Source organism: Clostridium weizhouense (assembly GCF_019431045.1).
GTDB classification, from domain to species: domain Bacteria; phylum Bacillota; class Clostridia; order Clostridiales; family Clostridiaceae; genus Clostridium; species Clostridium weizhouense.
In genome coordinates this window covers 1-115,343 of record NZ_JAHXPT010000004.1, presented here as the reverse complement: position 1 = coordinate 115,343, position 115,343 = coordinate 1, and the positions used below count along the sequence as shown (strand labels likewise).

The 115,343-nt window shown below is 27.3% G+C and carries 110 protein-coding genes, 1 pseudogene and 1 riboswitch (1 of these 112 running past the window's edge); of the genes and pseudogenes, 102 read left to right on the top strand and 9 right to left on the bottom strand.

What is annotated here, in order from left to right; genetic code table 11:
- The 4 genes from pknB to KYD98_RS06740 all read left to right on the top strand — a co-directional run.
- Positions 1-317: the final stretch of a Stk1 family PASTA domain-containing Ser/Thr kinase gene (gene pknB / locus KYD98_RS06755; protein ID WP_219778845.1), read on the top strand. 1,603 nt of this gene lie to the left of the window's left edge; only the last 317 of its 1,920 coding nucleotides appear in the window; its start codon lies beyond the left edge, outside the window; the stop codon is at positions 315-317.
- Between the two features lie 113 nt (positions 318-430).
- Complete coding sequence (gene rsgA, locus KYD98_RS06750; protein WP_219778844.1) at positions 431-1,303, top strand: ribosome small subunit-dependent GTPase A; 873 nt, start codon at positions 431-433, stop codon at positions 1,301-1,303.
- Entirely contained in the window at positions 1,297-1,941 is a 645-nt protein-coding gene (gene rpe, locus KYD98_RS06745) for a ribulose-phosphate 3-epimerase (protein ID WP_219778843.1), read from the top strand. The genes rsgA and rpe overlap by 7 nt, the downstream gene beginning before the upstream one ends.
- Positions 1,942-1,949: 8 nt before the next feature.
- Complete coding sequence (locus KYD98_RS06740) at positions 1,950-2,585, top strand: thiamine diphosphokinase (RefSeq protein WP_219778842.1); 636 nt, start codon at positions 1,950-1,952, stop codon at positions 2,583-2,585.
- 364 nt (positions 2,586-2,949) lie between these two features.
- Here KYD98_RS06740 and rpmB read toward each other — a convergent pair whose 3' ends face one another.
- On the bottom strand, positions 2,950-3,141 hold the full coding sequence (gene rpmB, locus KYD98_RS06735; protein WP_090090232.1) for a 50S ribosomal protein L28: 192 nt from the start codon (positions 3,139-3,141) through the stop codon (positions 2,950-2,952).
- Positions 3,142-3,340: 199 nt separating this feature from the next.
- Here rpmB and KYD98_RS06730 point away from each other — a divergent pair, with 199 nt between their 5' ends.
- From KYD98_RS06730 to KYD98_RS06705, 6 genes are all read left to right on the top strand, one after another.
- On the top strand, positions 3,341-3,691 hold the full coding sequence (locus KYD98_RS06730) for an Asp23/Gls24 family envelope stress response protein (RefSeq protein WP_219778841.1): 351 nt from the start codon (positions 3,341-3,343) through the stop codon (positions 3,689-3,691).
- A 13-nt stretch (positions 3,692-3,704) separates the two neighbouring features.
- Positions 3,705-5,351, top strand: a complete 1,647-nt coding sequence (fakA, locus tag KYD98_RS06725) for a DAK2 domain-containing protein (protein WP_219778840.1) — start codon at positions 3,705-3,707, stop codon at positions 5,349-5,351.
- A gap of 123 nt (positions 5,352-5,474) precedes the next feature.
- Complete coding sequence (gene recG, locus KYD98_RS06720) at positions 5,475-7,508, top strand: ATP-dependent DNA helicase RecG (protein WP_219778839.1); 2,034 nt, start codon at positions 5,475-5,477, stop codon at positions 7,506-7,508.
- Positions 7,509-7,570: 62 nt separating this feature from the next.
- Complete coding sequence (gene rsmD, locus KYD98_RS06715) at positions 7,571-8,128, top strand: 16S rRNA (guanine(966)-N(2))-methyltransferase RsmD (protein ID WP_219778838.1); 558 nt, start codon at positions 7,571-7,573, stop codon at positions 8,126-8,128.
- A gap of 2 nt (positions 8,129-8,130) precedes the next feature.
- Entirely contained in the window at positions 8,131-8,610 is a 480-nt protein-coding gene (gene coaD, locus KYD98_RS06710; protein ID WP_219778837.1) for a pantetheine-phosphate adenylyltransferase, read from the top strand.
- Between the two features lie 11 nt (positions 8,611-8,621).
- Positions 8,622-9,164: an ATPase gene (locus KYD98_RS06705; protein WP_219778836.1), complete on the top strand. Its 543-nt coding sequence runs from the start codon at positions 8,622-8,624 to the stop codon at positions 9,162-9,164.
- Here the strand turns inward: KYD98_RS06705 and spoVV are convergent.
- Entirely contained in the window at positions 9,144-10,316 is a 1,173-nt protein-coding gene (gene spoVV / locus KYD98_RS06700) for a dipicolinic acid transporter SpoVV (RefSeq protein WP_219778835.1), read from the bottom strand. The two genes, KYD98_RS06705 and spoVV, sit on opposite strands and share 21 nt — an antisense overlap.
- A 51-nt stretch (positions 10,317-10,367) precedes the next feature.
- Complete coding sequence (locus KYD98_RS06695; protein ID WP_219778834.1) at positions 10,368-11,564, bottom strand: nucleotidyltransferase; 1,197 nt, start codon at positions 11,562-11,564, stop codon at positions 10,368-10,370.
- A gap of 285 nt (positions 11,565-11,849) precedes the next feature.
- Here KYD98_RS06695 and pta point away from each other — a divergent pair, with 285 nt between their 5' ends.
- The 20 genes from pta to rnhB all read left to right on the top strand — a co-directional run bounded on the left by pta (position 11,850) and on the right by rnhB (position 29,402).
- Positions 11,850-12,851 carry a phosphate acetyltransferase gene (pta, locus tag KYD98_RS06690; RefSeq protein WP_219778833.1) on the top strand — a complete coding sequence of 334 codons (1,002 nt, stop codon included), beginning with the start codon at positions 11,850-11,852 and terminating at the stop codon, positions 12,849-12,851.
- A gap of 21 nt (positions 12,852-12,872) precedes the next feature.
- Entirely contained in the window at positions 12,873-14,069 is a 1,197-nt protein-coding gene (locus tag KYD98_RS06685) for an acetate kinase (protein WP_219778832.1), read from the top strand.
- Positions 14,070-14,222: 153 nt separating this feature from the next.
- Positions 14,223-14,729 carry a YceD family protein gene (locus tag KYD98_RS06680; protein ID WP_219778831.1) on the top strand — a complete coding sequence of 169 codons (507 nt, stop codon included), beginning with the start codon at positions 14,223-14,225 and terminating at the stop codon, positions 14,727-14,729.
- Positions 14,730-14,731: 2 nt separating this feature from the next.
- Complete coding sequence (gene rpmF, locus KYD98_RS06675) at positions 14,732-14,914, top strand: 50S ribosomal protein L32 (RefSeq protein WP_219778830.1); 183 nt, start codon at positions 14,732-14,734, stop codon at positions 14,912-14,914.
- Between the two features lie 103 nt (positions 14,915-15,017).
- A complete protein-coding gene (gene plsX / locus KYD98_RS06670; RefSeq protein WP_219778829.1) occupies positions 15,018-16,019 on the top strand; it encodes a phosphate acyltransferase PlsX in 1,002 nt (333 codons plus the stop codon).
- A gap of 86 nt (positions 16,020-16,105) precedes the next feature.
- Positions 16,106-16,336, top strand: coding sequence for an acyl carrier protein (gene acpP / locus KYD98_RS06665; protein WP_219778828.1), 231 nt, complete (start codon positions 16,106-16,108; stop codon positions 16,334-16,336).
- A gap of 150 nt (positions 16,337-16,486) precedes the next feature.
- The gene (gene rnc, locus KYD98_RS06660; RefSeq protein ID WP_219778827.1) at positions 16,487-17,185 is read left to right on the top strand and encodes a ribonuclease III; all 699 of its coding nucleotides are present in this window, start codon (positions 16,487-16,489) and stop codon (positions 17,183-17,185) included.
- Complete coding sequence (locus KYD98_RS06655; protein ID WP_219778826.1) at positions 17,178-18,200, top strand: elongator complex protein 3; 1,023 nt, start codon at positions 17,178-17,180, stop codon at positions 18,198-18,200. Before rnc ends, KYD98_RS06655 begins: the two co-directional genes overlap by 8 nt.
- Before the next feature lie 94 nt (positions 18,201-18,294).
- Entirely contained in the window at positions 18,295-18,393 is a 99-nt protein-coding gene (locus KYD98_RS06650; protein WP_219778825.1) for a DUF4044 domain-containing protein, read from the top strand.
- Between the two features lie 12 nt (positions 18,394-18,405).
- On the top strand, positions 18,406-21,963 hold the full coding sequence (gene smc / locus KYD98_RS06645) for a chromosome segregation protein SMC (RefSeq protein WP_219778824.1): 3,558 nt from the start codon (positions 18,406-18,408) through the stop codon (positions 21,961-21,963).
- A 118-nt stretch (positions 21,964-22,081) separates the two neighbouring features.
- Entirely contained in the window at positions 22,082-22,990 is a 909-nt protein-coding gene (gene ftsY / locus KYD98_RS06640; RefSeq protein ID WP_219778823.1) for a signal recognition particle-docking protein FtsY, read from the top strand.
- 113 nt (positions 22,991-23,103) lie between these two features.
- Positions 23,104-23,433 (top strand): putative DNA-binding protein, encoded by a 330-nt coding sequence (locus KYD98_RS06635; protein ID WP_219778822.1) that lies wholly within the window; start codon positions 23,104-23,106, stop codon positions 23,431-23,433.
- Between the two features lie 13 nt (positions 23,434-23,446).
- Positions 23,447-24,805 (top strand): signal recognition particle protein, encoded by a 1,359-nt coding sequence (gene ffh, locus KYD98_RS06630; RefSeq protein ID WP_219778821.1) that lies wholly within the window; start codon positions 23,447-23,449, stop codon positions 24,803-24,805.
- A gap of 43 nt (positions 24,806-24,848) precedes the next feature.
- The gene (gene rpsP / locus KYD98_RS06625) at positions 24,849-25,094 is read left to right on the top strand and encodes a 30S ribosomal protein S16 (protein WP_219778820.1); all 246 of its coding nucleotides are present in this window, start codon (positions 24,849-24,851) and stop codon (positions 25,092-25,094) included.
- A 48-nt stretch (positions 25,095-25,142) separates the two neighbouring features.
- Positions 25,143-25,370 (top strand): KH domain-containing protein, encoded by a 228-nt coding sequence (locus tag KYD98_RS06620; protein ID WP_219778819.1) that lies wholly within the window; start codon positions 25,143-25,145, stop codon positions 25,368-25,370.
- A 371-nt stretch (positions 25,371-25,741) separates the two neighbouring features.
- Complete coding sequence (gene rimM, locus KYD98_RS06615; RefSeq protein WP_219778818.1) at positions 25,742-26,239, top strand: ribosome maturation factor RimM; 498 nt, start codon at positions 25,742-25,744, stop codon at positions 26,237-26,239.
- Positions 26,229-26,945, top strand: a complete 717-nt coding sequence (gene trmD, locus KYD98_RS06610) for a tRNA (guanosine(37)-N1)-methyltransferase TrmD (RefSeq protein ID WP_219778817.1) — start codon at positions 26,229-26,231, stop codon at positions 26,943-26,945. Before rimM ends, trmD begins: the two co-directional genes overlap by 11 nt.
- A gap of 120 nt (positions 26,946-27,065) precedes the next feature.
- Complete coding sequence (gene rplS, locus KYD98_RS06605; protein WP_219778816.1) at positions 27,066-27,416, top strand: 50S ribosomal protein L19; 351 nt, start codon at positions 27,066-27,068, stop codon at positions 27,414-27,416.
- A 308-nt stretch (positions 27,417-27,724) separates the two neighbouring features.
- Positions 27,725-28,591, top strand: a complete 867-nt coding sequence (ylqF, locus tag KYD98_RS06600; protein ID WP_219778815.1) for a ribosome biogenesis GTPase YlqF — start codon at positions 27,725-27,727, stop codon at positions 28,589-28,591.
- Complete coding sequence (gene rnhB / locus KYD98_RS06595; RefSeq protein ID WP_219778814.1) at positions 28,575-29,402, top strand: ribonuclease HII; 828 nt, start codon at positions 28,575-28,577, stop codon at positions 29,400-29,402. The genes ylqF and rnhB overlap by 17 nt, the downstream gene beginning before the upstream one ends.
- A gap of 55 nt (positions 29,403-29,457) precedes the next feature.
- Here the strand turns inward: rnhB and KYD98_RS06590 are convergent, their stop codons facing one another.
- Entirely contained in the window at positions 29,458-29,829 is a 372-nt protein-coding gene (locus tag KYD98_RS06590) for a YraN family protein (RefSeq protein ID WP_219778813.1), read from the bottom strand.
- Positions 29,830-30,105: 276 nt separating this feature from the next.
- Here KYD98_RS06590 and KYD98_RS06585 point away from each other — a divergent pair, with 276 nt between their 5' ends.
- The 37 genes from KYD98_RS06585 to KYD98_RS06405 all read left to right on the top strand — a co-directional run bounded on the left by KYD98_RS06585 (position 30,106) and on the right by KYD98_RS06405 (position 73,216).
- Positions 30,106-31,623 (top strand): YifB family Mg chelatase-like AAA ATPase, encoded by a 1,518-nt coding sequence (locus KYD98_RS06585; RefSeq protein WP_219778812.1) that lies wholly within the window; start codon positions 30,106-30,108, stop codon positions 31,621-31,623.
- Positions 31,624-31,643: 20 nt separating this feature from the next.
- Positions 31,644-32,702 carry a DNA-processing protein DprA gene (dprA, locus tag KYD98_RS06580; protein WP_219778811.1) on the top strand — a complete coding sequence of 353 codons (1,059 nt, stop codon included), beginning with the start codon at positions 31,644-31,646 and terminating at the stop codon, positions 32,700-32,702.
- A gap of 48 nt (positions 32,703-32,750) precedes the next feature.
- Positions 32,751-34,838, top strand: a complete 2,088-nt coding sequence (topA, locus tag KYD98_RS06575; RefSeq protein ID WP_219778810.1) for a type I DNA topoisomerase — start codon at positions 32,751-32,753, stop codon at positions 34,836-34,838.
- 189 nt (positions 34,839-35,027) lie between these two features.
- Positions 35,028-35,804, top strand: a complete 777-nt coding sequence (codY, locus tag KYD98_RS06570) for a GTP-sensing pleiotropic transcriptional regulator CodY (protein ID WP_219778809.1) — start codon at positions 35,028-35,030, stop codon at positions 35,802-35,804.
- A 265-nt stretch (positions 35,805-36,069) separates the two neighbouring features.
- A complete protein-coding gene (gene rpsB, locus KYD98_RS06565; protein WP_219778808.1) occupies positions 36,070-36,771 on the top strand; it encodes a 30S ribosomal protein S2 in 702 nt (233 codons plus the stop codon).
- A gap of 201 nt (positions 36,772-36,972) precedes the next feature.
- Positions 36,973-37,884 (top strand): translation elongation factor Ts, encoded by a 912-nt coding sequence (tsf, locus tag KYD98_RS06560; protein ID WP_219778807.1) that lies wholly within the window; start codon positions 36,973-36,975, stop codon positions 37,882-37,884.
- Between the two features lie 107 nt (positions 37,885-37,991).
- Complete coding sequence (gene pyrH, locus KYD98_RS06555; RefSeq protein ID WP_219778806.1) at positions 37,992-38,705, top strand: UMP kinase; 714 nt, start codon at positions 37,992-37,994, stop codon at positions 38,703-38,705.
- A 10-nt stretch (positions 38,706-38,715) separates the two neighbouring features.
- Positions 38,716-39,273, top strand: a complete 558-nt coding sequence (gene frr, locus KYD98_RS06550) for a ribosome recycling factor (protein WP_219778805.1) — start codon at positions 38,716-38,718, stop codon at positions 39,271-39,273.
- A 426-nt stretch (positions 39,274-39,699) separates the two neighbouring features.
- The gene (gene uppS, locus KYD98_RS06545) at positions 39,700-40,458 is read left to right on the top strand and encodes an undecaprenyl pyrophosphate synthase (RefSeq protein WP_219778804.1); all 759 of its coding nucleotides are present in this window, start codon (positions 39,700-39,702) and stop codon (positions 40,456-40,458) included.
- Between the two features lie 18 nt (positions 40,459-40,476).
- The gene (locus tag KYD98_RS06540) at positions 40,477-41,271 is read left to right on the top strand and encodes a phosphatidate cytidylyltransferase (protein WP_219778803.1); all 795 of its coding nucleotides are present in this window, start codon (positions 40,477-40,479) and stop codon (positions 41,269-41,271) included.
- A 121-nt stretch (positions 41,272-41,392) separates the two neighbouring features.
- A complete protein-coding gene (locus KYD98_RS06535) occupies positions 41,393-42,355 on the top strand; it encodes an AI-2E family transporter (RefSeq protein WP_219778802.1) in 963 nt (320 codons plus the stop codon).
- A gap of 78 nt (positions 42,356-42,433) precedes the next feature.
- Positions 42,434-43,591 carry a 1-deoxy-D-xylulose-5-phosphate reductoisomerase gene (dxr, locus tag KYD98_RS06530; RefSeq protein WP_219778801.1) on the top strand — a complete coding sequence of 386 codons (1,158 nt, stop codon included), beginning with the start codon at positions 42,434-42,436 and terminating at the stop codon, positions 43,589-43,591.
- Positions 43,592-43,607: 16 nt separating this feature from the next.
- The gene (locus KYD98_RS06525; protein WP_219778800.1) at positions 43,608-44,618 is read left to right on the top strand and encodes a M50 family metallopeptidase; all 1,011 of its coding nucleotides are present in this window, start codon (positions 43,608-43,610) and stop codon (positions 44,616-44,618) included.
- Positions 44,619-44,630: 12 nt separating this feature from the next.
- Positions 44,631-45,680, top strand: a complete 1,050-nt coding sequence (gene ispG / locus KYD98_RS06520; RefSeq protein WP_308462444.1) for a flavodoxin-dependent (E)-4-hydroxy-3-methylbut-2-enyl-diphosphate synthase — start codon at positions 44,631-44,633, stop codon at positions 45,678-45,680.
- Between the two features lie 109 nt (positions 45,681-45,789).
- Positions 45,790-50,139 carry a PolC-type DNA polymerase III gene (locus KYD98_RS06515; RefSeq protein ID WP_373368726.1) on the top strand — a complete coding sequence of 1,450 codons (4,350 nt, stop codon included), beginning with the start codon at positions 45,790-45,792 and terminating at the stop codon, positions 50,137-50,139.
- A gap of 226 nt (positions 50,140-50,365) precedes the next feature.
- Complete coding sequence (gene rimP / locus KYD98_RS06510; protein ID WP_219778798.1) at positions 50,366-50,827, top strand: ribosome maturation factor RimP; 462 nt, start codon at positions 50,366-50,368, stop codon at positions 50,825-50,827.
- A 16-nt stretch (positions 50,828-50,843) separates the two neighbouring features.
- Positions 50,844-51,995: a transcription termination factor NusA gene (gene nusA, locus KYD98_RS06505; RefSeq protein ID WP_219778797.1), complete on the top strand. Its 1,152-nt coding sequence runs from the start codon at positions 50,844-50,846 to the stop codon at positions 51,993-51,995.
- Positions 51,996-52,008: 13 nt separating this feature from the next.
- Positions 52,009-52,275 (top strand): RNase P modulator RnpM, encoded by a 267-nt coding sequence (gene rnpM / locus KYD98_RS06500; protein ID WP_219778796.1) that lies wholly within the window; start codon positions 52,009-52,011, stop codon positions 52,273-52,275.
- Positions 52,268-52,588, top strand: a complete 321-nt coding sequence (locus KYD98_RS06495) for a ribosomal L7Ae/L30e/S12e/Gadd45 family protein (protein ID WP_219778795.1) — start codon at positions 52,268-52,270, stop codon at positions 52,586-52,588. The genes rnpM and KYD98_RS06495 overlap by 8 nt, the downstream gene beginning before the upstream one ends.
- 19 nt (positions 52,589-52,607) lie before the next feature.
- Positions 52,608-54,665 carry a translation initiation factor IF-2 gene (infB, locus tag KYD98_RS06490; RefSeq protein WP_219778794.1) on the top strand — a complete coding sequence of 686 codons (2,058 nt, stop codon included), beginning with the start codon at positions 52,608-52,610 and terminating at the stop codon, positions 54,663-54,665.
- A 14-nt stretch (positions 54,666-54,679) separates the two neighbouring features.
- Positions 54,680-55,030 carry a 30S ribosome-binding factor RbfA gene (gene rbfA / locus KYD98_RS06485; RefSeq protein WP_219778793.1) on the top strand — a complete coding sequence of 117 codons (351 nt, stop codon included), beginning with the start codon at positions 54,680-54,682 and terminating at the stop codon, positions 55,028-55,030.
- Entirely contained in the window at positions 55,030-56,007 is a 978-nt protein-coding gene (locus KYD98_RS06480) for a DHH family phosphoesterase (protein WP_219778792.1), read from the top strand. The genes rbfA and KYD98_RS06480 overlap by 1 nt, the downstream gene beginning before the upstream one ends.
- On the top strand, positions 56,004-56,879 hold the full coding sequence (gene truB / locus KYD98_RS06475; RefSeq protein WP_219778791.1) for a tRNA pseudouridine(55) synthase TruB: 876 nt from the start codon (positions 56,004-56,006) through the stop codon (positions 56,877-56,879). The genes KYD98_RS06480 and truB overlap by 4 nt, the downstream gene beginning before the upstream one ends.
- A gap of 16 nt (positions 56,880-56,895) precedes the next feature.
- The gene (locus KYD98_RS06470; RefSeq protein ID WP_219778790.1) at positions 56,896-57,825 is read left to right on the top strand and encodes a bifunctional riboflavin kinase/FAD synthetase; all 930 of its coding nucleotides are present in this window, start codon (positions 56,896-56,898) and stop codon (positions 57,823-57,825) included.
- 118 nt (positions 57,826-57,943) lie between these two features.
- Positions 57,944-58,207 carry a 30S ribosomal protein S15 gene (rpsO, locus tag KYD98_RS06465; RefSeq protein WP_219778789.1) on the top strand — a complete coding sequence of 88 codons (264 nt, stop codon included), beginning with the start codon at positions 57,944-57,946 and terminating at the stop codon, positions 58,205-58,207.
- Positions 58,208-58,287: 80 nt separating this feature from the next.
- Positions 58,288-60,393: a polyribonucleotide nucleotidyltransferase gene (locus tag KYD98_RS06460; protein ID WP_219778788.1), complete on the top strand. Its 2,106-nt coding sequence runs from the start codon at positions 58,288-58,290 to the stop codon at positions 60,391-60,393.
- A 195-nt stretch (positions 60,394-60,588) separates the two neighbouring features.
- Positions 60,589-61,896: a M16 family metallopeptidase gene (locus tag KYD98_RS06455; RefSeq protein WP_219778787.1), complete on the top strand. Its 1,308-nt coding sequence runs from the start codon at positions 60,589-60,591 to the stop codon at positions 61,894-61,896.
- 215 nt (positions 61,897-62,111) lie between these two features.
- A complete protein-coding gene (locus tag KYD98_RS06450; RefSeq protein WP_219778786.1) occupies positions 62,112-62,393 on the top strand; it encodes a YlmC/YmxH family sporulation protein in 282 nt (93 codons plus the stop codon).
- Positions 62,394-62,577: 184 nt separating this feature from the next.
- Complete coding sequence (gene dapG, locus KYD98_RS06445; protein WP_219778785.1) at positions 62,578-63,777, top strand: aspartate kinase; 1,200 nt, start codon at positions 62,578-62,580, stop codon at positions 63,775-63,777.
- A gap of 144 nt (positions 63,778-63,921) precedes the next feature.
- Positions 63,922-64,620: a ClpP family protease gene (locus tag KYD98_RS06440; protein WP_219778784.1), complete on the top strand. Its 699-nt coding sequence runs from the start codon at positions 63,922-63,924 to the stop codon at positions 64,618-64,620.
- 112 nt (positions 64,621-64,732) lie between these two features.
- A complete protein-coding gene (locus tag KYD98_RS06435; protein ID WP_219778783.1) occupies positions 64,733-67,087 on the top strand; it encodes a DNA translocase FtsK in 2,355 nt (784 codons plus the stop codon).
- A 110-nt stretch (positions 67,088-67,197) separates the two neighbouring features.
- Positions 67,198-68,538: a 30S ribosomal protein S12 methylthiotransferase RimO gene (rimO, locus tag KYD98_RS06430; RefSeq protein ID WP_219778782.1), complete on the top strand. Its 1,341-nt coding sequence runs from the start codon at positions 67,198-67,200 to the stop codon at positions 68,536-68,538.
- Positions 68,522-69,112, top strand: coding sequence for a CDP-diacylglycerol--glycerol-3-phosphate 3-phosphatidyltransferase (gene pgsA / locus KYD98_RS06425; RefSeq protein WP_219778781.1), 591 nt, complete (start codon positions 68,522-68,524; stop codon positions 69,110-69,112). The genes rimO and pgsA overlap by 17 nt, the downstream gene beginning before the upstream one ends.
- 152 nt (positions 69,113-69,264) lie before the next feature.
- Positions 69,265-70,350, top strand: a complete 1,086-nt coding sequence (gene recA / locus KYD98_RS06420) for a recombinase RecA (protein ID WP_219778780.1) — start codon at positions 69,265-69,267, stop codon at positions 70,348-70,350.
- 487 nt (positions 70,351-70,837) lie between these two features.
- Positions 70,838-72,379: a ribonuclease Y gene (rny, locus tag KYD98_RS06415; protein WP_219778779.1), complete on the top strand. Its 1,542-nt coding sequence runs from the start codon at positions 70,838-70,840 to the stop codon at positions 72,377-72,379.
- 195 nt (positions 72,380-72,574) lie between these two features.
- Entirely contained in the window at positions 72,575-72,835 is a 261-nt protein-coding gene (locus KYD98_RS06410; RefSeq protein WP_003369307.1) for a stage V sporulation protein S, read from the top strand.
- Between the two features lie 120 nt (positions 72,836-72,955).
- The gene (locus KYD98_RS06405; RefSeq protein WP_219778778.1) at positions 72,956-73,216 is read left to right on the top strand and encodes an HPr family phosphocarrier protein; all 261 of its coding nucleotides are present in this window, start codon (positions 72,956-72,958) and stop codon (positions 73,214-73,216) included.
- Between the two features lie 91 nt (positions 73,217-73,307).
- Here KYD98_RS06405 and KYD98_RS06400 read toward each other — a convergent pair whose 3' ends face one another.
- Entirely contained in the window at positions 73,308-73,532 is a 225-nt protein-coding gene (locus KYD98_RS06400) for a DUF378 domain-containing protein (protein WP_219778777.1), read from the bottom strand.
- 163 nt (positions 73,533-73,695) lie between these two features.
- On the opposite strand from KYD98_RS06400, the gene purB reads away from it, so the two are divergent.
- On the top strand, positions 73,696-75,126 hold the full coding sequence (gene purB, locus KYD98_RS06395; RefSeq protein WP_219778776.1) for an adenylosuccinate lyase: 1,431 nt from the start codon (positions 73,696-73,698) through the stop codon (positions 75,124-75,126).
- A gap of 274 nt (positions 75,127-75,400) precedes the next feature.
- Here the strand turns inward: purB and KYD98_RS06390 are convergent, their stop codons facing one another.
- Positions 75,401-76,393, bottom strand: a complete 993-nt coding sequence (locus tag KYD98_RS06390) for an amidase domain-containing protein (protein ID WP_308462443.1) — start codon at positions 76,391-76,393, stop codon at positions 75,401-75,403.
- 450 nt (positions 76,394-76,843) lie between these two features.
- Here KYD98_RS06390 and KYD98_RS06385 point away from each other — a divergent pair, with 450 nt between their 5' ends.
- The 5 genes from KYD98_RS06385 to ribH all read left to right on the top strand — a co-directional run bounded on the left by KYD98_RS06385 (position 76,844) and on the right by ribH (position 82,126).
- Positions 76,844-78,055 (top strand): DUF6398 domain-containing protein, encoded by a 1,212-nt coding sequence (locus KYD98_RS06385; RefSeq protein ID WP_219778774.1) that lies wholly within the window; start codon positions 76,844-76,846, stop codon positions 78,053-78,055.
- Between the two features lie 64 nt (positions 78,056-78,119).
- Positions 78,120-78,235: riboswitch (FMN riboswitch) on the top strand.
- Positions 78,236-78,582: 347 nt separating this feature from the next.
- Entirely contained in the window at positions 78,583-79,674 is a 1,092-nt protein-coding gene (ribD, locus tag KYD98_RS06380) for a bifunctional diaminohydroxyphosphoribosylaminopyrimidine deaminase/5-amino-6-(5-phosphoribosylamino)uracil reductase RibD (protein ID WP_219778773.1), read from the top strand.
- Positions 79,675-79,690: 16 nt separating this feature from the next.
- Complete coding sequence (locus KYD98_RS06375; RefSeq protein WP_219778772.1) at positions 79,691-80,347, top strand: riboflavin synthase; 657 nt, start codon at positions 79,691-79,693, stop codon at positions 80,345-80,347.
- Positions 80,348-80,376: 29 nt separating this feature from the next.
- Positions 80,377-81,570: a bifunctional 3,4-dihydroxy-2-butanone-4-phosphate synthase/GTP cyclohydrolase II gene (locus KYD98_RS06370; RefSeq protein ID WP_219778771.1), complete on the top strand. Its 1,194-nt coding sequence runs from the start codon at positions 80,377-80,379 to the stop codon at positions 81,568-81,570.
- Between the two features lie 91 nt (positions 81,571-81,661).
- Entirely contained in the window at positions 81,662-82,126 is a 465-nt protein-coding gene (gene ribH, locus KYD98_RS06365; RefSeq protein ID WP_219778770.1) for a 6,7-dimethyl-8-ribityllumazine synthase, read from the top strand.
- A gap of 236 nt (positions 82,127-82,362) precedes the next feature.
- Here ribH and KYD98_RS06360 read toward each other — a convergent pair whose 3' ends face one another.
- Positions 82,363-82,542 carry a hypothetical protein gene (locus KYD98_RS06360; RefSeq protein ID WP_219778769.1) on the bottom strand — a complete coding sequence of 60 codons (180 nt, stop codon included), beginning with the start codon at positions 82,540-82,542 and terminating at the stop codon, positions 82,363-82,365.
- 168 nt (positions 82,543-82,710) lie between these two features.
- Here KYD98_RS06360 and KYD98_RS06355 point away from each other — a divergent pair, with 168 nt between their 5' ends.
- Positions 82,711-82,947, top strand: a complete 237-nt coding sequence (locus tag KYD98_RS06355) for a hypothetical protein (RefSeq protein ID WP_219778768.1) — start codon at positions 82,711-82,713, stop codon at positions 82,945-82,947.
- 207 nt (positions 82,948-83,154) lie between these two features.
- Positions 83,155-83,760 (top strand): NUDIX hydrolase, encoded by a 606-nt coding sequence (locus KYD98_RS06350; protein ID WP_219778767.1) that lies wholly within the window; start codon positions 83,155-83,157, stop codon positions 83,758-83,760.
- 345 nt (positions 83,761-84,105) lie between these two features.
- On the opposite strand, the gene KYD98_RS06345 is transcribed toward KYD98_RS06350, so the two are convergent.
- The gene (locus KYD98_RS06345; RefSeq protein WP_219778766.1) at positions 84,106-85,398 is read right to left on the bottom strand and encodes an NCS2 family permease; all 1,293 of its coding nucleotides are present in this window, start codon (positions 85,396-85,398) and stop codon (positions 84,106-84,108) included.
- A 793-nt stretch (positions 85,399-86,191) separates the two neighbouring features.
- On the opposite strand from KYD98_RS06345, the gene KYD98_RS06340 reads away from it, so the two are divergent.
- The 26 genes from KYD98_RS06340 (at position 86,192) to KYD98_RS06215 (ending at position 112,616) form a co-directional block, all read left to right on the top strand.
- Positions 86,192-88,357: a transcriptional regulator gene (locus tag KYD98_RS06340; protein ID WP_219778765.1), complete on the top strand. Its 2,166-nt coding sequence runs from the start codon at positions 86,192-86,194 to the stop codon at positions 88,355-88,357.
- 65 nt (positions 88,358-88,422) lie between these two features.
- Entirely contained in the window at positions 88,423-88,851 is a 429-nt protein-coding gene (locus tag KYD98_RS06335) for a membrane-associated protease 1 (RefSeq protein WP_219778764.1), read from the top strand.
- Between the two features lie 13 nt (positions 88,852-88,864).
- The gene (locus KYD98_RS06330; RefSeq protein ID WP_219778763.1) at positions 88,865-89,290 is read left to right on the top strand and encodes a membrane-associated protease 1; all 426 of its coding nucleotides are present in this window, start codon (positions 88,865-88,867) and stop codon (positions 89,288-89,290) included.
- A gap of 361 nt (positions 89,291-89,651) precedes the next feature.
- Positions 89,652-90,095, top strand: a complete 444-nt coding sequence (locus KYD98_RS06325; RefSeq protein WP_219778762.1) for a J domain-containing protein — start codon at positions 89,652-89,654, stop codon at positions 90,093-90,095.
- A 43-nt stretch (positions 90,096-90,138) separates the two neighbouring features.
- A complete protein-coding gene (locus KYD98_RS06320) occupies positions 90,139-90,696 on the top strand; it encodes an FHA domain-containing protein (protein ID WP_219778761.1) in 558 nt (185 codons plus the stop codon).
- 13 nt (positions 90,697-90,709) lie between these two features.
- Positions 90,710-91,219 (top strand): FHA domain-containing protein, encoded by a 510-nt coding sequence (locus KYD98_RS06315; RefSeq protein WP_219778760.1) that lies wholly within the window; start codon positions 90,710-90,712, stop codon positions 91,217-91,219.
- 5 nt (positions 91,220-91,224) lie between these two features.
- Positions 91,225-92,064 carry a PP2C family protein-serine/threonine phosphatase gene (locus KYD98_RS06310; RefSeq protein WP_219778759.1) on the top strand — a complete coding sequence of 280 codons (840 nt, stop codon included), beginning with the start codon at positions 91,225-91,227 and terminating at the stop codon, positions 92,062-92,064.
- Between the two features lie 239 nt (positions 92,065-92,303).
- On the top strand, positions 92,304-94,145 hold the full coding sequence (locus KYD98_RS06305) for a PP2C family protein-serine/threonine phosphatase (RefSeq protein ID WP_219778758.1): 1,842 nt from the start codon (positions 92,304-92,306) through the stop codon (positions 94,143-94,145).
- The gene (locus tag KYD98_RS06300) at positions 94,138-95,415 is read left to right on the top strand and encodes a normocyte-binding protein (RefSeq protein ID WP_219778757.1); all 1,278 of its coding nucleotides are present in this window, start codon (positions 94,138-94,140) and stop codon (positions 95,413-95,415) included. Before KYD98_RS06305 ends, KYD98_RS06300 begins: the two co-directional genes overlap by 8 nt.
- Positions 95,412-96,110: a hypothetical protein gene (locus tag KYD98_RS06295; protein ID WP_219778756.1), complete on the top strand. Its 699-nt coding sequence runs from the start codon at positions 95,412-95,414 to the stop codon at positions 96,108-96,110. Before KYD98_RS06300 ends, KYD98_RS06295 begins: the two co-directional genes overlap by 4 nt.
- 17 nt (positions 96,111-96,127) lie before the next feature.
- Positions 96,128-98,770, top strand: coding sequence for an Hsp70 family protein (locus KYD98_RS06290; protein ID WP_219778755.1), 2,643 nt, complete (start codon positions 96,128-96,130; stop codon positions 98,768-98,770).
- 71 nt (positions 98,771-98,841) lie between these two features.
- Positions 98,842-99,621, top strand: coding sequence for a hypothetical protein (locus KYD98_RS06285; RefSeq protein ID WP_219778754.1), 780 nt, complete (start codon positions 98,842-98,844; stop codon positions 99,619-99,621).
- A gap of 81 nt (positions 99,622-99,702) precedes the next feature.
- A complete protein-coding gene (locus KYD98_RS06280; RefSeq protein ID WP_219778753.1) occupies positions 99,703-100,569 on the top strand; it encodes a DUF2167 domain-containing protein in 867 nt (288 codons plus the stop codon).
- 48 nt (positions 100,570-100,617) lie between these two features.
- Complete coding sequence (locus tag KYD98_RS06275; protein WP_219778752.1) at positions 100,618-100,890, top strand: EsaB/YukD family protein; 273 nt, start codon at positions 100,618-100,620, stop codon at positions 100,888-100,890.
- A gap of 1 nt (position 100,891) precedes the next feature.
- Positions 100,892-102,070 carry a HesA/MoeB/ThiF family protein gene (locus KYD98_RS06270; RefSeq protein WP_219778751.1) on the top strand — a complete coding sequence of 393 codons (1,179 nt, stop codon included), beginning with the start codon at positions 100,892-100,894 and terminating at the stop codon, positions 102,068-102,070.
- Entirely contained in the window at positions 102,067-103,809 is a 1,743-nt protein-coding gene (locus KYD98_RS06265; protein ID WP_219778750.1) for an FHA domain-containing protein, read from the top strand. The genes KYD98_RS06270 and KYD98_RS06265 overlap by 4 nt, the downstream gene beginning before the upstream one ends.
- Positions 103,810-103,832: 23 nt before the next feature.
- Entirely contained in the window at positions 103,833-104,651 is an 819-nt protein-coding gene (locus KYD98_RS06260) for a S1C family serine protease (RefSeq protein ID WP_219778749.1), read from the top strand.
- Positions 104,652-104,684: 33 nt separating this feature from the next.
- Positions 104,685-105,359, top strand: a complete 675-nt coding sequence (locus KYD98_RS18410) for an RING finger protein (protein WP_219778748.1) — start codon at positions 104,685-104,687, stop codon at positions 105,357-105,359.
- Between the two features lie 32 nt (positions 105,360-105,391).
- A complete protein-coding gene (locus tag KYD98_RS06250) occupies positions 105,392-106,396 on the top strand; it encodes a LysM peptidoglycan-binding domain-containing protein (protein ID WP_219778747.1) in 1,005 nt (334 codons plus the stop codon).
- A 75-nt stretch (positions 106,397-106,471) separates the two neighbouring features.
- Positions 106,472-107,056, top strand: a complete 585-nt coding sequence (locus KYD98_RS06245) for a hypothetical protein (RefSeq protein ID WP_219778746.1) — start codon at positions 106,472-106,474, stop codon at positions 107,054-107,056.
- A gap of 41 nt (positions 107,057-107,097) precedes the next feature.
- Positions 107,098-108,516 carry a type VI secretion system Vgr family protein gene (locus KYD98_RS06240; protein WP_219779052.1) on the top strand — a complete coding sequence of 473 codons (1,419 nt, stop codon included), beginning with the start codon at positions 107,098-107,100 and terminating at the stop codon, positions 108,514-108,516.
- 2 nt (positions 108,517-108,518) lie between these two features.
- Positions 108,519-109,115 carry a hypothetical protein gene (locus KYD98_RS06235; RefSeq protein WP_219778745.1) on the top strand — a complete coding sequence of 199 codons (597 nt, stop codon included), beginning with the start codon at positions 108,519-108,521 and terminating at the stop codon, positions 109,113-109,115.
- 18 nt (positions 109,116-109,133) lie between these two features.
- Positions 109,134-109,658 carry a hypothetical protein gene (locus KYD98_RS06230; RefSeq protein WP_219778744.1) on the top strand — a complete coding sequence of 175 codons (525 nt, stop codon included), beginning with the start codon at positions 109,134-109,136 and terminating at the stop codon, positions 109,656-109,658.
- Positions 109,659-109,673: 15 nt separating this feature from the next.
- Positions 109,674-110,066 (top strand): DUF4280 domain-containing protein, encoded by a 393-nt coding sequence (locus KYD98_RS06225; protein ID WP_219778743.1) that lies wholly within the window; start codon positions 109,674-109,676, stop codon positions 110,064-110,066.
- Positions 110,067-110,104: 38 nt separating this feature from the next.
- The gene (locus tag KYD98_RS18165) at positions 110,105-112,219 is read left to right on the top strand and encodes a late control protein D (RefSeq protein WP_308462442.1); all 2,115 of its coding nucleotides are present in this window, start codon (positions 110,105-110,107) and stop codon (positions 112,217-112,219) included.
- On the top strand, positions 112,209-112,616 hold the full coding sequence (locus tag KYD98_RS06215; protein WP_219778742.1) for a hypothetical protein: 408 nt from the start codon (positions 112,209-112,211) through the stop codon (positions 112,614-112,616). Before KYD98_RS18165 ends, KYD98_RS06215 begins: the two co-directional genes overlap by 11 nt.
- 560 nt (positions 112,617-113,176) lie before the next feature.
- On the opposite strand, the pseudogene KYD98_RS18540 reads toward KYD98_RS06215, so the two are convergent.
- Positions 113,177-114,475 (bottom strand): annotated as a pseudogene (locus KYD98_RS18540) (IS110 family RNA-guided transposase).
- Between the two features lie 533 nt (positions 114,476-115,008).
- Here KYD98_RS18540 and KYD98_RS06205 point away from each other — a divergent pair.
- On the top strand, positions 115,009-115,299 hold the full coding sequence (locus tag KYD98_RS06205; RefSeq protein ID WP_258049674.1) for an IS110 family transposase: 291 nt from the start codon (positions 115,009-115,011) through the stop codon (positions 115,297-115,299).
- Positions 115,300-115,343: the final 44 nt, after the last annotated feature.

The following is a 115,343-nucleotide window of genomic DNA, read 5'->3' as shown; positions in this document are numbered from 1 at the left end:
AAACAAATGATGAGTCTAACAATGGTAAAGTATTATCACAATCTAATGAAGGCTCTAATGTAAGGCAATGGAGTACAATTACAATTACTATTGGTAAATATGTGAAACCAGAACCTAAACCAGAACCAATTACTCCACCACAAGAAACACCAGGAAACAATACTCCAGGAAGCAATACACCGGGAGGAACAACACCTGGGAATAATAACAATAATAATAAACCAGGTACTACCCCTCCAATATCTGAAGATGAAGCAGAAAATCAGGATGTACCAACTCAAGGTCCAGGAAAAACTACTAACAGTAAACCACATTAATAATAATGGAGAGGTATGGGTTAAAAACCACCCTCTCTTTTTTATAAAAGTTGAATTATTTACAAAATTTTGTTTATTATAGTAATGAGAAAAATTTAATTATGGAGGAATATATGAAGGGAAAAATAATAAAAGGAATAGCTGGATTTTACTATGTAAAAGTTGATGACGAACTAATAGAATGTAAGGCAAGAGGAAAATTTAGACATAAAGATATTAAACCGATGGTTGGAGATAATGTTATTATAAAACTTGAAAATGGTAAAGGTGTTATTGAAGAAATTAGTGAAAGAACTTCTAAATTAGTTAGGCCGGCTGTTGCTAATATATCATTAGCATTTGTGGTATTTGCGATTAAGAATCCTGATATAAATTTCGACTTATTAAATAGGTTTTTGGTTTTATGTGAGTATAATAATATTGAAGCTATAGTTTGTTTAAATAAGGTAGATTTAGTATCAGAAGAAGAACGAGAAGAAATTAAGAATAAAATTAATGATATAGGATATGAAGTATTATACATAAATGCTAAAGAAGGACTAGGTATAGAGCTCCTTAAAGAGAGGATTAACGGTAATATAACAGTTTTATGTGGTCCATCAGGTGCTGGAAAATCTACATTAATCAACAAGCTTACATCTAAAGAACATATGCAAACAGGAACTGTCAGTGAAAAGATAGGAAGAGGTAAGCATACAACAAGACACAGTGAATTGATAGAAGTTGCGGATGGGTATATTGTTGATACACCAGGATTTTCAACTTTAGAAGTAAAGGAACTTATGAGTAAAGAAGAGTTGAAATACTGTTTTCCAGAATTTGAAGAACATAATGAAAGTTGTAAATATAGAGGTTGTTTACACAATAAAGAACCACAATGTGCAATAAAAAAATATGTAGAAGAAGGTAAAATTAATAAATACAGATATGAATTTTATATAAGAACATTAGAAGAAATAATAGAGGGGGAAAAAAATAAATGGTAAAAGTAGCACCATCAATATTATCAGCAGATTTTTCAAGATTAGGAGAGGATATAGAAAGAATAGATAAAGCAGGAGCAGATTTTATTCATATAGATGTTATGGATGGGTCTTTTGTACCGAACATATCATTTGGATTTCCAGTTATAAAAGCTATAAGAAAGAGAACTAGCAAAGTTTTTGATGTACATTTAATGATAGAAAATCCATCAAAATATATAGACGAATTTATAACAGCAGGAGCAGATATTATAACTGTTCATTATGAAGCAGATAAACATATTGATAGAACAATTCAATATATTAAATCAAAAGGGAAAAAAGCAGCGGTTTCATTAAATCCGGGAACACCAACAATGGTATTAAAAGATTTAATATCTCAATTAGATATGGTATTGATAATGTCTGTAAATCCAGGATTTGGAGGTCAAAAGTTTATTCCATATGCGCTAGAAAAGATTAAAGAAGTAAAGGAATTAAGTGAGAAATTAAATCCAACATTATTAATAGAGGTAGATGGAGGTGTTGATTCTTCTAATGTAAGTTTACTAATTGAAGCAGGAGCTAATGTAATAGTAGCTGGTTCAGCCATATTTAATGGTAGTAATATAGAAGAGAATATAAAAGCCTTAAGGGGGTAACTAACAAAATGAGAGTAATAATTGTAAGTGGAGGCAATCCCCCATCTAAAGAACTTTTAGAAAGTTATATTAAAGATGCAGATTTTATTATAGCAGCAGATAAAGGTGGAGAATGTCTTTTGAATTATGGAATTACTCCGAATTTGCTTCTTGGAGACTTTGATTCGATGAAAAAAGAAGTTTTAAAAGAACTTGAAAATAAAGTAAATGAAGTTGTGAAATATCCACCAGAAAAAGACTTTACTGATACAGAAATTGCATTTTTAGAGTCAATAAAAAGAGGTGGTGATAAAATATATTTATTTGGAGCAACAGGTACAAGGTTAGATCATACACTAGGGAATATAGGATTACTTTTAAACGCAAAAAATAAAGGTGTATATCTTGAAATTATAGACAATAATAATAGGATGTATTTAGGAAATAAAAAAATAAAGTTGTTTGGAAAATATGGAGAAAATATATCCTTTCATGCTTTATCTGATAAAGTGAAGTCTTTAAAAATAAAAGGTGGTAGGTATACCTTGTTAGAATGTGATGTATCATTGCTAGAACCAAGAGCAATATGTAATGAATTTATAGACACTCCAATTGAAATTGAGTATAAAGAAGGAGAATTATTAATATTACATTCTTTTGATTAAATTTTTATAAAAGAAAAAATACTTTGTAATTTAAATTATGTAATTATTTGAAGTGTTTTAAGTATATTTTTTTATTTAAAGATAATAATAGAAATATTATTTTAATATGTATTTATTGAATTTATTTTTATATAAAATGATAAAAACAGGAACATTTTTATCATTTATGAATATTAATATATTAAGAGCATTAATATATTAATTTTCAGGAGGACTAAAATGAAGATTGTAGCATTTAAATTACCTAAGTTTTTTTCGAGTATAATAAAATTTTTTAGAAAAAATAAATAGAGTATACATATAACTCTAAAATAAGAAAAAATAAAAAATGCAATTGGGATAACAATTGCATTTTTTATTTGAACTATATTGCTCTTTGAACCTTACCAGATCTAAGGCATCTTGTACATACATGAACAGTTTTTGGTGTTCCGTTAACTAAAGCCTTTACTTTCTTTATGTTAGGAGCCCAAGTTCTCTTTGATTGACGATGTGAATGGCTGAATTGTACACCAGATACAACACCTTTATCACAAATTTCGCATCTTCTTGCCACTAGAAAACACCTCCTTATATTGTAAAGATAATTATCTTCAATAGGACAGAATGAATTATATCACATAAAGTATAAAGTATGCAAGTTAATTTTCAAAAGAAAAGGCAATAATATTATTATTTAAAGAGATATTTCTTGAATAAAATACCGTTCTAAGATAGAATATACAATAAGGATATAATATTTAGGAGGAATAGCAATGGTTGGATTTTCAAACGAAAATGGTAATATAAGTTATTCAGAAGAAGTCTTAGCTAAGATTGTTGGATTATCAACAATGGAATGTTATGGCGTAGTTGGCATGGTTTCTAAAAATGCTACTGATGGATTTTGGGAGCTTATGCGTATAGAAAACTTGAGTAAAGGTGTAAAATTAAATTTAATAGAAGAAAATAGATTACAAGTAGAGTTATTTGTTATGGTTGAATATGGAACAAAAATATCTGTTATAGCTAATAATATAATTCAAAAAGTTCGTTATAGTGTTGAGAATTACACAGGGTTAAAGGTTTCATCGATAACAGTAAATGTTCAAGCGGTAAGAGTCTAGGAGGTTAAATTAGATGGAATTTAAAAAAATAAATGGCCATGATTTTTATAACATGGTTGTAAATGCTAGCAATAGATTATTAGAACAAAGCGATTTTGTAAATGCTTTAAATGTATTTCCTGTACCAGATGGTGACACAGGAACAAATATGTCAATGACTTTTAAAGCAGCAGTTAAAGAAATAGAAAATATAAATTCTAATTCAATTGGAGAAATATCTAAAAAGTTAGCAAAAGGTGCACTAATGGGTGCAAGAGGAAATTCTGGTGTTATTTTATCTCAAATATTAAGAGGATTTTCTAAAGGCCTAGATGGTAAGAGTGAAGTAGATCCAACTGAATTTGCAATTGGATTTTTTGAAGGATGTAATGCAGCTTATAAAGCAGTTATGAGACCGACAGAAGGAACAATACTTTCAGTAATAAGAGCAGCATCAGAGGCAGCTGTGGCATCTAATGCTAATGATATTGTAGCTTTAATGAAAGAAGTAAATAAAGAAGCTAAAATAATGCTTGATAAAACACCAGAATTATTACCTGCTTTAAAGAAAGCGAAAGTAGTAGATTCAGGTGGTATGGGACTTTATATTATACTTGAAGGTATGCTTGAAGCATTAACAGAAGAAATTGAAGCAGAGATTAAAGATATAAATGTTAATTCAGAAGCTCAAAAAGTGGGCGCTAAAGCTACTGAAGATATAGATATTAAATTTGGATATTGCACTGAATTTATAATACTTGGAGATGCAAAGAGAGCAAAAGAATTTCAAGATAAGATAGAGTCATTAGGCGATTCTATGATTGTTGTAGGATATGAAGATGTAATTAAAGTTCATATTCACACTAATGATCCAGGGTTAGTTTTATCTCACGCTGTAAAAATAGGTGAATTATCAAAAATTAAAATTGATAATATGAGAGAAGAACATAGAGAATTGTTATCTGTAACTGAAGAAGCTAATGAAAAATTAGTAGATGATATAGCAGTAGATAAAGTTGAACATAAAAAGTATGCTTTTATAACTGTGGCAATGGGAGATGGGCTTGTAAAGATATTTAAAGATTCAGGTGTTGATTATGTTATAGAAGGTGGTCAAACGATGAATCCATCTACTCAAGATATATTAGATTGTATTGATAAAATAAGTGCAGATAATATTTTTATAATGCCAAATAATAAAAATATTATTATGGCAGCTAATCAAGCAGCAGAAATTTCCGATAAAAATATAGTAGTAATACCAACAACAACTATTCCACAAGGTATTGCATGTATAACTATGTTTAATCCAGAGCATGAAGTGGATGAAAATATTGAAGAATTAAATGAAATTATAAAATCAATAAAAACAGGATCTGTAACTTATGCTGTTAGAGATACTGAAATTGATGGAATAGAAATTAAACAAGGAAACATGCTAGGTCTAATAGAAGGTAAAATTAAGGAAGTAGGGGAAAATTCAATATCTGTTGCTAAAAAAGTTTTACAAGATATGTTAGATAATGAAAGTGAATTAGTTAGTATTTATTATGGAGAAGAGATGGAAGAAGATAAGGTTCATGAATTTATAAGCGAATTAGAAGATGAATATGGAGATTTAGATATTCAAGCTTATAAAGGAAATCAACCTTTATACTATTTCTTAATGTCAGTAGAATAAGACATAATAAAAAATAAAAAGTCTATATGTAAAGTATATTTTTCATTATAGTAAAAATAAATTTATAGATATTAAAGAATAAAAAAGCACCTTAATTGGTGCTTTTTTTGGAGGATAAATTTAATGGATATATATAGTAATATTTCTTCATTGAAAGGGGTAGGCCCAAAACTAACAGAAAAATTAAATAAATGTGGAATTTTTAATATTCTGGATCTCTTATTATATTTTCCTAGAGATTATGAGTTTGTAAGTGGGAATTTAGAATTTGATGAAATAATTGATGATGAAAAGCAGATTCTAATGTGTAAAGCAGTAAAGATAAAAACTGATTTTAAAACTAAGACAGGTAAGATTTTAACAACAATAGAATTTGATTACTCTAATCATAAAGTGGTTGCGAAATGGTTTAATCAGCGTTATATAAAAAATACTATTTATATAAATAAAACATATAATTTAATGGGTAAATTTAAAAGGATAGGAAAAACACTAGAAGTAATTAATCCTGTTATTGTTTGTGAAGAAGCATTAAAGAATAATATTTTACCTAAATATCCTTTGAAGGGGGATATAAATAATAAAACAATTGAAAAATTAATAAATAGTATAATTTCATCTATAGAAATAAGAGAGAATTTACCGATTGAGATATTAAATAGATATTCTCTTATATCATTAAATAATGCGATAAAAAGCATACATTTTCCAGATGATAAAATTAGTTTAGAAAAGGCTACTATTAGATTAAAATTTCAAGAATTATTTACTTATTCTTTAAAATTACTATTAATAAAATATAAACTTAAAGAAAATAGAAATGGAATAATATTTGAGTGGGTAGATGAGCTTAGAGAGTTAAAAAATAAAATACCATATCAGCTTACTAATGCACAGACAAAAGTGGTTAGAGAAATTCTAAGAGATCAAAAATCTTTGCATCCAATGAATAGACTAGTTCAAGGAGATGTTGGAAGTGGAAAAACAGTAATTGCTTTGATTGCTATATTTAATGCTATAAAAAATGGCTATCAATGTGCGTTTATGGCACCAACTGAAATTTTAGCTACTCAACATTATGAAGAAGCAAAAAGGCTTTTTGATGATTTTGATATAGAAATTGAATTATTGACTGGAAGTACCTCATTAAAAGAAAAAAGGCGTGTTAAAGAAAGAATAAGAGGAGAACAACCTATATTAATAATAGGTACACATGCTCTTTTTCAAGAAGATGTTGAATTTAAAAAATTGGGTTTAATAATTACTGATGAACAACATAGATTTGGTGTTGAACAAAGAAGTAAATTAATAAATAAAGGAAAACAAGCAGATTGTCTTGTTATGACAGCTACACCTATTCCAAGAACATTAGCTCTTTATTTATATTCAGATTTAGATGTTTCAATAATTGATGAGTTACCACCAGGTAGAAAAAAAATAGATACTAGATTTTATCAAGATAATAATAAAAATCTTGCTTATGAATTAGCGCTTGAAGAAATAAAAAAAGGAAGGCAAGTATATATTGTATGTCCTTTAATTGAAGAAGATGAAAAAGAACAGTTGAATTCAATTGAAACTTTATATAGAAAGCTAGTAAATAGTGAATTTAAAGATGTAGGTGTTGAAATACTTCATGGAAAGATGAAAGCTAGTGAAAAACAAGATATTATAACAAGATTTAAAAATGATGAATTTAAGGTATTGATATCTACAACAGTGATAGAGGTAGGGGTTAATGTACCAAATGCTTCTGTTATGATTATTGAAAATGCTGAAAGATTTGGATTAGCACAGCTTCATCAGTTAAGAGGTAGAGTTGGAAGAGGAAAATATGCATCATATTGTATTTTAATAGCTAAAGCTAAAAGTAATATAACTAAGAAAAGAATGATGATAATGACTGAATCTTCTGATGGTTTTTTTATTTCAGAAGAAGATTTGAAATTAAGAGGAGCAGGAGAGATGTTTGGGAGAAAACAAAGTGGAGATGAAGGTTTTATTTTAGCTAACTTATATGAAGATGTGAATATATTAAGATCAGCAAAAGCTGAAGCGTATAATTTAATACATAATAATTATGAAGAAGGTTTTCAACTAATAGATCAAATGCAAAAAAACTTAGAAAAAAGCAGTAAATATATTTGTTTTAATTAATTTGAATTAATATATATAAATATGTTAATATATTTAATATATGCTGTTAAGGAGGAAAAATTTTGAGAATAATATCAGGAAAAGCTAGAGGACGTAAATTAATACCTCCTGCAACAATGGAAACTAGACCAACACTTGACAGAGTAAAAGAAGCTATGTTTAGTATGATTCAAGGTTATATACCTGATGCTGTTGTTATTGATGTTTTTGCAGGAACAGGAAGTCTGGGATTAGAATCAGCAAGTAGAGGAGCAAAAGAAGTTTATTTAGTAGATAAAAGTGCAGTTACTTTTCCTTTGCTTAAACAAAATGTGGAAAATTTAAAATTTCAAGATTTTTGTTTCCCTTTAAATATGGATTCTTATGAAGCTTTAAAAAGTTTGTCTAAGAAAGAAAAAGTTTTTGATTTAATTTTTATTGATCCACCATATTGTAAAGAAATGATTCCAAAAGCTATTGAAATTATTAAAAAAGAAAATATTTTAGATAGAGATGGAATAATTGTAACTAAAATTGATAGTATAGAAGAAATTTATGATGGTTATGAAGATATAATTCTAACAAAAAGCAGGAAGTATGGAAATACTACTGTGTGTTTTTATGCATATAAGGAGGATTAAACGTGAAAGTTGCTGTTTACCCAGGAAGTTTTGATCCAATAACAAATGGGCATCTTGATATCATAGAAAGAGGAGCTAAAGTTTTTGATAAGCTTATTATAGGTGTTTTGGTTAATGTTGATAAAAAAGGACTTTTTGAGATTGAAGAAAGAGTAGAATTAATAAAAAGAGTAACTAAACATTTGAAAAATGTAGAAGTTGTTAGTTTTAATGGACTTTTAATAGATTTTCTAAGAGATAAGGAAGCACAAGTTATTTTAAAAGGTCTTAGAGCGGTATCTGACTTTGAATATGAATTTAAAATGGCTCTTATGAATAATAAATTAGATCCTAATATAGAAACTGTTTTCATGATGACATCTACACAGTATTCTTATTTAAGTTCTTCATCAGTGAAACAAGTAGCTAAATTTGGAGGATGTATTGAAGGTCTTGTGCCAAAAGAAATTATTCCTGATGTTATGAGTAGGATCAAAGTTTAAGGAGTGATATTATGGAGAAAATGGATGTAAATATCATGGAATTATTAGAATATTTACAGGATTTAGTTGATAATTCACCTAAAGTACCTATAAGTGGAAAGGTAATGGTTGATAAAAAAGAAATTCTTGAAGTAGTAGATCAGATAATAAATTATTTACCAGATCAATTTAAAAAGGCACAATGGGTTATGAATGAGAGAGAACGAATACTCGGAGAAGCTAAAAAAGAGTATGATTCTGTTAAACAAGAAACAATGATGATAATGAGACAAAATGTTGAAAATCATGATATTGTTAAAGAAGCTAAAATTAGAGGGCAAGAGATTATAGCCTCAGCTCAAAGAGATGCTAAGGCTATAAGATTAGGATCAAGAGATTATTCAGATGAAATTTTATCTGAACTTGATAGAGAGATAGAAGCACAAAAAGCAGTATTAATTAAAGGTCTTCAAAGTAGTTTTGAAACTGTAGCTAAAGATGTTGATGAAACTTTAGCAAGTGCATGCACAACAATTAGAGAAAATATTAAAGAATTAAGAGGTATGAAAAAATAATTTATAAAGTACTTTAAGCAATAGTGTTAATGTTGTAAGTATTATTATAGGTAAAAAATAAACATAGGGTTTTATATTATAACTTAAATTAAAAGTAGATGTAGTAACGGTAGTAGGTAAAATACTGATTAAAAAGTATGTTGTTATAAAACTAAAAAAACCTTGGACAAGTTTTAAAAATATATATTTTAAATAACATATTTTAAAATTGTTCATAAATGAACTAATTTGTGCAATTACAGAAAGACCGGAAAAAGAACATAAAAAACTTATAATTCCTAATTTTATAGGAAGTGAAATATTTAAATTAGAAATAAGATTACACCCGTTAGTCATTTCTATGCTTCCTAAAAATAGTGAAAATAAAGTTCCAGTTTTCATATTTAATAAATTTTCGATACACATAAATATATATTTTATATAAACATTATCTTTAAGAAGAGATATTACAACGGAAAATATAACAATAAATCCACCTATAGATAACGTTATATTTATTCCGTTACTAACAGCATCTTTTATTGCTTGTCCAAAATTTATTTTTTTCTGATTTGTAGAATCATAAGGAGAAATTTCACTTATGATTCTCTTTTTTTTTGTTATTATTCCAATTAAAATTGATGAGATATAATTACCTATAAGTAATAAATAACCTAATTTTGGATTTCCTAAAAGAGCTGATCCTACAGATCCTATTAAAAATAATGGTCCAGCATTAGAGGCTATATTTAATAATCTTTGACAATCAGAATCGTTAATATATCCTAAACTCCATAAATCTATAGAGTATTTAGCGCCCAATGGATAACCACATAAAAAACTGGCAACTATAGGAAAAGAGCAATTTTGGGATAAGCCTAATGGTTTACAAATTAGTGGTCCAAGAATTTTAGAATAAAGTGATATACCATCATAAGAAATTAATAAATTACAGATTACTAAAAATGGAAATGTGACTGGGATAACAGCTCTATACCAAAGTTTACAGCCATCAATAGCAGCTAAAGTACATTTTTGTATATTTAGTACAAAGAGTACTATAAATATAGAAAAAAACATACATAAAATAAAATTTTTATTTATGTTTAATTGTTTTATAAGAAGAATAATTAATAATATAATAAAGAACCATAAAATAAAAATATAATTCATAAAATCACTCCCATATTTAGTATATATATTTTATGGTTATGTTAAATATTATTATATTATGATAGGACTAGTTAAATAATCTTGCATTGGATTTACCTTAGGATTTAATAAGGAATATGTTTTAGTACCTAAGATATCAATTTTCATATGATCATTAATATTTTTTTTAGGGACCTTTGTAATTATATCGATATCGCTATTCTTTTTTATGTTTTTTAAAATTTCTTTTCCTTTAGATGTAAATCCAAGAATTCTACAATAAGGTGTAGGTTGCTTTGATAAATTTAATAAATCGTATTTTTCAAGATTCAAGAATGACTGAGCTAAAATTCTATTTATTCTAGTATAAGTATATCTTTTACTCTTAGAATTTAGTATTAATTCATCCAAAGAAGATGAATTTAGTAATTCTTTTAGTATTTTATTATCTAATCCTTCTGAAATGTCGGGTAAAGTTTTTAGTGAAGTATCATCTATTAATAATTTATATTTAATATATTTAAACATATCTTTTTCAAATATAAAAGGATAGTTTTCACATGATAACTTGTATAAAATATCATAACTTTCTTTAGGTAAATAATTTTTTAAATCTTTTAAGCAACCATTTTTTAAGTGATTTCTTATAGATGTTGCTGATGAAAAATCATTGTTTAACTTTTTTTCATTATATTTAGCACCTATTCTTTTTATAGTCATAGGTGTTATAGAACTATTAAGTAATTTTAAAGCTTTAATATATTCAATACCTAAAATATTATTTGAGTTTGAAATTATATCAGAGATATTATCTGATTTAAAAAAATCACTTAAAGATTTCGCCCTACTTAAATGAAAAGGAAGTCCTAAACTTAAATAATTTTTTAACATACTTTTGTATTTTTCTGGTTCGGATATTAATACAGAAGATATAGATTCTAAAGTTTTAACATTACCTTCTTCACTTCCAAAATACAAATTATCAATTATATTTAATGAATTTAATAATGATACTGAACCAAAAGCAAAATGTTCAGCAGATGATAATGAATATACCAATGGAAGTTCAATTACTAAATCAACACCATTTTTAAGTGCCATTTCAGTTCTTTTCCATTTATCTATTAAAGCAGGAATTCCCCTTTGCATAAAGTTACCACTCATAACACAAACAATATAGTCTGCATTTGTATCTAACTTACAATTATTTAAGTGATATTGATGCCCTTTATGAAAGGGATTATATTCTGTAATTATTCCTGTTATCATAATAAAAACACTCCTTAATAAGTATAATATTCTGTTATTATAACATATTAAAAAAGATAGTAGTTTATCGTTAAAAAAATGTCAATATAATAAAAAAAAGTATATATAAAATTCAATTTATTATTTAGAAGGCTAAAAAATAAATAAAAAGTAAAAAATATTGTCAGATAATTTTGAGTATTTGAAATGTATAAACTTCTATTTTTATGAGCAAAACTAGTTGAAAAAGTTAGTCATATAGGAGTATATTAGAGAAGAGCGATAAAGTTGAAAGGAGAATTTTATATGCAACTTATGGAAAAAATGTGGGATAGAGCTAAAGCAGATAAAAAAAATATAGTATTACCTGAGGGTAATGAGGAGAGAAATATTACAGCAGCTCAAAAAATAGTTGAACTAGGTTTAGCAAATCCAATTTTAATTGGAAATAGAGAAGAAATACTAAATAAAGCAAACGAAATTGATATAGATATATCTAAAGTTAAAATAATAGATCCTAATGATTCTGAAGACTTAGAAAAATATATAGAAGCTTTCTATGAACTTAGAAAAAATAAAGGAATGACTATGGCAAAGGCCGAAAAGATTGTAAGAGATCCTCTTTATTTTGCTACAATGATGGTAAAATTAGATGATGCAGATGGAATGGTTTCAGGAGCTGTACACACTACTGGGGATTTACTTAGACCGGGATTACAAATTATAAAAACTGCACCAGGTGCATCAGTTGTTTCAAGCTTTTTTATAATGAATGTACCAAATTCAAATTATGGAGTAGACGGTACTTTGATATTTGCAGATTGTGCAGTTAATCCAAATCCGAATGAAGATCAATTAGCTGAAATTGCTATTACTACAGCTGAAACAGCTAAGAGACTTTGTAATATGGAGCCAAGAGTAGCGATGCTATCATTCTCTACAATGGGAAGTGCAGATAATGCTATGGTAGATAAAGTTAGAAATGCAACAGAAAAAGCAAAGGCTTTAAGACCTGATTTAATGATAGATGGTGAATTACAATTAGATGCTGCAATAGTAAAAAAAGTAGCAGATCAAAAAGCACCAAATAGTGAAGTGGCAGGAAAAGCTAATGTTTTAGTATTCCCTGATTTACAATCAGGAAATATAGGTTATAAATTAGTTCAAAGATTTGCTAATGCAGATGCTATTGGACCAATTTGTCAAGGTTTTGCAAAACCTATAAATGATTTATCAAGAGGATGCAGTGCAGATGATATAGTTAATGTTGTTGCATTAACTGCTGTTCAAGCACAAAATATTAAATAAGTTTTACAAGGAGATGGGAAAATGAAAGTACTAGTTATAAACTGTGGAAGTTCTTCATTAAAATATCAACTTATAGATATGACTACTGAGGAAGCTTTAGCTGAAGGTCTTGTTGAAAGAATAGGAATTCAAGGTTCTATATTAACTCAAAAGGTTAAAGGAAGAGATAAATATATAGTAGAAAATCCATTAAAGGATCACCAAGATGCTATTGAACTTGTATTAAATAGTTTAGTTCATGAAAAATTTGGAGTTATAAAATCAATGGATGAAATAAGTGCTGTTGGTCATAGAGTAGTTCATGGAGGAGAAAAATATTCTCAATCAGTATTAGTTGATGAAGAAGTTATGAAAAATATAGAAGAGTTTATTAAGTTAGCGCCTCTTCATAATCCACCAAATATAATAGGTATAAAGGCATGTCAAAAACTTATGCCAAATACTCCTATGGTTTGTGTATTTGATACAGCGTTCCATCAAACAATGCCAGAAAAGGCATATGTATATCCATTATCTTATGAATACTATGAAAATGATCATATTAGAAGATATGGATTCCATGGAACATCTCATAAATATGTAGCTAATAAAGTTGCAGAGACTATGAAAAAGGATATTAAAGATTTGAAAATTATAACATGCCATTTAGGAAATGGAGTTAGTGTTACAGCTGTTGATGGTGGGAAGTCTATAGATACTACAATGGGATTCACACCACTTGCTGGAACTATAATGGGATCAAGATGTGGAGATATAGATCCAGCAATAGTTATGTATCTAGTAAAAGAAAAAGGATACAATATTGATGAAGTTAATGAAATTTTAAATAAAAAATCTGGTATTTTAGGAGTTTCAGGGGTTGGAACAGATTTCAGAGATATAAGAAGTGCTATGGGAGAAAATAATAAAAGAGCAATTCTTGCAACAGATATATTTGGATATCAAATAAAGAAACAAATAGGAGCATATGCAGCTGTTATGGGTGGTGTTGATGCTATTGTATTTACAGCAGGTATTGGAGAACATGCACCTGAAGTTAGAATAAGAGCATTAACTGGTCTTGAGTTTATAGGAATAAAACTAGATACAACTAAGAATGATAGTCATGAGGTTGGCGATGGAATGTTAATTTCTGCTGAAGATTCTGGAGTTAAAGTTTATGTTATTCCTACAAATGAAGAATTAATGATAGCAAAAGAAACTTTAGCATTAGTGTAATATAAAGTAATTTGATAATAAAATTCTTGACTTTTATCGATACACTTTATATAATAAATTGTGTTTGTTTAACAAATATAGAAGCTAAGGAGTGAAGGAAAAGTTTGTTACATGATAAAAATTATTTATATTGTGTAATAAGGTTCCGTAATTATGAAAATACGAGTTTCAGATCTTATTTCAAGAAAAGAAAGAAGTAAAAAAATCGACTACAAATTTCAAATGCCTAAATTTGAATTTGAAGGTGATATAATTACTCCTATAAGCGATTGTGAAGTAGTAGGAGTGATCAAATCAGATAAAGACATTTTAATAATGGAAGCTAAGGTAACAGTTACTTTAGAAATGATTTGTTCAAGATGTTTAGATACCTTTATCTATCCAATAGATATTGATATAGAGGAGAGGTTTACAAATAATAATGAACTTCAATCAGAAGAAGTTATTATTGTACTTGATGACGTTTTAGACATCACAGAAATTGTTGAAAATAATATAATTTCAACCTTACCTATTAAAAGACTTTGTAAGGACGACTGTAAGGGACTATGTCAAGAATGTGGTGCTAACCTTAATAAAGAATCTTGTTCTTGTATTAAAGGTGATGTAGATATTCGATTTGATGTTCTAAAAAGTCTGTTCAACAATAAGGAGGTGTAATTATGGGAAATCCTGCAAGAAAGTGTTGTAGCGCAAGAAGAGATTCTAGAAGAGCTCAAACTTTTAAGGCTAGCTTACCTGGTATAATTGAGTGTCCTCAATGCCACGAAATGAAGCTTGCTCATAGAGTATGTAAAAACTGTGGATTCTACAAAGGTAAAGAAGTTGTATCTTCAGAAAAATAAAAGAAAGTCTTTTGACTTTCTTTTATTTATATATTTAGAAATTTTAAAGAAAATACTAATTTGGGTATTTTCTTTAAAATTTCTAAAGAGAGAGGTTAAATTTATGAAGATAGCTATTGATGGGATGGGTGGCGATAATGCACCAAGCGCTGTTGTAGATGGAGTTATAAAGGCGATAAATGAATATAAAGAAGTTATATTTTACATTACAGGGCCAGAAGAAAAAATTTTATTAGAACTTTCTAAATATGATTATCCAAAAGAAAGAGTAATATTAATTGATGCAAAAGAAGTAATATCAACTAATGAACATCCAGTTATGGCTTTAAGAAAAAAGAAAGATTCTAGTATAGTTAAGGCTTTGAATTTAGTTAAAGATGGAACGTGTGATGGGATAATATCAGCAGGAAGCACTGGTGCATTTTTAGCGGGATGTACGTTGATTGTAGGGAGAATAAAAGGTGTTGAAAGACCAGCTTTAGCCCCTATAATGCCAGGTAGAAGAGGAAGCTTTATGATTGTTGATGTTGGAGCAAATGTAGATTGTAAACCAGAATATTTAGTTCAGTTTGGAAAAATGGGGAATATATATTATAAAAATGTTTTTAACGTAAATGAACCTAGTGTTGGACTTTTAAATATTGGAGTTGAAGAAGAAAAAGGAAATGAGCTTACAAAAGCGACATATAAACTTTTAAAGGAAGAAAAGTCTATTAAATTTGTAGGAAATATAGAACCAAGAGATATACCAACAGGTGATACTAATATCTTAGTAAGTGATGGTTTTTCCGGAAATACAGCATTAAAAATGTATGAGGGATCGGCAAGTAATCTTTTGGGTATGATAAAAGATGAGGTAATTAAAGCTGATATTAAAAGTAAACTAGGAATTTTACTTTTAAAACCATTTTTAAAAGGTGTAATGAAAAAGTTTGATTATAAAGAATATGGTGGAGCACCTTTTCTTGGGGTCAATGGTATTTGCATAAAGGCGCATGGAAGTTCAGATGGAAGAGCTTTTAAGAATGCTATTAGACAAACAAAAACTTTTTATGATAGTGGTGTATTAGAAGAAATAAAAAAAGAATTTTTAAGTGAAATGTAAATCTTCTTAATAAACTATTAAATTCATATTGACGAGCAAGATAATATATACTATTATCTAAATGTAGAGTTTGGGAGGTGAAATAAATGTTTGAAAAGATTCAAAATATTGTAGCTGATAAGCTAAGCATAGATTTAGAAAGTATTACTATGGACTCATCATTTATTGAAGATTTAAATGCTGATTCATTAGATATAGTTGAACTTATAATGGCGTTAGAAGATGAATTAGATATGGAAATACCAGACGAAGATGTTGAAGGCTTTAAGACCGTTGGAGATGTCGTTAACTATGTAAAAGCTCATCACGAAGAATAAAATAATCCCGCCTATAAGCGGGATTTTATTTATAACTAGTTTATTCTTGAATTTGTTATGTTAGAAAAATAAATGATAAATACTTATAAAAATATTATTTATTTATAGCTCTCTAGCAAGTTGAAGAATAAACTTCAAGGAGTGTATAAAATGAATAAATATAAAATTAATGATATAGAAAACAACTTGGGAGTTTATTTTAACAATCCTTCATTATTAAAGACAGCATTAACTCATAGTTCATTTGGAAATCAATTTAAAGATGCTAAATATAATGAAAGATTGGAATTTTTAGGAGATGCTGTATTGCAACTTTGTATTACAGAATATCTATTTAATAATTTCAAAAATAAATCAGAAGGTGAATTAACTAAAATTAGAAGTTTAATAGTTTGTGAGAATTCACTTTATGAAATTGCAAAAAAATTAAATCTTGGTGAATATATACGTATGAGTAAAGGGGAAGAACTTACTGGTGGTAGAGATAGAATATCAATACAAGCAGATGCAGTAGAAGCAGTAATAGCAGCGGTTTACTTAGATAAAGGTACTGGGTTTGCTCAAGATTTCATATTACTTCATTTTGAAGAAATAATAAAAAAAGCAATAAATAATGAAATAGTTTTAGATTTTAAAACTAAGCTTCAAGAATTACTACAAAAAGATGGAGAAATCTTAATACAATATGAATTAGTTAAATATGAGGGTCCTCCACATAGAAGAAAGTTTTTTACAAATGTAATTATAGATGGTCAGATTATGGGGGAAGGATCTGGATATAGTAAAAAAGAAGCAGAACAAAATTCGGCGAAAGAAGCATTAAAAAGATTGGAAAATAGGAATGAGTAAAAATTATTATATAATACCTATATTTGTGCCACATGAAGGTTGTCCACATAATTGTGTATTTTGTAATCAGGATAGAATAACAGGTCTTAAGGATACTGTAACTACAGAAATCGTAAGGAAGACTATAGATGAATATTTAGAAACTATAAAAAATAAAGAAGCAACTATAGAAGTTTCATTCTTTGGAGGAACATTTACAGCTATCAAAGAAAAAAAGCAGAGAGAATTTTTAGAAATTGCAAAAGAATATAAAGATAAAAAGTTTATAAATAAAATAAGATTATCTACAAGACCAGATGCAATTAATGATTATATATTAACATATTTAAAAGAATACAATGTTGATATAATAGAACTTGGTGTTCAATCTTTGGATGATGAAATTTTAAGGAGAGCTGGAAGAGGTCATAGTGTTTTAGATGTTAAAAATGCTTCAGAGTTAATTAAAAAATATGGATTTACTTTAGGACATCAAATCATGCCAGGATTACCAGGAGATACATTTGAAACAGATATTAAAACAACTAAATTATCTATTCAGATGAAACCAGATATTTGTAGAATATATCCATCTTTAGTTATAAAAGATACACCTATGGAAGAAATGTATTATAGAGGAGATTATATTCCTTATTCATTAGATCAGGCTGTTGAAATAAGTAAAAATATGTATGAACTATATAGAGAGAATGATATAACTGTAATTAGAATTGGATTACAACCTACAGAAAGCATAAATGAAGGTAGAGATATAGTTGCAGGACCATTTCATCCTGCATTTAGAGAATTAGTTGAAGGAAGTTTAATTTCAAATTTAATTATTAAAAATATAAAGGAATCTGATAAATTGATAATTCAGATAAATCCTAAAGATATAAGCAAACTCTATTCAAATAAGAAAAAATATTTTAATATGATAAAAAACAAAGATGTTTTAGTAAGGCAAAATCCTAAAATTGATAGAGCTAGTATAGAATTATCAGTTGATGGTAAAAATTTAATTATAAAATATTAGCGAGAGGAGACTCTCGCTTTTTAAGTGTATATCAGAATTTATTGATATTTTATTGCCTTTAAGATAAAATTAATAGAAATAAGGAGTGTTGTTTATGAAAAGAAAGACTAGAGAAAAATTGAAAATAGTAATGATTGTTTTTATTATTTTAAGTTTTATTATAGGATTTTTACCAGCATTATTTTTACTATAAGGAGTGGGATGAGTGTTTTTAAAATCACTAGATATAAGAGGATTTAAATCCTTTGCAGATAAGACAGAATTAAAGTTTAACAATGGAGTGACTGCAGTAGTAGGACCCAATGGTAGTGGTAAAAGTAATATTTCAGATGCGGTAAGATGGGTTTTGGGAGAACAAAGCATTAAGATTCTAAGAGGAGGGAAGATGGAAGATGTAATCTTTGCTGGAACTCAATATAGAAAACCAGTAGGATTAGCACAAGTTTCTTTAACTTTAGATAATAGTGATCAGAAGCTTTCAACGGAATATAATGAAGTTACTGTATCTAGAAGAATATTTAGATCAGGCGAATCTGAATATTTAATCAACAATAAGAAGTGTAGATTAAAAGATGTAACTAATCTTTTTATGGATACAGGTATAGGTAAAGAAGGTTATTCATTAATTGGTCAAGGAAAAATAGAATCTATTTTAAGTGGGAAACCTGAAGAACGAAGAGCACTCTTAGAAGAAGCGGCAGGAATAGTTAAGTTTAAAACTAGAAAAGAAGAAGCAGAGAAGAAGTTATCTAATACTGATAATAATTTGATTAGAATAAGAGACATAATATCCACTTATGAAGAGAGAATAGAACCACTAAAACTTGAAAGAGAAAAAGCAATTAAATTTAATGAGATTTCTTGTGATTTAAGAAAAAATGAGGTTTCTCTTTTAGTTAAACATATAAAAATAAAAGAGGAAGAATTAAAGTACTTTAATGATGAATTGAATAAAAAGAATTATATTATAGAAGAAAAAAGAAATAAGTTAAATATTCAAAAACAAGAACTTAAATTAATTGAAAAAGATATAGAAAGTTTAGAAGAAGAAACTAATAAAGATAAGAATTTATATTATGAAATCAAAGATATAATTAATGAAGATTCTAAAAATATAGAATTATCTAGAGAAAGAATAAAAAATCTTCAAGAGAAAATAGAAAAAAATGAGGAAGAAATTAAGAATATAGAATCTAATATTAAGCAGTTGACTGAAGAAAAAGATAAACTAAATATATCTTTAGATTCTAAATTAAGTGAACAAGAACAAAAGAAGTTGCTTATAGATGAATTAGAAAAATCACAATTAAATTCTTCAAATAAATTCAAGAAAATGGAAGAAGAATTTAATGAATTAAAGGAAAATGAATTTGAACTTTTAAGAAGTAATTCAGATATAAAAAATGAAATAACATTAATAAGCAGAGATATTTCATTAAAAGAAGAAAAGAAACTTGAATTACAGAAGTCATGTGAATTTATAAGTCATAATATATCTATTAATGCAGCAACTTATGAAAAATTATTAGATATTATAAATAATGAAAAAGATGAAATAAAGTCTCTTGAAAAAGCTATATTAGAAGAAAAGAGCTCTATGACTGCATTAGTTAGAAAATTATCGAATACAGAAAATGAACTCAGAAATTTAAACAATAATTTGGCCAAGCTAGATGCGAATAAAAATATGTTAGAAAATCTAGAAAAGCAGTACGAAGGATATAATAAGTCAGTTAAAAGATTAATGGAATCTATTGAAAAGGGAAAAATATCGAATGTAAAAAATACTAAAGTATTAGGTGATATTTTTAGTGTATCTAAAGAGTATGAAGTTGCTATAGAAATAGCTTTAGGAGCATCGATTTCTAATGTAATTACTCAAAATGAAGAAAATGCTAAAAGATTAATTAAATATTTAAAGGATAATCATTTAGGAAGAGCTACTTTTTTACCTTTAAATATAATAAAAGGTAAAAGGCTGATTTTGGATAATAAAATCACAAATGTTAATGGATATATTGGTTTGGGAAGTGAAATAATTTCATGTCTACCAGAGTATAAAGATGTCTTAGATTATGCATTAGGAAGAATAATAATATGTAAAGACATGGATTCTGCTTTAAAAATATCAAAATTAGGTAACTATAAATATAAAATTGTTACTTTGGATGGGGAAATAATAAGTCCAGGTGGAGCATTAACAGGAGGAAGTATATATTCGAAACATACTAATGTACTTGGGAGAAAAAGAGAAATTGAAGAAATCTCATTACAAATAGAAAAAAGTAAAGTGAAATTTACTGAAATTCAAAAAGAAATATTTGATTTAAAAGAGAAAATTAAAGTTTTAGATGAAGAAATATTAAATAAAAAAGATGAAATTCATGACAAAAATATTGAAATAACTAAAAAACAAAGTGAAGTCCAAAGATTACAAAGTGATACAAAGAAATTTAAAGATAATTTAGAGATTACTAATAACGAAATTTTACGAATAACTAATGAAATAATTAAATTTAATAATAAACTTGAAAATAAAAAATTAGAAATTAAGTCTATTGAAAATAAAAATACATTTAATAAGGATAGAAGTTTTCAATTAGAGGAACTTATAAAAAATAAGTCTAAAGAGATAAATGAAAATAATGAAAAGATCACTGAGGCTAAAATATACAAAGCAACATTAGATGAAATAATTCAAAATGAAAAAAATGCGGTTTTAAGATTAAAAAAAGATTTAGAAAACTTATTTATAAAAGAAAAAGATTTGAAAAATGAAATTAAAGATAATATTTATAATCTAAATAAAAATGAAGAAGCTATAAAGAATAAATTAGTTGAAATTAAAGAAAATAATAATAAAATTCAAGATTTAGAAAAAATATTTAAAGATAAAGAATTATTAAAAGAAAAACTAAAAGAAAAGTTTACAGAAAAAGATAATTTAATAAATAATATTTTTCAAATGATTAGTCTTGAGGAAAAGGATATTAATAAAAGTGAACTTACTAAAGCTAAAAAAGAAATTGAAAAAGAAAATTATTATAAAAAATTAAATGAAGAATTAGAATTAACATATGTAGAAGCTTTAGATATAGCAACAGAAGTTGAAGATGAAGCGAAAGTAAAAGAAATAATTTTTAAATTAAAGTCTCAGATAACAGCATTAGGTACAGTGAATTTAGCATCTATTCAAGAATATGAAGAAGTTAAAGAAAAGTTTGAATTTATGTCATCTCAAGAAAATGATTTAGAAAATGCTAAAAAAGAATTAGAGTCTGTAATTGAAGAAATGACAATTAAGATGAAAGAGTTGTTTAAAGAAAATTTTAAGGTGTTAAATTATAATTTTAATCAAACTTTTAAAGAATTATTTAAAGGTGGAAGTGCTGAACTTATTTTATCAGATGGTGATGAACTTACAGCAAATATAGAAATAAATGTACAGCCACCGGGTAAAAAGTTACAAAATATAAATTTAATGTCTGGTGGAGAGAAAGTTTTATCTGCTATAGCACTATTATTTTCAATATTAAAGATGAAGCCAACACCATTTTGTATATTAGATGAAATAGAAGCAGCGTTAGATGATGCTAATGTTTATAGATATGCTGAGTTTTTAACTAAGTTTTCAAAGAATACACAATTTATAGTTATAACTCACAGAAAAGGAACTATGGAAGTAAGCGATGTTATATATGGAATCACTATGGAAGAAAAAGGAATTTCTAAAGTTGTATCTGTAGATTTATCAAATAGTTAAAATGATAGATATTACTATAAGATTATGCTTTGAAAAAAATCTTGTTTAATGTTATTTTAAAATATAACATAATTATAGAATTTAATTAAATATACTTAAAATTTAGGAGGAATTAGATTTGTTTGGAAATTTGTTTAATAAATTAAAAGAGGGATTAACTAAAACTAGAGATAATTTAACTGACAAAATAAATGAAGCTTTAAATATAGCAATATCTATAGATGAAGATTTATATGAAGAGTTAGAAGAAATATTAATAACATCTGATATAGGTATGGATACTACTATAGACATTATAGAAAGATTAAAAAATAAGATACGTAAAGAAAAAATAAATGATCCTCAAGAAGTTAAACCAGCATTAAAAGAAGTAATAAAAGAAATGTTATTAGAAGGCAGTTATGAAGATGGTGATGATGAAAAGAAAGTGATGCTGGTAATTGGGGTTAATGGGGTAGGAAAAACTACATCAATAGGAAAGTTGGCAGCTAAAAATAGAAAAGATGGGAAAAAAGTTTTACTTGTTGCAGCAGATACATTTAGAGCAGCTGCAATAGATCAATTAGAAGTGTGGAGTAAAAGAGCAGAGGTTGATTTAATAAAACATACAGAAGGAGCAGATCCAGCAGCAGTAGTATTTGATGCTATTGAAGCATCAAAAGCTAGAAATACTGAAGTATTAATATGTGATACTGCCGGAAGACTTCATAATAAAAAGAATTTAATGAATGAATTAGAAAAAATAAATAGAATAATTGATAGAGAATTAGCTGGTATAAAAAAAGAAACTTTATTGGTATTAGATGCAACAACAGGTCAAAATGCAGTTATTCAAGCAAAACAATTTATGGAGGTTTGTCCTATAGATGGCATAATTTTAACTAAGTTAGATGGAACTGCAAAAGGAGGAGTTGTACTTTCTATAAAACAAAGTTTAAATATTCCTGTTAGATATATAGGGGTAGGAGAAGGAATAGAAGATTTACAAGAATTTGATGCAGAAAGCTTTGCAGAAGCATTAATTTAGAAGTAAAATAATAATAAATATAAAAAATGTCTAAAAAAATTAACTGTTAAGTAAAAATACTTGACAGCCATAATAAATGCTGTTAAAATCTCTTTTGTGGGTAAGGTGATTTTATGGAAGATCGAGTTGAAATTTCATTATTTATGGATTTATATGGTCCGTTATTAACTGAAAAACAACGTAGCATTATGGAATTGTACTATAATGACGATTTATCTTTAGCAGAAATAGCTGAATTAAATAAAACAAGTCGTCAAGCAATTCATGATTTAATTAAAAGATGCTATAAACAACTTCTGTTATATGAAAGTAAGCTTAACTTATTTCAAAAGAGTATAAAAAGAGAAAAAGATATTATAAATTTTTTAGATGATATAAAAGAAAAATATTCTATAAATAACGATGAATATTTAATATTAAAAGAAAGACTAGAAAATTTATAAGGAGGAGGTAAACATGGCTTTTGAAGGTTTAGGCGAAAAATTACAGGAAACTTTTAGAAAGTTAAAGGGTAAAGGGAAGCTAACTGAAAAAGATATAAAAGAAGCCATGAGAGAAGTAAAGCTTGCATTATTAGAAGCAGATGTTAACTATAAAGTTGTTAAAGGATTTATTTCAAATGTTAGCTCTAAATGTGTTGGAAGTGAAGTACTTGAAAGCTTAACACCAGGGCAACAAGTTATTAAAATAGTTAACGAAGAACTTACTAATCTTATGGGTGGAAGTGAGAGTAAACTTAATTACTCTAGTTCAGGCACTACAGTTATTATGTTAGTTGGTTTACAAGGAGCAGGTAAAACTACTATGTGTGGTAAACTTGCATTACAACTTAGAAAAAACAATAAAAAACCATTGTTAGTTGCATGTGACGTTTATAGACCAGCAGCTATAAAGCAATTAGAGGTAGTTGGAAAGCAAATTGAGATTCCAGTATTTTCTATGGGGGATAAAGTTAATCCAGTTGATATTGCAAAAGCTGGTATAGCTCACGCTAAAGATAATGGTAATAATGTTGTTATTATAGATACAGCTGGTAGACTTCATATAGACGAAGATCTTATGAAGGAATTACAAGATATTAAAGAAAATGTTAAACCATCAGAAATACTTTTAGTTGTTGATTCAATGACAGGTCAAGATGCAGTAAATGTTGCAGAAAGTTTTAATAATGATTTAAATATAACTGGTGTTGTATTAACTAAATTAGATGGTGATACTAGAGGTGGAGCAGCTCTTTCTATCAGAACAATTATTGATAGACCAATAAAATATATTGGTACTGGTGAAAAGATGAATGATTTTGAAGTGTTCCATCCAGATAGAATGTCTTCAAGAATTTTAGGTATGGGAGATGTATTATCTCTTATAGAAAAAGCTCAGTCAGCAATAGATGAAAAAGAAGCAGCTGATTTAGGTAAAAGAATGTTAAATCAAGAATTTAATTTTGATGATTATCTAATGGCTATGGAGCAAATGAAAAAGCTTGGACCTTTGAATAAAATCTTAGAAATGATACCTGGAATGAATTCAAAAGAACTCCAAGGTGTTGATTTAGCTAAAGGTGAAGAAGCTATGAATAAAACAAAGGCTGTAATTCAATCAATGACAGCTAAAGAAAGAAGAAATCCTAGCTTGCTTAATTCGGGATCTACAGCAGGTTCTAGAAAGAAGAGAATAGCCAAAGGATCAGGTACAACAATACAAGAAGTTAATAAACTCATGAAAAGCTATGATATGATGAAAAAAAACATGAAACAAATGAAATCATTACAAAAGCAAGCTAAAAAAGGTTTGTTTGGAAAGTTGCCTTTCTAGAGTAGAATTATAGATAGTTATTTTTGAAGGAGGTGAAATTAAAATGGCAGTTAAAATTAGATTAAGAAGAATGGGAGCTAAAAAAGCACCTTTCTACAGAGTAGTTGTTGCAGATTCAAGAAGTCCAAGAGATGGTAGATTCATCGAAGAAATTGGTTACTACAATCCAATAACTGAACCAGCTGAAGTTAAGATTAACGAAGAAAAAGCTAACAAATGGTTACAAGATGGTGCACAACCAACAGATGTAGTTAAAAAGCTTTTTGCTCAAGCAGGTATTAGCAAGTAATTTTGTGGAGGTGAAGTCTATAATTAGTAATACTAATTATAGAGGTTTATGAAGGAATTAGTTGAGTTTATAGCTAAATCACTTGTTGATAATCCAGATGAAGTTACTGTTAATGAAATAATTGGAGAACAATCGATAATTTTAGAATTGAAAGTAGCCCCAGAAGATATGGGCAGGGTTATTGGTAAGCAAGGAAGAATAGCAAAAGCAATAAGAACCGTTATAAAATCTGTAGCCATCAAACAAAATAAACGAGTTATAGTAGAAATTATTTAAAAATAAAGAGTTAGGGTTATTCCTAACTCTTTTTAAGCATTTAAAATAAAGATTATATTTTAAAATCAGTGTTGATATTTTAGTATAAAAAGCTATGTTAATATATATGTTCTAATTAAGTTAATACATTTATAATCTTTTATATAATTTTTATAAAAAATTATATCTTTAATTAACAATATCTAATTAGAAGCATATATATCATAAATTTTTTATATAAGTTTCTCACTATATTGGTGAGTCATAACGTTTATAAATATTTTAAGATTTATATTAATGAACAAACTTTATTGGAACTTATATATTATAATAAAATATCAACATTGATTAAAATATATGAATTAAACATAAAGCTGAAGGAAGTGAAAATATTGGAAGAATTATTTAAGATTGGACAAATAATAAATACTCATGGAATTAAAGGAGAAGTTAAGGTATATCCATTAACTGATGATGTTAAAAAGTTTAAAAAGTTAAAAACTGTTTTAATTAATGGTGAAGAACGAAAAATACAAAGTGTTAAATTTCAAAAAGATAGAGTTATTTTAAAAATAGAAGGTATAGATTCTATGAATGATGCTGAAACTTATAAACAAAAATATATTGAGACACCTAGAAATGAGCAACAGCCACTTGAAGAAGATACATATTATATTGTAGATCTAATAGGTTGTGATGTTTATGATACTGAAGGAGTAGAATTAGGAAAAATATTTGATGTAATTAATACTCCAAATAATGATGTATATTGGATAAAGCAACCTAAAGAATTATTAATTCCTGTTTTAAAAGATATAGTTCTAGATATTGATATAACAGAAAAGAAAATAGTAATTAAACCAGTTGGACAGTGGCAAGATGAAGATTAGTATACTTACATTATTTCCGGAAATGTTTTCGATTTTTAATCATAGCATTATAGGAAGAGCGCAAGAAAATAATATAATAAATTTTGATATATTTAATATACGTGATTATACTTTAAGTAAGCATAAAAAAGTAGATGATTATCCATATGGTGGAGGGGCAGGTATGGTTATGGCTCCTCAACCTATTGTAGATACAATAAAGGCTGCGAAAGAAACCAATAATGCTAAGGTGATTTTTTTAGGACCCAGAGGAAAAACATTTAATCAAGAAGTTGCAAAAGAATTATCAAAAGAAGAGGGATTAATATTTTTGTGTGGGCATTATGAGGGAATAGATGAACGTGTATATAAACATATTGATATGGAATTTTCTTTAGGTGATTTTATTTTAACAGGTGGTGAGATGGCTGCAATTCCAGTTATTGATTCTATACTTAGACTTATACCAGGAGTTTTAGGAAAAGAAGAAAGTTTTATGGAAGAATCATTTTCAGATGGTCTTTTAGAATATCCTCAGTATACAAGACCACATGAATTTGAAGGTGAAAGTGTACCAGATATACTTTTATCAGGTCATCATGAAAATATAAGAAAATGGCGAAGGTTGCAATCATTAAATATAACAAAACAAAGAAGATCTGACTTATATAAGAATATTAACTTAACAAAAGAAGATAAAAAACTTTTGGGAATAAAAAATAAATAAATTATGTTGAAACATATAAAAAAATATGTTATTATTGACTCTGTGCTAGTACGGGCGTTCCTCTGTCATGTAGAAATTCTGTTAAGAGCGTCAAATTATCTTTTAAGGAGGGAATGCACAATGAACGAAATAATAAGAGCTATTGAAGCTGAACAATTAAGAACTGACATACCAAACTTTAAAATTGGTGATAACGTAAAAGTTTATGTTAAAGTTAAAGAAGGTACAAGAGAAAGAGTACAAATGTTCGAAGGTACTGTAATTAAGAAACAAAACGGTGGATTAAGAGAAACTTTCACTGTAAGAAGAGTTGCTTATGGATGTGGTGTTGAAAGAACATTCCCAATGCATGCACCAATAATCGAAAAGATCGAAATCTCAAGAAGAGGTAAAGTAAGAAGAGCTAAACTTTACTACTTAAGAGATAGAGTTGGTAAGGCTGCAAAAGTTAAAGAATTATTAACTAGATAGTTAGATTAAAAGGTGGACTGTTTCAGTCCTCTTTTTTTCTATATTAAATAAAAAGTATGCTGATTGGGGGCTTTAAGCCCCCTTTTATTCTTTAGAATATTATAAAGATGTTACAATTATCCCTTTTTATTTAATGTTACTTTTTATGATTTTACTTTAGATGTAAATTCGTAATAGATATAAAAATTAGAATTTAAGATAATTTTATCAAACGAAATTTAGAGAAAATAAATCTAAATACTCTAAAGAATAAAAAATAAAAATTTAGTTTGCAAAAATAGATAGTTAATTAAAAGGAGGAATAACAAATGGCAATTAATTGGTTCCCAGGGCATATGAAAAAAACCCAAAGAGAAATAAAAGAAAATTTAAAGTTAGTTGATGCTGTTATAGAAATAAGAGATGCTAGAATCCCAAGAAGCTCAGCTAATCCTGATATTGACAATTTATTAAAAGGTAAGCCAAGAATAATACTTTTAAATAAAAGTGATTTAACAGAAGATAAAGTTACAAAAGATTGGATTAAAGACTTGACAAAAGAAGAAGTTAAGGTATTAGAAGTAAACTGTTTAAAAGGTGATGGATTAAAGGCTATTAAACCAATGTTATTATCATTACTAAAAGAAAAACATGATAGGTTAAAATCAAAGGGAATGGTTAATATAACAACTAGAGTTATGGTAGTAGGTATTCCTAATGTAGGTAAATCAACTTTTATTAATAAAATGGCTAGAAACAGTATAGCTAAGACTGGAGATAGACCAGGGGTTACTAAGAGTAAACAATGGATAAAGACTTCTATAGGAATAGAGCTTTTAGATACTCCAGGAGTATTATGGCCTAAATTTGAAGATGATGAAACAGCTTTAAATTTAGCCTTTACAGGAGCTATAAAAGACGAAATAATGGATATAGAAGAACTTTCTTATAAGCTTGTTGAAAGACTACAAATGTATTATGGTGATAAATTAAAAGAGAGATATAAGATATCAGAAACTTTTGAAGATCCATTAGAAACTTTAAATGCTATAGCAAGAAAAAGAGGTGCTTTAATTTCAGGTGGTCAAATTAACTATAATAGAATAGCAGTTATTTTATTAGATGAATTTAGAGGTGGAAAAATCGGAAAAATATCATTAGAACGTCCAGGTGTTAAAAATGAAGAACTTTCTTAATTATGACATAAGTAAATTATCATATAAGAATATAAAAGAAGAAATAAGTTGCATTTCCATTCAAGAAAATTATAAAAATAAAGAATTAATAGAATTAATTAAAGTTTTATTAAACGATAAAAGAAAAAATGTATCTTCACTAGGCAATAATATAAAGAAAGAATTAGATTTATATTTAAATGAAATTAAAAGAGTAAGAACAATGTATAATTTTGATAAATCTTTTGGAGATTACAAGATTATTGCCGGGGTTGACGAGGTTGGAAGAGGACCTTTAGCAGGACCGATTGTTGCTTGCGCTGTTATTTTAGATTTAGATGTATTAGAAGAAAATTTAATTTTGTATTTAAATGATTCAAAGAAGTTAAAACCTAGCAAAAGAGAAGAGCTTGCAGAAATTATTAAAGAAAAAGCATTAGCATATCATATAGGTATTTCATCAAATTATGAAATAGATCAGAAAGGAATAGCTTTTTCAAATAATAAGGTTTTTTTAGATTCATGTAATTCTTTAGAAATAAAACCAGACTTAGTTTTATCAGATGGATATTTAATTAAGAATGTAAAAATAGACAATAAATCTGTAATAAAAGGAGATACTAAAAGTGCAAGTATTGCTGCAGCTTCAATACTTGCTAAAGTTTATAGAGATAAGCTTATGAGCGAATATGCTTTAAAATATCCTTATTACGATTTTGAAAATAATATGGGATATGGAACACAAAAACATATAGATGGATTAAAAAAATATGGAAAGTGTGATATACATAGAGATAGTTTTTTAACTAAAATTTTATCTGATAATAATTAATAATGTATAATAAAAAATTGTCCTATAAATGTAAAAAACATTTGTAGGACGATTTTTAATATAATCTAAAAGCATCTTTTAAGTGATTAATTTTAAATGACTGATTATGTGAATTTAAATATACTTCAATAACATCAAATCTTACATTTATATATTGAAGATTTTTATATGCAATATATGATTTAGTAACTTTTATTATAGAATTTTGTTTAGAAATAGATACAGCTTCCTTTGGCATTCCATAATTACAATTATACCTTCCTTTTACTTCGAATATTATTAATAGATCATTCTTTAAGCAGATAATATCTATCTCACCTAAAAAATTTCTAAAATTACACTCTAAAATTGTGTACTTATTATTAAGTAAATAGTTCTTTGCTAATAATTCGCAATAGTCACCAATACCTTTGTTTAATTTTTTCATTAATAAAGTCTCCTAAAGTATATCATTAAGTTTTAATTATTGTATAAACTTTTAAATTGTTATTTTATTACTTAACTAATTAAAGAAACTTTATACATTCTTATTAGAATATTATAAAAGGTAACCTTTTGTTTTATTATAAAAATCTATATTTAAAAATGATAGCTTGCATAATCGTCTAGTTTATGTGATACTGCTTAAGCAAATTACTTCTAAAAATATGTTGATGTGATTAATTTGGAAATCTATGTCTATAATCTTAAAGGGGTGATATATATGTCTGTAAAAATAATAAGTGCAACAAATAATGGTTTAGAAGGATTTTTAATAGAAGTAGAAGTTGATATATCAAAAGGATTACCTATGTTTTCAATAGTAGGTCTTGCAGATACATCTGTTAAAGAATCGAAAGAAAGAGTGAGGGCAGCTATTTTAAATAGTGGTTTTGATTTTCCTTTAGGAAGAATAACTATTAATTTGGCACCAGCTGATGTAAAGAAAATAGGTTCGCTTTTGGATTTGCCTATTGCTTTAGGAATACTTATTGCTTCTGGACAGATAAAAAATAATTTAACAGATAAACATATAGTATTTGGAGAATTATCTTTATCTGGTGAATTAAAAAGCGTTAAAGGAACAATACCAATAATAATAGAAGGGATAAATAAAGACATAAATAAATTTATTTTTCCTTATGAAAATTTAGAAGAAAGTTATTATTTTGAAGAGGGAAAGTATTATCCATTTAACAATTTAAAAGAAGTTGTTTCTTATATTACATATAATGATTTACTTCCTTATGAGAATACTGATTTAAAGGTTAAAGAGAATAATACCGAGATCTTAGATTATGGGGAAGTTATAGGACAGTATTCATCTAAAAGGGCATTGGAAATTGCTGCTGCTGGTAATCACAATATACTACTGTATGGGGAACCGGGATCAGGAAAAACAATGCTTGCAAAAGCATTAACATCAATACTACCATCATTATCTAAAGAAGAATTAATAGAGGTAGCTAAGATATATAGTGCATCAGGTCTTATGATAAAAAATTCAGTTTTAAGACGTCCTTTTAGAGCACCACATCATACAACGACGAAAACTGCTTTAACTGGTGGAGGAAGAGAAGTTAAGGCAGGAGAAATAACACTAGCACATAATGGAATATTATTTTTAGATGAAGTATTAGAGTTTAAAAAAGATGTTTTAGAAGCATTAAGAGAACCATTAGAAGAAAAACATATTAATATAAATAGACTTAGTGGAAGTTATACAATGCCAGCTAATTTTTTGTTGGTGGGTGCATTTAATCCAACAGAAGAAAAACAAGATGAAATTTTAGATGAGAGATTATATTCTGGATATCATACTAAAAAGTATTTTAAAAAATTTTCAAGTGCTTTGTTAGATAGAATTGATATATTAAATTTTGTACCTAGATTAAATTATGAAGATATTGAAAAGAGAGAGGATTCCTATAATTCTGAATTAATGAAACAGAATGTAATGAAAGCAAGAGAAATTCAAAAAGAAAGATTCAAAAATACTAAGTATAAATATAATTCCGATATAAAAGGAAAGGATATATTTGATATATGTAAGATAAGTAAAAAATGTGAAGAAATATTAAAACATTATTATAATACCTCTAGTGTATCACTAAGAGGATATGGAAAGGTGATTAAACTAGCTAGAACAATAGCAGATATAGAAAAAAGTGAAGAAATTTTAGAAGGCCATATATTAGAGGCTTTTAGTTATAGAAAAAATATAAATGGAGAAGTTATATAAATAGTAAAAGGAGAATTTATATGATGAATTATGAATTATGGTTAATGTTATTAGATATAAGTAATAATCAAAAAATTAAATTAATAGATAAGTATGAAAATGAAAAAAATATATATAATAATTTTGAGGATATTCTAAAACAAAACAAAAGTTTATTAAAAAAAATAAAAAATTTTGAAAAGAATAATTTGTTATATGAAGTAATAAATTTAAATAAACTATTAAATAAGACTGGAGTAGGATATATAACCTACTCTAATCCTTTATATAAAGAGAAGTTAAGGCAAATGGAAAATCCACCTTATTATTTGTTTTATAAAGGAAATATTGATTTAATAAATAAAAAATCTTTAGCAATTGTGGGTGCGAGAAAGTGCTCTAATTATGGTTTAGCTGTAACAAAGCTCTTGACAAAGGAGATTATTACTAATAATATAGCGATTATAAGCGGTGGAGCAAGAGGTATAGATTCTATTGCTCATAAAACTTCTTTAGAAAACAATGGTGAAACAATAGTAGTGCTAGGATGTGGCATAGATATCGTTTATCCACCAGAAAATAAAGTTTTGTTTTCTAAAATTATACAAAATGGATTAATTATTTCAGAGTTTCCATTTGGGATGCCACCGTTAAAGTGCAATTTCCCACTAAGAAATAGAATAATTAGTGGATTAAGTGATGGTGTAATTGTTATAGAAGCAACAGAAAAAAGTGGTTCTTTGATTACAGCTAGAAAAGCACAAGAACAAAGTAAGCCAGTTTTAGTTGTACCAGGTTCTATCTTACATAAGGGATCAACTGGATCTAATAAACTGATAAGAGATGGATGTGAAATTTTAACAGGAGTGGAAGATTTGCATAGATTTTTTGAAGGAACTAATATAAATATAAAATCTATGTCAATTAGGCCCGAAAAAAGTGAAATTTTAGACATTATTACGGATTCGCCGGTTCATATTGATGAGATATTTAAAAATACCTGTGTTGACAGAGGGGCTTTATATGCGTTATTATTTGAAATGCAAATAAAAAATGAGATAATTTGCCTTCCTGGTAATTACTATATAAAAATAATCTAAAGAATTTAGGGGGTGAGTACTTCATAAAATTTTTATGAAGTGGTAGCTATGGGTCAAAAACTTGTAATTGTTGAGTCGCCGGCAAAAGCAAAAACAATCGGCAAATATTTAGGAAAAAATTATATTGTGGAAGCCTCTATGGGGCATGTTAGAGATTTGCCCAAAAGTAAATTAGGTGTAGATATAGAAAATAATTATACACCTAAGTATATAACTATTAGAGGTAAGGGAGAATTAATAGATAAGCTTAGAAAAGCTGCTAAAAAAGCTGACAAAGTATATTTGGCAACTGACCCCGACCGTGAAGGAGAAGCAATTTCATGGCATTTAGCTAATATTTTAAAAATATCTGAAGAAGAAAATTGCAGAATAGTTTTTAATGAGGTTACTAAAACAGCGGTTAAAGACGCTATAAAACAAGCTAGAACAATAGATTTAGATTTAGTTGATGCACAACAAGCTAGAAGAATATTAGATAGACTTGTAGGTTATGAAATAAGTCCGATTTTATGGAAAAATGTTAAATGGGGACTTAGTGCAGGAAGAGTGCAATCGGCAGCATTAAAATTAATATGTGATAGAGAAGAGGAAATTAAGGCTTTTGTTCCAAAAGAATATTGGTCAGTTGATTGTATATTAAAGAAAGAACGAAAAAAGTTTCCAGTAAGGCTTTCAACATATAAAGGTAAAAAATTTGAAATTAATAATGAAGAAGAAGCTAATAATATAATAGAAGAATTAAATGAAAATAACTTTATAGTAAAATCAATAAAAAAAGGAACGAAAATCAAAAATCCTTTACCTCCATTTACAACAAGTACACTTCAACAAGATGCTAGTAAAAAATTAAACTTTATGACGAAAAGAACTATGTCAATTGCTCAGGTTCTTTATGAAGGTGTAGAAGTAAAAGGGTATGGTACTGTTGGTTTAATTACTTATATGAGAACAGATTCTGTAAGAATTTCAGATGAAGCTCAAGCGAGTGCTAAGACATTTATAGAAAGTGAATATGGAAAAGAGTATGTACCAGTTTCACCAAGAGTATACAAAGGAAAGAAAAACATACAAGATGCACATGAAGCTATTAGACCTACGTATGTTGATATTACTCCAGAAGTAGCAAAGAAAAATTTAACACCTGAACAATATAAATTGTATTCTTTAATATGGAATAGATTTGTTGCCAGTCAAATGGCATCATGTAATTTAAATACAAATTCAATTGACATATTAAATGGAGAATATAAATTAAAGGCATCTGGTTCAACAATAGAATTTGATGGTTTTATGAAATTATATGAATACTTAAATGAAGATGATGAAAAATCCGTTACTTTACCTGTATTAGAAGAAGGAGAAGAATTAAGTAGTGCTTCTATTGAAGGAAAACAACATTTTACTCAACCATCTCCAAGGTATACAGAAGCTTCTTTTGTTAAGCTATTAGAAGAAAAAGGTATTGGAAGACCTAGTACCTATGTTCCTACTATTTCTACATTGCTTGGAAGAACTTATGTAGTTCGTGAAAAGAAAAATTTAATTCCTACAGAATTAGGATTTATAGTAAATAATATAGTAAGTGAATACTTCAAACAAATTGTAGATGTAGATTTTACAGCAGATATGGAGAAGAAGCTTGATAATGTTGAAGAAGGAAAAGAGAATTGGACTAAAATAGTTGAGGAATTCTTTACTCCATTAAAAGAAGCTATTGAAAAAGCAGAAAAGGAAATATCTAAAGTAGTTATAGAAGATAAAGTAAGTGACGTTAAATGTGATAAATGTGGACGTATGATGGTAATAAAAAGAGGAAGATATGGAGAGTTTTTAGCTTGTCCAGGTTATCCAGAATGTAAGAATGCTAAACCTATAGTTGAAGAATTAGATGTTTCATGTCCTGAATGTGGAAAGAAAATAGTTGCTAAAAAGAGCAAAAAAGGAAAAAAATTTTTTGGATGTTCAGGGTATCCAGAGTGCACATTTGTAAGTTGGTATGAACCAGTTAAAGATAAATGTCCAAAATGTAATTCTTATATGGTTCTTAAATATTCAAAAAGTAAAGGAAAGTATGTTAAATGTTCTAATCAAGAATGTGATTATACTAAAGAAGTACCTGAAGAAAAAAATGAATAGCTTAAATATAAAAAATACCTATATTATTATGTCGAATTTAAAAAAATACTGTTGTAAACCTATATTTTATGTGATAGACTAAAATTATTAGGACTTGCAAGAAAATTCATTAAATTAAGAATTTTCAAAAAGATTATATTCTGTTTGTATAATCAAGTATTATTGTGAGGTTAACAAGGAGGATAAAAGATGTCGTCTCTATTAAATAAGACAAGAAGATTAAATAAAATTCTACAAAAATCAGGAACGGATCCTTTAGCATTTCAAGATATATGTTCGCTTTTAAGTGAAGTTTTAGACTGTAATGCATATATAGTAAGTAAAAAAGGTAAAGTTTTAGGATATACTTTTTCTAAAGGCTTTGAATGTGAAGCAATGAAGAAAAAAGTTATAGAAGATAAACAATTTCCAGAAGATTATAACCTTACACTTTTAGAAAGTAATGAAACTTTATCTAACCTTTATAATCAAGGTAGATGTGTATTCGCTGAAATTGGAGATTGCAAAGCAAAAGATAAGATATCTACAATAGTTCCTATTATGGGAAGTAGAGAAAGATTAGGTACACTTATATTAGCAAGATTCGGAACAGAATTTACTGATGATGACTTAGTATTAGTAGAGTATAGTGCTACTATAGTAGGAATGGAAATGCTTAGAGCAATGCAAGAAGAACTTAGTGAGCAAACAAGAAAAAAAGCTGTTGTTCAATTAGCTATAGGTACTCTTTCATATTCAGAACTAGAAGCGGTAGAACATATATTTGAAGAACTAAATGGAAATGAGGGTCTTTTAGTTGCTTCAAAAATTGCTGACAAAGTAGGAATAACTAGAAGTGTTATTGTTAATGCATTAAGAAAATTTGAAAGTGCTGGAGTAATTGAGTCTAGATCTTTAGGAATGAAAGGGACTTATATTAGAGTATTAAATGAAAAATTATTAGAAGAACTTAAAAAAATAAAATAATATTAGATTATTTATGTATATTATATTGAAATTAGACGAGCTATAAATAAAAGAAACTAAGTTTTACTTAGTTTCTTTTATTTTGGTTAAATTATTTTATTTAAATAAATAAAAAAAGAATTTTTTTTGTTGATACCTTAAACACCTTATGTTATACTGTTTAAGGTAACAAATACACACATCATCCAATTCATGATTTTGGTGCCCTTTTAGGGAAGAATTGTGAGTAGAAGATGATGGAGGTAAAAACCAAGGAGGTAACAAAATGTCAGTAATATCAATGAAACAATTATTAGAAGCAGGTGTACACTTTGGACACCAAACAAGAAGATGGAACCCTAAAATGGCTCCATACATTTTCACAGAAAGAAATGGTATTTATATCATAGACCTTCAAAAAACAGTTAAAAAAGCTGAAGAAGCTTACAACTTTATTAAAGAAGTAGCTACTGAAGGTAAAGATGTACTTTTCGTTGGAACAAAGAAGCAAGCTCAAGAAGCTATAAAAGATGAAGCTATAAGAAGCAACATGCACTTTGTAAACAATAGATGGTTAGGTGGAATGTTAACAAACTTCACTACTATTAAAGCAAGAATCAAGAGATTAGCTGAAATAGAAACAATGCAAGAAGATGGAACATTCGAAGTTCTTCCTAAGAAAGAAGTTATAAAATTAAAGGGAGAAATGGAAAAACTAGAAAAGAATCTTGGCGGTATCAAAAACTTAGATGCAGGTAACATAGGTGCTATGTTTGTAGTTGACCCAAGAAAAGAAAAGAATGCTATATTAGAAGCTAAAATTCTTGGAATACCTGTAGTTGCTATTGTAGATACTAACTGTGATCCAGAAGAAGTTGACTATGTAATTCCTGGTAATGATGATGCTATAAGAGCTGTTAAATTAATAACTGCTAAAATGGCTGATGCTATCATGGAAGGAAGACAAGGCGAAGAATTAGCTGAATAGTTTAGATAATAGAAGGCAAAACATATATGTTTTGTCTTCTACCCTAAATTGCAAGGGTTACCTTTATCTAAGAATATAGAAAATTAACTTTTATAGAGTTTAATATAAACGTATACTCTTAGATAAGTTCTTCTAAATATTAGTTTAATAAATTATTAAATTAATATAAGGATTAATAGATATTTAAGGAGGAATTTAATAATGATAACTGCAAAATCAGTTAAAGAATTAAGAGAAAGAACTGGCGCAGGAATGATGGACTGCAAAAAAGCATTAACAGAAACAGATGGTGATATCGAAAAAGCTATCGAAGTATTAAGAGAAAAAGGACTTGCGGCTGCGGCTAAGAAATCAGGAAGAGTTGCTGCTGAAGGTCTAGTTAAAACATATATTTCTGAAGACAAAAAGAGTGGAGCAATTGTTGAACTTAACTGTGAAACAGATTTCGTTGCTGCAAATGATGAGTTTATAGCATTTGCTGATAATTTAGCTAAAATAGCTGTTACAACATCAGCTACAACAGTAGAAGAATTTATCAATGAAAAATTTGATGGAGAAGCTACAGTTACTGAAGCTTTAACAGGTTTAATTGCTAAACTTGGTGAAAACATGACTGTAAGAAGATTTGTTAAATTCTCATTAGATAATGGTGTGGTTAAGAGCTATATCCATGGTGGTGGAAGAATTGGAGTTCTAGTAGAAATTGCTTGTGCTACAGAATCACCAGTAGTTGAAGAAGTGGCAAAAGAACTTTGTATGCAAATAGCTGCTGCAAACCCACTATTCTTATCAAAAGATGATGTGGATCAAGAAGCTCTTGAAAAAGAAAAAGAAATTTACAGAGTTCAAGCTTTAAATGAAGGAAAACCAGAAAAAATCGTTGACAAAATGGTTATGGGAAGAATTCAAAAATACTACAAAGAAGTTTGTCTTCTTGAACAACTTTGGGTTAAAGATGGAGATAAAACAATAACTAAGTTTATCGAAGAAAAATCTAAAGAAGTAGGTTCTCCAATTACAGTTAATAAGTATGTAAGATTTGAAAGAGGAGAAGGAATCGAAAAAGCTGAAGAAAACTTTGCTGAAGAAGTTGCTAAACAAATCGGAAAATAGTAAAATATATAAAACTAAAGAGGACACTCTGTGTTCTCTTTTTTTAAAGAAAATAACTTAATTTCATACATTTTTATAACACCTAATATTTCGGGAGGGATTTTTTAATGACAAATTGTAAATACAAGAGAGTAATTTTAAAACTTTCAGGAGAAGCACTAGCGGGAGTTAGTGGATTTGGTCTTGATTTTAATGTGGCTAAAAGAATAGCTTTAGAAATCAAAGAATTGATTGATATGGGTGTAGAAGTAGGAGCAGTAGTTGGTGGCGGAAATATCTGGAGAGGTAGAAGCGGAGAAGGCATGGATAGAACTACTGCGGACTACATGGGTATGATGGCAACTTGTATAAATGCATTAGCATTACAAGATTCTTTAGAACAGGTTGGAGTTAAAACAAGAGTTCAAACTGCTATAGAGATGAAAGAAGTTGCTGAACCTTTTATTAGAAGAAGAGCGATGAGACATTTAGAAAAAGGAAGAGTTGTTATTTTCGCAGCAGGAACTGGAAATCCTTATTTCTCAACTGATACTACTGCAGCTTTAAGAGCCGCTGAGATTGAAGCAGAAGTAATACTTCTAGCAAAAAAAGTTGATGGAGTATATGATAAAGATCCAGTAAAGTATTCAGATGCTAAAAAATATGATACACTATCATATATAGAAGTTTTAGATCAAGGATTACAAGTAATGGATTCAACTGCAACTTCATTATGTATGGATAATGAAATTCCAATACTTGTATTTGGATTGGATGAACCAGGAAATATCAAGAGAGCAATAACTGGTGAAAACATCGGAACCTTGGTAAAAAAGAAATAGGAGGATAAGCATGATCAAGGATATCATTAAAAATGCAGAAACAAAAATGAAAAAAACTATATCTGTTTTAGAAACGGATTTAAGCACTATGAAGGCAGGAAGAGCTAATCCAAGTATGCTTGATAGAATTCAAGTGGATTATTATGGAAGTATGTGCCCGTTATCACAAGTGGCAAATATTTCTGCTCCAGAGCCAAGAGTATTAATGATAACACCATGGGAAAAAACACTATTAAAAGATATAGAAAAATCTATATTAAAATCAGACTTAGGTTTAAATCCTTCAAACGATGGTTCTGTAATCAGATTAATTATACCTGAATTAACTGAAGAGACTAGAAAAGATCTTGTTAAGAAAGTGAAGAAAACAGGGGAAGAGTCAAAAGTAGCAGTAAGATCAATAAGAAGAGATGCTAATGAAAAAATTAAAGGATTAAAAAAAGATGGTGAAATATCTGAGGACGAAATCAAAAAAGGTGAAGATGATGTTCAGAAGAAGACTGATGCTATTATAAAACAAATAGATAATATAATAGTTGCAAAAGAAAAAGAGATTCTGTCAATATAAATCTTAAAAACCTGCTATTTAGCAGGTTTTTTACTTAATTAATAATGTGAGATTCAAAAAATAATAGACTAATATACTACATATTTTGTTGACAAATCCAACTTAATAGTTTTGTTTTTAACTTGATTTTTTTATGCTTGTTTGGGACAAAATATAAAAAGTATTTTTAAACTATTATTTTCTTTTATATGGCTAAATCTTAAATTTGTGTTTTAAGGTATAATCAAAAAATAATAAGTCCATTTGTCAAGCCGATTTTCCATTATACTGCGTAAACAAATTTGCATAATAGAATGGTTATAAGATCAATAGACTTTCTTGTCTAATGAAAAATAATCAGAGCATTTGGGATTCGTTATTTTTGTTCATATACCTAAAATCTTTATATAAGGAGAAATAAAAGCACAGATTAAAAGGGGGATGAAGATGTTAGAAATATTTAAGTCAAAAAAGCGTTATAAAGAAGAACTTATTTTAGATATGAATAATGTACCTAAACATATAGCTATAATAATGGATGGAAATGGACGTTGGGCTAAAAAAAGAAATTTACCTAGAAGTATGGGACATAAAGCTGGAGTTGAAACTATAAGAAAGATAGTTAAAGAGTCAAAAAGATTAGGAGTGAAATATTTAACTTTATATGCATTTTCAACCGAAAATTGGAAAAGACCTAAAGAAGAAGTAAATGCATTAATGAAACTTTTAGTTTTATATTTAAAAAAAGAAGTAGATGAACTTAATAAAAATGGAGTTAAAATAAATGTTCTTGGTGATATAGAAAAATTTCCTACAGAATGTAAAGTGAATTTAGAAAGAGCAATGGAAATAACAAGCAAAAACGTTGATATAAATTTAAATCTTGCATTAAATTATGGTGGAAGAGATGAATTGGTTAGAGCTGTAAAATTTATAATAAAAGATTTAGAAGAAGCAAAAATAAAAACTGAAAATATTAATGAAGAGTTAATATCAAATTACATATATACTAAAGGAATGCCAGATCCAGATTTGATTATTAGACCTTCAGGGGAACAAAGAATTAGTAATTTTTTGTTATGGCAATGTGCTTATTCGGAATTCTGGTATTCTGATATAGCTTGGCCTGATTTTAATGAAGATGATTTACAAAAAGCTATATTAGATTACCAAAATAGAGATAGAAGATTTGGTGGAATAAAATAAAAAAGGAGTGATTGTTTTTTGAAATCTAATAACAGATATTTGGGCGCACTTATGATTGCTCCATTTATAATATTTATTTTTCTTGGAGGAATTTATCTTAAAACTTTTATAATTTTATTATCAGTTATGGGGCTTTGGGAATTTTATGAAGCTTTAAAAAATGCAAAATTTAAACCGGTATCATTAATAGGATATTTATTGCTAGTAGCATATTATTTTTTGAATAATGATTTTAACATTATGATGTATGTTATTATATTTGCTATGTTTATATTATTGATTATACCTGTTGTAAATTTAAAGTACACTTTTATAGATGTTTCTTTAACACTGTTAGGTTTTATTTATGCAGGAATTCTTTTTAGCTTTGTATATTTAGTTAATACAAAACCTAACGGGGAATTTTTAGTATGGCTTATATTTATAGGTTCTTGGATGACTGATACAAGTGCATATTATGCAGGAAGATTTTTGGGGAAGAATAAACTGTGTCCTAAGGTTTCGCCAAAGAAAACAATAGAAGGATCTATAGGAGGACTTTTAGGCTCAATTTTATTTTGTGGTATTTTTGGATTTATAGTTAATAATTATCAATTTATTATGCCATTATCTCATTATTTGATTATAGGTGCTTTATGTGGAGTTTTTAGTCAATTCGGGGATTTGGTTGCTTCATCAATTAAAAGGTATGTTGGAATTAAGGATTATAGTAATCTTATTCCAGGACATGGAGGAATACTTGATAGATTTGATAGTATATTATTTTCAGCTACAGTAGTATTTTATTATTTAACTTTTATAGTTAATATATAATTATTCTTATATATTTTACTATCTCAAAAATATGTTTGTGTTTTTGGGGTAGTTTTTTTGTTATAAAATAATAATTTAAATGTAACTTAAAGCATATATTATAAAAAGTAATTTATGGGTGGTGGACAGTATTTTTCAAAAATATAAAAAAATTATTTCGTTAGTTATATTACTTTTAATAATGCTTATAATTACATATGTTATTAAATATTATTTTAAGCCATTTTTATCCATGATTATAATATTCTTAATAGCGAGTCCTTTATATAGAATGATGATTAAATTAAATATTCCTGATAAAATAGCAGGGGCTTTAAGTATTGTTATAATAAATATTTTAATGATTCTTTTAATATTATATTTAGGAAGTGGAATTTTTGATATTGTTCAAAAGGTATATGTAAAAAATATGGAAGTTATAAATAGAATTATACAGGATATATGTTCTGTAATTGATTTTAAATTTGAAAAGCTGGAGATTGGTAAAAATGTAATTTCCATTATAAATCAGGAAACTATAAGGAAAGGTGCTTTAACTACAGGGGAAGGAATAATAGCTTATTTTATAGGAAATATATCAGCTTTTTTTATTTTAGTAGATATGGAAAAACTTCAAAAGATAATTTTTATATTATTTCCTGAAGAAATGATGATAAAAATAAAGAAACAAAAAGAGAATTTTGGTAAAATGTTCACAATAGAAATAATTTTAGTATTAATTTCTACTCTTGAAATTATGATTGGTTTTTTAATACTTAGAATACCAAATTCATTTATTCTAGGAATACTTTGTGGTGCATTAGATATATTACCATATGTTGGAACTATAATTGTATTTATTCCAATTATAATATACAATATTATAATAAAAGATTTTATACATGCCTTTGGTCTTATGTGTTTATATATATTAGTTCAAGTCATAAGAGAAATTTTGGAGGCTAAATTTTTAAGTGATAAACTAGATATACATCCTTTATTAGTACTGATTTCTATATATATTGGTGTACAAATTTTTGGTATACTTGGAATATTAGTTGGACCTATGTATAGTATTTTAGCTAAAGAAATAATTTATAGTTAGATGTATTTTGAAATGGAAGATTAATACACAAATATTATTTTTATAATATCCATAATATACTTTTAGGAGGATAAATTAATGAAGAAACTTTCTATATTAGGGGTTACAGGTTCTATTGGAACGCAAACTCTAGATGTAATTAAAAAATCTAAGGGAGAATTAAAATTAATTGGTGCTACAGCTAATTCATCTGTTAAGAAGATGATTGAAATAATAAATGAATTTGATCCTTTATATGTGGGAATGATGAATATAGATTGTGCAGAAGAAATAGAAACATATTGTAATAAGAATAATAAAGGCACAAAAGTATTTTCGGGAATGGATGGAATTAATAAAATAGCTTCGTTAGAAGAGGTTGACATAGTATTGACATCTTTAGTTGGTATGATAGGATTGGAACCTACTATAAAGGCGATAAGAGCTAAAAAAGATATAGCTCTAGCCAATAAAGAAACTTTAGTTGTTGCTGGGGAACTTGTTATGAATGAAGCTAAAAAATATGGGGTAAAAATATTACCAGTGGATTCAGAACATAGTGCAATATACCAATCATTAAGAGGAAATGATTTAAAAACTTTAAAGAAAATAATCTTAACTGCTTCTGGAGGACCTTTTAGAGGTAAAAAATTAAATGAGTTAAAAGAGATAGAAGTAGAAGATGCATTAAAACATCCTAAATGGAATATGGGAAGAAAAATTTCGATTGATTCTGCTACTTTAATGAATAAAGGGCTTGAAGTAATAGAAGCTCATTGGCTTTTTGAATGTGCATATGAAAATATACAAGTAGTAGTTCATCCTCAAAGTGTGGTACATTCAATGGTTGAATATACTGATGGAAGTATAATTGCGCAGTTAGGTGCACCAGATATGAGGTTGCCGATACAATATGCACTTAACTATACAGAAAGGAAAAATCTTATTGCTAATACATTAGATTTTTATGAAGTATCTAAGTTGACATTTGAAAAGCCTGACTTAGAAACTTTTAAAGCATTAAACCTTGCATTTAAAGCAGGAAAAATAGGTGGACTTATGCCAACAATATTAAATGGGGCAAATGAAGCTGCTGTAGAGATGTTTTTAAATAGAAAAATAAAGTTTTTAGAGATATCAGAGATTATAGAAAAATGTATGGATGTTTTTAAAGATGAAGTTATAAAATCTTTAACACTAGAAAATATAATTGATTTAGATAAAAAGGTTAAAGAATATGTAGTATCTAGTATATAGGAGAGGATGGAGTAGAATGTATATTATTTGGGCAATATTAGCTTTTGGTATATTAATAATAGTTCATGAATTTGGACATTTTGCATTAGCTAAATTAAATGGAGTAAAAGTTGATGAATTTGCAATAGGAATGGGACCGAAGATATTTTCAAAGCAAGGGAAGGAAACTAAGTATTCATTAGGAATATTTCCAATAGGCGGATATGTAAAGATGATGGGAGAAGAAGAAGATGTAGAAGATGAAAGAAGTTTTTCTGCTAAGTCACCTTTAAGAAGGATCAGTATAATAATTGCTGGAGCAGCTATGAATTACATATTAGCTATATTATTATTTGCCACTATTTTTGGAAAATTTGGTTATAATTTATCTGAAATAGCAACTATTAAAGAAGCATCTCCTGCTTATGAAGCAGGTTTACAAGAAGGAGATAAATTCTTGAAAGTAAATAATTCAAAAGTATTTACAGCTGATGATGTTTTAACTGGAATATTAATGTCAAAAGGAGAACCAGTAAATTTTACTATAAAAAGTGGGGAAGAGATTAAAAATCTTACAATTACTCCTGTGCAAAATGAACAAGGGCAATATCAAGTTGGATTTTCTTTAGGAAGAGAAACTAATCCAACTTTAGGAGGAAGTATTAAGCAAAGCTTTAATCAAACAATATCTTTAGTGTCTCAAACATTTAAATCATTTAACATGTTATTTACAGGAAAACTTAATGTTAAAACTGATGTTGGTGGTCCGGTTACAATAATTAAGATGTCAGCAGCAACAGCGAAAAGTGGACTTTGGAATTTAGTGTACTTTGTAGGTTTCATTAGTGTTAGTTTAGCTGTATTTAATATGTTACCATTTCCCGCATTAGATGGTGGTTGGACTGTGATTTTATTAATTGAATTAATAACACGAAGAAAAGTTCCAGATAAGATAGTTGGAGCATTAAATTATGTAGGATTCATGTTACTTATAGGGCTTATGATTTTAGTAACGATAAAGGATATTATATTCCCCGTTAAGTTTTAGGAGATGAAAAAAGTGAAAAGAAGAATTTCAAGAAAAGTTAAAGTTGGAGAGGTGTATGTTGGGGGAGATTCTCCTATAACAATTCAATCAATGACTAATACAGATACAAGAGATATAGAGAAAACATTAAATCAAATAAATTTATTATATAATGCAGGATGTGAGATTATAAGATGTGCTGTCTTAGATATGGAAGCAGCAGAGGCATTAAAAGAAATAACTGAAAAATCACCAATACCAGTAGTTGCAGATATACATTTTGATTATAAATTAGCCCTTAAATCAATTGAAAATGGAATATCAGCTTTAAGAATTAATCCTGGAAATATAGGAAGTGTTGAAAGAGTTAGATTAGTTGCACAGGCTTGCAAAGAAAAAAATATACCTATAAGAATAGGTGTTAATTCAGGTTCTTTAGAAAAGGATATATTAGAGAAGTATGGAAGTCCTACACCAGAAGGATTAGTTGAAAGTGCATTAAGACATATAAAGATTTTAGAAGATATGAATTTTTATGATATAGTTGTTTCTATAAAATCATCAGATGTTAGAATGATGATAGATTGCTATAGATTAATAGGAGAAAAATGTAATTATCCTCTTCATTTAGGAGTTACAGAATCAGGAACTGTTAATAAGGGTACTATAAAATCAAGTATAGGTATAGGAACTCTTCTTGCTGAGGGGATAGGTGATACTATAAGAGTATCTTTAACTAGTGATCCAGTTGAAGAAATAAAAGTTGCAATTGAAATACTTAAATCTTTAGGGCTAAAAAAAGGTGGAGTTAACTTTGTTTCTTGCCCTACATGTGGAAGAACACAAATTAATCTTATTAATATTGCTAATGAAGTTGAAAAGAGATTAGAGTCTTGTAATAAAGATATTAAAGTTGCTGTTATGGGATGTGTTGTAAATGGGCCTGGAGAAGCTAGAGAAGCTGACATTGGTATAGCGGGAGGAAAAGGTGAAGGGATTATATTTAAAAAAGGGCAGATTATAAAGAAAGTTAAAGAAGAAGAACTTATAGATGCTCTTATGGAAGAAATAAATAATCTTTAATACGATAATATATTAAAATAATGTTTTATATTTTTTATTAAAGCATTATAATATAAAGTAAGAATAAATAGAGGGATGAAAATCCCTCTATTTATTTGTGGAGAGGAGAGTGATTCTTATAAGTAGAGAGTTCATACAAAAGTTAACAAAAGAAATTAATAATAATGAAGCATTAGAGAATAAAGAAATACGACTATTAAGATTTCAATTTTATAAAAAAAGCGATGTTCTTAAAGTTACATTAAAATCTATAGAATCACTTAATAATCAAGAAGAGGAAAACTTAAAAAAAATAATTGTAAAAAATCTAGGTTTTGATATAAATATAGAATTTTTATGTTATAAGGATGTAAGTAATTTATCATTAGAAGAAATTAACGAGAAGCAATGGGTTAATGTTGCAGAAGAATTAGCAAAAAAATTTCCACTATGTCGTCCTATTTTATATTCAAAACATAGAAAAATTGAAAATAAATCAATAAATATATATTCTGGAAATGAAACTCTTATAAAACATGTTTTAAATAAAAAACTAAATATATTATTACAAAATAATATAAAAGATATATTTAGTGTTTCAGCAAAAGTTAATTTTAAGCTTGACTCAACACTTTTAACTACTGAAGAATATGAAGTTAAGAAGAAAGAGGAAAATCTTAAAATAATAAAAGAAGTTATGAATAATAGATCAGTAACTAATCAAAGCAAACCTAAAGTTTCTCAACAATCGAATGAGAAAAATTATAAAAATAATGAAAATAAGCGAGAATATAATTCATATAAAAGAGAGCCTAAGGATGAGAATACTATTCTTGGAAGAGGAATCAAGACAGAACCAACTCTTATAAAAGATATAGATGAAACAACAGGATATGTTGCTATAATTGGAGAAGTTTTTAAAACTGATATTATTGAAACAAAAACAGGAAAAACAATTTTAACATTTTATGTTACTGATTATACTAGTTCAATTACAGTTAAATGTTTCTTAAAGGCACAAGATAAAGAGGCTGTATTAGATGAAGTTAAGAAAGGGCTTTATTGTAAAGTAAGAGGAGAAGCTGTATATGATACCTATGCAAGAGAAGTTGTAATAATGGGTAGAGATATAGCTAGAATGAAAAAAATAGAGAGGACTGATGGAGCTCAAGAAAAGAGAATTGAATTACACTTACATACTAATATGAGCAGTATGGATGGAATAACATCTGCAGCTAAGATTGTTGAAACAGCTGCTAAATGGGGACATGAGGCTATTGCTATAACAGATCATGGTGTAGTTCAAGCTTATCCTGAGGCTCAAATTGCAGCAAAGAAAAATAAAATAAAAATACTTTATGGTGTTGAGGGATATTTAGTTGATAATGGAGTTCCACTTGTAATAAATGAAAAAGGAAATTCATTAGATGATACTTTTGTAGTTTTTGATATTGAAACAACAGGATTTTCTCCAGTTAATGATAAGATAATAGAAATTGGTGCAGTTAAAATTAAAAATAGTGAAATTGTAGATAGATTTAGTTGTTTTGTTAACCCTGAAAGAGATATTCCATATAAAATTACAGAATTAACAACTATAAATAATGATATGGTAAAGGATGCAGAAAATATTGAAAACATACTTCCTAAATTTATGGAATTTTGTAAAAGTAGTGTCATAGTAGCACATAATGCTTCGTTTGATACTGGTTTTATTAAGAAAAATTGTAGAGATTTAAATATAAGATTTGATCTTCCAATATTGGATACAGTTACATTATGTAGGTTTTTATATCCTGAATTAAAAAAGGTTAAACTAAATATAGTTGCTAAACATTTAGGAATTTCTCTTGAAAATCACCATAGAGCAGTAGATGATGCTAAAGCAACAGCAGATATACTTTTGAAATCATTTGAAAAAATAAAAGAAGATTATGAGTTAAATGATTTAAAATTATTAAATGAGTTATTTTTATCAAAGGTGGATATAAAAAAACAACCAACATATCATATAATTATTTTAGCCAAAACACAGCAAGGATTAAAAAACCTTTATAAGTTAGTATCAGAAGCACATATAAATAATTTCTTTAGAAGACCAAGAACTCCTAAAACATTACTTTCAGAAATGCGTGAAGGTCTTATTATAGGTTCAGCTTGTGAAGCAGGTGAATTATATAGAGCGGTCTTAGATGGAAGAAGTGATGAAGAACTAAAAGAAATTATTGGATTTTATGATTATGTAGAAATCCAGCCTATTGAAAATAATAATTTTCTTATTCAAAAAGGATCAGTAAAAGATGAAGAAGAATTAAGAGAGATCAATAGAAAAATATACAGACTTGGAAAAGAATGTAATAAACCTACGGTTGCAACAGGAGATGTACATTTTCTAAATCCTAATGACGAAGCTTTTAGAAGAATCATTATGGCAGGACAAGGATTTTCAGATGCTGATAATCAACCCCCTTTGTATTTGAAAACAACAGAAGAAATGTTAAAAGAATTTTCTTATTTAGGAGAAGATATAGCAAAAGAAGTTGTTATTGATAATCCTAAAAAAATTGCTGATAGCATTGATGTAATAAAACCTATTCCAGATGAAACTTATCCTCCTAAAATCGATGGTGCAGAAGAAGAAATTAAAAATATGACATTAAAAAAGGTACATGATATATATGGTGATAATCTTCCGGAAGTGGTACAGAAAAGATTAGATAAAGAATTAAATTCTATAATTAATAATGGATATGCAGTACTTTATCTTATAGCACAAAAACTTGTTGCAAAATCTACAGAAGATGGATATTTAGTTGGATCAAGAGGGTCAGTAGGATCATCATTTGTAGCTACAATGTCAGATATTACTGAAGTTAATGGATTGCCTCCTCATTATGTATGTCCTAATTGTAAAAAATCTGAATTCTTTTTAGATGGTTCAGTAAGTTCAGGAGCAGATTTGCCTGATAAAGATTGTGCAGATTGTGGAACTCCTTACAAAAAAGATGGTCATGATATACCTTTTGAAACATTCTTAGGATTTGAGGGAGATAAGGAACCTGATATAGATCTTAATTTTTCAGGAGAATACCAAGGAGTTGTTCATAGATATACAGAAGTTCTATTTGGTAAAGGTCATACATTTAAAGCAGGCACAATTGGAACAGTTGCTGAGAAAACCGCATATGGGTATGTTAAAAAATATTTAGATGAAAGAGAAATTAGAGCATCACAAGCAGAAATAGAAAGACTTACAATTGGTTGTACAGGGATTAAAAGAACTACAGGACAGCATCCAGGAGGAATAATGGTTGTACCTTCAGATAATGAGATTTATAATTTTTGTCCTATCCAGCATCCTGCAGATGATAATGATACTGATGTTGTAACAACACATTTTGATTATCATTCAATAAGTGGTAGACTGTTAAAATTAGATATACTAGGACATGATGATCCAACTGTACTTAGAATGTTACAAGATTTAACTGGTCTTGATCCTAAAACAATACCTTTAAATGACGAGAAAGTATTGAGTTTATTTACATCTCCAAATGCATTAGGAGTTACAAAAGAAGAGTTGGGATGTGAGGTTGGAAGTTATGGGCTTCCTGAATTTGGTACTAAATTTGTTAGAGGTATGCTTGTAGATACTCAACCCAAAACTTTTGCAGATTTAGTCAGAATATCTGGACTTTCTCATGGTACTGATGTTTGGCTTAATAATGCTCAGTATTATATAAAAGAAGGTTTCACTACATTAAGAGATTGTATAGCTACAAGAGATGATATAATGGTTTATTTAATGTATAAAAATTTACCACCTAAAAGTGCATTTACAATAATGGAAAAGGTAAGAAAAGGTAAGGGACTTTCGGAAGATGATGAAAAATTAATGAAAGAACATGACGTTCCAGAATGGTATATAGGTTCTTGCAAAAAAATAAAGTATATGTTCCCTAAAGGGCATGCTGTTGCCTATGTTATGATGGCTGTTAGAATAGCATATTATAAAGTTTATTATCCAGAAGCTTATTATGCAACATATTTTACAGTAAGAGCAGATGACTTTGATGCAAATCTAATATGTCTTGGAGAAGCTGCAATTAATGCTAAACTTCAAGAATTATATGAACTTGGTAATAATGCAAGTGTAAAAGATAAAGGACTTATTACTGTACTTGAACTATGTTTTGAAGCATATAAAAGAGGAATAAAATTTTTGAGAGTTGATTTATACAAATCAGAAGCAATTAAATTTAAAATTGAAGACGGAGCACTTCGCCCACCATTAAATGCATTACCAGGGGTTGCGGAAAATGCAGCTAAGAATATTGTAGAAGCGAGAGTAGATGGAGAATTTATTTCAAAAGAGGATTTAAGAATAAGAGCTGGAGTTTCTAAAACTGTAATAGAAAGTTTAACTAATCATGGATGTTTAGAAGGCTTATCAGAAACAAACCAATTATCTTTATTTTAGAAAATAAATAGAGTTCTTCTTATAACTCTTGTATTTATCTATTGTTTATGATATGATGTAAATAGTTTTTAATGACAATAGATTAAAAAATTGGAGTGGGAAGGTTTACCCGCTCTTTCTATTTGTAACGCAACTACTTTAAAATAGTTGCGTTTTTGATTACAAATTTATAATTAAAAACAAAATAAATAATTAAAATTGAATATTGAAAGGGAGGTTTAGAGAATTGAAAAAAGATGTCTTAATTGAAAAAATAGAAGCATTAGTAAAACCGATTGTTTTAGAATTATCTTATAATTTATATTATGTAGAATACGTAAAAGAAAATGGAGAATTCTATTTAAGAATCTATATCGATAAACCAGAAGGAAGTATATCACTAAGTGATTGTGAAGCTGTTTCAAGAAGGGTTAGTGAGATGCTAGATGTTGAAGATCCGATTGAAAGTTCATATTACTTAGAAGTATCTTCACCAGGACTTAATAGAGGTCTTTATAAGGAAGAACATTTTAAAATGTTTATTGGAAGAGAAGTGTTAGTAAGATTTAATAGTTCTTTTAATGGAATGAAAAATATAAAAGCTATATTAAAAGATGTAAATGAAGATTTTATAGTAATTCAAGATAAAGAGGAAATTAAAGTTCCAAAAGAAAAAATAAAAAGTGCAAATTTAGAAGGGGAAATATAACAAGGAGGGTATAAAAATGAATCAAGAGTTTATAGGCGCTCTTAAAGAAATAGTAAAGGAAAAGGGGATTTGTGAAGATTTACTTTTTACAACTATTGAAGACGCTATGGTTGCAGCATACAAAAAAAATTATGCAAATTTAAATACGTCTGCACAGAATGTAAAAATAAGTATAAATAGGGAAACAGGAGAAATTCATGTATATGCTCAAAAAGTAGTAGTTGATGAAGTATATGATGATGTAACTGAAATTTCATTAGAAGAAGCCAAGGCTTTAAATCCTAAAAATGAAGTTGATGATATAGTAGATTTAGAAGTTACTCCTAAAAACTTTGGAAGAGTAGCTGCTCAACTTGCTAAGCAAGTAGTTACACAAAGAATAAAGGAAGCTGAAAGAAATATAGTATATGATGAATACAAAGAAAAAGAATTTGATATAATAACAGGTACTATATTAAGAAAAGATAAAGGTATGGTTTTCGTTAGTTTAGGCAAGATTGAAGGTATAATAGGTCCTAATGAACAAATGCCAAATGAAGAATATAAATTTAATGAAAAATTAAAATTATATATAGTTGAAGTGAAAAATACTTCAAAAGGTGCACAAGTGCATGTTTCAAGAACACATCCAGGATTAGTAAAAAGATTATTTGAATTAGAAGTACCAGAAATATTTAATGGAATAGTAGAAATAAAAAGTATTTCAAGAGAAGCTGGGTCAAGAAGTAAAATAGCAGTTTACTCTAATGATGAAGAAGTAGATGCAATGGGTGCTTGTGTAGGACCTAAAGGAATTAGAGTACAAAATATAGTTAATGAACTTAAAAATGAAAAAATTGATATAATAAAATGGAGTAAAGATCCAGCAGAATTTATATCTAATGCTTTAAGTCCAGCAAAAGTATTAAGTGCTGAAATTGATGAAGAAAGTAAATCAGCTAAAATCGTAGTAGAAGATAATCAACTTTCTTTAGCAATAGGTAAAGAAGGTCAAAACGTAAGATTAGCAGCAAAACTTACAAATTGGAAAATAGACATAAAAAGTAAGTCACAAAAGGACGCTTTAGATGCTGAAGAAGAAAAATACTTAAATGAAGAAATAGTTACTGAAGAAGAGGTTGTTACTGAAATTAATAATTCAGAAAATGAAAATAGCATAGAAGAATAGAGAGGTGTTTTTAATGAAGGTTAAGAAGATTCCTCTAAGGATGTGTACTGGTTGCATGGAAATGAAACCTAAAAAGGAATTAATAAGAATAGTTAAAAGCCCAGAAGGGGAAATTTCTGTTGATTTAACTGGCAAAAAGTCAGGAAGAGGTGCTTATATTTGTAAAGATATAACATGTTTTGAAAAGGCTTTTAAAGCAAAGAGGTTAAGCAGAAATTTAGAAAGCCCTATAAGTGAAGAAATTTATGAAAGATTAAAGGATGAAATAGAAAATGAATAAGTTTTTTAACTTTTTAGGAATTGTAAAGAAATCTGGAAATTTGCTTGAGGGTTATAGTAAGTGTGATGACTTAAGAAATAAAACAAAAATTTATTTGTTTATAATATCTAATGATTTATCAGAGTCTTCAAAAGAAAAATTTAAAAAGCATTGTACTGAAAAGAATATACCATATATTGAGGATTTCTCCAAAGAACAATTAGGTATTCCAATTGGTCGTGATGAAATTATGATTTTAGGAATTCTAGATAACAATATGGCAAAAAGATTGCTAGAATTATATGAGGAGGAGAAGAAATATATGAGTAGATAATAATAACGGGGGTGACTTTATGTCAAAAATAAGAGTGTATGAATTAGCAAAAGAACTTAATGTAAGTTCAAAAGATTTAATAACATTACTAATGGATGAATTTGGTGTTGAAGTAAAGAACCATATGAGTGCTATTGAAGATGAAGAAGCTCAATTAATAAAGGAATTAATTGCTACAAAATCTCCATCTAGTGAAGAAGCAAAAAGCTTAGTTGATGAGTATGAAGAAATTTTGTCTGATGAAGTTAATAAAGGACTTAAGAAAAAGAAAAAAATAAAAAGAGAAGATAAGGGTGAAGGTAAAGAAACTATGGAAGAAACTCAAATGATTATTGAAATTGGAGAAACTATTACTGTTAAGGAATTAGCTGAAAAGCTTAATAAGCCTTCAAATGATGTTATAAAAACATTAATTTTCTCAGGAGTTATGGCAGCAATAAATCAAGAGATAGATTATGCTACAGCTGAAAAAGTATGTGAAAGTTATGAAGTATTAGTAAGTAAACAAGAAGTAACTGAAGAACTTGAAGTTGTAGAAATAGATGAAGATGATGAAGAAAATCTTTCAAAGAGACCACCAATAGTAACTGTTATGGGTCACGTTGATCATGGTAAGACATCATTACTTGATGCTATTAGAAAAGCAAGAGTTACAGATACAGAAGCGGGTGGAATAACTCAACATATCGGTGCGTATACTATAAATTTAAATGGAGAACAAATTACATTTTTAGATACTCCAGGACATGAAGCGTTTACAGCAATGAGAGCTCGTGGAGCACAAGTAACAGATGTTGTTATATTAGTTGTTGCAGCTGATGATGGAATTATGCCTCAAACTAAAGAAGCAATCGATCATTGTAAAGCAGCAGGAGTACCAATAGTTGTTGCAATAAATAAAATAGATAAGCCAGGTGCAAATTCTGATAGAGTTAAACAAGAATTAACAGAACATGGATTAGTAGTAGAAGAATGGGGTGGAGATACTATATGTGAAGAAGTATCTGCAAAACAAAACTTAAATATTGATAAACTACTTGAAATGGTTCTTCTTACAGCTGAAATGCTTGAACTTAAAGCCAATCCAAATAGAAAGGCAAAAGGAACTGTAATTGAAGCTAAGCTTGATAAAGGAAGAGGTTCAGTTGCAAGTTTACTAGTTCAAAATGGAACTCTACATGTTGGAGATTCAATTATGGTTGGTTCTACATATGGTAGAATAAGAGCAATGTTTGATGATAGAGGTAAAAAGATTAAATCAGCTGGTCCATCAATTCCTGTAGAAGTATTAGGGCTTTCAGAAGTTCCAGAAGCAGGAGATAGATTTAATCAAGTAAAAGATGAAAAAACTGCTAGAATAATGGCTGATAAGAGAAAAGAGAAGGAAAAAGCAGAAACATTAAATAGCAATCATAGAGTATCATTAGAAGATTTATATAGCCAAATCAAAGAAGGTAAAGTTAAGGAACTTGCAGTAATAGTAAAAGCAGATGTTCAAGGGTCTGTTCAAGCTATTAATCAATCATTAGAAAAACTTTCTACTGATGATGTTAAGGTTAGAGTAATACACGGTGGAGTTGGTGCAATTACAGAAACAGATATAACTTTAGCAACAGCGTCAAATGCTATAGTTATTGGATTTAATGTGAGACCAGATAACAATGCAGTAATTCAAGCAGAAAAAGAAGGCGTAGATATAAAAACTTATAGAATAATATATGATGCAATTGATGATGTAAAATCAGCTATGATAGGAATGCTTGAACCAGAATATAAAGAAGTAGTTTTAGGTTCAGCAGAAGTAAGAGAAACTTACAAAATTTCAAATGTTGGAACAATTGCTGGTTGTTATGTATTAAACGGAAAGCTTCAAAGAAATGCTGAAACAAGAGTTATAAGAGATGGTATAGTTATTTTTGAATCTACTTTATCATCATTAAAGAGATTTAAAGATGATGCAAAAGAAGTAAATGCTGGATATGAATGTGGTTTAACTGTAGATAAGTTTAATAACATTAAAGAAGGCGATATCATTGAATGTTTCATGATGGAGGCAATCAAGAGAAAAGAGCTATAAAAGAGGTGATATAAATGCCAAACTATAGAGGAGGCAGAATTAACGAAGAATTTAAAAGAGAAATCAGCAATATTCTTCAAAATGAAATTAAAGATCCAAGACTTACAGCAATGATTTCAGTAACAGATGTAAAAGTTACTAAAGATTTAAGATATGCTAAGGTATATGTAAGTATCTTTTCTAAAAATGAAGAAGAAAAGAAGAATAACTTTAGTGCATTAAAAAGTGCTAGTGGATATATAAGAAAAACTTTAGGCCAAAGAATAAATTTAAGATATAACCCAGAAATAATAATGGAATTAGATGATTCAATAGATTATGCAATGCATATTGATGAATTAATTCATAAAGTAAGAGAAAAATAATGTCAATTAAGAATATAAAGGAAGAAATATTAAAATCAAAAAAGATTGGATTATCTTTTCATACATCTCCTGATGGTGATGCAATAGGAAGTGTTTTATCACTTCTTAAAGCACTTAGGAGAATAGGAAAAGAAGCTTATATTATTTCAAGAGATGTTATCCCTGATAACCTCTCTTTCCTTTCTTTATCTGAAGAAATTGATGGAAATACTTTAGAACCAGATAGCAATACAGATTTAGTGATTGTAATGGATTGCGGTAATGTAGAAAGAATATCTGCAAACTTAGACAAGTATTCTGGAAAAATAATTAATATAGATCATCACTTGTCTAATGAAGAATATGGATTTATAAATTATGTTGATCCAACCGCTGCAGCTACCGCAGAAATATCATATTTGTTAATAAAAGAGTTAGGAATTGATTTTAATAAGAAGACTCCTTTAGAAATAGATATAGCTAAAGCTATTTATACATCTTTAATAACTGATACAGGGTCTTTTAGGCATTCAAATGTGACTAAAAGAACTCATATTATAGCTTCAGAACTTATAGAATTAGGAATAGATAATAGTAAAATTCATAGCAATCTTTTTGATAATAGAGATTTTAATAAAATAAAATTAATGGGTTATGTTTTGTCTAATTTGGAACTTGCATTAGAGAATAAAGTAGCAGTAATGCAGATACCTAAAAATATACTAGAAGAATTTGATTTAGTTAATTCTGATACTTCAGATATAATTTCGATTGGCCTTGGAATTAAAGGAGTAGAGGTTGCTTTATTATTAAAAGATTCTGAAAAAGGAATTAAAATTAGTTTAAGATCCAAAAGTGATGTTGATGTAAGAAAAGTGGCTGAATGTTATGGTGGCGGTGGACACACTAAAGCAGCAGGTGCTCTTCAAAAAGATGTGGATTTAGAATGTGCAAAGAGTAATTTATTAAAAGCTCTTAAAGAAGAGATGAAATTATGAATGGAATTTTAAATATATTTAAAAATAAAGGGATGACTTCCTTTGATGTTGTTAGAAAAGTAAAAAAAGTATCTAATCAAAAAAAGGTCGGTCATACAGGAACATTAGATCCAGAAGCAACTGGAGTATTACCGGTTTGCTTAGGAAAAGCCACTAAAATTATTGATTATATAATGAATTCTAAAAAAGTATATGAAGTGAAATTTGAATTGGGAAAAAATACAACAACTTATGATTTAGAAGGTGAAGTTATAAAACAAAGGGACACTTCTAATATTAAAGAAGAGGATGTTAAAGAAGTTATTTTTTCTTTTTTAGGAGAGTATGATCAAGTTCCACCAATGTATTCAGCATTAAAACAAAATGGGGTTAGACTTTATGATCTTGCAAGACAAGGGATAGAGGTAGAAAGAGAAGCAAGACGTATTACTATATATAACATTTCTGATGTTGTTTGTGATTTACCATATGTATCAATTAAAGTTACTTGTTCAAAAGGTACATATATAAGAAGTTTATGCTATGATATTGGAGAAAAATTAAATGTTGGTGCAACAATGGTAGATTTAAAAAGAACTGAAACATCAATATTTACTGAAAAAGAAAGTGTTAATATAGAAGACTTGACATCAGAAAATATAAAAGATTATATTATAAGTATTGAAGAAGCATTATCATTTTATCCTAAATTAACTGTAAATAATTCTTTTACAAAATTATTAATAAATGGTGTGAAAGTATATGATAGAAGATTAAGTGATGAGGTTATAGAAAAAAATATTTTATATAGAGTTTATGATAAAGAAAATATGTTTATAGGACTTGGAAAGCAAGATAACCAAGGATTTAAGATAGAAAAATTATTAGTTTAAATTTAGGAGCAAAAGTATGGTTATAATAGAAAATAATTTTGGAGATGTACAAACTTATAACAACTATGTTGCTATAGGTAGTTTTGATGGGTTACATATTGGTCATCTATCATTAATAGATAAGGTTACTGAAATTGCAAAAAAAAATGAAGGTAAAAGTATGGTATTTACCTTTAAAAACCATCCAAGAAAATTTATAAATCCTAAAAATACTCTTAAACTTTTAATGGAAAACGATGAAAAAGAAAAAATTCTAAATGACAAGGGTATTGATATATTATATTTTGCAGATTTTAATGAAGAGTTTATGAAAATAACTCCTGAAAAATTTATAGAGTTTTTATATAAAAAATTAAATGTAAAAGGTATAGTTGTAGGATTTAATTATAAATTTGGATATAAAAACTCGGGAGATATAGAGGTTTTAAAAAGCTTACAAAAAAAATATGGATATGAATTATATATTATGGATCCTTGTACATATCAGGATGATGTTGTAAGCAGTACAAGAATTAGAAGAGAATTAGAAGAAGGAAATGTTTGTAAAGCAGGAGTGATGCTTAATAGACCGTATTCGATTAAAGGGAGTGTTGTACATGGAAGAAAAATTGGTACAACAGTTCTTGGATTTCCTACAGCAAATATAGAATACAATAAAAATATTCTTTTACCTAAAATAGGTGTATATTATACTAATGTTAAGGTAAATAATAGAATATACAAAGGAATGACTTCAATAGGAAATAATCCAACAGTTAACGGTAAAATGTTAACAGTAGAAACTCATATATTGGATTTTAATGAAGATATATATGGAGTAAATATAGAAGTTTACTTTATAAAAAAAATTAGAGAGCAAAAAAAGTTTAATGGAGTAGATGAATTAATAAAAGAACTTCATAAAAATAAAGTTTATGCAGAAAAGGAGAATATTGTTGTTAAATAATATTATTATTTACAATAATACTTCATTTTGATATAATACACATTGAACCTACTTCTAAGTTTAAAGGTGCCATCTTTTTACTTGGAAATAAGGGGATAAAATACACGGAGGTGCACTTATGGATAAGGCAAGAAAATTAGAAATCATTAAGCAATTTGGAAGAAGTGAAGGAGATACTGGTTCACCAGAAGTTCAAATCGCATTATTAACTGAAAGAATCAACTCATTAACTGGACATTTAAAAGTTCACAAAAAAGATCACCACTCAAGAAGAGGTCTTTTGATGATGGTTGGACACAGAAGAGGTCTTTTAAACTACTTAGCTGATCAAGATATCGAAAGATACAGAACTATAGTAAAACAATTAGGTTTAAGAAGATAATTTTTTTAGAGCGGGTCTTCCGCTCTATTGTTTTAAAAACTATAAAATTAAAAGAATAATTGAAGGGAGGGTTTCAAAAGATGAATAACGTTTTAAAAACTAACATCGCTGGAAAAGAGATGAAAGTTGAATTCGGAAAAATAGGGATGTTATCAAATGCAGCTACTTTTATGAGCTATGGTGATACCGTTATTTTAACTAATGTTAATGCATCCGAAGAACCAAGAGAAGGAATAGATTTTTTCCCGTTAAGTGTTGAATATGAAGAAAGATTATATGCTGTAGGTAAAATACCAGGTGGATTTATAAAAAGAGAAGGAAGACCATCAGAAAAGGCTATATTAAATGGAAGAGCAGTTGACAGAACTTTAAGACCGTTATTTCCAAAAGGATATAGAAATGATGTTCAAGTAGTTTGTACAGTAGTTTCAGTAGAAAAAGATAATTTACCTGAAATTTTAGCAATTAATGCAGCTTCAACTGCATTATGTTTATCAAGTATACCATTTACAATTCCAGTTGCAGCTGTGCAAGTAGGATTAATTGATGGCAAGTTTATTGTAAATCCAGATGCAAAAGAACGTGAAGAAAGTATACTTCATTTAACTGTATGTGCAACAAAAGAGAAAGTAATGATGATAGAAGCTGGTGGAAATGAAATCCCAGAAGATACAATGATTGATGCTATAAAATTTGGATTTGATGAGTGTCAACATATTATTGCTTTCCAAGAAGAAGCTATGGCTAAATTCGGTAAAACTAAAGATACACCAGAACTATTTACTGTAGATGAAGAAGTAGAGAAGGATGTTAAAGCATTTGCTTCAGATATGATTAAAGAAGCTATGTATATAACTGACAAAGATGAAAGAAATGCAGCAATTGATGCAGTAAATCAAAAAGTTAAAGAAGAATTTGGTGAAAAATACGAAGATAAATTTGGAGATATAAAAGAAATCCTTTATACTATGCAAAAGAAAGTAGTAAGACAGATGCTTTTAAAGGATAAAAGAAGACCAGATGGTAGAGCTTTTGACGAAGTAAGACCATTAGGTTGTGAAGTAGGATTACTTCCAAGAACACATGGAACAGGATTATTTACAAGAGGTTTAACTCAAGTAATGACTGTTGCAACTCTAGGCGCAGTAGGCGATATTCAAATCTTAGATGGAATAGATGAGGCACAATCAAAAAGATATATGCATCACTATAACTTCCCAGGATATAGTGTTGGAGAGGTAAAACCTTTAAGAGGACCAGGTAGAAGAGAAATTGGTCATGGTGCTTTAGCAGAAAGAGCACTTGAACCATTAATCCCATCTGAAGAAGAATTCCCATATACAATTAGATTAGTATCAGAAGTATTGAGTTCAAATGGGTCAACTTCACAAGCATCAGTTTGTGGGTCAACATTAGCATTATTAGATGCAGGTGTACCAATAAAAAGACCAGCAGCAGGTATTGCAATGGGACTAATTACATCTGAAGATTTATCAGAAGAACAAGTATTAACTGATATACAAGGAATAGAAGACTTCTTTGGAGATATGGATTTTAAAGTAGCAGGTACTACTGAAGGCATTACATCAATTCAAGTTGATACAAAACTTCAAGGTTTTAGTTTTAATGTAGTAAAAAATGCAATATATGATGCAAGAAAAGCTAGATTAACTATAATTGATAAAATAAATGAATGTATTTCTGAGCCAAGAAAAGATGTTTCTATGTATGCACCAAAAACTCAGACAATTCAGATCGATCCAGAAAAAATAAGAGCTGTAATTGGAACTGGTGGTAAGGTTATTAATAAGATAATCCAAGATACTGGTGTTAAAATAGATATTAAAGAAGATGGAGCTGTATTTGTAAGTTCACCTGATCATGCAGGAGTTGCTGAAGCAATAAAAATTATTGAAGGTTTAACTAAAGATGTTAAGGCTGGAGAGGTTTATTTAGGTAAGGTGACTAAAATAACTACATTTGGAGCTTTTGTAGAAATTCTTCCTAATAAAGAGGGATTAGTGCATATATCTAAATTAGCTAAAGAAAGAGTTAATAAGGTAGAAGATATTGTTTCTATTGGAGATGAAATTTTAGTTAAGGTTACTGAAATTGATTCACAAGGAAGAATAAATCTTTCAAGAAAAGATGCATTATTAGATCAGGAAAACAAGGAAGATAAATAAAGGCAATTTAATTGCCTTTTTTTTATATAATATATATTTAGAAAATTTTTTCATATAAGAAACTTATTATGGGAAGAATATTTTTATAACTAAAGGCTAAAGTATTTAAAATTTATAATATAAAGAACAAAATAGTTCTTTATATTATTTTATTATTTTTAGACAATGCCTAAAGGAAGGAGAACAAAAATATTTATGTATAATATGTATACTTTAGACAATGGTCTTAGAGTTATAACAGAAAATATTGAACATTTAAATTCAGTAAGTGTAGGTGTTATGATTCAAAATGGTTCTAGGAACGAAAGCGAAGAGTTGAATGGTATATCTCACTTTATTGAACATATGTTTTTTAAAGGTACTCAAAAAAGAACTTCGAAACAAATTGTAGAAGAAGTTGAAAACGTTGGAGGACAAATTAATGCTTTTACAAGCAAGGAAGCTACTTGTTATTATATAAAAGCATTAAACACTCATTTAGATTTAAGTTTAGATATTCTTTCTGATATGATATTGAATGCAAAATTTGATTCAGAAGAGATTGAAAAGGAAAAAGGTGTAATAACTGAAGAAATTAATATGAGTCAAGATTCCCCAGAAGATGTTTTAGATGATGAACATTCAAAAGTTAGTTTTGGAAGTGATTCATTATCATATCCTATACTTGGTACTATCCCAAAAATAAAGTCTTTTAATAGAGAAAAAATAATAAACTTTATTTCAGAAAAGTATACTCCGTATAATTCTGTTATTTCTGTTTGTGGAAAATTCGATGAGAGTGAACTAAAAAAATTAATACAAGAATATTTTGGTGAGTGGAAAAGTGAAAAAAGCTATATTCCAATATATACTTCTCCTATATTACAATCTAATTCGGGTTTTGTAAATAAAGAGATAGAGCAATTACATATTTCTTTAGGATTAAAAGGTTTACCATATGGTGATATAGATAATTATTCACTAGTATTGTTAAACAATATTTTAGGTGGTGGAGCATCAGCAATACTTTTTCAAAAAGTAAGAGAAGAATTAGGGCTTTGCTATACAATATATTCTTATTTACAACCATTTCAAGGTACAGGTATGTTAAATATATATACTGGACTTAGTAAAAACTATGCTCAAAAAGCTTTAGAGATAATAGATAAAGAAGTTATTAATTTTTCTAAAACAGGCATAACAAAGAGACAATTAGAAATAAATAAGGAAAAAATAAAGGCAACTTATATTTTAGGATTAGAAAGCACTAGTTCAAGAATGTTTGCAAATGCTAAAAATTATCTTTTTAGAAATAAAGTATTTACTCAAGAAGAAGTAATAGAAAAGATTAATAATATAAATAATGAAAATATACAAAATGTATTAGATAGATGTTTTAAACCAGGAATACTAAATGCTAGTTATGTTGGTCAAGATATAGACAGTGAGTCATTGAATAGTGTAATTTTTAAAGATATTAAAGCATATAACAACTCTTCAAATATTAATAAGTTTGAGATATAAGGAATATGAAGCAAAATAACAAATCAAAAAAATATTGTATATTCTAGTCAGATAAGGGAGCAAGTTCAGTTAATAGAAAACTATTAGCTAAATTTGCTGATGCAAAATAGACGAGCATATTAGTTTGTTATTTTTTGAAAGTGCTTAAAATCATACTGTAATAAACTACCTTTTTTTATCATATTATTTTATAAGTAATAAAGGAGGTAGTTATTATGGGTGAAGAAAGTAATATTAAGTACTTAAGTGATATAGAAAGATATGAGTTAATAAACATAAATGATGGAGAAAAATATGATTATTTATTAAATAATGATTTAATAATAGATGATGATGGAAATTTCAAATTTTTGATTATTAATTTAAATACAAGCAAGTTTAACATGTTTAGTAGTAAAGAATTCTTAGAAATACCATGGGATTGTGTAAAAAAGATAGGATCTAAAACAATAATAATTGATGCTGATGATGAAGTTGTTAAAAAAGTAAAACTATAATTTTTATTTAAGAATAATAATAAACATGGTATATTATTTAGTAGTTGGATTTTGTAATAATGAAGGGAGGGTGTTTATTAAAATGAATAAGTTCAAAGTTATGTTTTAAAATTTAATTATAAAAAGTATTAATTAATTTTTAAAGTATAACTTAAATTTATAAAATTTTGATAAACAATTATAAGTGAAAATAGTTATTCAAAAATTTGGAGGGACATCAGTTTCTACACCAGAGAGAAGACAAAAAGTAATTGAAAAAGTAAAACAAGCAATTAAAGAAGGATATAATCCAGTGGTTGTAGTATCTGCAATGGGAAGAAAAGGAGAACCATATGCTACAGATACATTATTATCATTAGTTGATGATAAATTTAAAAATTCTAATAAATTAGCACAAGATTTACTTATGTGTTGTGGTGAGTTTATTAGTTCAGTTATAATGAGTAATGATATGTATAATTCAGGAATAGATGCAGTACCACTAACAGGTGGTCAAGCAGGTGTTACAACTAATAGTAATTATACAGATGCTAAATGCATAGATGTAAATCCTAAGAAAATTATAGATTTAGTTTCTCAAGGAAGAGTTCCAGTAGTTACAGGATTCCAAGGCATGACACAAGAAGGATATTTCACTACTCTTGGTAGAGGGGGAAGTGATACTTCTGCATCTATTTTAGGAGCTGCATTGCAAGCAGAAAGTATAGAAATTTATACTGATGTGGATGGAATTATGACTGCTGATCCGAGATTAGTTGAAGATGCTACATTGATTGATATAATAAGTTATAATGAAGTATTTCAATTAGCTGACCAAGGAGCTAGTGTTATACATCCAAAGGCAGTAGAAATTGCAATGAAGGCTAATATACCATTATTAATTAAGAATACTATGAGTAATTCAAAAGGAACATTAATTAATAATCTTGGAGATAAAGAAAATGAGAGAATTATAACAGGTATTACTCATCAAAAAGATAGAATACAGGTTTTAATCAAATTATCAGAAAATGAAGGAAACTTTAAATATCAAGATGTATTAGATTTGCTAGCAGCCAACAAAATTAGTTTGGATTTAATAAATATATTCCCAGATAGACAAGTATTTACTATAAGTGCTAAAGTTAAGCATGTTTTAGAAAATATTTTAGAGAGCTTTAAATTAAAATATAATTTAGTAGAAGATTGTAGCACTATAGCTGTTATTGGTTCAAGAATGAATGGTAGACCAGGAGTTATGGCTAAAATAATAAAAGCACTTATTAGCAATAATATAGAAGTTTTACAAACAGCTGATTCAAATATGACAATTTGGTGTTTAATTCATGAAAAAAATGTAAAAGAAGCAATAAATGTTTTACATAAGACATTTAATTTAGCTTAAGGAAGATGATTTGTTATTTTTCTGATTATGTATAAATATTAAATTATTAATCAACAAACATTATTTAAAGTTATATATTAATTAAAATCTATAGTATAAAACAATTCCTTTCGTACAGAATAATTGTATGGGAGGAATGTTTTTATGAATAATATATTTAATGGTGAAAATACTGAAAAGAATAAAAATTCAGAAGCTGAAGATAAGATTGAGTCTATAAAAGAGCTTGGAAATACGGCAGTTGTTACTCCAAATAAAAACATACAAGTTTTATCAATAATAGGACAAATAGAAGGTCATATGGTTTTACCACCACAAACAAAAGCTACAAGATATGAACATATAATACCTCAATTAATAGAGTTAGAACAAAATGAAAATGTAAAAGGTATATTGATAGTATTAAATACAGTAGGTGGTGATGTGGAAGCCGGACTTGCAATAGCAGAAATGATAAAAAGTATGTCAAAACCAACTGTTTCAATAGTAACAGGAGGAGGACATTCTATTGGAGTCCCACTTGCAACATCTGCAGATTATTCATTTATAACTCCATCTGCAACCATGATAGTTCATCCAGTTAGAATGAATGGTTTTATAATAGGGGTTGCTCAGACTTTTGAGTATTTTAAAAAAATGCAAGAAAGAATAAATGAGTTTATTGTAAGAACATCACACATAAAAGAAGATAAATTAGAAGAATTCATGTTACAAACAAATGAATTATTAAATGATGTTGGAACAATATTAATTGGAAAGCAAGCAGTTGATTGTGGTTTGATTGATGAAGTTGGAGGAATAAAAGAAGCTTTAACTAAACTTAAAGAATTAACTCAAAATTGATAAATTATTTAATCAGCTATAGAAAAACTATAGCTGATTTTTGCTTTTAATGGTATCTTATTAAAGGAGAAATTTTATTTAGTGTAGAAATAATAAAGCGAGGTGATTAATTTTGGGTAAGACAGCAGCTAAAAGAAGCACTAAAAGTAAGAAAAAAGAAAATTCTATAAAGAATGACATTTTAGGCATAACATATATAGCATCAGGTTTAATACTTACTATAGCTATATATACTTCTTTTGCGGGACTATTATCTTCTTTAGCACAAAACCTTTCTTATTTATTAATAGGGATAGGTTCTTATACGATACCTGTATATTTAATGTATTTTGGATTTCAATATATTAAAACAAGGGGGAATCTAAAATTCAGTAAAAAATTTATTGGAATATCAATTTTAGTAATCATAGTAATTTTAACTTGTGGAATTATAAATATTCAAACAATGGACGACCCTAATGATTTTGGGAAGAATCTTAAATTTATTATTGATAATAAAGGAAGTTTACATGGAGGATTAATATCATATTTTTTATGTTATCCATTATATAAATTTATAGGAGGAATAGGTTCATATATATTATTTTTCACTTTTTCAGTTATTTCAGTTATATTGATTTTTGATGTGAATTTATATGACTTAGGATTAGAAGCTAAAAGTAAAACTGAAAAACTACGAAATGAAAGAAGTTTGAAATCTAATACTAAAAAGAGTTTAAAGTCTCCAGAAAGTAATTTTATAAATATTGTTGATAAAACAGAGACACCTGTATTAGAGGATAAAGAAAAAGAAGAATTTTTATCAGGTGTAAATAAAAAAATAAAGATATTAGATTTTATGAAAAATGATTCTATAAATGATGATGTAAAAGAAGATAGAAATCTTGAACTATCCTCTGATATTGAAACTGAAGATTTTTTTAAGGAAGTAAAGCATGCACAACATAATAAAAAAGAGAAATTGGGTAATTTAGAGAAAGAAGTAGTAAGTAATGAAATTGAAGAAACAATTTCTAAAGAAAGAGAAGAGATACCTTATTTGCATCCAGGTTTAGAACTTTTAAAGGTAAATAATACAAAGCTTAAGAATTCTGATAAAAAAGGATTACTGGATAATGCAGAAAAACTTGAAGAAATATTATCAAATTTTGGAGTTGAAGCTAAGGTTATACAAGTTACGAAAGGACCTTCGGTAACAAGATTTGAACTACAACCAAGTCCAGGGGTTAAGGTTAGTAAAATAGTTAACTTATCAGATGATATAGCTTTAGGACTGGCAGCATCTGGTATTAGAATAGAGGCACCTATACCTGGAAAAGCAGCTATTGGAATAGAAGTTCCTAACTCACATCAAGTACCAGTGTTTTTGAGAGAAGTATTAGAATCAGAAGAATTCTTAAAATCAAATAAAAAGTTAGCGTTTGCGCTTGGTAAGGATATTTCAGGGAAGTGTGTTGTCGGAGATTTAAGTAAAATGCCACACACATTAATTGCAGGGGCAACTGGTTCAGGTAAAAGTGTATGTATAAATTCTCTTATAATAAGTCTATTATATAAATATACACCTGAAGAGGTAAAACTTTTAATGGTTGATCCTAAGGTTGTTGAACTTAATGTATATAATGGTATACCACATTTATTAATTCCAGTTGTTACAGAGCCTAAAAAAGCTGCAGCTGCCCTTAATTGGGCAGTAAGGGAAATGGAAAAAAGATATCAACTTTTTGCTGATAAAGGAGTCAGAAATATGGAATCTTATAATGAATTATTTAATAAAGGAATAATTCAAGAAAAACTCCCTTATATAGTTATTATAGTAGACGAACTTGCAGATTTGATGATGGTATGTCCAAATGATGTGGAAGATTATATAGGAAGATTAGCTCAGATGGCAAGAGCAGCAGGAATGCATTTAGTTATAGCAACTCAAAGACCTTCTGTAGATGTAATTACAGGTGTAATTAAGGCTAATATACCATCTAGAATATCATTTGCCGTTTCTTCTCAAATAGATTCTAGAACAATTTTAGATAGCTCAGGGGCTGAAAAACTTCTTGGTAAGGGAGATATGCTATATTGTCCTGTAGGAGAAAATAAACCACTTAGAATACAAGGATGCTTTATATCAGAAGAAGAAGTAGAACAAGTAATATCGTTTATAAAAATGAAACAAGGGGATAATTCTTATGAAGAGGATATAATTGAACATATTAATAGTGAATCTCAAGGAACTGTAGTAGAAGGAGAAGAAGTAGATGAATTACTTCAAGAGGCTATAAATGCAGTAGTTGAATATGAACAGGCATCAACTTCTTTTCTTCAAAGGAAACTCAGAATAGGATTTAATAGGGCTTCTAGAATTATGGATCAGTTAGAGGAAAGAGGAATTATCTCAGAAAAAGATGGAAGTAGACCAAGAAAGATATTAATTACTAAAGAAGATTTATTAGATAATCAAGAAGATTAGTAGTAAGATTAATTTAGATAATAATTATAGTTTTAATTAACTATTTTAGTTGTAAGTACTATAATTAATTTGATATAATTAAAAACATTAAAATGCAGGAGGGCAATGACTTGACTAAATATAAAGTAGGATTGGTAAGTTTGGGATGTGACAAGAATAGAGTTGATTCTGAAATCATCCTTGGAAAAATGAATAATGACTATGAAATAACAAATAATGCTAAAGAGGCTGATGTTATTATAGTAAATACATGTGGTTTTATAGAAAGTGCTAAACAAGAATCTATAGATACTATTTTAGAAATGGCTGAATATAAGAACAATTATAAATGTAATCTTCTTATAGCTACAGGATGTTTAACACAAAGATATGGAGAAGAATTAAAAAATCTTATTCCAGAAATAGACATAATGTTAGGAGTAAATGATTATAATAAAATAAATGAAATTATAACAGAATTTATTGAAGGAAATAAATTAGCAGAGGCATTTTTAAACTATTCTGATGAAAATATAAATGAAGGGAATAGAATTCTTACGACTCAAAAAGAAAGTGCTTATATAAGAATAGCAGAAGGATGTAATAATTTCTGTACGTATTGTATTATTCCTAAAATAAGAGGAAAATTTAGAAGCAGAAAAATGGAAAATATCATAAATGAAGCTAAGGATTTAGTAGCAAGTGGTGTTAAGGAAATAATATTAATAGCTCAAGATACGACAAGATATGGTAGTGATATTTATGGTAAAAAGAGTTTACATCTATTATTAAAAGAATTAGCAAAGATAGAAGAAATCAAATGGATTAGAGTACTTTATTGCTATCCAGAAGAAATATACGATGAATTAATAGAGGAAATAGCTAATAATAAAAAAGTAGTTAAATACTTAGATTTACCTATACAACACATAAGTGATCATGTTTTAAAGCTTATGGGTAGAAGAACTACTAAAAATGATATAATAAATAAAATAAATCAACTTAGGGAAAATATATCAGATATGATAGTTAGAACAACCTTTATTGTTGGATTTCCACAAGAAACAAATGAAGATTTTAATGAAATTATAGAATTTTTAGAAGAATACAAGCTTGATAAAGTCGGTGTCTTTAAATATTCAAGAGAAGAAAATACTCCTGCTGCAAGAATGGATGGTCAAATATTAGAAGATATTAAAGCTGAAAGAGAAGAAAAATTAATGACCATTCAAGAAAAAATATCTAATAATATAAATGAATTGAAAATTGGCAGAGTGTATGATATTCTAGTGGAGGAATATAATGGAGAGTATTATAAGGGAAGGAATTTTGAGATGGCACCAGAGATAGATGGAAATGTCTTTTTTGAATCTTCTAAGCCTATAAATGTAGGCGAATTTGTCAAAGTGAAAATAATTAAAAATATGGATTATGATTTAATAGGAGTTGTTGAAGATGAACCTTGCAAATAAGTTAACCTTAATTAGAATATTTTTAGTTCCAGTTTTTTTAATCTTTATAGCAGTTAAAGGGATACCATATGGGAGTTTTATTGCTACATTTATATTTATTTTAGCTGCTTTAACAGATAAACTTGATGGGTATATTGCGAGAAGTAGAAATCAAGTAACTAACTTTGGAAAGTTTATGGATCCACTAGCTGATAAATTATTAGTAACAGCAGCATTAATTTGCTTAGTTGAAATGCAAATTGTACCTAGTTGGGCAGCAATTATTATAATTGCACGTGAATTTGCTGTATCAGGTCTTAGAACAATAGCAGCTGCTGAAGGAAAAGTAATTGCAGCAAGTTGGTGGGGAAAAATAAAGACGGTGATACAAATAGTTGCAATAGTATTGTTGTTATTAAAGGTAAACATAGGCGATTCTAAATATTTAAGTGATTTATTAATTAGTAGTGAATTTGGGGAAAAGTTTTTTAACCATGTTCCAGGTGTAATGCTAATAGCTGCAGTTGTAATTACTATAATATCCGGATATGAGTATTTTAAAAATAATAAAGAAGCAATTGCTATAAATAAATAGAGTTTAGAAATAACAAAATATGGATATAATTAAAATGAATTCCTTCTTTAAAGTTTAAAGAGGGAATTTTTCTTAAAGAGTGTTGACTAATAAGAATAGTTAAATTATAATTATTATACAGAACATAAGTTCGATGAGAGGAAGGTAGTAATATGGCTAATATAGATATTAATAAATTAAAAGCAATTGAAAGTGCAATGGGACAAATAGAAAAGCAATTTGGTAAAGGTTCAGTAATGAAATTAGGAGAACATAATGTTTTAAATGTTGATGCTATTTCTACTGGATGTTTAGATTTAGATATATCATTAGGAATTGGTGGAGTACCTAAAGGAAGAATAATAGAAATTTATGGACCAGAAAGTTCTGGTAAGACTACTATAGCCCTTCATATAGCAGCAGAAGCTCAAAAGAAAGGTGGAGCAGTAGGATTTATAGATGCAGAACATGCTTTAGATCCATCTTATGCAAGAAATTTAGGAGTAGATACAGAAAATCTTATTGTTTCTCAACCAGATACAGGAGAACAAGGATTAGAAATTGCAGAAGCATTAGTTCGTTCAGGAGCTATAGATGTTATAATAGTTGATTCAGTTGCAGCATTAGTACCAAAAGCAGAAATCGAAGGGGAAATGGGTGATTCTCATATAGGACTTCAGGCAAGATTAATGTCACAAGCTTTAAGAAAACTTGCTGGTACTGTTAGTAAAACAAATTGTGTTGCGATATTCATAAATCAATTAAGAGAAAAAGTGGGAGTAATGTTTGGATCTCCAGAAACAACAACTGGTGGTAGAGCATTAAAATTCTATGCTTCAGTAAGACTTGATGTAAGAAGAATTGATTCTATAAAACAAGGTGATGGAATAGTAGGAAATAGAACTAGAATTAAAATTACTAAGAATAAAGTAGCACCTCCATTTAAACAAGCAGAATTTGATATCATGTATAATGAAGGGATTTCAAGAGAAGGTAACATTATAGATGTTGGGGTAAAAGAAGAAATTGTACAAAAAAGTGGAGCTTGGTTCTCTTATGGAGATGTAAGATTAGGGCAAGGTAGAGAAAATGCAAAATTATATTTAAAAGAAAATCCTGAAATTGCATTAGATATAGAAAATCAAATTAGATCAAAACATGAATTGCCATTAATGCAACCACAATCTAATGAAAAACCAAAAAAGTCTGATTCTGGAAAAGAGAAAAGTGCTGAAGTAGAAAAAGAAAGTAATAAGTAAAAATTAAAGGCAAAAGAAAGATTTGAGATTTCTTTTGCTTTTAATTTTTATATTTGGTTATAAAAAGTTAAATGTGTGGAGAAATTATATATGAAATAAAAATATATTTAGTTAATAGAATTTTTATAATAATAATTTTAAATTTAATAAATATAATGGGTTTGTCGGTACATTTAAGATTTTTTAATAAGAAAAATCAAGGTATTAATTATGTAAAATATATAGCATTTAGGTAAAACATATTGAGAAATTATATTAGGGTTTATAGGTAATTTTTAGAATAGAAATCATTAGAAAGAAATAGTATAAGCTAGTAAATGTGGGCATGATAACAATATCATAGCGAGCTTGACATAATTTTATTTTTAATATAGAATAAAAAGGAATACTGGTTTATCATATTCCCAATACAGTGAGAAGAATATGACACCTACTACGATTTCTTGTTTACTTAAATAGATAGCTTAACAAGCTAGGAGGTGTTAATATGGAAATTTTTATTATGATAATAATAGATATATTTATATTATTAGTATTAGGAATAGTACTTTATAAAATGATTCAAAACGTGTCAAAAAACAAAGTTGAATCTCTTGAAAAAGAAGCACAAGATGTTTTAGATAAAGCCAAGAGGGATGCAGAGGCTCTACAAAAGGAGACTATCCTTGAAGCTAAAGAAGAGGTTCATAAGTTAAGAAATGATTTTGAAAAAGAGTCTCGTGAAAGAAGAAATGAGATTCAAAGGCTTGAAAGAAGAGTAATTCAAAAAGAAGAATCACTAGATAAAAAAAGTGATGTTCTAGAAAAAAGGGAAGAAACAATCAATGAAAGAATGCTTGAGATAGATCAAGTAGAAGCAAAAGTACAGGAACTTTATAATGAAAGAAGAGAAGAACTGGAAAGAATTTCATCTCTTTCTGGTGAAGAAGCTCGTAAAATTCTTTTAGATGAAATTAAGAGAGAGATTTCACATGATGCTGCAATAATGATAAAAGAAGTTGAAAGTAAGGCAAAGGAAGAAGCAGATAAAAGGTCTAGAGAAATAATTACTACTGCAATTCAAAGATGTGCCGCTGATCATGTGTCTGAAACTACTGTGCATGTTGTTGCGCTACCAAATGATGAAATGAAGGGTAGAATAATAGGTAGAGAAGGAAGAAACATTAGAACTCTAGAAACATTAACAGGAGTAGATCTTATAATAGATGATACCCCAGAGGCAGTTATTCTTTCCAGCTTTGATCCGATAAGAAGAGAAGTTGCAAGAATGGCACTTGAAAAGTTAATAGTGGATGGTAGAATACATCCAGCAAGAATCGAAGAGATGGTTGAAAGAGCAACTAAAGATGTAGAAAATGATATAAAAGAAGAAGGGGAACAAGCGACCCTTGAAACTGGAGTACATGGATTACATCCTGAACTTGTAAGACTTCTTGGTAGATTAAAGTATAGAACTAGTTATGGTCAAAATGTCTTAAAACATTCCATAGAAGTTTCTTACTTAGCTGGTTTAATGGCTTCAGAATTAGGTCTAGATGTTACTCTAGCTAAAAGAGCAGGATTACTACATGATATAGGTAAAGCAGTTGATCAAGAACAAGAAGGTCCTCATGCACTAATAGGGGGAGATCTTGCCAAGAAATATCATGAGTTACCATTAGTAGTAAATGCGATAGCAGCCCATCACTCAGATGTGGAAATGCAATCTTTAGAGGCAGTATTGGTTCAAGCAGCAGATGCTATATCAGCAGCTAGACCAGGTGCTAGAAGAGAAACATTAGAAGCATACATTAAGAGATTGGAAAAATTAGAAGAAATCGCAAATTCTTATGAGGGTGTAGAAAAGTCATATGCCATTCAAGCTGGAAGAGAAATTAGAATTATGGTTAAACCAGATAAAGTTGACGATGCTGGTACTGCTGAATTAGCGAGAAATTTAGTGAAAAGCGTAGAAGAACAACTTGAATATCCAGGACAAATTAAAATTAATGTTATAAGAGAAACTAGAACAATAGATTTTGCTAAATAAAAAATATAAAATGCGTTTTGTAATATTGCAAAACGCATTTTATATTTTTAAGAGATTATAATTTTGTTTAAAAGTTAAGAAATAAAATTAGTATATTTCATATTAATTGTAAAAAATAAAAGGAATTTAAAGCTATGTATAGAATATATATAAATGTAAACGATTAGTATAATGACGCTAGGAGGAATAATAAAAATGGAAGTATTAAAAGTATCAACAAAATCAAATCCAAACTCGGTAGCAGGAGCGTTAGCAGCCATAATAAAAGAGAAGAATATTGCAGAAATTCAAGCTGTAGGAGCAGGAGCGATAAATCAAGCAGTTAAAGCTATTGCAATTGCAAGAGGATTTGTAGCACCAAGTGGAAAAGATATTATTTGTGTGCCAGCTTTTACTGACATACAAATAGATGGAGAAGAAAGAACGGCTATAAAATTAATAGTGCAACCTAGATAACTTAATGTTTGATTAGATAAAGCATATCAATTATTTTTAAGTTGAAATTACTGATAAAACAGTATATACTAAAATAGTTGAATGCTATATTTATTAATTTTTTGTAAAGAGGTGGATATAATGGTATCAAAAGAAGTAGTAGTAAAAAATGGTTCAGGTCTTCATGCTAGACCAGCAACATTATTAGTAAAAAAAGCTTCAGGCTTTAAGTCAGACGTTAGTATTGAATACAATGGTAAGAAAGCAAACGTTAAGAGCTTAATCGGAGTTTTATCTTTAGCTGTTACTAAAGAAGCAACAATTAAAATAACAGCATCTGGAGATGACGAAGCTTTAGCTGTTGAAGAACTAGTTAACTTAGTACAATCTTTAGAAGACTAATTATAAAAAAAGCCCTATGTTGTGGGGCTTTTTTTGTTTTATGTGCATTATTAGGTATAAGAATAAAATAATAGATGAGTATAAAGAAATATTATTTTTTTGAATGTGCCTCAATTAAGTTGCATCTAAATATTAAAGAAATTAAATTTAAAGATGATAGAAATATGATTACATAAATAATTCTTTGAATTAAAGGGAAACCTAAAGAAACTATATTTACTAAATTAACATTTAGTAAACCTATAAGTCCCCAGTTAAATGCACCTATAATAACCAAAATAAACGAAATTTTATCAAATAGATTTAATTTGCACATTTGCTAACCACTCCTATACATATAAAATATTATATTTATATATATGATTAAAATATTAATATAAAACAAAAGTTTTAAGAAAACACTATAAAAAGTGCAAAAATATGTTATAATACGAATGTTGAAACAAAAACTAAAAAATATATTCGTGTGGAGGTTTTAAATGAGAAATTTATATAGCACACCATTAAATTCAAGATATGCATCTAAGGAAATGAGTTTCATTTTTTCAGATGATATGAAATTTACAACATGGAGAAAATTATGGGTAGCTCTTGCTGAATGTGAAAAAGAATTGGGTTTAAATATAACAGATGAACAAATAAAAGAGCTAAAAAGTCATATTAATGATATAAATTATGAAGAAGCTACAAAAAAAGAAAAAGAAGTAAGACATGATGTAATGAGCCATGTATATGCATATGGTCTTCAATGTCCAACTGCAAAGGGAATAATACATCTTGGCGCAACTTCATGTTATGTTGGGGATAATACTGACATAATAATAATGAAAGACGCATTGTTACTAACAAAAAATAAGATAGTAACAGTATTAAATCACTTAAAGAAATTTGCGATTGAATATAAAGATTTACCAACATTAGGTTTTACTCATTATCAACCAGCTCAATTAACTACAGTTGGTAAAAGAGCAACACTTTGGATGCAAGATTTAGTTATGGATATAGAAAACATAGATTTTGTATTGTCGACATTAAAGCTAAGAGGGGTTAAAGGTACTACTGGAACTCAAGCTAGTTTTATGGAACTTTTTGATGGAGATGAAAAAAAGGTTAAAGTGCTTGATGAAATGGTAGCAAAGAAAATGGGGTTTGATAAGAGTTTTGGAGTTACAGGACAAACATATCCAAGAAAACTAGATTCAATAGTTTTAAACACTTTATCTGAAATAGCTCAAAGTGCATATAAATTTAGTAATGATTTAAGATTACTTCAAAGTATGAAGGAAATGGAAGAACCTTTTGAAAAAAATCAAATTGGATCATCAGCTATGGCATATAAGAGAAATCCTATGAGAAGTGAAAGAATAAGTGCATTAGCTAGATATGTAATAGTAGATTCATTAAATCCAGCTATTACCGCTGGAACTCAATGGTTTGAAAGAACATTAGATGATTCAGCAAATAAAAGATTATCAGTTGCAGAAGGTTTCTTAGCATTAGATGGTGTTTTAAATCTTTACATAAATATTGCTGAAAATATGGTAGTGTATGATAAGGTAATTGCTTCACATGTATTAAGAGAACTACCATTTATGGCTACTGAAAACATAATGATGGAAGCAGTAAAGAGAGGCAAAGATAGACAAGAATTACATGAAAGAATTAGAGTGCATTCAATGGCAGCAGCACAAAGAGTAAAAGGTGAAGGCTTAGATAATGATTTGATTGAAAGAATAATAAATGATGATTCTTTTGGCTTAACTAAAGATGAAATTTTAGGAATTATAGATCCTAAAAAGTTTATAGGTAGATCACCAAGTCAAGTAGTTGAATTTATAAATGAGTATATAGATCCTATTATAAAAAATAATGAAGACGCGTTAAAAATAAAAAGTGAAATAACAGTTTAAATCTATTAACTCAATTATCACCTATATATTAATAAGACATCTTAGTTTATAAAATAATCTAAGATGTCTTATTTTTTAGTTATATAGAGTTAGTAGTGACATTAATCCTCTGTCTATGAAGCTTTCTTCGATAGCTAGTATCTGTAATTTCATAACAACTAAAATCTCATGCATAACGACTTCTAACAATTAGCTAAAGACAAGCCTTATCTGATGATAAAAATTCTGCTTATACTACAATATGAACATCAATTTAATAAAACATGGTGTTATATTAAAATATATCTATATTTCTTATTTTAGGATATATTACAGGATAACTTAAACTTAGAGGATAATTTAGTTTGTTATAGCTGTGGCAACAATATAGATAATCACCAGTTGAAAGTGTATGTGTAATTATTCCAGAATGTGAGAATCTGCCTATTTTAGGATTGTAAAATTGAATTATAGATCCTTTAGTCATAGGAGATTTTTCAGTAATTTCAAAACCTATTTTATTATATATTAAATAAGAATAAAGTTCTTCAACTCTAACCCAAGAATTAGTGTAAGGTTTCCAAATTTTTGTAGTTTCAATACCTCCAAAGTTTATTGCTTGAGAAACAAAATTAGTACAATCACCACCAGAATCTTCAAATAATTTATATTTATCATTAGGAACTAAAGCAAATTTTTCAGCATATTCACATGTCATTAACGGATTATAGTTAAATTTTTTATTTTCATAATAAGGAGTTCTATAAAAAGTAATTGTTTTTAAAAATTTTTTATATAATCTATCTAATACTTTAATTTTTGAATTCCAAATGTTTGTTCTATCAGATTTAATTAAACTATCAATTTGAATAAGATTTTGCTTAAATACATTTTCGTATAAGTGAGGTTCATCTTCTTTATTAACAATAAAAATTATGTTATAGTTTTTATTAACTTTTTTTAATATAATAAGATATTCATCAATAGAAAATGATTTAATACCTTTTGGAAAATTATCAAAAGAGAAAGAGTAAGTGTAGTTAAACTTTATTTTTATTAAATCAAAATTTTTTTCTAGTATCTTATAATTGTATTTGGATTTAATTTTACTAATATTAGAATTTAATTTTGATATCCAAAGATGATTAAAAAATTTTTTTAAGTATAGATCATCAAAAATAGAATCTGTTATATTAAAATTTTTCTTTGAAAGTAAGTTAAATTTATCATATGGAGTAGATAATATATGATAAAATTTATGCAAAGTTACAAACAACAAATATATCACCACCTATTAAAAATTATATTTGTGTTTTGGTACTTAATAGAACAATTGTTTTTATTTTATATTTTAAGTTAGTATTTTATTGTGATATAATTAGCATTTGGATAGACTAATTAAAATATATGCTTCAATTAAGTTAATATATTTATAGGATGTATAAAAAATAAAAATAAATTGATAACATGTATTAACGTGTATAATTTTATATAATATGATATAATTTCAAGAGGATTACATTTTATCTAAATTATTAACCTTAATCATTTAGATAAATAGAAATAAATTATAATTAATTTTACAGTAGTTTGTTGCACTTGCACTATAGTGTAATTAAACTATATAATATAATAAGATTGAAAAACTTAAGTATATAAATTTAATTATATATTTTTTGAATTATTAAGTATAAAAATTAAATTTATTAGAGATTCTTAAAAAGGAGTTATCAGAAGAATGCAAAATTTACCTAACTCAATGGTTGGCAAGTATGAAGAAATTGTAGAAAAGATAAATAAATTTTCTAAAGAACATCTTAATCAAGAATACGAAAATATTTGTATAAAAGCTTTACAAGATTTATGCTTAAATCATGAAGATATATTAAAAAAAGGAAAGGGTTCTTCATGGGCAGCGGGAATTGTACATGCTGTTGGAACAATAAATAATCTATTTGATGTTAAAGAAGAGCCATATATTAAAGCACTTGACTTATATAAAGAATTTGGAGTTAGTAGTAGCACGGGTTCTACAAAGTCAAAAGAAGTGAGAACTTTACTGAAGATGTCAAAAGAAAATGAAATTTGGATGATACACTCTGATAAAAGTGTAGAAGTTTCAGTAGTAAAAGAAGAATGTAAAGTTATAGAAAAACATGAAGCTGATAAGTCAGAAGAAACATTTGAAATTAGTGAAGAATTTATAGTAGCTCAAAAGATAATGAGAAGAGCTTGGATGGAAAAGAATTACAACAAAAAAGTAAAACTTGCAAAGGAAGCTTTAAGCATTTGTGAAAATTGTTCAGATGCTTATATAATATTATCAAAAAATAATAATTTAAGTGAAAATGAACAAAAAAAATTATTAGAGAAAGCTGTTAATGCAGGAAAAAATATTTTAGGAATAGATGATTTTAAAAATGCTTCAAAAGAAATTTTTAAAAGAAAAGAGGCTCAACCATTTTTGGGAGCTAAATATACTTTAGCTATTAAATTATGGAAAATGGGAGAAAGAGATGAGGCAATCAAAAATGCTTTTGAGCTTTTAGAATATAATGAAAAAGATAATTTAATGGTTAGAGGAATTTTATCTAGTTGGCTATTAATTGAAAAGAAATATGATTATGCAGAAAAACTTTTTAAAACTTATAAGAATGATTATTTAGCAGCAGTTGTATATAGTAATGCATTATTACTATATAAGACAGGAAATATTAAGGAAGCAGAAGATATGTTAAGAAAAGCATATAAGAAAAATTCATTTGTAATACCATATATTATAAAACAAAAGAAACTTCCGAAAGTATTACCTAATATATCAAAATTTGGTAGTGAAGCTGAAGCTATGCATTATATTAAATATAGTTTAGAAGCATGGAATAATTCAGTTGAAATTATTAATTGGGTAAAAGAAATGAATATAAATTTTAAAATAGAAATGAATAATTAAGTAAATTTTAGAATAATCTTTACATAAATGAAAAAAAGTGATAATATGAAAATATAATTAAATAAATTATCTTCAGGGCAGGGTGAAATTCCCTACCGGCGGTAAAGCCCGCGAGCTATTTTTAGCAGATTCGGTTAAATTCCGAAGCCGACAGTAAAGTCTGGATGAAAGAAGAGAATGATATATCAATCTAATTAAATTATTATTAGGTTTTTAGCTATGTTATTTAGAATGTTTTATTCCCTGAACTTAAAATTTAGAGTTCAGGGTTTTTAATTTATAAAATATTAATTTAAGCATTAGTTTATTTTAGGTAGAGTAAATTATTTAAAACTATTTTAAATAATTTAATGATTGATTAAATGTGTTTGTTTATAAACCTCTGAAGATATTTAAAACTTCAGAGGTTTTTTTGAATGTACCTAAAATTAGAATAATTCAAATTAGAAGATAATTTATATTAAAATATAGTTTAAAAAATTAAATATAGATAAAACTAAATAAGTAATATTAAAGTGGGTGAGAAGATGAATGAAAATTATATGGACTTAGCTATAGATTTAGCTAAAAAAGGTATAGGAAAAGTAAATCCTAATCCATTAGTTGGTGCTGTAATAGTGAAAAATGGAAAAATAATAGCTCAAGGGTATCATGAATACTATGGAGGGCCACATGCAGAAGTAAATGCAGTTGAAAATTCTACTGAAATACTAGAAGGAAGTACAATTTATGTTACATTAGAGCCTTGTTATCATTATGGAAAAACACCACCGTGTGTTGATTTAATAATTAAAAACAAGTTTCAAAAAGTAGTAATAGGGATGTTAGACCCTAATCCACTAGTAGCAGGAAAAAGTATTGAAAAATTGAAAGAAAACGGTATCGAAGTAGTAGTTGGAATAAGAGAAAAAGAGTGTAGAGAACTTAATGAGATATTTATTAAATATATTACATCAAAACTTCCTTTTGTAGTTTTAAAAAGTGCTACTTCACTAGATGGAAAAATAGCTACATCTACAGGTGAATCTAAATGGATTACTTCAGAAGAAGCAAGAAAAGATGGTCATATATTAAGAAAAAAATTATCAGCTATTATGGTTGGTGTAAATACGATTATTAATGATGATCCCAATCTTACATGCAGAATTGATAATGGAAGAAATCCTGTAAGAATTATTTTAGATAGTAAGCTAAGAATTCCTATGAATTCTAAAGTAATAAAAAATAAAGATGCACTCACAATAGTAGCTACAACTAGGTATGCTGATAAAATAAAGATGCAACAATTGTTAAAAGAAGAAATTAAGGTTATTCAGGTAAGAGATAAAAATAAAAAAGTTGATTTAAAAGATCTTATGATTGAACTTGGAAAAATTCAAATAGATTCAATTTTAATAGAAGGTGGAGGAGAAATTAATTTTTCTTCACTACAACAAGGAATAGTGGATAAAGTTAGATTTTATATTGCTCCTAAGATTATAGGAGGAGTAAATAGCAAAGGAAGCATAGGTGGAGAGGGATTTAGGAGATTAAGTAATGCTGTAAATTTAAAGAGTTTAACTTATAAAAATATAGGTAATGAGATAGTTATAGAAGGCTATATAAAAAACAGTAAATAAAGGGGGATTAAAAGAAATGTTTACTGGGATTATTGAAGAGGTAGGTAGAGTAGAATCACTTACTTTAAATGGAGGTTTTGGATTAATAGAAATTAATGCAAATAAAGTTTTAGAAGGAACAAAAATAGGCGATAGTATAGCATCAAATGGAGTATGTCTTACTGTTTTAGAGATGACTAGTTCTTCATTTAAAGCTAATATTATGGGCGAAACTTTAGATAAGAGTACTTTAGGAATTTTAAAAATTGGAGATAAGATTAACCTTGAAAGAGCTATGAAGTTAGAAGATAGGTTTGGAGGACATATTGTAAGTGGACATATAGATGGTATTGGTAAGATAGTATCAATTGATAAAAGAGAAGATGGTACATGGTTTACAATATCATCATCTAAAGAAGTATTAAAGTACATCATATATAAAGGATCCATATCAATTGATGGGATAAGTTTAACAGTTGCTTATGTAGATGATAATACATTTAAAGTATCTGTAATACCACATACATTAGAAAATACAATTTTATGTGATAAAAAGTTAGAATCACTTGTTAACTTAGAGTGTGATGTAGTAGGAAAATATATAGAAAAGTTAATACCTAAAAAAGATGAAGCAGAAAATGTGAAGAGTAAAAGTAATATAACCTTGGAGTTTTTAAGAGAAAATGGGTTTTAAATAAAAAATATTTTTATGAGGTGATAAAATTGAAATTTAGTAGTGTAGAAGAATGTATAAAGGACTTTAAAGAAGGCAAGATGGTAATCATTGTTGATGATGAAGGTAGAGAAAACGAAGGTGATTTAGTAATTCCAGCAGAAAAAGCTACAGGAGAAAATATAAATTTCATGATTAAATATGCAAAAGGGCTTTTATGTGCACCAGTAGAGGAGGAGATAGCTATTAAATTAGGATTAAATCCGATGGTAGAAAAGAATACAGATAATCATGAAACAGCATTTACAGTATCTGTTGATTATATAGATACAACAACTGGAATTTCAGCATTTGAGAGGGCGCATACAATAAATAAATTAGTAGAAAGTAATAATCTGAATGATTTTAGAAGACCTGGTCATGTATTTCCACTTATTGCGAAAAAAAGAGGGGTACTTGAAAGAATAGGTCATACAGAAGCTTCAGTAGATTTATCAAAACTTGCAGGATTTAAGGGCGCTGCTGCAATATGTGAAATAATAAAAGATGATGGAACAATGGCACGAAGAGACGATTTAATTGAATTTTCAAAAGAGCATGATATTAAAATTTTAACTATAGAATCTTTAGTAAAATATAGATTAGAGAATGAAAGTGTTGTAAAAAAAGAAGTTGAAGCAAATCTTCCAACTAAATTTGGGGATTTTAAAGTAGTAGCATTTAAAGAAAAAGGGACAGAAAAATGTCATTTAGCTTTAATTAAAGGGGATATAACAAAAGAAGAACCAGTTTTAGTTAGAGTACATTCAGAATGTTTAACTGGAGATAGTTTAGGCTCAAGAAAGTGTGACTGTGGAGAACAATATGAGGCTTCTATGAAAATGATAGCTAATAAAGGAAGAGGAATACTTTTATACATGAAGCAAGAAGGAAGAGGAATAGGACTTTTAAATAAATTAAAGGCATATTCACTTCAAGATGAAGGATTAGATACAGTAGATGCAAACTTAGCATTAGGATTTGCACCAGATTTAAGAGATTATAAAGCAAGTTCTGATATGCTAAAGAATTTAGGCGTAAATAAGATAAGATTAATTACTAATAATCCTGAAAAGATAGAAGGACTTAAAGAAAACGGAATTAATGTTGTAGAGAGAGTTCCAGTTGAAATGCCATTAAATAAAAGTGATGAATTTTATTTAAAAACTAAAAAAGAAAGAATGAATCATTTATTAAATATATAAATTTAACTATATTTTAAGTGAACGTTGATATTTTAAAACATATAAATAAATTATAAATAATTAAAAGTATTATAAATTGGAGGAATAAAAAATGAATACATTTGAAGGAAAATTAGTTGCAGAAGGATTGAAATTTGGAATAATAGTGGGAAGATTTAATGAATTTATAGGAAGTAAACTTTTAGATGGTGCATTAGATGGTCTTAAAAGACATGGAGTTAATGAAGAAGATATAGATATAGCTTGGGTACCGGGTGCATTTGAAATTCCATTAATAGCTAAAAAGATGGCGAAAAATCCCAAATATGATGGAGTAATATGCTTAGGTGCAGTAATAAAAGGTTCTACATCACATTATGATTATGTTTGTGCGGAAGTATCAAAAGGTATAGCTAGTGTTTCACTAGAAGCAGAAAAACCAGTGATGTTTGGAATACTTACAACTAATACTATAGAACAAGCTATTGAAAGAGCAGGAACTAAAGCAGGAAATAAAGGATATGATTGTGCAGTATCAGCTATAGAAATGGCTAATTTAATTAATACATTAAAATAATATTAAAAATGGTCTGTTGAAAAATATATAAAAATAAAAACCATGCATAAATAGATTATAGTATATTTGTTTACTATTTTCTTTTATATAGTTTATAAAAAAGTGATAGTTAAAAACATAGTAAATATAAGAAGGAACAATTTAAATTGAATAAAGATATCTTTAATAGAATTTGTTAATATTAATAGAAAAGAGAGTGTCCCTTTTAAAGAATTTTAAAAGGAGACACTTTTTTATTATAGGTCATCAGCATCTTGTTCTTCACCATATCTAGTAGTTCCTTCAGAACTAAAACTGTCATTATGATCTTTCTCAATAAAATATCCATCATTAGGTTCTTTTGAAGGCTTAGCACAATTTGTACAAGACTTTTGTTGAACATGTAATGAATCAATAATTTTTTGTGTTTTATCCATATTAAAAAATACTCCTTTCTTATAATAGTTTTAGTGTTACCAAGTATTGAAATTATAGTATTAAAAATAATATAAATTAAATCTATAACCAATTTACTTAGAAAGGTAATATTTATGAAATATTATCATAAAATTATATGGGTATACTATGTTTTAGGAGAGGGTTATATGAATTTAGAACAATATGATAGAAAATTTAGTGAAAATAAAAAAGTAATATTAGAAAATATACAAAAAGGGAAAAAAGCAGGAGTAAATAAGGTTTCAGCTGTTTTTGCAATAAATGAAAATGATGAAATAAAAAATAAAATGGTTACAGAATTAGCAACCTGGCTTATGAATAGTGGATATAAGGTATCTATTAAAGAAGGTGAGCTAAAAATATTAGTAATTGAATGGGAGTAGGTTATTTATATATTATCATAAGGAAGAAAGAGTAGTATAATTTAATATATATAAATTATGGAATAAAAGATAAAATATATTTGTATACTATATTAATTCTGTATGTATTAAAAGGGCAGATAAATGAGAATGTGGACAGCTTTATATATTTTGATTTAGCAATTCTTTTATTATAATTTATAAGCAAAATACAAAGGGAGAGAAAGTATGAAAGAAAATAGAATAATTAAATTAAAAAAAATAGCTAATACTAAATTTTTAAATCTATATAATGTTAAGTATAAAAATAAAATGGGTAATCTTAAAAATTGGATTATTGCATCGAGAAAAAGTGAAGAAGTATTAAAGGATACTTATTTTAATAGGAAAAATGATAATATTGATGGAGTAGTTATAGTTGCTTTTCATAAACAATTAAAGAAACTAGTTGTAATAAAACAATATAGAGTTCCTATAAATGATTATGTTTATGAATTGGTAGCAGGGCTTGTTGATCCAGGAGAGGATATAAAGACTACTGTTAGTAGAGAACTTAAAGAAGAAACAGGACTTACAATGTTAGAAATTAAAGAAAATAGTAAAGAAAAATTATATATTTCTCCTGGAATGACAGATGAAGCTTTAGCATTTGTATATTGCACTTGTGAAGGGGATTTTTCAAAAGAATATCTTGAAGAGGATGAGGATATTGAAGCTATGTTTATATCCCAAGAGGAAGCAAGAGAGTTTGTAAAAAGTGATAAAAAAATAGATGTAAAATGCTTTTTAGTATTACAAAGTTTTGCAAAATTAGGAGAAAAAATGTTTGATTAGCTCTAAGAATAAATTTTGATACTACATAGCATTTGTTAAGAAATACAAATTGAAAAAATCAATGTTTAAGTTATGTTTTAAGCAAAAGTTTGTATTGTAGTATAAACAAAGTTTTTAGTCTCAGATGAAACTAATTTCAAACTGAGGGTTAGAATTTGTTATACTTTCAAGGAGTACCAAGTTCAAGGCATATAACAGAAAAATTCATTTAAAATATAATAATTATTTAAAATAAAGAGATGAGTATATCAAATACATAAAGATGTTTTGATATACTCCTTTTATATAGACACAATCAAAAAAATAAAAAGTTAATTTATTAATCTATTCTAATGTGCCTTGTAATTAATGAATAAATCCTTGGATTAAAAAATATAAAAGAAAAATTGAAGATATAATATACATACAAATAGAAATATCTTTTCTTTTATTAGTAGCTATTTTACATATAGGGTATAAAATAAACCCAAAGGCTATTCCATCTACAATACTATAAGTTAATGGAATTAAAATTATTGTTATAAAAGCTGGAAGTAGCTCTGTTAAATCATCAAAATTCAAATGTTTTAAGTTTTGAAACATTAAGCAACCAATAATAATAAGTATTGGAGATAATGCTGCATTTGGAATTATTGATATAAATGGTATAAAAAATATTGAAGCTAAAAATAGCAATCCAGTTATTATTGAAGTTAATCCTGTTTTTCCACCAGCAGCTATTCCAGCAGCTCCTTCTACAGTAGAAACTGGAGGACTAGTCCCAAGAAATCCATATGCAATAACAGAAAATGCAACAGCAGATAATGCTTTTGGATTTTTTTCAGGAGCATTTAATAAACCAATGACTTGGCCATGTAATAGCCCTATATTTTCAAATATTAATACCAATGTTAATGAGAATGTAGCTATCCCAAAATTCACACTAGCTATTCCAGAAAAATCTGGATTAAAGAATATATTTTTATATGCTCCGAAATCTGGAAGAGAAAAAGTAAGATTACTTGTATCTACAATTCCCATAAATATAGATATAATTGTACCTAGAATAATTGAAATTAAAAATCCACCTGGTACATTCTTGATAAATAATATCAAAGTTATAATCATGATAATAAAAAATGCAATAACTTGAGGGCTTGTAATATTTCCAAGTTTTAATATTGTAGAAGGATCAGAGACTATAAGACCTGATTTACCTAAACCTATAAGAGTTATAAAAAGTCCAATACCTACGGTTATGGCTTCTTTTAAATTATTAGGAATAGATTCAGTTATAGTATTTGCAAGTGGTGTAAGCGTTATTATAACAAATAAAACACCAGCAACAATTACTGTGGCTAATCCTTCGTAAAATGTAAGACCTAGAGTATTTACAATAGTATAAGTAAATAATGCATTGATTCCCATTCCGGGCATAATGATTAGAGGAGCGTTACTAATGAAACCTGCCAAAAGACATCCAATCAATGAAGCAAATACAGTAGAAATAATCAATGGTTCAAGATCTATACCTGAATCACTTAGTATACTAGCATTGACAATTATAATGTATACTGCTGCAAAAAATGATGTTAAAGCGGCAATAGTTTCCCTCCTAACTGTAGAATTGTGTTCTTTTAGTTTAAAAAATTTGTTCATCCTTTCAACCTGACTTTCAAAAGCTCCCTCACCCACCCGCACAAAAGTGCAAGTATATTATATCATCCATAAGAAATTTTGCAACTTTAAAATTATATAAATTGTAAAATACATATAATTTTTAATGGTTATTATGTAGATTTATATTATTATTTGAAATTATTTTATAAAAATGGGTTACTTTAAAAGGAATTTATCATTGTTTAAATCAAAATTTAAAATTGTTTTTATATTTAATATTAAGGAATAACTTTTTTGTTTTTGTAAAAATAAAACGTAGAAATGATAAAAATAAAATTTAGGAATTATATGATGTTTTTATAAAAAATAAAAAGAAAAATTACTCTAAATTTATATAAATTTTTAAAACTAAATTTAAATAAATAAGGTGAATTTTAATTTAGAAAAATTCACCTTATTTATTTTTATATTAATTATAAAAAATAACGATATTATTAAGTAGATTTTATACAATTAATAATAAAATCATAAAAAAATACATTTTTGTTAATTAACACTATAACAAAAATATTACAGTAAATTGAAGAAAAAAATAACAAATTGATAAAATGAATACCTTTTTTTCAATAAATTCTAAAAAGTAACAATAAAAGGTAAAGTAAGGAAAAAATTGTACGAAAACAAAAATACAAGCATTAAACAAGCTTTAGACAATATTAAAATAATTGAATTATTTAGTTATTTAAAAATTTTATAAATAGTTTAATAAGGGTTAAAAGAACTCTCTTTATACTCTAATAATAAATAAAAATATATGGGAGGAAATTAGATTATGGATGTTATCCAACAAACGAATAGGACAATATTATTTGAGGAAATAAATCCTGAAAGATTAGATTTGATTTCTGTAATTGGAGATACTAAAGGCTTAACTAGCTTAAATGATGATCAGATAAAAGAAATTAATGAAAATTTTTTAGTAAGTAGTTTTGATGAATTTTTAGATAAATTCTCACCAGTTGTATATTCGTTTTATAATGCAACAAACCAAAAGGTAATGTACACATTAAAAAAACCTGAAAATCTTTCAGATAATTTTGTGACAGAAATACCAATAAATCAATCAAATGATTTTCTAAAAATGCTATTCACTTTAATAGATACAAAAAGTGCTCAAGGAATAGCTAATGTAGATTTTAAATTTGAAAATTTATTAGATATGATTTCTCCAAAAAAAGTAATGGATGATATAAGACAATCAAGAAAAGAAATACAATATTTATATAGCAAATATGATGAATTAGATGATGAAAATCCAAGTAAATTAGATTTAGGAGATAAATTAAATAATTTATTTGAAAATGCTAGTGAAAATTATAATAATATAATGGCTATGCTTCCATTAGCTATTGAAGATATAAAAACAAGATTGTTATTAGGAAAAGATGAAAGTCAAAATGGTGGAGAAGCATTAAAAATAGGTGTATTAAGTATGGGAGAAGATGGTGAACTTAAAGTTCTTGAAGCTCCTAAGAGTGAAGAAAAATCATTAATTGCAATAGATGATAATGCTAATGTAGGATTAATTGAAGCTTTTGAAGATGATTATGATGAAGTTAATGAAACAAAATCTGATTATGTAAAGAGTTTAGTAGTTAGAACTTTTTGCCCACTTGCATCTACAATGGAAAGCCAAATAGATGTAGAACGTGAAGTAGAAAATTATAATACATATCTTGAATTCTATAAAAATTCTAAAGATGATTTTATAAAAACTGTTAAACCATTAATAGAAAAAATTGTTGGTGTAAAAATGTTCTTTGATCAATATAAAACAAAAAATAAAGGAATGAGACCAACATTACTTGTTACAAACAATAAACTTGACAGACTAGTAAATTCAGCTAATTTACCAAGGCTTGAAGCATATTTAAGTACTGTAAATGATAAAAATGATTTTGATAATACAATTTGGTTTGGAATAGTTCCATCAATTGAATTAGAAGGACAAAACAAAAGTGGAGCTAAGAGAGAAAGATTTAAGGGAAACAAAAAAGTTGAAAAAACAGAATGTAATACTATGGAAAACCTATCTTTACTTCTTAATACAGTTCAAAAATATAGAGTTCAAATTTTCTTCAGCTTTGAAGCAAGAGAAGATACTACATTCAATCATGTAGCAACAGCAGGAATAGACAAATTTATGGATAGATGTGCCCCTCTTATGAGACAAACATACAGCGAATTCGCCATTCCATGTGTTCCAAACTTTACGATAATTCCAAAGGAAAAATCAGGTGTAATACTTGATAGTAAAATGCTTATGACAGATGAAGGAAATGCAGAATTATCAAAAGCAAAAGAAGATTTATTTAAATTATGGATTGAAGGAGTATATATTGGAAGTTCATATATTGCAGCTGGAATAGTTGCATCATATCAATGTCCAGAATACTTAAAAGAATATTATGGTAATGTATTTTTTGATTATCCAGGAGTAAGATTTGATATTGAATCTGGAGATAATTCATTAAGAGTTACTTCAACTTTAGCAAAAGAAATATCAGGATTTACTAATGAAATCAAAAATTCAATAAATAGAAAGAACTTTGGATTTGTATTCTCATCAGAAAATGCTAAATTTCAAGGTAAAGATATAAAACAAATTACAGTTTATAAGGCAAGAAGCCTTCAAGCAACTGAAAATGATTTTGAATCAATGTATAAGACTTTAGTTACAACTTATATAGAAAGAATGCTAAGATTCTATACAAATGATTTTAAAGAAGATAATATAGTTAAATTCTTTAGTAATAATCCAAGTAGCGTTAAGAGCAAATGGATGAATAATAAAGAATTCATTAATGCAATAATACAAGATGGAGATGACATAAACTTTGTTATAAATGATAAGAGTGGAACATGTAATATTGATCTTGTATTTAATGGAAATATTAAAAATCTTGAAGTTGAAATTACTAGAAGTGAAGCTAGCTAATTCTAATAGATATTAATAAATATCTATTTTAATTATAAAAAAATTATAAAAAGGGAGATGACAAAATGGGATTTAAAGTAAAAGTTGAAGGTGCAGAAACTATTGATTTAAGCATTGAAAGTGTTGAAACAGTAGAATTTAAAACTGATACACCAGATGATTCAAATGCCCGTTCTACAGACCAAGGTACAACACTAGTTATTACAGGAAAAATATTAACTCCAGTAGGAGGAGAGGCTGCTGATAGTACTATGAAATTAGCACAATGGTCTCTTGTACCAGCAGAAAAAGCTGATTGTTACAGAAGCATAAAGGTAGATGTTATTTCAGCATCACAAGTTGTAAGACAAATAACATTACCTAATGCATTTGTTGTAGATTATGAAGAAAGTTTTGGTGACTGTGAGGGTATTGGTACTTTCACATTATGTGCAAAACAAAAGAAAGACAAAACTGCACTTGTAAAATTTGAAGGTGGATTTGGACAAGAATAGGAGGAATTAAAAAATGGGATTTAGAGTAAAAATTGAAGGCGCAGAAACAATTGATTTAAGTATTGAAAGTGTTGAAACAGTAAAGTTTACAACAGATACACCAAAAGATGCTAATGCACGTTCAAAAGACGTAGGAAGCACAATGACTATAACAGGAAAAATATTAACAGCTGTAGATGGAGATCCATTTGATAGCACAAGACAAATGGGACTTTGGTCTTTAGTGCCAGCAGAAAAAGCTGATTGTTATAGAAAGTTAACAGTAGAAGTTATTTCAGCTGATCAAATTATAAGAAAGATTACTTATCCTAATGCTTTCGTTGTAGATTACAAAGAAAACTTTGGTGATACTGAAGGTATTGGTACATTTACACTTGTAGTTAGACAAAAGAAAGACAAGCTAACTCAAGTTACAATTGAAGGCGGATATAGTGCTTAATTAATGCCTTAAATTACTAAAATATAGTTTTATTATAGTTGCAGAGGATTTAAATTGGATTCACTAATAATTTAAATCCTCAAATGCAACTTTTTTAAAATAAGAATAAGTATTTTAGTTTTACATATACCTTCAGCATCATTAATTATAGTATACTAAAATATTTCAATATTAGTCTATAAAAATTAAAAGATAATATAAAAATAAAATTTTAATTTAAGTTCAAATTTTGAAAAAAGTTTAATATATGAATAAGTAAAAATAGAAAGAAATTAAACTTAGAAATATTGAAATGAGTTACATCCTGATATAAGCATATGTTTAAAATATGCTTTAATTTAAGTGAAAAGCGAGTGATAAAGTGAAAAATTATTATAAAATACTTGGAGTTTCAGAAAGTGCTAATAAAGATGAAATAAAAAAAGCCTTTAGAACTCTAGCAAAAAAGTATCATCCAGATAAAAATAAAGATAATAAAGATGCAATAGAGATGTTTCAACAAATAAATGAGGCATATGAGATTTTAGGAAATGAGTCATCTAGAGAGGAATATGATAAGAAGTTAAATCAACATAATTCTAATAGTAAAAAAAGTGATGGCAAAAATAGTAGCAAAAAATCACAAGCTAAATCTAAAGAAAACTTTAATAAAGGTGATGCTTTAAATGAGTTAAATCAATATTTTGAAAGTTTTTTTGGATTTAATGCAAATAGTGATGATATTGATAGGAGTAAATTAAAAAATAATAAAAATCCTATTGATACAAGTAATATGTTTAATAGTTTTTTTAATTTAAAGAAATAAAAAAAATTTACCTAAAGTATTAAAAAGTAATGGAGTGGTTACTTTGAAAAATAATCAAAATAACAAATTAATGTTTAGTATTCAATTAATAAATGTCTTTATAGGGATAATTATAACGTTAATATTTGGAATAATTTATATAACAATAGAGTCAAATGAACTTAAAGGAATACTTTTAGGTTTATTAATTATATTAGGAATTTTTATATTTATAAATTTATATAAAAGAATACACAATCAAAATTATATAGAGAAAAGCAACAATATAAGTAGTATTGAATTAGTAAATGAAGACAATGAAATTATAAATCAATGGTCAATAAAAGAAAAAATTTCTTTTATTATTGGAAAGAGTAATGGAGAGAATGAAGTATTGGTAGATTTAAATAAATCTATTTATTCAACGTTAGTTGAAGATAATCATGCTGTATTAAATTATGCTGCTGGAACATGGTATATAGAAGATTTATCTATAGAAAGTGGTGTTTGTATACAAAAAATAGATGATGGTAAAAAATATAGACTTGTAAAAAATACTCCTTGTAGCTTAAAAAGAGGAGACATTATATTTATTTCAAAAGTGAAATTATTACTTAGATGAATGGAGTGATTATATGTCATTAATTAGATGTCAAAATGGTCATATGTTTAGTGAAAGACGCTATGGTCCAATATGCCCTTATTGCAATATAGATACAAGTAAAAAAGAAAACAAAAAAGAACTTGTACCAGAAGTAGAAGAAGTAGAAACAAACCTTTTATACCAAGAAATAGAGCCGGTTTGTGGATGGCTTGTATGCATTGAAGGCTGTAGAGTTGGAAAAGATTACAAGATAAAGAATGGAAAAAATTTTATTGGTAGAGCTGATGATATGGATATACAAATAATTGGAGATAATTATATAACAAGTAGAAATCATGCAGTTGTAGTATATGATCCAAAGAAGAAAAATAATGTGTTACTTCCAGGTGATTCTTCAGGTATTGCTTATTTAAATAATGAACCAGTCTATATGCCAACACAGCTTTCAACTTATGATGTTATAGAACTTGGAAAGAGTAAATTTTTATTTGTACCGTTTTGTGGAGAGCATTTTGAATGGCAAGATAAAGAACAGAGGTAATTTAAATGTTATTTATAAGTAGATATGATTCAAAAGAAGCAGTATTTATATTGATAATATTATTATTTTTATTATGTGTAATAAAGCATATATTATTTAAAATTATGAATAAAGAAAATATAAGTTTAGTTAAATATTCGCATACAGGTTATGAAGAAATACAAGAAGATTACTTTAATATAAAAGAAAAAAATAATGTACTTTTAACTGTTATGGGTGATGGGTTAGGAAAAAATGAAGCAGGAAGAATTTCTAGTATTACTGCTGTAAAAATAATATCAAATTTATTTTTGAAAGAATATAGTAATGCAAACGTAAGTTACTTTTTTAAAAAATCTATTAATAAAGCAAATAATGAAATACTTAAAAGAGTAGAAAAAAATAAAGGTGGTACAAGCATTTTAATGACAATTATTGATCAAGAAAATTTGTATTATACATCTTTAGGAAATTTAATGTTAGCTATTTTTAGAAAAGGTCAACTTATAAAATTAAGTGAAGGTCATTGTATGAATGAGGTGGCAAAACAAAAATATTATGAAGGAAAACTAGAAAAAATAGAAGCACTTAAAGTTTTAAACAACAAAAAGGTTTTATATTACCTTGGGCAAGAAAATCTTAATAGTGTAGAAATGAAAATTGATAGTATTAAATTAGAAAAAAATGATTTACTTTTGATTATGAGCAAAGGAATTTATGAAGAAATAAGATGGGTAGATTTTGAGAATATATTAAATAAAAATAAAAAAGATATAAATACGGCTTTAAATAAAATCATAGATGAAATAGAAGAGCATGAAAATACTCATAATGGAAGCATAATAATTATAAAAAAGAATATTTAAATTAAGTGAGATACTATGTTTTAAAATAGTATTGATATTGTAATATAAAGCTCATGGACAAGGCTGAAATAAGAAACTTGACTCATATACATTCGTCCAGTAAGTTCTAGGGACAAAATATGAAATTGCACTCTGTGAAAGTTCGAAGAACCAAATATAAAATTTGGATTCTCACTTTTGACTATTACTTAAAACATAGAGTGAAAATAAGCACATTTTAATAAGTTAGGGTGAGACAAATGAGAAAATTAAATTCAAAATTTAAGACAAGCTTTATATCAGAAGAAGGAACGTATCTTCAAAATAAGGATTATTTTGCATATGTAGAGCTTGATAAATTTGGATGTTATGCTATTGCAGATGGAATTGATAATGACACGAAAAATGAAACAGCTCAAATTGCAGTAACAACATTTATTAAATTATTTACACAAAATCCTACTATGAATAAATTTACATTAAAAAAATACTTAAATAAGGTTAATGAAGAAATAGTAAGTGTAAGTAAAAATGTAAGACTTAAAGCTTCTATGACAATAGCAATAACTAATTATAGTAAAGTTAGATACATCGTTATAGGTAATTCAAGATTTTACTTTTTTAAGGATGGATACTTAAAAGAAAGAAGTAAGGATTTATCTTTAACACAAGAACTTAGTGATAAAGAAATCATAGCTTTAGATAAGGCAGCTAAGCATATAGAGAGAAATAATCTTTCTTGTTACTTAGGAGAAAATAAATTAAGCTCACCATTTATATCTAAAAAAATAAAACTTAATGATGGAGATGTATTTACATTACTTACAAAGGGTATATGGGAAAATTGTGATGAAAAAGAAATAGAAGATGCCTTAGAAGGAGCAACAAAGCCACAAGAAGTTGCTGATAGAGTTGAAGATATGATTTTATCAAAGCAATTAAATAAGTTAGAAAACTACACGTTAGCCGTGACATTTGTTGAAAAGGCATATATAAATCCAAAGAAAAAAGCTATGATAAAGAAAATTTTGTTTGCAGCAATTCCAATAATTATAGTTTTAGTTATAGCATTAGTAGTATTTAATATAAAGCAAAATAAAAAACGAGAAGAAATTGCATCTATGAATAATTATGTAACTGAAGCAGCTGGATACATAAAAAATGAACATATTGAAAAGGCAAATTCAAAATATGAGGAAGCATTAAAAATAGCTAATAAATATAAACTTAAAAATGACATAAAAGAAATAGATGGAGAATGCAAATATACAGAAATAATACTTGAAGGTGATAAAAAGCTTGAAGAAAAGAAATATAATGAGGCATTAGATCAGTACTTATTAGCAATGAAAAAAGGGGAAGATGTTGATGATAATGCAAGAGAGTATATTTTAAAGAAAATAGATATAGCTAAAACATGTATAAGTGTTGCTGATCTTTTAGAGCTTGCAGATAGTCAGTTGGAAGCTGGAAAAGTAGCAGAGGCAGAAGTAAATTATTTAGAGGCTAAAAGACTTGCTTCAAATTATTATTTAAAAGATGAAAAACAAGAAGCTATAGATAAACTTAAAGAAATATATGAAAAGCAAGGTAAAGAAGCAGAAGCACAAAAACAAGAAGAAGAAAAGGCTAAAGCTGAGGAAGAAAAAGCAAAAGAAGAAGAAGAAAAAAATAAGGAAAAAGAAGAAAAAGCTAAAAAAGAAGAGGATGATCTTCAAAGCAAAGCTATAGACCTTAGAAAAAATGGTGATACGCAGTATATAGCAGGAGATTTTGTTGGAGCAAAGATGTATTATGCTTTAGCCAAAGAAGCTTTTGAAAAAATAAATTCAAATAGTTTAGCAAATGAGTTAGAAGAAAAGATATCTCTTATGGATAAAAAGATAGAAAGTCAATCGCAAACAAAAGCTGAAGGAGATATATATTTAAATGAAGCTAATGAAAGATATGTTAAAGGAGATATTAATTCAGCAAAAGTTTTATACACATTAGCAAAAGATTCTTATACTCAAGTAGGACTTACAGAAGAAGTAAAATCAATAGATGAAAAATTAAAGGTATTAGATAAAGAGATAGCTAGTACAGGTGGTAAAAATGAATAGAATTTATGAAAAATTAAATGAAATAAATGATTTAAACGAAAGAGTACTATTAAAAAAAATAATGAATAGTGTATTTACTTCATTAGAACAATATAGCGAAGAGAGATTTAATGATTTAGAAGAAAGAGTTTTTGATGAAATACAATATCTAGAAGAAAAATACAATGTTTATTCCACAATAATTGATAGAAAACATTTAGATGTAACTAATGAATTTTTATTTCCAATGATAGAAGAGGATTCTGAGGAAAAAACATATGATTTAAAAACAATTATAGATAATTTAAATAATAATCTATATTCTAAAATATTTAATGTATTTTTAAAATGCGATTATGGAATGTTTAAGAAATTCATATCTGAGAATCTAGAAATAACAGGAACAATTGAAACAAATAAAAAGATTCATAAAGCTTATTTTAAAGTAAAAGAAAATACTGAATATAAAGAAAAAATAAGTACACTATATAAGTCTTTCATAAATAATAATGTTATGTGGAAAACAGTTAATATGCCATATATTAATAAAATAGCACAAATTTATCTTACAAAATGTGAAGATCAAATAGATAAAGAAGAAGAAATTATAAAAATTCACATAGATTTTGGTGATTATAATAAATATATAAAATATGATATGGTGCCACTTTGGAATATTAAAGAGATTAAATTAAAATGTACAGGATTTCCAGCAGCTTGCGTAGATAAAGTAAATTATGAACATGATATTTCAATTCAAAAAGAGGGAATGAATCATGGTTACTTAATTAATTCTAATAAAGAATGTATAGATTATGTCACAATAAAAAAAGATTATATTAAAATAATTTCAAAGATTTCACATTCATTTTTATGGACAGTTTATAAGATTGTAAATTATAAAGAAGAGAATAATTTAAAATACGAATATGAACTTATGAGTAATTATAAAAATGTTAATTTTTCAAATAGATTTTTATTTAATAATAGATATATTATAAAAACAAAAAGTGAAATAGCAAAACTTATAAATTCATTTCAAGTATCAAAACATTTAGAGTTTAGAGATTTAAAAATAGAAGAAGTTAAATATGATTTAGGTAAAGAAACGTATGATTTTAATGATTTTATAATAGATGAAATAAGAGAAGATAATATTAAAAAATCTTTGGTTTTATATTTTGAAGCAAAGGATAAAGATTACTATTTAAATAATGATATTTTAAGCTTTTTGACATCAGAAATACAATTAATTTATCCAGAATATAAATGTGAAGGAAGATTAATATGAATTACATTTATGACATCTTTATAAAAGCAATAGAAGAAAATATTTCAATAGAAAAAATAAAATTCAAACAAGCTGAAATATATAGTCCTTATATGGAATTATCCATTTCAAATATCAATTCAAATAGATTACCACAAGATGAATATATTGAAATAAATGCTTTTTATAGATTTCAAGAGATATTTCAAGAATTGTTCAATATTAATTTTAAAGAAAATACAGAATTAAAAAATGTGCTATTTGATATACTAATTCACTATTTGTGCGAGTTAGATTTAAAACAAGGATTAAATAAAAATGAATTTTATAAAAAGTTTTTATTTGAAGACATAATAAATAATGTATATGGAGAAGAGTTAGCTAAAAACATAGTTTACTTTAATAAAGAAGAAAAAGATATATTTTTAAATAGCTTTATAACATTATATAAAACAGGAACTTCATTGCAGCTGTTTAATAAAACTTTATCAAAAATATTTAGAGATAGTACAGTGTATTTAAATAAAGAAAATCCAAAAGATCTTTATATTTATTTAGGTAAATATAAAGATGAAGTCCTAAAAGGTAAAATAAATGCAATTATAGATACATTTTTACCTATAAGTATGAAGATTCATTTGTTTTGGGATAAGCATTTTGGAATTTTAGGTTCTGATAATACCATGAAAATTAATGACATAGTAATGATTGAATAGATTTATAGGAGGAAAAAATGGGGTTATATACTTACAAGTTGCATAAAAAACAGGAAGAAAGTATTTCAAAAAGATATAAAGAAAAAGATTTAATTCTCATGACAACTTTTCAATTAAGAGAGATATGTAATAAAGAAAAGTTAATAAAAAGTATAATAAATCCTTTAGATAAAGAAGAACTTATAAAACTTATTATGAAGTATAGGGGGGAAAAAGATAGTCGATTAATAAATAATTATGTAGAAGGTGGAATAGAAAGAATAGAGAGGTTTATAAAGAGAAGTAGTAAAAGAGAAATACAAAGTAATATTATAGACTATTCTGGAAAAATAGTAATTTATAAAGATTTATCACTTGAAATATACGATGAATATGAGTTAAAGGGTAATAAAGAACTTGAAGAAGGAAATGTTCTTTTAATTGATAATAGTTTTAATGTTTCTACTGTACTTAATATTAAAAAGGTTAAAAAACATAATGAATATAAATATTTTTTAGTAAAGGGAAAAGATGTTTTTATTCAAGAAAATGAAAGTAAATTTTATAACCTAATGTTTTTACCTCAAAAAGAATCAGAACTTCTTTATGATATATATGAAAATAAGGTAGATTTTAAAAATTATGATTTAGAGTATTCATCTGTACCTATTTTGCAACTTGAAATAAAAGAATTAGAAGAAACAACAATGCCACTTGCTATAGATTTTGGAACTTCAAATACTACAGCTGGAATTTATATTGATAAGGAAGTATTTCAAGGATTAAATGATAATTTAATTAGAAATTTAGAATATTATGAAGATGATAAAGTAAAATTAGTAAAACTTTTAGATACAACAAAAAAAGATTATAAAATAACACCACTAATTCCAAGTGTAGTAGGAGTTAAATACATAAATGAAAACGAAGATACTATTAAATATATATTTGGATATGATGCTTTATTTGCATCAAAGAAGAGATATGTTGATGATAGTTTAACAGTTTTTTACGATATAAAAAGATGGATAAGTAACTTTGAAAAAAGCGAAAAAGTAATAGATATTCATGGAAAAACAACATTAATAAAAAGGAAAGATATCATAAAAGCATATTTAGAATATGTCATATCATTAGCAAATCAAAGATTTAAATGTAAATTTAAAAATATTTATATTTCATGTCCATCAAAACAAAAGTATAAGTTTCATAAATTATTTGAAGAAGTATTAAGTAGCTATAATGTTGATAGCAAAAATATGTTAGAAGAAAGTGTTGCTGTTCTTTATAACACAATAAGTGACTTTATCTATAGAGATAAGTATTCAAGTGGAGATGAATACAAAGCATTAATTATAGATTGTGGAGGGGGAACTACAGATCTTTCAGGATGCAGCTTTAGCATAAGAGATAATAGAGTTTCGTACAAGATAGATATAGAAACATCTTATGAAAATGGAGATACAGATTTTGGGGGAAATAATCTTACATTTAGAATTTTACAATTTATAAAAATATTAATGGCAAATGCATTGGTCAGAGATAATTATTTAGAAATAAAAAAAGCAATAGTAGATGAATTTAGGATAGATATATTTAGGAATATAGATAAGTATGGAATTTCTCAATTATATGAAGATTTAAACAGTGAATATGAAAAAGCTGAAGAAATAATTCCAACAAAGTTTAAATTATATGAAACTAGAAATAAAGAGGACTATTGTAAGGTAAGAAATAATTATTATTTTCTATTCAATTTAGCAGAAGAGATTAAAAAAATATTCTTTAGTAATCCAGAGCTTATAAAGATAACACTAAGTCCAAATGAAGTAAAAGAAAATTTAGAACTAATCGATAATGCACAAATTATATATGATAAATGGAAACTATCATATATAAAAGATGAAAAATTACAAATTATAAAAGAGGCACCAATATTAACTCTTACGACTTATGAAATAAGTACATTAATAAAAGGTGATGTATATAACATAATAAAGAAATTTTTAGAGACTTTATATAAAAATGATGAACTTTATGAGTATTCATTAATTAAACTTACAGGTCAATCATGTAAAGTAGATATATTTAAGGATGCATTAAAAGAATTTATACCAGGAAGAATAATTGAAATAAACAAAAGCAAAAAAGATACAAGTGAAGATTATGATTTAAAGCTAGCTTGCATTAAAGGAGCCTTAAAGTATCTATATTCTAAAAATTTTGGATATGCTGATATACAAATTCAAAATAATATCCCAACACTTCCATATACGCTTACAGCATTTACACATAAAGGAGACGAAATTACATTAATTAAAAATAAAGAAATCAAAAGAGGTTTTGTTTCAAGATTTATGGATCGAGTTATATTAAAGCTTTATTTAAAAGATAGTGGTAATAATGTGAAATATGAGTATGATTATAAATTTAGTAATGAGGAATTAGAAAATACGGATGCTGTTAGCATTATGGAAAACTATCCTAATATAAGTCAACATGAAACAGATAATATTGAAAATGATGAAATAAAGTTTTTTGTTTGGGCAGAAGAAGAACTTTGGGGATTTTATGTACTAGCTATATTAAGAAAAGAACATGAATTATATATAAGTAAAGAAAAGTTCTTTTATTTTGAAAATGATAAATGGGAGAAAAATTTCTTTGATGGGATGAACTAGTTTTAAAGTTAAGTGGTGAAAGCCGAAATGAAAGGAATACATTTGTTCGGTTACTGAAAGAAGGTGATTTGGTGTTTGAAAATAGGTATCCACTATTTGAGAGTGGTAGACTTTTAAAAATAGATATGCTTAATGAGCTTAGGGATTATCCAAGAATATTTATTGACATAATGCTTAAAGAGTATTGTGATGGAATAGTTTTTGGATGCTCAATAGATGTATTAGATGATTTTTTATTAATAGGAAAAGGAATAATTAAGCATGATGGAATTATTTATATATTAAAAGAAGATACAAAAATAAAATATGCATGTAACAATAAACTTACTGTAGTAAAAGTAAAATTTTTACCAGAAATGGTAGAGAAGGATTTTATAGAAAATTGCACAGAAATTCATTTAGATGATGAAGCTAAGTTAAATGAAAATGAGATGGAACTTTGCAGATTTCAGCTTAGAGAAGGGGCACATTTAAGAATAAATTATACTGGTTTTGAAGATTTATCAACTGAGTATGATACTGTGAATATAATTAATGTTCCTTACTCAACTAAAAGAACAACAGGATTATCACCAATAATTTTAGATATGTTTGGTAGAGAATTAATAAAGTGCAATATTAATGAAGCATGGGACATAACTTTTGCTACTATGTGTATTCAAAATAAAGATTCAATTGAAAAAGATATAATAATAAATTATTTATTATATAAGCTAAATATTCAAGAAAGGAATTATTCAAATGAAGAATTATATTTATATCTTTTAGAGATATTAAAAAAACAAACAGAAGATTTAGGAATGAATAATAATCATAAGAGAGGAAGATTTAAAAAGATATTGATAGATTAAATATGATTAGAAATATAGGGCAAAGATTTGATTAAAAGATATTAGATTATACAGTTATGTAATATAAGATGGAGGATACATATGATTAAAAAAATATTTAAAATATTAGTTATTTTAATAATATTTGTAATGAATACAGGTGTTGTACAAGCGGATGATTCAATAGAAACATCAAAAATAAATTGGATTGAGGGTCCAAAGACTGTAGATGTTGGTAATAATTTAGCAAAGCTTGATTTATCTAGTGAATATATTTTTGCAGATGGAAAAGATGCAAAAAGTATAATGAAAACAATTGGTAATAGTGTTAGCGGTATGGAGCAAGGTATAGTATTTTCAAAAGATACTAATGAAGAATGGTTTGTTTTATTTGAGTTTAATAATATGGGATATGTTAAAGATGAAGATTCTAATAAGATAGATTCAGATAAATTATTATCACAAATAAAAGAAGCGACAGAAGAAGATAACAAGCAAAGAAGAAAAGATGGAAATAATACTTTGGATATAATAGGCTGGGATGAAAAACCGCATTATGATCCAAATACTCACAATTTAACTTGGTCAGTATTATGTAGTAGTGAAGGCGAAAAAATAGTTAATTATAACGTAAGAATATTAGGTCGTGATGGAGTAACAGAAGTTACACTAGTTGCAAATAAAAATGAGATAGAAAGTGTTAAGCCTAATTTAGACTCTATAATTAGTAATTATTCTTATAAGGAAGGAAAAAGATACACTGATTACATAAAAGGGGATAAAGTATCTAAAATAGGTGGATTAGCAGCATTAATAGCAGGAGGTTCAGCAGCATCAAAGGCAGGGATATTTGCAAAAATATTTATTGTATTTAAAAAGATATGGATTTTAATTGTAGTTGGTATAAGTGGTGTTTTTAGAAAAATAAAAAATATATTTAAGAAAAAAGATGATGAGTTTAACTTATAACAAAAACTAAAAATAATAAATAAACAATTTGAGAGGAGAAAATAAGAAATGTCAAAGATTAATGTAATTATTGTTGATACAACAGGAAATAAAGAGAGAAAGGTTGGTCTTCCAGCTGATATTAAAATAGGTATTATAATGGTTAAACTTATAGAAAAAATTAAACTTCCATCAATAGGACCAGATGGAAATTTAATTAGTTATAAATTTATTCATAAAGTATCAGGAAGACAGCTTTTAGAAACTCAAACACTTTATGATGCACAAATAAAAGATGGTGATGTTTTAAGACTTCAACCAGAAATAACAGCAGGTGCATAATATGGAGGAAACTTTAAATTTAGATATTAATGAAAATAGATATTCAAGATTTGAACTTATACCTTGGTGGAATCAAGAACTTTTACATAATTCAACTATTATGGTTGTTGGTGCAGGTGCTATTGGTAATGAACTTATTAAAAATTTAGCATTATTAGGTATTGGAAAAATTTTAATCATTGATATGGATAAAATTGAACAAACAAATTTAACTCGTTCAATTTTATATAGAATGAGTGATGTAGGTAAATATAAAGCAGAAGCAGCTGCTGAAAAAGCAAGAGAAATAAATCCAGATGTTAGAGCAAGTTCACTAAAAGCAAATGTTGTTACTGACATAGGTCTTGGAGTTTTCAGAAAAATGGATATTGTTTTAGGTGGACTTGATAATCGAGAAGCTCGTCTGTTTATTAATCAATCTTGCTATAGAGTAAACAAGCCCTGGATTGATGGAGCTATTGAAGTGTTAAATGGATTTGCAAGAGTTTTTGTGCCACCAGGTCCATGTTATGAATGTACAATGACGGAAAATGATTGGAATTTAATTAATAAAAGAAAATCATGTGCATTACTTACTCATGAGCAAATACTTGAAGGCAAAACGCCTACTACGCCAACATCATCTTCTATTATTGCTGGAATTCAAGTTCAAGAAATGCTTAAGTTATTACATAAAGATAGAAATTTTCCAACTCTTGCTGGAAAAGGTTATGTATTTAATGGTTTAACACATGATTCTTTTGTAGTTGAATATCAAAGAAAAGATGACTGCATGAGTCATGATACATACGAAAATATTAAGGAAATGCCATGGTCTGCACGAAATATTTCTATTAAAGACGCATTAAATCAAGCAAAAAAAGACTTAGGAGATAGTGCGATTTTAGAATTTGATAGAGAAATTGTGACTATAGCAACTTGTAATTGTGGTCATTCAAAAGATATTTTTAATGTAGTAAATAAGCTAAGCAATAAAGATATTATATGTGAAAAGTGTGGAAAGACAATGAGATTTGAGACATTTCACTCTATTTATGGACATGAAAATTTTCTTGATAAAAAATTATTTGATATAGGAATTCCACTTTTTCATATTATTAGTTCAAGAAATGGTCTAAAGTATATTCATTATGAACTATCAAATGATAAAAATGAAGTCTTAGGAGGTTTATTTGAATGAATGCAAGACTTAGGAGAATTACAGCAGATTATGAAGAGATAAAAAAGAACTTCGATGGTCATAAAAATATAATCGTTGAACCAATTGGAGTTGAACCAGCTGAAAAATACAAAGTAACTTATTATATTAATGGTATTTATTTGGATAAAGACGATAAAATTGAAACTTTAAACAAACATATTATAACAATTACGTTACATTCAGAATATCCAAGATACAAACCTATTTGTACAATTGAAACTCCAATATGGCATCCTAATTTTAAGGATAGTCAAATTTGCATTGGAGATATATGGGGGGCAGGTGAATCTTTATGCGACATAATTGTAAATATTGGAGATATGATTCAATATAAATCATGGAATTCATTTAGTCCTCTTTGTGCAGATGCTGCAAAATGGGCAATTGAAAATAAACATTTGTTTCCGGTTGGAAATATAAATTTATGGACAGGTGAGGAAGATACAGAAAGTTTTACTTCAAATTTTGATATAGATATATTCAATGATGATGATGAAATAATTGAAGAATGTGAAAATATTAATACTATTGAGACGTTGCAAGATATTGAAGTGTTGCAAGAAGATGAAAATGAAATGAACCAGGATACTTCTGAAATAGCTACAGTAGTAATAGAAGAAACAGACGAAAATGATTTTGATATTACGGTTGAAGAACTTGAAGGAATTGATTTTGTACCAACTGCATCAAGAATGCAAAATAGTCAAGTTACTGTTCCTAAAGGTGGAAAAATTAATTTCAAAACTATATTTTTTAAAGGAATTTTATATGGTTTAATTGGAGGATTCATTGCATGGATATTGCAAGAGGTTATTCCAATTCATGATAATACAATACTGGCTTTAAAGGGATATACACTTGAAAGTCTTATTAATGATGTTAATTTAGGTAAAATTAGTGAGTCACAGTTTTATATAATAAGGAGAAGTGCAATTCTATTAGAATCTTCATTATTTTCTGCGATTATTGGTGGTACTATTGGTGCTGCAATGGGAATTGGTGAAGGTATATATTATGGTTCAAAGAAAAGAGCTATTAAGTATGGATTTATAGGACTTATTATAGCACTTTTTATTGGATTTTGTGGGGGATTCTTAGCGCAATCAGCATATTCCTCTTTATTAAATGATACAACTGAATATACATCACAAGTTTATTTAGGATTTGTAAGAGCTATTGGTTGGACAGTTATGGGAGCAGGAGTAGGTATAGCTATTGGTTTAATTAAACCTGAAAAAATGAGAATAATTAATTGTGTATTAGGTGGTATTATAGGGGGCTTTATTGGAGGATTTCTATTCAACTTTATAGCACAGTCTATTAGTTTAGACATAACAGATACAGGAACAGTAGCAAGAGCAATTGGAATCATAATTATGGGAGTTTTAGTCGGATTAGGTATAGGATTATTAGAACAATTTGCTAAAACTGCATGGCTAAAAGTGATACGTGGTGAGTTTGAAGGAAAGGAATATCTTGTATTTGAAGGAATAACAAGCATTGGAAATAGCGGTAAAAATACAATTGTACTATTTAAAGATAAATTAGTTGCTCCTAAGCATTGTGATATTGTTCAAGAAGGAAATAGATATGTGCTTATAGATAAAGGTTCACCATCAGGGACTTTTGTAAATGGAGTGAGAATAACAAAACATACTTTAAAAAAAGGAGATGCAATTTCACTTGGAAATTCTGTTCTTATATTTAATACAAAATAAGGTAAGTAAAAAGGGGAATTTGTATGAAATTTAAATTTACAATTGCACTTCTAATATGTGTATTATTGATTCCTAAGCATGTTTTTGCTATGAATTTTGTTCCTGAAAATCTTTTTAATTCAGTTACTATTGTTTATACAGATAAAGGTCTTGGAAGTGGATTTGCAATTAATAATAATACTATTATTACTAATGCACATGTAGTTGATACCTTCAGTTCTGTTACTGTTAAATTATATAACGGAAAAAGTTATGTTGGAAAGGTAACTAAAATTGATAAGAAAATTGATTTGGCACTTATTGAAATAAATGAAAACTTAACGCCTCTTAAACTTGTCTCAGAAGATAACTTATCTATAGGAAAAGAAGTTTATGCCATTGGAGCACCAGAGGATATACCATACACAATGACAAAAGGTATAGTTTCAGCAAAGAACAGAAAAATTAAAAATCATGAATATATTCAAATAGATGCATCAATAAACTCAGGAAATAGTGGAGGGCCACTTGTTGATGAAAATGGTGAAGTAATAGGAATAAATACTATGAAAATATTAGATGCAGAAGGAATAGGATTTGCAATAGGAACATCTAAGATAAACGATTTTATTAATAATGTTACACAAGAAAATATTAATACTGATGAGGATGATCAAGATAATGATTTAATACAAAGTGATATAGAAACCAGATATAAAAAAATTGTAGCACAAAATGAAAAATTAAAAATTGCAATTATCATTTTATCAGTATCACTTCTTGTATCAATACTGATTATATTAAAATTGTTAATTAGGAAAAAGCGAAAAGATGAATATGATTTTGAAATAGAAATTGAGTAACCGTTTATGTGTATAAAAAGGAGGAAATGAATAGTGGACTTTATAGGAAAAATTTGTCCTTATTGCAAATCGAAATTTAAAGAAGATGAAGATATTGTAGTATGTAGTGTTTGTGAGATGCCACATCATAAAGAGTGTTGGGTTGAAAATAAAGCATGCACTACATTTGGATGTACAGGAACTATTATGGGAACTGAAGAGTCTGAATATATACATGAAATATTTAGTAATAATTATAATCCATATAATGAAACAAGCATTGATGAAGATATGAGAGCCTTTATTGGAAAAAATCAAACTTATTTTTTAGAAAGATTTAAAAAGTTTAATGTTACTAATAGTAAAGTGAGTTGGAATTGGGCAAGTGCATTTTTCGGAGGACACTGGTATGCATATAGAAAAATGTATAAGATTCAATTTTTATATTATGTATTACATTTTTTAAATTTAATATTTTTAGGAACGTTATTGTCCGATTTAATTTTAAGTGAAAATAGTATATTAATATTACTGATATTCTTTATGCCTTTTGTGCTTTCAGGGGCTTTTGGTAATTATTTATATAATCGTCATGCAGAAAAACATATTAAAATAGCAAAAAACATGCATGAATATATTAAACCAAATTATCTAGAAGAAAAAGGAGGAACCAGTAAAAGAGCCGTATGGGCTATTATTGCTATTATGATATTTTTTAAAATTATTTAAGCTACAACATAAATCTATTGATGAGGTAAATTATGAAAGAAATTGAAATTTTAGAAGATGAAAAAATTAATGAGTGTAATGAAATTATTAACCTTCCTGTTAATTTTGTTGTTGTGGGAGAAATAGATGTTAATGATATTAAGATTTATATCAAGCAAAATGTATATAAGGAAATAGAAAAATTTTCAAAAGAAGATACATCTCATGAACGTGGTGGAATTCTTATAGGAGATTATGCTGAAATTAATAATAAAAAGAATGTTATAATTTCAGGTTTCATTGAAGCAAGATATACTGATGCATCCGCATCTACTTTAACTTTTACCCATGAAACTTGGAATTATATTCATAAGGAACACGAAAGATTATATCCTGAGAAAAAAATATTAGGGTGGCAACATACGCATCCTAATTATGGAATATTTTTATCAGATTATGATATATTTATTCAAAAAAATTTTTTCAACTTATCATGGCAAATAGCTTATGTTGTTGATCCTATAGCAGGAACAAGGGGTTTTTTCCAATGGAAAAACGATAAAGTGGAGAAAACTAATGGGTTTTATATATTTGATGATGTTGAAAATAAAATTGATATAAAGCAAGTAAAATCATATGAGAAAAGAAAAAAAGTCAGTTTATGTTTTATAACAAGGATTTTCTTAACAACTATTTTATTAATATTAACAGTATATTTTGGTATTCAAAAATTTAATGAGATAAGTTCTATTAATACACAAATAACTTCAGAAAAAGATGAATTGGTACAAAAGCTAAAGCAAAGTAATGAGTTAATACAAAAATTACAACAAGAGGACAATCTATCAAAAACAACTAGACAAGATAATGTAGAAATTACAAATGATACTCTAAAACTAAAAGTGTATACAATAAAAGAAGGCGATACACTAAATGAAATTTGTAAAAAAAATAATATTGAATACGCTAAAAATAAATCTACAATATTAAAAATAAATGATATAGAAAATGAAGATGAAATTTATTTTGGACAAACATTGTATTTACCATTAGATTAAGAAAAAGTTTTTAAGTAATCATGGAGATAATTAATTTTCATGAAAGTTATATAAAGTTATGGGAGGATGAAAAATATGGATCAAAGAGTAGATGAAAAAATATTAGATTTTATCAATGCAGCAGAAGAAAAAGAACTGAGGAAAGATATTACAAATGGGTTAGTTAAGATAAACAACAAATTTTATGAGTTTGAAGAAACAGAATTTTTTGATGGAGCTTTAAAAATGTACATACCAAATACATTTGAAGATATGCCTATGGAAGCAAGAAAGCTTAAATATCCATCAGAAAGTAGACCAGAAATAATTAAATGCAATGAAGATGGAAGTATTGCAATAACATTAAATTTTATAGATAGTCCATTAGATGAAGAACATGTTGAAGAATTAAAAAATGGAATGAAAATGGTTATAAGAAAAACAAATCCTGCTAATGTATTTTATGAAGATGGGGTTTTAGAAGTTGATTCTAAAAACATTGGATTCTTTGATTTTAAAAGTTATGCGATAGATGATTCTTTATATAACATAATGTTTTTTCTTGAATTTGAGGAAAAAACATTAATGGGAACTTTTTGTTGCCGTTACAGAGAATATAAAGAATGGAGAGATATTATTTTTGAAGTTTTAAAAAAGATAACTGTAATTAAAAAGAAATAATTTTACTATTAATATGTAAAGTAAAAAAAGTATTGGAGATGATGAAGATGGATTATGTTTATACTTATGGAGATATTATAGTATCAAATTATGAATTTATAAAAATAAATGATTTAAAAATAGAACGTAGAATTAATGAGCATGCCAAACTTTATATTAAGGGGATTATTGATGCAAATCAAGGTGATAAGTATGTTGAAAGTGCTAATGATGAGAGCTTTATAAAAATATCTATAAAAGATGATAAAAATAATATTAAAGATTTATTTCAAGGTCTTATTACCAATATAAGTATTAACATGCTTAATGATATTAGAATATTAGAAATTGAAGCTTTAAGTCAAACTTTTTTAATGGATATTAAAGAAAAAAACAGAACATTTCAGAATGGAAATAGTACTTATAGAGATGTTATAAATACTGTTAATTTAGATTATGATAATGTTCAAATATTAGATGATATTACAACTACATCCAAAATTGATACTTTTATTGTTCAATATAAAGAAACTGATTGGGAATTTATTAAGAGATTAGCCTCATATTTTAATGTATGGATAGTACCTGAATGCCAATTAGGAGACATAAAGTATTCAATAGGTAGATGTGAAAGGGTTACAACATATTCTTTAGATGAATTTAATTATTCAATTAAAAAGGAACTTAGAGAATACAAGGTTAAAGAAGCAAAAGGGATAGATGATTTAGATGATATGAATTTAATAACTTATGAAGTTGTAACAAATAAAATTTTGAATTTATGTGAATCTATTACATTTAAAGGAAGAAATCTATATGTATACGAAGTAGAAATTGAAATGCATAATAGTATTATTTCTAATAAATATAAGTTAAGAGATGAAAAGGGAATGAAGATTGGAAGAATTTATAACAATAAAATCGTAGGGATTTCTCTTAGTGGAACAATATTAGATACGAAAAATGATGTTGTAAAAGTTAATTTAGAAATAGATGGATGTAAAAATTCTGGAACTGAAAGATGGTTTTCATATTCAACAGTATTTTCATCAGAAGATGGCACTGGATGGTATTGTATGCCAGAAAAAGGAGATGCTATAAGGCTTTATTTCCCAGATAATATAGAAAAAAATGCTTATGTTACAAGTTCAGTTAATTTAAAGAGTAGAGATACAGAAAAAAGAGGCGATCCATCAGTAAAGAGTATTAGCACAAAGTATGGTAAACAACTTGTTATGGAACCAGGTGCAGTTAACATAATGGGTGGAAATGGAATGATGGTCAAGATGAGTGATGATGGAGGAATAGAAATAATTAGTAATAAAAAGATAATATTAGATGCACAAGATGATATTGAAATAAATGGAAAAGCTAAAGTATCTATAAGTGGAGATTCAGGTGTTGATTTAACTCAAAATTCAGCTAATTTAAGTATAAAAGATGATGTAACAATGAGTGGGGGAAAGGTTAAAATTGAGTAATTATGATTAAGTATCCAGATAAAGATAAAATATTAGAAGAATTTAAAGTGAAATATGTTGATAATAATTGGGTTAAGGATTTCATTAGAATTGATGAATTTTATAGAAATAATAAAGATGATATTGATACTAAATTAATTGAAAAATTTAATTTAGTATGTGAAAAGTGCATATCTATGCAAAAGGATAACTTAAAAGGGCAGGTTGCGTATATTTATTTCTCTTTTCTAAGGTCAAGTATTATTAAAAAAAAAGGGGAAGTTAGAATTGATTTATATGATGAAAATTGGTTTTTAGATAAACAAGAATGTTCAATAAATATAGAATTAGATTTTTTATATAATTCTCTTTTTGAACTTGAATCAAATTTAAAGAATAGAAAAATGGAATATGGAAGAACTATAACAGATATGGATGTAGAATATATTATTTTAGATGAAGCAGATAAATATCATATTTTAGCAGTTGAATTTTTAAAACAATTAGTAAGTAAATTTATAGAATTTGATTCTTATAAAATTATGAAAAAAAGTAGCAATATAAAAATTCTTGCTGGAGAGTTAATGGATAGTGCAGAAATAATATATGAGAATAATTAATTTAGATGGGAGGATATTATGGATTATTTTTTATTAAAGCAGGATGAAAGATATACTAATACTCCGAGACTTAAGGATATATTTTATAAAATAAATATAAGAAATATAAATAGATTAAATGCTGATAAAATTGATGATGTAATTATATTTCAAGTTACAGCAGAGGAAAGATGTGAATATTTAGATGTGTTAGATAAGCAATTATTTTTAATATCTGAAAAAATAATGAAGATTATTTCTAAATATGACACTGATATTATTTTAAAGATTTTACCACTAATAGATTCTAAACGGGATAGACAAGAAAATTATTATCTTCCTATATTTGAAGATATAGAAGCATTAAGTGAAAAATCAGAATTTAATTTAAATAAAACAATAGTCAAAAAGATAGTTCTTAATAAGAAAAATATTGAAGGAAAAAAGATATTTAGAATAAAAGAAAGTGAAAAAACTCTAATAGTAGTTAGATTAGATGTTGCTGAAAGTTTACTAAGAAGAAAGCCAAGAGGAATATCATTAGAAAAATTAGAAGTTGAATAAAGGAGGGATTAAAAAGTGGCAGATGAAAAATATTACATTGTAAGAGGTGCTAAAATGGTATGCGATAAGGGCTCTAATCAAAGGCATATAAATCTTCCTAATAGTCATGGATCTTACGCAAGTGAAAAACCTATGATGAATAAGAAAGATAATATTGTAGAAAAAAATATAAAATATTTTGGAGTATGCAAAGGAGATTGTCCAGCAGGTGATGGAGATGTTGCGGTAATAGACATGAATGGTAACAATGCTGTGGGAAAGAAGTGTCAGGTTAAAATATTAAAGGATTGGATGCAAACTAAGGAAGATACATTAGTCAGAGGAGAAGAAGCATTAACAACAGATTCATTTTTGGTATGTAAATATGGTGGAAAAATAACCTTTGTAACTACAGGACAAGAAGAATAGAGTAACTAAAGTATTAAAAAATAGGGGGAATATAGAGGATGGGAGCAGTTCATGCATTAAGGATTAAATCTCCTTATAAATTATTGCATGTAGAAGATATTAAAGTTACACATTTACCTAATGAACATGGAAAATTATATTTAAAATGCTTATTAGATGATAGTATTAATTTTAAATATTCTATAGAAGCTTCAACTAAAGATGAAATAATAGTTTATGAAGAAAAAGAAGATGAAAATAATAATTTAGAAGTAGATATTAATAATGTAGATATAAGTAAAAGTGTAGTAGTTTTTAATGGATTAGTAGAAAATATAAAGACAACAAATAAAGATGGTTTATACTATATAGAAATAGAAGGAATATCAAGAAGTTCAGAGATTGATATAAAAGAAAAAAGCAGATCATTTCAAAATGTTAACATGACATATGATGAACTTATAGGAACAATATTAAAAGATTATTCTGGGTTTGGTTTTGTTCAATGTATAGAAGAAGGACAAGCAATAGAAAAGCCAATATTTCAATATAAAGAAACAGATTGGGACTTTTTAAGAAGAATAGCAAGTGAGTTAAAGTCAGAAATATATTGTGATATAATAGATTCAAATAATCTATTATATTTTGGAATAAATAATGGAGAAAATTATGAACTACAAGATAATATAGCATATAAAGCCACCAAAGATTTAAAAACATTTTATAAATCAGGTGGATATGATTTAGGTTTTCATGATACAGACTATTTCTACTATGAGATAAAGAGTAGAGAAAGATATAATATAGGAGACAATATTTATTTCAAGCAAAAGGATGTATATGTTAGTGATTATGAGGCTTTTAAATACCAAGATGAAATAATTTATAAATATAAATTAAGAAGAAAAAATGGAGTATGGCAAACAAAAATATATAATTCACTTTTATGTGGAGGATCACTTGAAGGAAAAATATTAGATGTTCAAGGAGAAGAAGTAAAACTTCATCTTAATATAGATAAAAAACAAGATAAAGGGGAAGGTTCATGGTTTAAGTATGCTCCACCAACAGGGAATGCCATGTACTCAATGCCAGTAGTAGGAACAAGTGCAAGATTATATTTTCCAGATGAAAGTGGAAATGAACCACTAGTTTCAGGGTGTGTAAGAAGTAATGGAAGTAGCTGTGCTAAAACAAGTGATACAACAAAAAGATACTTTGGAACAGAGCATGGTAGTGAGTTAGAAATGACACCATCAGCACTAAATATTAAGGGTGGAAGTGCATCACCAATAAGTATAAGTATTGATGATAATGTAGGAATAAAAATAACAAGTCCAAAGAAATTGACATTAAGTGCAGATTCTGAAATAATAATGAAAACACCAAAAAATGTTAAGATAAATGGTGTAAGCCAAATAAATGCATTAAAAACTAATACACAAAGTGGATTTTCTTTAGAAACAGATTTGAATTTCTTTTCTGATAATGTAATTAAGAATGGAAGCTCTAGCGAACCTTATCCAGATTTTGAGGATGAGCCACAAGCAGGAAAAATACCTGAGCCAGAACCACCAAAGGAAGAAAAGAAAGGATTTAATTGGAAAAAACTAGCTGTAGGAGCTTTAGCAGTAGTTGCAACAGTAGCAGTAGTTGCAGCTGTTGCAGTAGCATCTCCTGTAGGAGGAGCAGTAGTTGCATGTGCAGTTTTAGGTGCAGTTGTATCAGCAAGTGTAGATGTTGGGTGTCAGTTAGCAACAAATGGAGGAGATATTTCCAAAGTTGATCCATATCAAACGGTAATAGCTGCTTGTGGTGGGGCGTTAAGTGGTGCTTTTGCTGCTACTCCTATAGGAGTAGAAGGTCAAATAGCTATAAATGGAGCAATTGGAGGAACGCAAGCAGCATTAAATGGTGGTGATGCGAAAGATATTGCCAAAGGAATTGGGATAGGTATGTTGACTGGTAAATTAGGCGGAGATGGATATAAGCCAACATTGCATTTTTGGAATAGATTATATGTTACTGATGGAGTAAAAGCTGTAAAAGGTGGTGTAATATGGGGAGCAAAAATATCTGGAATTGATACAGTCATTAGCATGGGAAGTAAATTTGTAAAAGAAAAGTATAATGAGATAACACAAAGAAAGGAAGAAGTTCCAAATGCAAATTAAAATAGTAAATATAGTTGTAACTATATTCTTTTTCTTATTGTTTAATGATGAATGTAGGACATGCTCAGCTTATTTCCCAAACAGTAAATGGAAAAAATATATAACTATAAAAAACAATTTATTTGCAGATATTCTTATTGCAAAATCTATATCAAGAGATAAGTTTGTACATTCATTTGATTATAATAAAATGTCCATAGTTGGTTTGATATCATATATATGCATAGGACCTATTAATTTATTTGCATTAATAGTTGGCATACTTAAAAGTGTTTCTCAAGAAAATAATAAGTATTTGATAGATTTATATATTTTAAGTATTGGATTAGTAGGAGTATTATGCATAATATTCATTATAGTTATACTTATCAATACTAAAAAATGTAAGAATAGATAAAATGTAACATGAATGCATGTATTGTAGGAGTACATTTTTAATAGTACATGTAGAGGCTACTCCACATATTTTTTTAAGGGCAGATGTAAAAAATGTATATAAACGAATGAATACAGTTATAGAAGTTCCTAAATTTAATATTAAGCCCAAACTTAATAATAATTCGGAGTTGAAAAATGAATTTGAAAGACAGTTAAGAGTCAAGTTGCATTACATGATCCTAATCAAATAGCTGGTGGAAGCCCTCAAAATGCAATTGGAATGTGAGATATTATTACATGTAATAATAGAGGGAGTTTTGGAATATTAGATTGCCGCCATCAACGGATAGAAGTATTATAGACTGAAAAAGAAATAGAGTGAGATTTTTTCTTTAATAAGTACTATGACTCAAATACAGGGAATATTATCTTAAAAATAATATATAAGTCAAGATAGCAGGTAAGAAAAATTAATTAATCTTACCTGTTTTTCGATTATATTTAGTAGTATGAACCCCAAAAAAGGTATAAGAAATAAACCATCTTAAAATACGAATGATTGCAAATATTGGAATATAATTAAGCGGCTTTGTTTAAAGGGCTATTTTCTAAAAACATTTGTTTATGTATTTTAGGATCTCTTAATTCAAACGGAATTTGATTTCGGAGAACAGCAAATATATAGTTTATAATTTTGTGCATTATAGCTACCAAGGCTACTTTAGCCTTTTTACCTTTAAGGTTTTATTTGATAACATTCTAATAAAACTTTATTTATAGGAATTCCATTACGATTTGTTCTTATAGACTCAAGTGCAACAGCATAGAATGCTCTTCGACCGATTCGTGTTCCACGTTTTGAAAATTTATTTTGATTACCTTTAAATTTACCAGACTCATTAACTGAGCTATAAATACCAAAAAGTCAACAAGGTGTTTAGGATTAAGAAAGCGATTAATATCACCTATTTCAGTCATTAGTGTGATAGCTGTTAATTGTCCTATACCTGAAATAAAATTTATGAATTCAATATTATCCTTAACTGATTTTGGAAAATTATTAGATTCTATAAGAGTCTTAATTTCATTTAATAAGTTACTTATTTCTGATTCAATAGTTTCTATTAATGTCAATGAAGTTGATATTTTTACCGCTAAACCGTGTAACGGCAAGCCAATAACAGTAGATTCTTTAGCAGCATTAATTAACTTTGAATATATTTTTTCAGACTATACAATACCTTTCTTAGATTTGTTAATAAGGATATTAAGAATATCTTGTTAGGTGCTTCTAAGACTGATTGTGGCGTTGGATAACGCTTCAAAATGCCAATTGAATTATTGGTTATTATGTTTGAGAAAACAGTATTGTAACTTGGAAAAATAACTCTTAAATCAGAAGATAATTTTTTCTTAAAAACAGAGCATGTATCTGTAAGCTTATAATATTCTCTTATAAGATTTTTCAATAGGAAAATATCTAAGCTAATGCCTTGAGAAAGCTTAATATTTTGAAATTTTCCTATTGTTGCAATAGATAAAGTATATTTTTTATCATTTTTCACTTTTTTATGTTTTCATTTTTGTTACACTTAGTAATGGGTGGATTGATAACAAACGTGTTATCTAAGTTTTTATAAGATAGTGGAAAAGAGATAAGTGGTACACACCAGTGGACTCCATGAAAATTGTAGTTTTCATGTTAAGCTCTTCTTCCACTTTTTTTATTTCATTAGTTAAGTGATTGAAGCCATTAACATCATGCTTTATCTTAAAAGATTTCTTATAAATATCACCATTCGGTGCGAGTATTGCCACATATGAAAAATCTGCTGAAATATCAATTCCTACTATAGGACTATTAAAAAATTTAGACATTGTATACATCTCCTTTAAATAAAATTTGAGATAGAATAGAACTTCCAATCTATTAGTTAGTCTATAACCTTGTTTGTGACACGGGTAATTCCCCAATGTAAACCCAACCAGCTAAACATAGAATTCTACCTGATGGAATGACACGCTATCTTACCGGTATAAGTTCTAAAAAACTTCCCAAGGAGGTTACATCTATCCTCTATTCAGGAGTATTATACTAAACTATATTTAATTTGGTTAGATTCCTTAGATGAAATTTAAATAAAAAACTATTTTATGTATGAAATGTATATTCCCTAACGGGGCATAAGCAGAGTAATAAATAAGAATATTAAAATTAACAAGAAGTGTAATGTTCGTTAGAAAGATAAATAGTTTTCTATCAAATGTTACAACTAGATTATACAAGTATTCCTGTAATAAAGAGATTTGAACTTTGTAAGAAATAAAAAAAACTGTTATAAATATAGGTGTGAATTGCAAAACACAAAAATATTTATAACAGGAGATTAACTTAAATGAAAAATATTATAATGGTACCTAATACACTAATCTTAGGAATAGATATAGCAAAAGATAACCACTATGGTCAATTTGTTGTGAATGGAGAATATATAAAGAAACCATTCCTAATAAAGAATACCAAAGAATCGTTTGATTGTCTATTAAAAATCATAAAAGAATTGACTATAGAATATGGAACTGTTCATACTCTTGTAGGTATGGAACCGACAGGTCATTACTGGAAGAATATCGCCTACTATTTGAAAAATAGAGGTATAAGCTCTGAATTACGGACAGTTATTATCAAAATTATTGAATAAATTCCATAATAAATTTAATTTTAAATTATTATGGAATTTGCTCT

Excerpts from the sequence above, each read along its gene's own strand:
- purB (WP_219778776.1), top strand. The coding sequence starts at position 73,696 with ATGAGAAATTTATATAGCACACCATTAAATTCAAGATATGCATCTAAG.
- KYD98_RS06450 (WP_219778786.1), top strand. The coding sequence starts at position 62,112 with ATGGGTGAAGAAAGTAATATTAAGTACTTAAGTGATATAGAAAGATAT.
- rnhB (WP_219778814.1), top strand. The coding sequence starts at position 28,575 with ATGAAGAACTTTCTTAATTATGACATAAGTAAATTATCATATAAGAAT.
- KYD98_RS06740 (WP_219778842.1), top strand. The coding sequence starts at position 1,950 with ATGAGAGTAATAATTGTAAGTGGAGGCAATCCCCCATCTAAAGAACTT.
- pgsA (WP_219778781.1), top strand. The coding sequence starts at position 68,522 with ATGAACCTTGCAAATAAGTTAACCTTAATTAGAATATTTTTAGTTCCA.
- KYD98_RS06730 (WP_219778841.1), top strand. The coding sequence starts at position 3,341 with ATGGTTGGATTTTCAAACGAAAATGGTAATATAAGTTATTCAGAAGAA.
- KYD98_RS06635 (WP_219778822.1), top strand. The coding sequence starts at position 23,104 with ATGGAAGATCGAGTTGAAATTTCATTATTTATGGATTTATATGGTCCG.
- rny (WP_219778779.1), top strand. The coding sequence starts at position 70,838 with ATGGAAATTTTTATTATGATAATAATAGATATATTTATATTATTAGTA.
- rbfA (WP_219778793.1), top strand. The coding sequence starts at position 54,680 with ATGCCAAACTATAGAGGAGGCAGAATTAACGAAGAATTTAAAAGAGAA.
- KYD98_RS06340 (WP_219778765.1), top strand. The coding sequence starts at position 86,192 with ATGGATGTTATCCAACAAACGAATAGGACAATATTATTTGAGGAAATA.
- KYD98_RS06470 (WP_219778790.1), top strand. The coding sequence starts at position 56,896 with ATGGTTATAATAGAAAATAATTTTGGAGATGTACAAACTTATAACAAC.
- KYD98_RS06250 (WP_219778747.1), top strand. The coding sequence starts at position 105,392 with ATGAAAGAAATTGAAATTTTAGAAGATGAAAAAATTAATGAGTGTAAT.
- recA (WP_219778780.1), top strand. The coding sequence starts at position 69,265 with ATGGCTAATATAGATATTAATAAATTAAAAGCAATTGAAAGTGCAATG.
- topA (WP_219778810.1), top strand. The coding sequence starts at position 32,751 with ATGGGTCAAAAACTTGTAATTGTTGAGTCGCCGGCAAAAGCAAAAACA.
- KYD98_RS06345 (WP_219778766.1), bottom strand. The coding sequence starts at position 85,398 with ATGAACAAATTTTTTAAACTAAAAGAACACAATTCTACAGTTAGGAGG.
- rnc (WP_219778827.1), top strand. The coding sequence starts at position 16,487 with ATGAATAAATATAAAATTAATGATATAGAAAACAACTTGGGAGTTTAT.
- KYD98_RS06400 (WP_219778777.1), bottom strand. The coding sequence starts at position 73,532 with ATGTGCAAATTAAATCTATTTGATAAAATTTCGTTTATTTTGGTTATT.
- KYD98_RS06245 (WP_219778746.1), top strand. The coding sequence starts at position 106,472 with ATGGATCAAAGAGTAGATGAAAAAATATTAGATTTTATCAATGCAGCA.
- KYD98_RS06355 (WP_219778768.1), top strand. The coding sequence starts at position 82,711 with ATGAATTTAGAACAATATGATAGAAAATTTAGTGAAAATAAAAAAGTA.
- KYD98_RS06275 (WP_219778752.1), top strand. The coding sequence starts at position 100,618 with ATGTCAAAGATTAATGTAATTATTGTTGATACAACAGGAAATAAAGAG.
- rpsP (WP_219778820.1), top strand. The coding sequence starts at position 24,849 with ATGGCAGTTAAAATTAGATTAAGAAGAATGGGAGCTAAAAAAGCACCT.
- KYD98_RS06410 (WP_003369307.1), top strand. The coding sequence starts at position 72,575 with ATGGAAGTATTAAAAGTATCAACAAAATCAAATCCAAACTCGGTAGCA.
- KYD98_RS06270 (WP_219778751.1), top strand. The coding sequence starts at position 100,892 with ATGGAGGAAACTTTAAATTTAGATATTAATGAAAATAGATATTCAAGA.
- KYD98_RS06330 (WP_219778763.1), top strand. The coding sequence starts at position 88,865 with ATGGGATTTAGAGTAAAAATTGAAGGCGCAGAAACAATTGATTTAAGT.
- KYD98_RS06295 (WP_219778756.1), top strand. The coding sequence starts at position 95,412 with ATGAATTACATTTATGACATCTTTATAAAAGCAATAGAAGAAAATATT.
- KYD98_RS06480 (WP_219778792.1), top strand. The coding sequence starts at position 55,030 with ATGTCAATTAAGAATATAAAGGAAGAAATATTAAAATCAAAAAAGATT.
- nusA (WP_219778797.1), top strand. The coding sequence starts at position 50,844 with ATGAATCAAGAGTTTATAGGCGCTCTTAAAGAAATAGTAAAGGAAAAG.
- tsf (WP_219778807.1), top strand. The coding sequence starts at position 36,973 with ATGATAACTGCAAAATCAGTTAAAGAATTAAGAGAAAGAACTGGCGCA.
- KYD98_RS06240 (WP_219779052.1), top strand. The coding sequence starts at position 107,098 with ATGAAGATGGATTATGTTTATACTTATGGAGATATTATAGTATCAAAT.
- KYD98_RS06440 (WP_219778784.1), top strand. The coding sequence starts at position 63,922 with ATGAATAATATATTTAATGGTGAAAATACTGAAAAGAATAAAAATTCA.
- KYD98_RS06335 (WP_219778764.1), top strand. The coding sequence starts at position 88,423 with ATGGGATTTAAAGTAAAAGTTGAAGGTGCAGAAACTATTGATTTAAGC.
- KYD98_RS06495 (WP_219778795.1), top strand. The coding sequence starts at position 52,268 with ATGAATAAGTTTTTTAACTTTTTAGGAATTGTAAAGAAATCTGGAAAT.
- dxr (WP_219778801.1), top strand. The coding sequence starts at position 42,434 with ATGAAGAAACTTTCTATATTAGGGGTTACAGGTTCTATTGGAACGCAA.
- KYD98_RS06385 (WP_219778774.1), top strand. The coding sequence starts at position 76,844 with ATGCAAAATTTACCTAACTCAATGGTTGGCAAGTATGAAGAAATTGTA.
- frr (WP_219778805.1), top strand. The coding sequence starts at position 38,716 with ATGATCAAGGATATCATTAAAAATGCAGAAACAAAAATGAAAAAAACT.
- rnpM (WP_219778796.1), top strand. The coding sequence starts at position 52,009 with ATGAAGGTTAAGAAGATTCCTCTAAGGATGTGTACTGGTTGCATGGAA.
- KYD98_RS06290 (WP_219778755.1), top strand. The coding sequence starts at position 96,128 with ATGGGGTTATATACTTACAAGTTGCATAAAAAACAGGAAGAAAGTATT.
- KYD98_RS06205 (WP_258049674.1), top strand. The coding sequence starts at position 115,009 with ATGGTACCTAATACACTAATCTTAGGAATAGATATAGCAAAAGATAAC.
- rpsB (WP_219778808.1), top strand. The coding sequence starts at position 36,070 with ATGTCAGTAATATCAATGAAACAATTATTAGAAGCAGGTGTACACTTT.
- pyrH (WP_219778806.1), top strand. The coding sequence starts at position 37,992 with ATGACAAATTGTAAATACAAGAGAGTAATTTTAAAACTTTCAGGAGAA.
- KYD98_RS06300 (WP_219778757.1), top strand. The coding sequence starts at position 94,138 with ATGAATAGAATTTATGAAAAATTAAATGAAATAAATGATTTAAACGAA.
- spoVV (WP_219778835.1), bottom strand. The coding sequence starts at position 10,316 with ATGAATTATATTTTTATTTTATGGTTCTTTATTATATTATTAATTATT.
- KYD98_RS06375 (WP_219778772.1), top strand. The coding sequence starts at position 79,691 with ATGTTTACTGGGATTATTGAAGAGGTAGGTAGAGTAGAATCACTTACT.
- infB (WP_219778794.1), top strand. The coding sequence starts at position 52,608 with ATGTCAAAAATAAGAGTGTATGAATTAGCAAAAGAACTTAATGTAAGT.
- pta (WP_219778833.1), top strand. The coding sequence starts at position 11,850 with ATGCAACTTATGGAAAAAATGTGGGATAGAGCTAAAGCAGATAAAAAA.
- ylqF (WP_219778815.1), top strand. The coding sequence starts at position 27,725 with ATGGCAATTAATTGGTTCCCAGGGCATATGAAAAAAACCCAAAGAGAA.
- fakA (WP_219778840.1), top strand. The coding sequence starts at position 3,705 with ATGGAATTTAAAAAAATAAATGGCCATGATTTTTATAACATGGTTGTA.
- plsX (WP_219778829.1), top strand. The coding sequence starts at position 15,018 with ATGAAGATAGCTATTGATGGGATGGGTGGCGATAATGCACCAAGCGCT.
- KYD98_RS06405 (WP_219778778.1), top strand. The coding sequence starts at position 72,956 with ATGGTATCAAAAGAAGTAGTAGTAAAAAATGGTTCAGGTCTTCATGCT.
- KYD98_RS06525 (WP_219778800.1), top strand. The coding sequence starts at position 43,608 with ATGTATATTATTTGGGCAATATTAGCTTTTGGTATATTAATAATAGTT.
- ffh (WP_219778821.1), top strand. The coding sequence starts at position 23,447 with ATGGCTTTTGAAGGTTTAGGCGAAAAATTACAGGAAACTTTTAGAAAG.
- ribD (WP_219778773.1), top strand. The coding sequence starts at position 78,583 with ATGAATGAAAATTATATGGACTTAGCTATAGATTTAGCTAAAAAAGGT.
- KYD98_RS06680 (WP_219778831.1), top strand. The coding sequence starts at position 14,223 with ATGAAAATACGAGTTTCAGATCTTATTTCAAGAAAAGAAAGAAGTAAA.
- KYD98_RS18165 (WP_308462442.1), top strand. The coding sequence starts at position 110,105 with ATGGGAGCAGTTCATGCATTAAGGATTAAATCTCCTTATAAATTATTG.
- KYD98_RS06235 (WP_219778745.1), top strand. The coding sequence starts at position 108,519 with ATGATTAAGTATCCAGATAAAGATAAAATATTAGAAGAATTTAAAGTG.
- KYD98_RS06230 (WP_219778744.1), top strand. The coding sequence starts at position 109,134 with ATGGATTATTTTTTATTAAAGCAGGATGAAAGATATACTAATACTCCG.
- KYD98_RS06695 (WP_219778834.1), bottom strand. The coding sequence starts at position 11,564 with ATGATAACAGGAATAATTACAGAATATAATCCCTTTCATAAAGGGCAT.
- ribH (WP_219778770.1), top strand. The coding sequence starts at position 81,662 with ATGAATACATTTGAAGGAAAATTAGTTGCAGAAGGATTGAAATTTGGA.
- KYD98_RS06215 (WP_219778742.1), top strand. The coding sequence starts at position 112,209 with ATGCAAATTAAAATAGTAAATATAGTTGTAACTATATTCTTTTTCTTA.
- trmD (WP_219778817.1), top strand. The coding sequence starts at position 26,229 with ATGAAGATTAGTATACTTACATTATTTCCGGAAATGTTTTCGATTTTT.
- acpP (WP_219778828.1), top strand. The coding sequence starts at position 16,106 with ATGTTTGAAAAGATTCAAAATATTGTAGCTGATAAGCTAAGCATAGAT.
- KYD98_RS06460 (WP_219778788.1), top strand. The coding sequence starts at position 58,288 with ATGAATAACGTTTTAAAAACTAACATCGCTGGAAAAGAGATGAAAGTT.
- rpmF (WP_219778830.1), top strand. The coding sequence starts at position 14,732 with ATGGGAAATCCTGCAAGAAAGTGTTGTAGCGCAAGAAGAGATTCTAGA.
- truB (WP_219778791.1), top strand. The coding sequence starts at position 56,004 with ATGAATGGAATTTTAAATATATTTAAAAATAAAGGGATGACTTCCTTT.
- KYD98_RS06265 (WP_219778750.1), top strand. The coding sequence starts at position 102,067 with ATGAATGCAAGACTTAGGAGAATTACAGCAGATTATGAAGAGATAAAA.
- KYD98_RS06280 (WP_219778753.1), top strand. The coding sequence starts at position 99,703 with ATGATTAAAAAAATATTTAAAATATTAGTTATTTTAATAATATTTGTA.
- codY (WP_219778809.1), top strand. The coding sequence starts at position 35,028 with ATGTCGTCTCTATTAAATAAGACAAGAAGATTAAATAAAATTCTACAA.
- rplS (WP_219778816.1), top strand. The coding sequence starts at position 27,066 with ATGAACGAAATAATAAGAGCTATTGAAGCTGAACAATTAAGAACTGAC.
- KYD98_RS06705 (WP_219778836.1), top strand. The coding sequence starts at position 8,622 with ATGGAGAAAATGGATGTAAATATCATGGAATTATTAGAATATTTACAG.
- recG (WP_219778839.1), top strand. The coding sequence starts at position 5,475 with ATGGATATATATAGTAATATTTCTTCATTGAAAGGGGTAGGCCCAAAA.
- KYD98_RS06585 (WP_219778812.1), top strand. The coding sequence starts at position 30,106 with ATGTCTGTAAAAATAATAAGTGCAACAAATAATGGTTTAGAAGGATTT.
- KYD98_RS06360 (WP_219778769.1), bottom strand. The coding sequence starts at position 82,542 with ATGGATAAAACACAAAAAATTATTGATTCATTACATGTTCAACAAAAG.
- KYD98_RS06620 (WP_219778819.1), top strand. The coding sequence starts at position 25,143 with ATGAAGGAATTAGTTGAGTTTATAGCTAAATCACTTGTTGATAATCCA.
- dprA (WP_219778811.1), top strand. The coding sequence starts at position 31,644 with ATGATGAATTATGAATTATGGTTAATGTTATTAGATATAAGTAATAAT.
- KYD98_RS06260 (WP_219778749.1), top strand. The coding sequence starts at position 103,833 with ATGAAATTTAAATTTACAATTGCACTTCTAATATGTGTATTATTGATT.
- KYD98_RS06350 (WP_219778767.1), top strand. The coding sequence starts at position 83,155 with ATGAAAGAAAATAGAATAATTAAATTAAAAAAAATAGCTAATACTAAA.
- rsgA (WP_219778844.1), top strand. The coding sequence starts at position 431 with ATGAAGGGAAAAATAATAAAAGGAATAGCTGGATTTTACTATGTAAAA.
- KYD98_RS06315 (WP_219778760.1), top strand. The coding sequence starts at position 90,710 with ATGTCATTAATTAGATGTCAAAATGGTCATATGTTTAGTGAAAGACGC.
- rpsO (WP_219778789.1), top strand. The coding sequence starts at position 57,944 with ATGGATAAGGCAAGAAAATTAGAAATCATTAAGCAATTTGGAAGAAGT.
- KYD98_RS06655 (WP_219778826.1), top strand. The coding sequence starts at position 17,178 with ATGAGTAAAAATTATTATATAATACCTATATTTGTGCCACATGAAGGT.
- KYD98_RS06590 (WP_219778813.1), bottom strand. The coding sequence starts at position 29,829 with ATGAAAAAATTAAACAAAGGTATTGGTGACTATTGCGAATTATTAGCA.
- rpe (WP_219778843.1), top strand. The coding sequence starts at position 1,297 with ATGGTAAAAGTAGCACCATCAATATTATCAGCAGATTTTTCAAGATTA.
- KYD98_RS06650 (WP_219778825.1), top strand. The coding sequence starts at position 18,295 with ATGAAAAGAAAGACTAGAGAAAAATTGAAAATAGTAATGATTGTTTTT.
- uppS (WP_219778804.1), top strand. The coding sequence starts at position 39,700 with ATGTTAGAAATATTTAAGTCAAAAAAGCGTTATAAAGAAGAACTTATT.
- KYD98_RS06685 (WP_219778832.1), top strand. The coding sequence starts at position 12,873 with ATGAAAGTACTAGTTATAAACTGTGGAAGTTCTTCATTAAAATATCAA.
- KYD98_RS06310 (WP_219778759.1), top strand. The coding sequence starts at position 91,225 with ATGTTATTTATAAGTAGATATGATTCAAAAGAAGCAGTATTTATATTG.
- KYD98_RS06455 (WP_219778787.1), top strand. The coding sequence starts at position 60,589 with ATGTATAATATGTATACTTTAGACAATGGTCTTAGAGTTATAACAGAA.
- KYD98_RS06305 (WP_219778758.1), top strand. The coding sequence starts at position 92,304 with ATGAGAAAATTAAATTCAAAATTTAAGACAAGCTTTATATCAGAAGAA.